General features: G+C 35.8%; 122 protein-coding genes and 1 riboswitch (2 of these 123 cut by a window edge). Of the genes, 56 read left to right on the top strand and 66 right to left on the bottom strand.

The annotated features are described in order from the left end of the window. From AYC65_RS15305 to AYC65_RS15290, 4 genes are all read right to left on the bottom strand, one after another. Positions 1 to 563, bottom strand: the 5' end (the start) of a protein-coding gene (locus AYC65_RS15305) for an efflux transporter outer membrane subunit (RefSeq protein ID WP_034869585.1). It extends 850 nt beyond the left edge of the window; the window shows 563 of its 1,413 coding nt (coding positions 1-563); it begins with the start codon at positions 561 to 563; its stop codon lies beyond the left edge, outside the window. Positions 564 to 578: 15 nt separating this feature from the next. Continuing rightward, positions 579 to 3,755, bottom strand: a complete 3,177-nt coding sequence (locus AYC65_RS15300; RefSeq protein WP_034869584.1) for an efflux RND transporter permease subunit — start codon at positions 3,753 to 3,755, stop codon at positions 579 to 581. 72 nt (positions 3,756 to 3,827) lie between these two features. Continuing rightward, positions 3,828 to 4,991 (bottom strand): efflux RND transporter periplasmic adaptor subunit, encoded by a 1,164-nt coding sequence (locus AYC65_RS15295; protein WP_034869583.1) that lies wholly within the window; start codon positions 4,989 to 4,991, stop codon positions 3,828 to 3,830. Positions 4,992 to 5,240: 249 nt separating this feature from the next. After that, entirely contained in the window at positions 5,241 to 5,837 is a 597-nt protein-coding gene (locus tag AYC65_RS15290; protein WP_034869581.1) for a TetR/AcrR family transcriptional regulator, read from the bottom strand. 230 nt (positions 5,838 to 6,067) lie between these two features. Here AYC65_RS15290 and AYC65_RS15285 point away from each other — a divergent pair, with 230 nt between their 5' ends. Next, on the top strand, positions 6,068 to 6,622 hold the full coding sequence (locus AYC65_RS15285; RefSeq protein ID WP_034869642.1) for a thioredoxin family protein: 555 nt from the start codon (positions 6,068 to 6,070) through the stop codon (positions 6,620 to 6,622). Between the two features lie 108 nt (positions 6,623 to 6,730). On the opposite strand, the gene AYC65_RS15280 is transcribed toward AYC65_RS15285, so the two are convergent. From AYC65_RS15280 to AYC65_RS15260, 5 genes are all read right to left on the bottom strand, one after another. After that, positions 6,731 to 7,153, bottom strand: coding sequence for a DUF1330 domain-containing protein (locus AYC65_RS15280; protein ID WP_034869579.1), 423 nt, complete (start codon positions 7,151 to 7,153; stop codon positions 6,731 to 6,733). A 4-nt stretch (positions 7,154 to 7,157) separates the two neighbouring features. Further along, positions 7,158 to 7,496 carry a GIY-YIG nuclease family protein gene (locus AYC65_RS15275; protein WP_034869641.1) on the bottom strand — a complete coding sequence of 113 codons (339 nt, stop codon included), beginning with the start codon at positions 7,494 to 7,496 and terminating at the stop codon, positions 7,158 to 7,160. A gap of 16 nt (positions 7,497 to 7,512) precedes the next feature. Then, complete coding sequence (locus tag AYC65_RS15270) at positions 7,513 to 7,938, bottom strand: MarR family winged helix-turn-helix transcriptional regulator (protein ID WP_034869577.1); 426 nt, start codon at positions 7,936 to 7,938, stop codon at positions 7,513 to 7,515. A gap of 205 nt (positions 7,939 to 8,143) precedes the next feature. Further along, positions 8,144 to 8,635, bottom strand: a complete 492-nt coding sequence (locus AYC65_RS15265; RefSeq protein WP_034869575.1) for a DinB family protein — start codon at positions 8,633 to 8,635, stop codon at positions 8,144 to 8,146. A gap of 5 nt (positions 8,636 to 8,640) precedes the next feature. Beyond that, positions 8,641 to 9,279 (bottom strand): MBL fold metallo-hydrolase, encoded by a 639-nt coding sequence (locus AYC65_RS15260; RefSeq protein ID WP_034869573.1) that lies wholly within the window; start codon positions 9,277 to 9,279, stop codon positions 8,641 to 8,643. 126 nt (positions 9,280 to 9,405) lie between these two features. Between AYC65_RS15260 and AYC65_RS15255 the strand changes: the two genes are divergently transcribed. Then, positions 9,406 to 10,179 (top strand): GLPGLI family protein, encoded by a 774-nt coding sequence (locus tag AYC65_RS15255; RefSeq protein ID WP_078674692.1) that lies wholly within the window; start codon positions 9,406 to 9,408, stop codon positions 10,177 to 10,179. Between the two features lie 4 nt (positions 10,180 to 10,183). Next, positions 10,184 to 10,993: a GLPGLI family protein gene (locus AYC65_RS15250; RefSeq protein WP_034869569.1), complete on the top strand. Its 810-nt coding sequence runs from the start codon at positions 10,184 to 10,186 to the stop codon at positions 10,991 to 10,993. A gap of 32 nt (positions 10,994 to 11,025) precedes the next feature. On the opposite strand, the gene AYC65_RS15245 is transcribed toward AYC65_RS15250, so the two are convergent. Next, positions 11,026 to 11,907, bottom strand: a complete 882-nt coding sequence (locus AYC65_RS15245; protein WP_034869568.1) for an AraC family transcriptional regulator — start codon at positions 11,905 to 11,907, stop codon at positions 11,026 to 11,028. 136 nt (positions 11,908 to 12,043) lie between these two features. Between AYC65_RS15245 and AYC65_RS15240 the strand changes: the two genes are divergently transcribed. Continuing rightward, on the top strand, positions 12,044 to 13,312 hold the full coding sequence (locus AYC65_RS15240; RefSeq protein ID WP_034869566.1) for a M24 family metallopeptidase: 1,269 nt from the start codon (positions 12,044 to 12,046) through the stop codon (positions 13,310 to 13,312). A gap of 53 nt (positions 13,313 to 13,365) precedes the next feature. On the opposite strand, the gene hemH is transcribed toward AYC65_RS15240, so the two are convergent. Next, a complete protein-coding gene (hemH, locus tag AYC65_RS15235) occupies positions 13,366 to 14,397 on the bottom strand; it encodes a ferrochelatase (protein ID WP_034869565.1) in 1,032 nt (343 codons plus the stop codon). A gap of 33 nt (positions 14,398 to 14,430) precedes the next feature. Further along, positions 14,431 to 15,309 carry a NifU family protein gene (locus AYC65_RS15230; protein WP_034869563.1) on the bottom strand — a complete coding sequence of 293 codons (879 nt, stop codon included), beginning with the start codon at positions 15,307 to 15,309 and terminating at the stop codon, positions 14,431 to 14,433. A 157-nt stretch (positions 15,310 to 15,466) separates the two neighbouring features. Here AYC65_RS15230 and AYC65_RS15225 point away from each other — a divergent pair, with 157 nt between their 5' ends. The 14 genes from AYC65_RS15225 (at position 15,467) to AYC65_RS15160 (ending at position 28,436) form a co-directional block, all read left to right on the top strand. Continuing rightward, positions 15,467 to 15,991 (top strand): gamma carbonic anhydrase family protein, encoded by a 525-nt coding sequence (locus tag AYC65_RS15225; protein ID WP_034869561.1) that lies wholly within the window; start codon positions 15,467 to 15,469, stop codon positions 15,989 to 15,991. A gap of 11 nt (positions 15,992 to 16,002) precedes the next feature. Continuing rightward, positions 16,003 to 16,713, top strand: coding sequence for a class I SAM-dependent methyltransferase (locus tag AYC65_RS15220; protein ID WP_034869558.1), 711 nt, complete (start codon positions 16,003 to 16,005; stop codon positions 16,711 to 16,713). A 55-nt stretch (positions 16,714 to 16,768) separates the two neighbouring features. Beyond that, complete coding sequence (locus tag AYC65_RS15215; RefSeq protein ID WP_034869556.1) at positions 16,769 to 18,910, top strand: helix-turn-helix domain-containing protein; 2,142 nt, start codon at positions 16,769 to 16,771, stop codon at positions 18,908 to 18,910. A 54-nt stretch (positions 18,911 to 18,964) separates the two neighbouring features. Continuing rightward, positions 18,965 to 19,963 (top strand): LLM class flavin-dependent oxidoreductase, encoded by a 999-nt coding sequence (locus AYC65_RS15210; RefSeq protein WP_034869555.1) that lies wholly within the window; start codon positions 18,965 to 18,967, stop codon positions 19,961 to 19,963. 524 nt (positions 19,964 to 20,487) lie between these two features. Beyond that, positions 20,488 to 22,134, top strand: a complete 1,647-nt coding sequence (gene lnt, locus AYC65_RS15205; RefSeq protein WP_034869553.1) for an apolipoprotein N-acyltransferase — start codon at positions 20,488 to 20,490, stop codon at positions 22,132 to 22,134. Beyond that, positions 22,134 to 22,994, top strand: coding sequence for an ROK family protein (locus AYC65_RS15200; protein ID WP_034869550.1), 861 nt, complete (start codon positions 22,134 to 22,136; stop codon positions 22,992 to 22,994). The genes lnt and AYC65_RS15200 overlap by 1 nt, the downstream gene beginning before the upstream one ends. A 19-nt stretch (positions 22,995 to 23,013) precedes the next feature. Next, on the top strand, positions 23,014 to 25,293 hold the full coding sequence (locus tag AYC65_RS15195; protein ID WP_034869549.1) for a GH92 family glycosyl hydrolase: 2,280 nt from the start codon (positions 23,014 to 23,016) through the stop codon (positions 25,291 to 25,293). Positions 25,294 to 25,312: 19 nt separating this feature from the next. Then, the gene (locus AYC65_RS15190) at positions 25,313 to 25,810 is read left to right on the top strand and encodes a cupin domain-containing protein (RefSeq protein ID WP_034869547.1); all 498 of its coding nucleotides are present in this window, start codon (positions 25,313 to 25,315) and stop codon (positions 25,808 to 25,810) included. A 157-nt stretch (positions 25,811 to 25,967) separates the two neighbouring features. Further along, positions 25,968 to 26,204 (top strand): 50S ribosomal protein L28, encoded by a 237-nt coding sequence (gene rpmB / locus AYC65_RS15185; RefSeq protein WP_009085749.1) that lies wholly within the window; start codon positions 25,968 to 25,970, stop codon positions 26,202 to 26,204. 7 nt (positions 26,205 to 26,211) lie between these two features. After that, positions 26,212 to 26,394, top strand: coding sequence for a 50S ribosomal protein L33 (gene rpmG / locus AYC65_RS15180; protein ID WP_009085751.1), 183 nt, complete (start codon positions 26,212 to 26,214; stop codon positions 26,392 to 26,394). A gap of 20 nt (positions 26,395 to 26,414) precedes the next feature. Beyond that, positions 26,415 to 26,564, top strand: coding sequence for a DUF4295 family protein (locus AYC65_RS15175; protein WP_009085754.1), 150 nt, complete (start codon positions 26,415 to 26,417; stop codon positions 26,562 to 26,564). Positions 26,565 to 26,643: 79 nt separating this feature from the next. Continuing rightward, positions 26,644 to 27,120 (top strand): RidA family protein, encoded by a 477-nt coding sequence (locus tag AYC65_RS15170; RefSeq protein ID WP_234300361.1) that lies wholly within the window; start codon positions 26,644 to 26,646, stop codon positions 27,118 to 27,120. Between the two features lie 11 nt (positions 27,121 to 27,131). Next, positions 27,132 to 28,094, top strand: coding sequence for a signal recognition particle-docking protein FtsY (gene ftsY / locus AYC65_RS15165; RefSeq protein ID WP_034869546.1), 963 nt, complete (start codon positions 27,132 to 27,134; stop codon positions 28,092 to 28,094). Positions 28,095 to 28,175: 81 nt separating this feature from the next. Then, positions 28,176 to 28,436, top strand: a complete 261-nt coding sequence (locus tag AYC65_RS15160; RefSeq protein WP_034869541.1) for a GlsB/YeaQ/YmgE family stress response membrane protein — start codon at positions 28,176 to 28,178, stop codon at positions 28,434 to 28,436. Positions 28,437 to 28,517: 81 nt separating this feature from the next. On the opposite strand, the gene sppA is transcribed toward AYC65_RS15160, so the two are convergent. Next, entirely contained in the window at positions 28,518 to 30,275 is a 1,758-nt protein-coding gene (gene sppA, locus AYC65_RS15155; RefSeq protein WP_034869540.1) for a signal peptide peptidase SppA, read from the bottom strand. Positions 30,276 to 30,302: 27 nt separating this feature from the next. Between sppA and folK the strand changes: the two genes are divergently transcribed. The 6 genes from folK (at position 30,303) to AYC65_RS15125 (ending at position 37,785) form a co-directional block, all read left to right on the top strand. After that, complete coding sequence (gene folK / locus AYC65_RS15150; protein WP_034869537.1) at positions 30,303 to 30,737, top strand: 2-amino-4-hydroxy-6-hydroxymethyldihydropteridine diphosphokinase; 435 nt, start codon at positions 30,303 to 30,305, stop codon at positions 30,735 to 30,737. 64 nt (positions 30,738 to 30,801) lie between these two features. Beyond that, entirely contained in the window at positions 30,802 to 32,340 is a 1,539-nt protein-coding gene (locus AYC65_RS15145) for an OmpA family protein (protein WP_034869638.1), read from the top strand. Positions 32,341 to 32,817: 477 nt separating this feature from the next. Beyond that, positions 32,818 to 34,269, top strand: a complete 1,452-nt coding sequence (locus AYC65_RS15140; protein WP_034869535.1) for an OmpA family protein — start codon at positions 32,818 to 32,820, stop codon at positions 34,267 to 34,269. A gap of 88 nt (positions 34,270 to 34,357) precedes the next feature. Further along, on the top strand, positions 34,358 to 36,259 hold the full coding sequence (locus AYC65_RS15135) for a RecQ family ATP-dependent DNA helicase (RefSeq protein ID WP_034869533.1): 1,902 nt from the start codon (positions 34,358 to 34,360) through the stop codon (positions 36,257 to 36,259). Then, positions 36,260 to 37,207 carry a methionyl-tRNA formyltransferase gene (fmt, locus tag AYC65_RS15130; protein ID WP_034869529.1) on the top strand — a complete coding sequence of 316 codons (948 nt, stop codon included), beginning with the start codon at positions 36,260 to 36,262 and terminating at the stop codon, positions 37,205 to 37,207. 8 nt (positions 37,208 to 37,215) lie between these two features. Further along, complete coding sequence (locus AYC65_RS15125; RefSeq protein ID WP_059333893.1) at positions 37,216 to 37,785, top strand: hypothetical protein; 570 nt, start codon at positions 37,216 to 37,218, stop codon at positions 37,783 to 37,785. Positions 37,786 to 37,868: 83 nt separating this feature from the next. Here the strand turns inward: AYC65_RS15125 and ribB (AYC65_RS15120) are convergent, their stop codons facing one another. Beyond that, positions 37,869 to 38,996: a 3,4-dihydroxy-2-butanone-4-phosphate synthase gene (gene ribB, locus AYC65_RS15120; protein WP_034869527.1), complete on the bottom strand. Its 1,128-nt coding sequence runs from the start codon at positions 38,994 to 38,996 to the stop codon at positions 37,869 to 37,871. Between the two features lie 203 nt (positions 38,997 to 39,199). Next, on the bottom strand, positions 39,200 to 39,361 hold the full coding sequence (locus AYC65_RS15115) for a bacteriocin-like protein (protein WP_157757826.1): 162 nt from the start codon (positions 39,359 to 39,361) through the stop codon (positions 39,200 to 39,202). A gap of 148 nt (positions 39,362 to 39,509) precedes the next feature. Between AYC65_RS15115 and AYC65_RS15110 the strand changes: the two genes are divergently transcribed. The 3 genes from AYC65_RS15110 (at position 39,510) to AYC65_RS15100 (ending at position 41,912) form a co-directional block, all read left to right on the top strand. Then, the gene (locus AYC65_RS15110; RefSeq protein ID WP_034869525.1) at positions 39,510 to 39,899 is read left to right on the top strand and encodes a hypothetical protein; all 390 of its coding nucleotides are present in this window, start codon (positions 39,510 to 39,512) and stop codon (positions 39,897 to 39,899) included. Between the two features lie 28 nt (positions 39,900 to 39,927). Then, a complete protein-coding gene (locus AYC65_RS15105) occupies positions 39,928 to 40,479 on the top strand; it encodes a hypothetical protein (RefSeq protein WP_034869523.1) in 552 nt (183 codons plus the stop codon). Between the two features lie 98 nt (positions 40,480 to 40,577). After that, entirely contained in the window at positions 40,578 to 41,912 is a 1,335-nt protein-coding gene (locus tag AYC65_RS15100; protein ID WP_034869522.1) for a trigger factor, read from the top strand. A 50-nt stretch (positions 41,913 to 41,962) separates the two neighbouring features. Here AYC65_RS15100 and AYC65_RS15095 read toward each other — a convergent pair whose 3' ends face one another. Further along, positions 41,963 to 42,331: a winged helix-turn-helix transcriptional regulator gene (locus AYC65_RS15095; protein ID WP_034869520.1), complete on the bottom strand. Its 369-nt coding sequence runs from the start codon at positions 42,329 to 42,331 to the stop codon at positions 41,963 to 41,965. Between the two features lie 71 nt (positions 42,332 to 42,402). Here AYC65_RS15095 and AYC65_RS15090 point away from each other — a divergent pair, with 71 nt between their 5' ends. Next, positions 42,403 to 43,404, top strand: coding sequence for a quinone oxidoreductase family protein (locus tag AYC65_RS15090; protein WP_034869519.1), 1,002 nt, complete (start codon positions 42,403 to 42,405; stop codon positions 43,402 to 43,404). A 38-nt stretch (positions 43,405 to 43,442) separates the two neighbouring features. On the opposite strand, the gene AYC65_RS15085 is transcribed toward AYC65_RS15090, so the two are convergent. Both AYC65_RS15085 and AYC65_RS15080 read right to left on the bottom strand, forming a co-directional pair. Beyond that, positions 43,443 to 44,024, bottom strand: coding sequence for a DUF3109 family protein (locus AYC65_RS15085; RefSeq protein ID WP_034869517.1), 582 nt, complete (start codon positions 44,022 to 44,024; stop codon positions 43,443 to 43,445). A 9-nt stretch (positions 44,025 to 44,033) separates the two neighbouring features. Next, positions 44,034 to 44,930, bottom strand: a complete 897-nt coding sequence (locus AYC65_RS15080) for a DUF6427 family protein (protein WP_034869514.1) — start codon at positions 44,928 to 44,930, stop codon at positions 44,034 to 44,036. 44 nt (positions 44,931 to 44,974) lie between these two features. Between AYC65_RS15080 and AYC65_RS15075 the strand changes: the two genes are divergently transcribed. Next, positions 44,975 to 45,205, top strand: coding sequence for a hypothetical protein (locus AYC65_RS15075; RefSeq protein WP_034869512.1), 231 nt, complete (start codon positions 44,975 to 44,977; stop codon positions 45,203 to 45,205). 49 nt (positions 45,206 to 45,254) lie between these two features. On the opposite strand, the gene AYC65_RS15070 is transcribed toward AYC65_RS15075, so the two are convergent. Then, complete coding sequence (locus AYC65_RS15070; RefSeq protein ID WP_234300363.1) at positions 45,255 to 45,860, bottom strand: RNA polymerase sigma factor; 606 nt, start codon at positions 45,858 to 45,860, stop codon at positions 45,255 to 45,257. Between the two features lie 234 nt (positions 45,861 to 46,094). On the opposite strand from AYC65_RS15070, the gene AYC65_RS15065 reads away from it, so the two are divergent. The 7 genes from AYC65_RS15065 to AYC65_RS15035 all read left to right on the top strand — a co-directional run bounded on the left by AYC65_RS15065 (position 46,095) and on the right by AYC65_RS15035 (position 54,573). Then, positions 46,095 to 47,090: a FecR family protein gene (locus AYC65_RS15065; RefSeq protein ID WP_034869510.1), complete on the top strand. Its 996-nt coding sequence runs from the start codon at positions 46,095 to 46,097 to the stop codon at positions 47,088 to 47,090. A gap of 2 nt (positions 47,091 to 47,092) precedes the next feature. Further along, positions 47,093 to 50,395: a TonB-dependent receptor gene (locus tag AYC65_RS15060; protein ID WP_059333892.1), complete on the top strand. Its 3,303-nt coding sequence runs from the start codon at positions 47,093 to 47,095 to the stop codon at positions 50,393 to 50,395. A 230-nt stretch (positions 50,396 to 50,625) separates the two neighbouring features. Further along, positions 50,626 to 51,906, top strand: a complete 1,281-nt coding sequence (locus AYC65_RS15055; RefSeq protein WP_034869506.1) for a hypothetical protein — start codon at positions 50,626 to 50,628, stop codon at positions 51,904 to 51,906. Between the two features lie 63 nt (positions 51,907 to 51,969). Further along, the gene (locus AYC65_RS15050; protein WP_034869505.1) at positions 51,970 to 52,713 is read left to right on the top strand and encodes a hypothetical protein; all 744 of its coding nucleotides are present in this window, start codon (positions 51,970 to 51,972) and stop codon (positions 52,711 to 52,713) included. Between the two features lie 84 nt (positions 52,714 to 52,797). Next, a complete protein-coding gene (locus AYC65_RS15045) occupies positions 52,798 to 54,168 on the top strand; it encodes a S41 family peptidase (protein WP_234300365.1) in 1,371 nt (456 codons plus the stop codon). Continuing rightward, positions 54,165 to 54,344 carry a hypothetical protein gene (locus tag AYC65_RS15040; RefSeq protein ID WP_034869501.1) on the top strand — a complete coding sequence of 60 codons (180 nt, stop codon included), beginning with the start codon at positions 54,165 to 54,167 and terminating at the stop codon, positions 54,342 to 54,344. The genes AYC65_RS15045 and AYC65_RS15040 overlap by 4 nt, the downstream gene beginning before the upstream one ends. Positions 54,345 to 54,357: 13 nt before the next feature. Next, positions 54,358 to 54,573 carry a hypothetical protein gene (locus AYC65_RS15035; RefSeq protein ID WP_034869499.1) on the top strand — a complete coding sequence of 72 codons (216 nt, stop codon included), beginning with the start codon at positions 54,358 to 54,360 and terminating at the stop codon, positions 54,571 to 54,573. Positions 54,574 to 54,595: 22 nt separating this feature from the next. Here AYC65_RS15035 and AYC65_RS15030 read toward each other — a convergent pair whose 3' ends face one another. Genes AYC65_RS15030 through AYC65_RS15015 form a run of 4 tightly spaced genes read right to left on the bottom strand, consistent with a single transcriptional unit; the run spans position 54,596 to position 57,206 of the window. Beyond that, positions 54,596 to 55,039, bottom strand: coding sequence for a universal stress protein (locus AYC65_RS15030; protein ID WP_009085808.1), 444 nt, complete (start codon positions 55,037 to 55,039; stop codon positions 54,596 to 54,598). A 29-nt stretch (positions 55,040 to 55,068) separates the two neighbouring features. After that, positions 55,069 to 55,674, bottom strand: coding sequence for a fumarylacetoacetate hydrolase family protein (locus tag AYC65_RS15025; protein WP_034869497.1), 606 nt, complete (start codon positions 55,672 to 55,674; stop codon positions 55,069 to 55,071). 51 nt (positions 55,675 to 55,725) lie between these two features. Then, positions 55,726 to 56,490, bottom strand: a complete 765-nt coding sequence (locus AYC65_RS15020; RefSeq protein ID WP_034869494.1) for a 3'-5' exonuclease — start codon at positions 56,488 to 56,490, stop codon at positions 55,726 to 55,728. Then, the gene (locus tag AYC65_RS15015; RefSeq protein WP_034869491.1) at positions 56,487 to 57,206 is read right to left on the bottom strand and encodes a CDP-alcohol phosphatidyltransferase family protein; all 720 of its coding nucleotides are present in this window, start codon (positions 57,204 to 57,206) and stop codon (positions 56,487 to 56,489) included. Before AYC65_RS15015 ends, AYC65_RS15020 begins: the two co-directional genes overlap by 4 nt. A gap of 242 nt (positions 57,207 to 57,448) precedes the next feature. Here AYC65_RS15015 and AYC65_RS15010 point away from each other — a divergent pair, with 242 nt between their 5' ends. From AYC65_RS15010 to AYC65_RS14975, 8 genes are all read left to right on the top strand, one after another. Beyond that, positions 57,449 to 57,871, top strand: coding sequence for a DUF2147 domain-containing protein (locus AYC65_RS15010; RefSeq protein ID WP_024564702.1), 423 nt, complete (start codon positions 57,449 to 57,451; stop codon positions 57,869 to 57,871). A gap of 203 nt (positions 57,872 to 58,074) precedes the next feature. Then, positions 58,075 to 59,058: a pyruvate dehydrogenase complex E1 component subunit beta gene (locus tag AYC65_RS15005; protein ID WP_034869489.1), complete on the top strand. Its 984-nt coding sequence runs from the start codon at positions 58,075 to 58,077 to the stop codon at positions 59,056 to 59,058. Positions 59,059 to 59,180: 122 nt separating this feature from the next. Next, complete coding sequence (locus AYC65_RS15000; protein ID WP_034869486.1) at positions 59,181 to 61,163, top strand: KUP/HAK/KT family potassium transporter; 1,983 nt, start codon at positions 59,181 to 59,183, stop codon at positions 61,161 to 61,163. A gap of 23 nt (positions 61,164 to 61,186) precedes the next feature. Next, complete coding sequence (locus AYC65_RS14995; RefSeq protein ID WP_034848733.1) at positions 61,187 to 61,666, top strand: Fur family transcriptional regulator; 480 nt, start codon at positions 61,187 to 61,189, stop codon at positions 61,664 to 61,666. Between the two features lie 79 nt (positions 61,667 to 61,745). Next, complete coding sequence (locus AYC65_RS14990) at positions 61,746 to 63,497, top strand: OstA-like protein (protein ID WP_034869484.1); 1,752 nt, start codon at positions 61,746 to 61,748, stop codon at positions 63,495 to 63,497. Positions 63,498 to 63,582: 85 nt separating this feature from the next. Then, the gene (locus AYC65_RS14985; RefSeq protein WP_034869481.1) at positions 63,583 to 64,758 is read left to right on the top strand and encodes an aspartate aminotransferase family protein; all 1,176 of its coding nucleotides are present in this window, start codon (positions 63,583 to 63,585) and stop codon (positions 64,756 to 64,758) included. A 74-nt stretch (positions 64,759 to 64,832) separates the two neighbouring features. Further along, positions 64,833 to 65,219, top strand: coding sequence for an START-like domain-containing protein (locus AYC65_RS14980; protein ID WP_034869479.1), 387 nt, complete (start codon positions 64,833 to 64,835; stop codon positions 65,217 to 65,219). A 6-nt stretch (positions 65,220 to 65,225) separates the two neighbouring features. Continuing rightward, positions 65,226 to 66,029 (top strand): aminotransferase class IV, encoded by an 804-nt coding sequence (locus tag AYC65_RS14975; RefSeq protein ID WP_034869478.1) that lies wholly within the window; start codon positions 65,226 to 65,228, stop codon positions 66,027 to 66,029. Here the strand turns inward: AYC65_RS14975 and AYC65_RS14970 are convergent. Continuing rightward, entirely contained in the window at positions 66,026 to 66,436 is a 411-nt protein-coding gene (locus AYC65_RS14970; RefSeq protein WP_034869477.1) for a hypothetical protein, read from the bottom strand. The two genes, AYC65_RS14975 and AYC65_RS14970, sit on opposite strands and share 4 nt — an antisense overlap. 39 nt (positions 66,437 to 66,475) lie before the next feature. Further along, entirely contained in the window at positions 66,476 to 67,024 is a 549-nt protein-coding gene (locus AYC65_RS14965) for a YqgE/AlgH family protein (protein ID WP_034869475.1), read from the bottom strand. A gap of 22 nt (positions 67,025 to 67,046) precedes the next feature. Between AYC65_RS14965 and pdxH the strand changes: the two genes are divergently transcribed. Continuing rightward, positions 67,047 to 67,691 (top strand): pyridoxamine 5'-phosphate oxidase, encoded by a 645-nt coding sequence (gene pdxH / locus AYC65_RS14960; RefSeq protein WP_034869474.1) that lies wholly within the window; start codon positions 67,047 to 67,049, stop codon positions 67,689 to 67,691. Between the two features lie 66 nt (positions 67,692 to 67,757). Here pdxH and AYC65_RS14955 read toward each other — a convergent pair whose 3' ends face one another. Then, a complete protein-coding gene (locus AYC65_RS14955) occupies positions 67,758 to 68,045 on the bottom strand; it encodes an HU family DNA-binding protein (protein ID WP_034869473.1) in 288 nt (95 codons plus the stop codon). Positions 68,046 to 68,445: 400 nt separating this feature from the next. Here AYC65_RS14955 and panD point away from each other — a divergent pair, with 400 nt between their 5' ends. The 4 genes from panD (at position 68,446) to AYC65_RS14935 (ending at position 70,803) form a co-directional block, all read left to right on the top strand. Next, the gene (gene panD / locus AYC65_RS14950; protein WP_034848729.1) at positions 68,446 to 68,796 is read left to right on the top strand and encodes an aspartate 1-decarboxylase; all 351 of its coding nucleotides are present in this window, start codon (positions 68,446 to 68,448) and stop codon (positions 68,794 to 68,796) included. A 3-nt stretch (positions 68,797 to 68,799) separates the two neighbouring features. Continuing rightward, positions 68,800 to 69,828, top strand: a complete 1,029-nt coding sequence (locus AYC65_RS14945) for a lysylphosphatidylglycerol synthase transmembrane domain-containing protein (protein WP_034869470.1) — start codon at positions 68,800 to 68,802, stop codon at positions 69,826 to 69,828. Between the two features lie 122 nt (positions 69,829 to 69,950). Beyond that, positions 69,951 to 70,451: an FKBP-type peptidyl-prolyl cis-trans isomerase gene (locus AYC65_RS14940; protein ID WP_034869468.1), complete on the top strand. Its 501-nt coding sequence runs from the start codon at positions 69,951 to 69,953 to the stop codon at positions 70,449 to 70,451. A 109-nt stretch (positions 70,452 to 70,560) separates the two neighbouring features. Then, the gene (locus tag AYC65_RS14935; RefSeq protein ID WP_034869467.1) at positions 70,561 to 70,803 is read left to right on the top strand and encodes a VF530 family protein; all 243 of its coding nucleotides are present in this window, start codon (positions 70,561 to 70,563) and stop codon (positions 70,801 to 70,803) included. Positions 70,804 to 70,809: 6 nt separating this feature from the next. On the opposite strand, the gene AYC65_RS14930 is transcribed toward AYC65_RS14935, so the two are convergent. Beyond that, positions 70,810 to 71,676: a hypothetical protein gene (locus AYC65_RS14930; protein WP_034869466.1), complete on the bottom strand. Its 867-nt coding sequence runs from the start codon at positions 71,674 to 71,676 to the stop codon at positions 70,810 to 70,812. Then, the gene (locus AYC65_RS14925; protein ID WP_034869464.1) at positions 71,670 to 71,939 is read right to left on the bottom strand and encodes a hypothetical protein; all 270 of its coding nucleotides are present in this window, start codon (positions 71,937 to 71,939) and stop codon (positions 71,670 to 71,672) included. Before AYC65_RS14925 ends, AYC65_RS14930 begins: the two co-directional genes overlap by 7 nt. A 204-nt stretch (positions 71,940 to 72,143) precedes the next feature. Here AYC65_RS14925 and AYC65_RS14920 point away from each other — a divergent pair, with 204 nt between their 5' ends. After that, positions 72,144 to 72,488 carry a helix-turn-helix domain-containing protein gene (locus AYC65_RS14920; RefSeq protein ID WP_034869463.1) on the top strand — a complete coding sequence of 115 codons (345 nt, stop codon included), beginning with the start codon at positions 72,144 to 72,146 and terminating at the stop codon, positions 72,486 to 72,488. A 79-nt stretch (positions 72,489 to 72,567) separates the two neighbouring features. On the opposite strand, the gene AYC65_RS14915 is transcribed toward AYC65_RS14920, so the two are convergent. Continuing rightward, positions 72,568 to 74,607 (bottom strand): M3 family metallopeptidase, encoded by a 2,040-nt coding sequence (locus AYC65_RS14915; protein WP_034869461.1) that lies wholly within the window; start codon positions 74,605 to 74,607, stop codon positions 72,568 to 72,570. A 93-nt stretch (positions 74,608 to 74,700) separates the two neighbouring features. On the opposite strand from AYC65_RS14915, the gene AYC65_RS14910 reads away from it, so the two are divergent. Beyond that, complete coding sequence (locus AYC65_RS14910; protein ID WP_034869459.1) at positions 74,701 to 75,234, top strand: SRPBCC family protein; 534 nt, start codon at positions 74,701 to 74,703, stop codon at positions 75,232 to 75,234. Between the two features lie 52 nt (positions 75,235 to 75,286). Here AYC65_RS14910 and AYC65_RS14905 read toward each other — a convergent pair whose 3' ends face one another. The 6 genes from AYC65_RS14905 to AYC65_RS14880 all read right to left on the bottom strand — a co-directional run bounded on the left by AYC65_RS14905 (position 75,287) and on the right by AYC65_RS14880 (position 83,526). Beyond that, positions 75,287 to 76,213, bottom strand: coding sequence for a glycerophosphodiester phosphodiesterase family protein (locus tag AYC65_RS14905; protein ID WP_052114669.1), 927 nt, complete (start codon positions 76,211 to 76,213; stop codon positions 75,287 to 75,289). A gap of 19 nt (positions 76,214 to 76,232) precedes the next feature. After that, positions 76,233 to 77,111: a glycerophosphodiester phosphodiesterase family protein gene (locus AYC65_RS14900; RefSeq protein ID WP_034869458.1), complete on the bottom strand. Its 879-nt coding sequence runs from the start codon at positions 77,109 to 77,111 to the stop codon at positions 76,233 to 76,235. 17 nt (positions 77,112 to 77,128) lie between these two features. Beyond that, a complete protein-coding gene (locus AYC65_RS14895) occupies positions 77,129 to 78,529 on the bottom strand; it encodes a RagB/SusD family nutrient uptake outer membrane protein (RefSeq protein WP_034869457.1) in 1,401 nt (466 codons plus the stop codon). A 22-nt stretch (positions 78,530 to 78,551) separates the two neighbouring features. Continuing rightward, the gene (locus tag AYC65_RS14890) at positions 78,552 to 81,758 is read right to left on the bottom strand and encodes a SusC/RagA family TonB-linked outer membrane protein (protein WP_034869456.1); all 3,207 of its coding nucleotides are present in this window, start codon (positions 81,756 to 81,758) and stop codon (positions 78,552 to 78,554) included. Between the two features lie 84 nt (positions 81,759 to 81,842). Continuing rightward, a complete protein-coding gene (locus tag AYC65_RS14885; protein WP_034869454.1) occupies positions 81,843 to 82,661 on the bottom strand; it encodes a FecR family protein in 819 nt (272 codons plus the stop codon). 382 nt (positions 82,662 to 83,043) lie between these two features. Next, entirely contained in the window at positions 83,044 to 83,526 is a 483-nt protein-coding gene (locus tag AYC65_RS14880; RefSeq protein WP_157877527.1) for an RNA polymerase sigma factor, read from the bottom strand. 284 nt (positions 83,527 to 83,810) lie between these two features. Between AYC65_RS14880 and AYC65_RS14875 the strand changes: the two genes are divergently transcribed. Next, on the top strand, positions 83,811 to 84,323 hold the full coding sequence (locus tag AYC65_RS14875; RefSeq protein ID WP_034869452.1) for a nitroreductase family protein: 513 nt from the start codon (positions 83,811 to 83,813) through the stop codon (positions 84,321 to 84,323). Between the two features lie 178 nt (positions 84,324 to 84,501). On the opposite strand, the gene AYC65_RS14870 is transcribed toward AYC65_RS14875, so the two are convergent. After that, positions 84,502 to 84,855: an FEKKY domain-containing protein gene (locus AYC65_RS14870; RefSeq protein ID WP_034869450.1), complete on the bottom strand. Its 354-nt coding sequence runs from the start codon at positions 84,853 to 84,855 to the stop codon at positions 84,502 to 84,504. Positions 84,856 to 85,002: 147 nt separating this feature from the next. Here AYC65_RS14870 and AYC65_RS14865 point away from each other — a divergent pair, with 147 nt between their 5' ends. The 4 genes from AYC65_RS14865 to AYC65_RS14850 all read left to right on the top strand — a co-directional run bounded on the left by AYC65_RS14865 (position 85,003) and on the right by AYC65_RS14850 (position 90,982). After that, entirely contained in the window at positions 85,003 to 85,392 is a 390-nt protein-coding gene (locus tag AYC65_RS14865; RefSeq protein WP_034869448.1) for a hypothetical protein, read from the top strand. Positions 85,393 to 85,458: 66 nt separating this feature from the next. After that, complete coding sequence (locus AYC65_RS14860) at positions 85,459 to 88,614, top strand: efflux RND transporter permease subunit (RefSeq protein WP_034869446.1); 3,156 nt, start codon at positions 85,459 to 85,461, stop codon at positions 88,612 to 88,614. A 5-nt stretch (positions 88,615 to 88,619) separates the two neighbouring features. Next, on the top strand, positions 88,620 to 89,846 hold the full coding sequence (locus AYC65_RS14855) for a TolC family protein (protein WP_034869444.1): 1,227 nt from the start codon (positions 88,620 to 88,622) through the stop codon (positions 89,844 to 89,846). Positions 89,847 to 89,848: 2 nt separating this feature from the next. Then, the gene (locus AYC65_RS14850; protein ID WP_034869442.1) at positions 89,849 to 90,982 is read left to right on the top strand and encodes an efflux RND transporter periplasmic adaptor subunit; all 1,134 of its coding nucleotides are present in this window, start codon (positions 89,849 to 89,851) and stop codon (positions 90,980 to 90,982) included. Positions 90,983 to 91,053: 71 nt separating this feature from the next. Here the strand turns inward: AYC65_RS14850 and AYC65_RS14845 are convergent, their stop codons facing one another. The 30 genes from AYC65_RS14845 to AYC65_RS14700 all read right to left on the bottom strand — a co-directional run. Next, positions 91,054 to 91,515, bottom strand: coding sequence for a lipocalin-like domain-containing protein (locus tag AYC65_RS14845; protein ID WP_034869440.1), 462 nt, complete (start codon positions 91,513 to 91,515; stop codon positions 91,054 to 91,056). Between the two features lie 271 nt (positions 91,516 to 91,786). After that, positions 91,787 to 92,437 carry a 3,4-dihydroxy-2-butanone-4-phosphate synthase gene (gene ribB / locus AYC65_RS14840; RefSeq protein ID WP_009084850.1) on the bottom strand — a complete coding sequence of 217 codons (651 nt, stop codon included), beginning with the start codon at positions 92,435 to 92,437 and terminating at the stop codon, positions 91,787 to 91,789. Between the two features lie 87 nt (positions 92,438 to 92,524). Then, positions 92,525 to 92,650: riboswitch (FMN riboswitch) on the bottom strand. 197 nt (positions 92,651 to 92,847) lie between these two features. Continuing rightward, positions 92,848 to 93,408: an SHOCT domain-containing protein gene (locus tag AYC65_RS14835; protein ID WP_034869438.1), complete on the bottom strand. Its 561-nt coding sequence runs from the start codon at positions 93,406 to 93,408 to the stop codon at positions 92,848 to 92,850. A 133-nt stretch (positions 93,409 to 93,541) separates the two neighbouring features. Further along, positions 93,542 to 94,231: a hypothetical protein gene (locus AYC65_RS14830; RefSeq protein WP_034869436.1), complete on the bottom strand. Its 690-nt coding sequence runs from the start codon at positions 94,229 to 94,231 to the stop codon at positions 93,542 to 93,544. A gap of 137 nt (positions 94,232 to 94,368) precedes the next feature. After that, the gene (locus AYC65_RS14825; protein WP_034869434.1) at positions 94,369 to 95,097 is read right to left on the bottom strand and encodes a DUF3108 domain-containing protein; all 729 of its coding nucleotides are present in this window, start codon (positions 95,095 to 95,097) and stop codon (positions 94,369 to 94,371) included. A 410-nt stretch (positions 95,098 to 95,507) separates the two neighbouring features. Next, positions 95,508 to 95,984 (bottom strand): GNAT family N-acetyltransferase, encoded by a 477-nt coding sequence (locus AYC65_RS14820; protein ID WP_034869432.1) that lies wholly within the window; start codon positions 95,982 to 95,984, stop codon positions 95,508 to 95,510. 65 nt (positions 95,985 to 96,049) lie between these two features. Then, a complete protein-coding gene (locus tag AYC65_RS14815; RefSeq protein WP_034869633.1) occupies positions 96,050 to 97,075 on the bottom strand; it encodes a proline-specific peptidase family protein in 1,026 nt (341 codons plus the stop codon). 39 nt (positions 97,076 to 97,114) lie between these two features. After that, positions 97,115 to 97,615 (bottom strand): DinB family protein, encoded by a 501-nt coding sequence (locus tag AYC65_RS14810; RefSeq protein ID WP_034869430.1) that lies wholly within the window; start codon positions 97,613 to 97,615, stop codon positions 97,115 to 97,117. 2 nt (positions 97,616 to 97,617) lie between these two features. After that, positions 97,618 to 98,139, bottom strand: a complete 522-nt coding sequence (locus AYC65_RS14805; protein WP_034869429.1) for a YdeI/OmpD-associated family protein — start codon at positions 98,137 to 98,139, stop codon at positions 97,618 to 97,620. 12 nt (positions 98,140 to 98,151) lie between these two features. After that, entirely contained in the window at positions 98,152 to 98,709 is a 558-nt protein-coding gene (locus tag AYC65_RS14800) for a YdeI/OmpD-associated family protein (protein WP_034869428.1), read from the bottom strand. An 18-nt stretch (positions 98,710 to 98,727) separates the two neighbouring features. Continuing rightward, positions 98,728 to 99,111 carry a 5-carboxymethyl-2-hydroxymuconate Delta-isomerase gene (locus tag AYC65_RS14795; protein ID WP_034869426.1) on the bottom strand — a complete coding sequence of 128 codons (384 nt, stop codon included), beginning with the start codon at positions 99,109 to 99,111 and terminating at the stop codon, positions 98,728 to 98,730. 10 nt (positions 99,112 to 99,121) lie between these two features. After that, a complete protein-coding gene (locus AYC65_RS14790) occupies positions 99,122 to 99,574 on the bottom strand; it encodes a nuclear transport factor 2 family protein (RefSeq protein ID WP_034869425.1) in 453 nt (150 codons plus the stop codon). A 156-nt stretch (positions 99,575 to 99,730) separates the two neighbouring features. Beyond that, positions 99,731 to 99,913 (bottom strand): hypothetical protein, encoded by a 183-nt coding sequence (locus tag AYC65_RS14785; protein WP_034869423.1) that lies wholly within the window; start codon positions 99,911 to 99,913, stop codon positions 99,731 to 99,733. A gap of 192 nt (positions 99,914 to 100,105) precedes the next feature. Continuing rightward, on the bottom strand, positions 100,106 to 100,504 hold the full coding sequence (locus tag AYC65_RS14780) for an NUDIX hydrolase (protein WP_034869420.1): 399 nt from the start codon (positions 100,502 to 100,504) through the stop codon (positions 100,106 to 100,108). A gap of 35 nt (positions 100,505 to 100,539) precedes the next feature. Then, complete coding sequence (locus tag AYC65_RS14775) at positions 100,540 to 101,835, bottom strand: hypothetical protein (protein ID WP_034869418.1); 1,296 nt, start codon at positions 101,833 to 101,835, stop codon at positions 100,540 to 100,542. Between the two features lie 142 nt (positions 101,836 to 101,977). Next, positions 101,978 to 102,748, bottom strand: a complete 771-nt coding sequence (locus tag AYC65_RS14770) for a hypothetical protein (protein ID WP_131828198.1) — start codon at positions 102,746 to 102,748, stop codon at positions 101,978 to 101,980. Between the two features lie 29 nt (positions 102,749 to 102,777). Beyond that, complete coding sequence (locus AYC65_RS14765; RefSeq protein WP_034869414.1) at positions 102,778 to 103,476, bottom strand: DUF6304 family protein; 699 nt, start codon at positions 103,474 to 103,476, stop codon at positions 102,778 to 102,780. A gap of 9 nt (positions 103,477 to 103,485) precedes the next feature. Continuing rightward, positions 103,486 to 104,337, bottom strand: a complete 852-nt coding sequence (locus AYC65_RS14760; RefSeq protein ID WP_034869632.1) for a GLPGLI family protein — start codon at positions 104,335 to 104,337, stop codon at positions 103,486 to 103,488. Between the two features lie 141 nt (positions 104,338 to 104,478). Next, on the bottom strand, positions 104,479 to 105,195 hold the full coding sequence (locus AYC65_RS14755) for a hypothetical protein (protein ID WP_234300367.1): 717 nt from the start codon (positions 105,193 to 105,195) through the stop codon (positions 104,479 to 104,481). Next, the gene (locus AYC65_RS14750) at positions 105,152 to 105,448 is read right to left on the bottom strand and encodes a hypothetical protein (RefSeq protein WP_034869412.1); all 297 of its coding nucleotides are present in this window, start codon (positions 105,446 to 105,448) and stop codon (positions 105,152 to 105,154) included. Before AYC65_RS14750 ends, AYC65_RS14755 begins: the two co-directional genes overlap by 44 nt. 142 nt (positions 105,449 to 105,590) lie before the next feature. Then, on the bottom strand, positions 105,591 to 106,397 hold the full coding sequence (locus AYC65_RS14745; protein ID WP_034869410.1) for a Cif family virulence factor: 807 nt from the start codon (positions 106,395 to 106,397) through the stop codon (positions 105,591 to 105,593). A gap of 207 nt (positions 106,398 to 106,604) precedes the next feature. Then, positions 106,605 to 107,093, bottom strand: a complete 489-nt coding sequence (locus AYC65_RS14740) for an SRPBCC family protein (RefSeq protein ID WP_034869409.1) — start codon at positions 107,091 to 107,093, stop codon at positions 106,605 to 106,607. Between the two features lie 295 nt (positions 107,094 to 107,388). Continuing rightward, positions 107,389 to 107,838 (bottom strand): hypothetical protein, encoded by a 450-nt coding sequence (locus tag AYC65_RS21095; RefSeq protein WP_236628035.1) that lies wholly within the window; start codon positions 107,836 to 107,838, stop codon positions 107,389 to 107,391. A gap of 256 nt (positions 107,839 to 108,094) precedes the next feature. After that, positions 108,095 to 108,607, bottom strand: coding sequence for a DUF2314 domain-containing protein (locus AYC65_RS14730; protein ID WP_034869405.1), 513 nt, complete (start codon positions 108,605 to 108,607; stop codon positions 108,095 to 108,097). Positions 108,608 to 108,770: 163 nt separating this feature from the next. Further along, positions 108,771 to 109,763, bottom strand: coding sequence for a phosphotransferase (locus AYC65_RS14725; protein ID WP_034869403.1), 993 nt, complete (start codon positions 109,761 to 109,763; stop codon positions 108,771 to 108,773). Positions 109,764 to 109,982: 219 nt separating this feature from the next. Then, the gene (locus AYC65_RS14720; RefSeq protein WP_034869401.1) at positions 109,983 to 110,390 is read right to left on the bottom strand and encodes a helix-turn-helix domain-containing protein; all 408 of its coding nucleotides are present in this window, start codon (positions 110,388 to 110,390) and stop codon (positions 109,983 to 109,985) included. 149 nt (positions 110,391 to 110,539) lie between these two features. Then, positions 110,540 to 111,604, bottom strand: coding sequence for a hypothetical protein (locus tag AYC65_RS14715; protein WP_059333891.1), 1,065 nt, complete (start codon positions 111,602 to 111,604; stop codon positions 110,540 to 110,542). A 685-nt stretch (positions 111,605 to 112,289) separates the two neighbouring features. Continuing rightward, positions 112,290 to 113,915, bottom strand: a complete 1,626-nt coding sequence (gene groL, locus AYC65_RS14710) for a chaperonin GroEL (protein ID WP_024568375.1) — start codon at positions 113,913 to 113,915, stop codon at positions 112,290 to 112,292. A gap of 101 nt (positions 113,916 to 114,016) precedes the next feature. Beyond that, positions 114,017 to 114,295: a co-chaperone GroES gene (locus AYC65_RS14705; RefSeq protein WP_024564629.1), complete on the bottom strand. Its 279-nt coding sequence runs from the start codon at positions 114,293 to 114,295 to the stop codon at positions 114,017 to 114,019. 838 nt (positions 114,296 to 115,133) lie between these two features. Then, positions 115,134 to 115,343: the final stretch of a M1 family metallopeptidase gene (locus tag AYC65_RS14700; RefSeq protein ID WP_034866407.1), read on the bottom strand. The gene runs 2,151 nt beyond the window's last position; only the last 210 of its 2,361 coding nucleotides appear in the window; the start codon falls outside the window, past its right edge; the stop codon is at positions 115,134 to 115,136.

The raw sequence follows: 115,343 nt of genomic DNA, 5'->3' as shown, positions 1-115,343 counted from the left end.
ATAAGCAGGTTGTAATACCCCTGAGCAATGGCAGCGATAACCTGAGTCTGTATTGCTTTTGACGCTTCATACGTCTGTAGATACTGCATTTTGCTTACTTCCTTCTGGTTTTTAATTTTTCCCCAGATATCTGCTTCCCAGGAAAGGTTGAAAGCTGCATTATAGTCTTCTACATGGTTTTTTCCGATAAATAGATTCAGACTTTGACCATTCATACTGTTTTTAGAAGGCCTTGATATCTGTGCGGATGTCGTAAAATTAATATCAGGGAATTGTAAATATTTAGCCTGCAATAATCTTTCCTGCGATGCGGCTACCTGCTTCAATGCAATCTGTAAATCGAGATTATGGTTAATCCCTTTTTCTATTAACTGCTGAAGTGTCTGATCACCGAAAAATTGTTTCCAGCTCATATTGGCAATACTCGCTGTATCAGCAGTTGCCGTAAAACGGAACTCCGAGGGCAGCTGAAGATCAGGCTTTGTATAAGCTACTCTGGTTTTACAGGAAACCACAATTGCGGCCAGTGCTACTACCAGAAATATTTGATGTATTCTTTGCATGTCTATTAAATAATTTTAGTGTGAAGCAGGATGTTGATGAGCTAATTCTTTCTGAAGTGCTCTGCGTTTTTTCTTGCTTGGCATTTTTTCATGCAGGTACTGGAAGATTACGTATAATACAGGAATAATAAAGATTCCCAGTAAAACTCCGGTAAGCATTCCGCCAACAGTACTGATCCCGATGGAGTGATTCCCTTTTGCCGATGCACCTTGTGTCCAAACTAATGGAAGCATACCAATAATGAAAGCGAAAGATGTCATCAGAATAGGGCGAAGTCTTAGTCTGGATGCCTGAAGCGCAGATTCTATCAACGACTTGCCTGCTTTTCTCCGCTGAACAGCAAACTCCACAATCAGGATTGCATTTTTCGCCAGTAATCCGATAAGCATAATCAGTCCCACCTGAACATAAATATTGTTATCGATTCCTGCCAATCCGGTGAAAGCATATACCCCGAATATTCCCGTTGGGATTGTCAGAATAATAGCAAACGGAAGAATATAACTTTCGTACTGTGCAGAAAGCAGGAAGTAAACAAATAATATACTCAGCAGGAAGATAAATGCTGTCTGCCCACCTGCTTTAATCTCTTCACGGGTAATACCAGTCCATTCGTAACCATAGCCTCGGGGAAGTGATTGCTTAGCTACTTCTTCTACAGCTTTAATGGCATCTCCGGTACTGTATCCGGGTTTTGGTGTTCCGTTGATGGTAACGGCATTGAATAAGTTATTTCTTGTTACGGTTTCAGGTCCAAAAGTTCGTTTTAATTTAACTAGCGTTTTAGTTGGAACCATTTCACCCATATTGTTTTTCACATAAATACCTTCCAGTGAATTGATATCTGTACGATACGGAACATCTGCCTGGGCCATTACTCTGTAGTATTTACCAAATCTGTTAAAATCGGATACAAAGCTACTACCAAAATAAATCTGCATAGTCTGCATTAGTTCAGTGATGGATACACCTAGTTGTTTTGCTTTTTCAGAATCAACTTCTATTGTGTATTGTGGATTTCCGGCAGCGTACGTAGTGAAGGCAAATGCAATTTCTTTTCTTTTCATCAACTCACCAATAAATGCCTGAGTTGTTGCTCCTAATTGCTCGAAAGAGCCGTTAGTTCTGTCCTGCAGCATAAATTCGAAACCACTGACGTTACCAAACCCTTGTACAGTAGGGAAGTTGAAGAAGAATGCATTAGCATCTTTTACAGCACTTACTTTCCCTGTTAAAGCTGCAGCAATTTGATCAGGATCTTTCATATCCCCCCTCTTATCAATATCTTTCAGTCTGATGAAACCTGCAGAATATGGGGATGCATTAGCATTACTGATAAAGTTTAGTCCATCTGCTACCCAAAGGTGATTTGTGGCATTTTCCTTTTTTACAATTTTATCAATTTCCTCTGTAGCCCGGTGTGTTCTTTCCAATGAACTTCCTGGTGGAGTATTTACAGCATATAATACAAACCCCTGGTCTTCCGTTGGAATAAATCCGGATGGTGCTTTTTTGATAAGGAAAACACTGATTGCGGTAATTAGTACAAGACCACCTACAGCTACCCATTTATTCTTAATCAGGAATTTAAGGCTGTAAATATATTTACGTGTCATTGTATTAAACGCAGCATTAAAGGCTCTAAAGAATTTAGCACCAAATCCTTTTTTCTCCTGATGCCCGTGTTCTCCTTGCGGGTCATCCAAAAACAGAGCACAAAGTGCCGGACTTAGAGTAAGTGCATTAATTGCAGATATAATAATAGCAATAGCCAGCGTAAATGCAAATTGTCGGTAGAAAACACCGGCTGGGCCTTGCATGAATCCTACAGGGACGAATACGGCAGACATAACTAATGTAATGGAGATAATGGCACCCGATATTTCACTCATAGAGCTCATTGTTGCCTGTTCTACCGGCATACCTGTCTGTTCCATTTTGGAATGGACAGCTTCTACCACGACAATAGCATCATCCACAACAATACCAATAGCTAATACCAATGCAAACAATGTAAGCATATTGATACTGAAGCCAAATAGCTGAAGGAAGAAGAATGTACCAATAATTGCTACTGGAACGGCAATAGCCGGAATTAAAGTAGATCTGAAATCCTGAAGGAAAATGTAAACTACGATAAATACCAGAATAAATGCAATAACCAAAGTCTCTACAACCTGATGGATAGATGCATCCAGGAAGTCTTTAGAGTTGTACATAATAATTGGCTTTACACCTTTAGGAAGAGTCGTAGAGAACTCATCTACCTGTTTCTCAATCTCTGTAAGAATTTCGTTGGCGTTAGAACCTGCAGTCTGTAAGATTGCAAACCCGGCAACAGGTTTACCGTCTACACGATTTTCAGCAGTATAAGTATAAGAGCCTAGCTCTACTCTTGCAAGATCTTTTAATCTAAGGAAAGAACCATCTGCATTCGCTTTGATAACAATGTTTTCATAGTCATCATTTTTATTCAGTTTACCTTTATACTTAAGGATATATTCATAGGTCTCTTTACTTCCCTGACCCAAACGACCAGGTGCTGCTTCCAGATTATGGTCTTTAATTGCGGCCATTACTTCCTGAGGAGAAAGATTATTGGCTGCTAAACGGTCTGGCTTCAGCCATATTCTCATAGAGTAATCTCTTGTCCCAAATACCTGAGCTTGTGCTACTCCTGGAATACGCTGTATCTGAGGAATAACATTAATTTTCAGGTAGTTTTGAAGGAAGAGCTCATCATATTGCTTAGGATCTTCACTGTATAATCCCATGAACATAATAAAACTGTTCTGTACTTTCTGTGTTGAGATCCCGGATTGGGTTACTTCCTGAGGAAGCTGGCTCATTGCTTTAGATACTCTGTTTTGTACGTTTACTGAAGCATTGTCCGGATCGGTTCCCTGCTTGAAAAATACATTTAGAGTCATCGTACCATCGTTACTGGAATTGGAAGTCATGTATGTCATGTTTTCCACCCCGTTCACTGCTTCTTCAATAGGATTGGCTACCGAACGGGCTACAACTTCTGCATTGGCTCCCGGATAAAAGGCTGTAACCTGTACACTTGGAGGTGCAATATCCGGAAACAGTGTAATCGGAAGATTAAACAATGAAAGAGTCCCCAGCAATAGTAGTATTATAGAGATAACGGTAGAGAGTACCGGTCTTTCAATAAATTTTTTTAACATAAGAATTGAATTTTGAAGTATTCATTTGGGAATACTCCTTATTGTTATGATATTCTATAATTTCATTACCTGTTATAGAGGTTTTGCCTGAAGCAGGCTATCGGAGGAGAGTGCTTTTGGATTAACAAAGGCACCATCTTTCAACATTCCCAAACCTGTATAGATAATTTTATCGCCGGCTTTAAGACCGTCGGAAACAAAATAGTAACTGCTTGTTTTTCCTGAAATAGTAATAGGTTTACTGGTTACTTTCTTGTCTTTTCCAAGAATATATACATAGGTTTTGTCCTGAATTTCAAAGATTGACTCCTGTGGAATTACCAATGCACTGCTCAACAGCTGAGGCATGCGTACCTTACCGGTGTTACCGTTTCTTAGTGTTCCATTAGCATTAGGGAAAATAGCTCTTATGCTGATAGCTCCCGTGCTTTTGTCAAATTGACCGTCGATAATACTCATTCTTCCTTTCTCAGGATAAAGGCTGTTATCAGCAATTACAAGATCTACCATTGGCATATTTTTAATTTTTTCTTCCAGTGTAGCACCTGTATACTTGTTTTTAAAAGCGATGAAGTCCATTTCACTTAAAGAGAAATAGGCATAGATCTCGCTTACGTCCGAAAGTGTGGTCAACGGATTAGGATCTGTTCTGGAAATAAGGCTCCCTTTTTTATTCGGAATTCTTCCGATATATCCGCTTACTGGCGCTGTAATGGTTGTAAACCCAGCATTAATTCTTGCATTTCCTAAAGAGGCTTTTGCCTGCTCTGCTGCTGCAACAGCGACTGCATAATTAGCTTTTGCAGTTTTTAGCTGTACATCCGAAACAACTTTAGAACTTACAAGGGGAATTAAGCGGTCTACTTCTACTTTGGCCTTTTGTATGTTGGCATTAGCTGCCTGTAAATTAGCCTGAGCCATATTTACCTGCTCCCCGTAGGTACGGGAATCAATTTTAAATAAAGGCTGACCCGCTCTTACAAAAGAGCCTTCTTCTACATAGATTTTATCCAGGTAACCATCTACCTGAGATCTTATTTCTACATTGTTTTTTCCTTCAAGCGCAGCAGGAAATTCCTGATAAGTAGTAGCTGGTGAAGAAACTACAGTATATACTGGTACCTGCGGTGGCGGTGGAGCCTGTCCTGCAGTTTCCGAGGCTTTGCTACAACTGTTTAGTAGTAATATGATACCAGAAAGCAGTATAATAATTCCTGATTTTTCAAGCATTTTCATTATAATTTCAGATTTTTTTGTTTTTAGGCTTAGTTTCTGTTTTTACAGATTAAAATAAGGTTAATAGGTGTAATATTTTCTAACAGTGTTAATAATTAAATAAAATATAACTGTCTGAAAAATAGAGCGTGTCAAATATCCGGACGCATTAGTTTTATAAGTTTTTTAATTAAAAAGTGTGATGAACAGTATGTTTATTATTTGTACGTTAGTTTTCCTAACAGTGTTAATATTTGGTTCAAAAAAAATTTACAAAGATTTAATAAAAGAAACAACTGCCTCATCAAAAGTAGATTTGTTCATTGTTTCTGGTATATCTGCATTACGCATCATCATAATAGAAATCATTCCGTGTACTGCAGAGAATAGGGCATGAGATTTATGACAAGCTTCCTCTGTATTGGAACCGTTTTTCTCAATAATTCTATAAGTACAGTCGTAAATCATCTGCTGGAAAAGCGAAAACTCGTCTTTCATCTGGCCTTTACCACAACACTGCATTCCCAATCCGAACATGAGCTGATAATACTCTTTATTTTTAAATGCAAAATCCCAGTATGCATTTACTAAAGCGGTTAGTTGTTCTTCCGGGGTTTCATATTTCTTTTGGGCTTTTATTAAGTCTCTTTGTAAGAGTTTAAATCCCTGAAGAGAAATTTCAAAGAGGATGGCATCCTTATTTTCAAAATGATCATATACTACCGGAGCGCTATATTCTATGGCATCTGCTATTTTTCTCATAGAGAGTGATGCCCATCCTTCCGTTTTGGCCAGATTGAATGCCGCCTGCAAAATGTTTGCACGCACCGATTCCTTTTCCCGCTGTCTACGTTCATGTACTCCCATGATAATTTTTCCTAACAGTGTTAGCAAATTTACAGTACTTATTGTTCTGTTTCCAAATAAATTTTAAATTTTAACATTTTCGAAGTTTATAAAAATGTGATAGGCTATATTTTTAAAAGAAATTTTATCTTTGTTGTTGAGTTAGTAGAAGCACTTTATAATCGAGTGTGAATGGATCTGTTTATAGGAATGGATTTTTAAACGCTTATAACTTTATAATAATTAAAAAAATGGCAACAACACCTTCTAATATGCTGGCTTTAGGAACTAAAGCACCTTATTTTGAACTAGAAAATCCTCTGACAGAAACTTCCGAGAATCTTGAAGAACTAAAGGGCAAGAAAGGAACTTTGGTTGTATTCATGAGTAACCATTGTCCATTTGTACAACATGTAATTGATAAAGTAGTTGAATTGCATGAAGATTACCAAGCTGAAGGAATTCAGGTGATAGGTATCAATGCAAATGATCTGGAACAGTCTCCTGAAGATTCACCAGAAAAAATGCTGGACTTCATTAAAGAAAGAAATATTACATTTCCGTATTTGTATGATGAGAGCCAGGCAATCGCTAAAGCTTATCAGGCAGCTTGTACTCCGGATTTTTATTTGTTCGATGACAAACTGGATTTGGTATACAGAGGACAAATGGACGAGTCTCGCCCAGGAAATCAGAAGGAGGTTACCGGTGAAGATCTGATTATTGCATTTGAGAACTTACTGGCTGATCAGCCACAGGAAGAATTTCAGATACCAAGTGTAGGATGTGGTATTAAGTGGAAATAAATTATAAAGAATTACTTTATAAATAGATAATGGCCGGAAGTGATTCCGGCCATATTTTTGTTTTTATATTTCAGAATAGGGGTAATTTTATTCATATGAATTACAAGATTACAATGAGAATTCTTCCAATGGTAATAATCTGGAATCTTCAATAGCAGCGGTTCTGTGCCCTGTGATTTTCATATAATCTTCATTCTGCTCAAAGCTGAAAAAGTCACTAACACTTTTTTGTCTTATCAGCATGCATAGATCCCAATACTCATTTTCAGGTCCTATCAGAAAGTGATCTCCTTTTCCTATAAATAAGATTTCTCCGCCGCTGGCTTCTAAAAAAGGTTTTGCTTCCTTAATGTAAGTAAGATAAGCTTCATGGCCACTTATACTACATGACGGTTTCAAATCTGGATGTGCGGAATAATCTGCTTCTTTCTTTAGCTTTATCAGATTCAGATTGACAAGACTTCCTTGTATGTTTTTCTGAAAGAGGTGCTTGCCAGCTTCAAAGCTTGGAGATAAGTATTTTTTATTCATTGTATTAGTATATTTCTGTATCAATACTGTCAAGGTAAGCCTTTTCGGCTCTCATTATTTCCTGACGATAATTGATATACTTATTGTCCTGAGGGTGGATGACAGTTACAAATTCAAAAGTGAAGTTTTCGCTTCCTTGTTCAGTCCAGTCATTTTGCAGTTGAGGATTCGTAAATAGTCTGCCATTAAGCAAGAACTTAATTTTATTGACTAGAGCTTCCATATTCAGAGAGCTCTGAACATATTGTTTTTCTGTTATATTATTTCTTATACTAAGGACTCCCATGGTTATTTTATGGGCTTTTGCTTTTTCCCTTAATTCTTGTTTTAATGCATTTTTCATTTCATTATCATATAGATTATTGTATGTTTCCACCCAATTCGAATAAAAATTCGGTAACGGCCTTTAGAGACTTTCCTTTCTTCGATGAAAGAATCTCTTTGGTAATATTCTCAGCTGTTATTTGGGCTTCTTCTAATATTTTTTTCCCGGTAGAAGTTATTACAACATAGCTTACTCTGGCATCTCTTTCATTTGTTTCCCTTGTTACAAGCCCTGTTTTTTCCAAAGGATTTAACAGGCGGGTTACGCCGGAAGCTGTAAGACCAATTTTGTCAGCCAGATCAATTCTGCGCGTTTTGCTTTCAACAGAAGAATTGAGGATATACAAAATGACAAAATCATTGAACCCTAGCCCATGTACACTAAGAGAATCAAATTTTCTGGCAATAACCGACTGCAGTTTATTGATGTTGACTAAAAGTAATAATTCGGTACTTATCATTGATATATGTTTGATTTATCAAGTATTTTAATGATGCAAATATATGCATTTTAATTAATTACAAAATTTATTTTTAAATTAATTATTATTTGTTTTTGTTACGTTTACAGAAATGTGGAAAATATTGTGAAAAACTTTATTTGGATATATTCAATAAAAAAGCTCATCGATATTGATGAGCCTGTTTACTATTGAGTAATGATTTTTATGCTTCGTCAGCAGACGGTCCGTATAGTCCGGGAACAGGAATGTCCAGCATTCTTAGATATAAGCTCAGCTGTCCTCTGTGATGGATCAGGTGATTGTTGATGATAAAACGTAATGCTCCAATTCTAGGAAGTGTAGTGATAACATGATCTCCGGCTTTTAGTGTATAAGTTTGCAGCCAGAAATTTTCATCAGTACTGTTAACAAAATTGATATTGTTTTCTACTCCTTTTGCAAGAATATCCTGTAGCTCTGCGAAGGATGCTGCCTTTAACGGAACATAATCTGTATGGAAATTAAAGTTGTCTCTTTCTAAGGCGGTTTTTAGCCATAAATGCAATTCTACAATGTGGGAAGCCAGTTGTAATGCAGACATCGATTTTTGATGGGGTTTCCAGGAGGCATTTTCATCTTTAAGTCTCTCGATAATTCTTCGAGTATTATCTGCCTCTCTTTGATTTTCAATAAGGATTCCGTCTTTAATGCTCATATGTTTTATTTTAAAAATGGATTATGTTCTTTCTCAAATCCTATTTTAGTAGGATTTCCGTGTCCTGAGAAAACTTCCGTGTCTTCTGGAAGAACCAGAAGTTTAGTTTTAATACTATCGATCAACTGATCAAAGTTGGCTTTGAACAGATCTGTCCGTCCAATACTTCCTTCAAATAAAACGTCTCCGGAAACAATGAACTTGCCGTTCGGATTATGATAGCTGATGCTTCCTGGTGAATGTCCCGGAGTGAAATAAATATGAAATACTTCATCACCTAATTTTAATTCATCACCTTCATTAAGGAATTTTAGATCCCCATTAAAATTCTCGAAATCGAATCCAAAACGTTGTGCGGAAAGATTACCCATTTTCAGAATTTCTTCTTCATCCGGATGGAGATATACAGGAACTTTATAAGTGTCGTGTGCCCACTGTAGTCCCAGAATGTGATCAATGTGGGCGTGGGTTAGTAATATCTTTTCAACTTTCAATCCATTATCGGCAATAAAAGATTGCAGGGCTTCCGTTTCTTTTGGATGAACATTTCCCGGATCTATAATCCATGCTTGTTTCTGATCATTGTATATGATGTAAGTATTCTCAGAAAAAGGATTAAAAGGAAAAATCTGTATATGCAGCATTTGAAGAAAAATTATAAATTTACGTAAGACCAAATTTACGAAACCTTTTCATCGGTTCACCGCGAAAAGTAATATTTAGAATATTTAATAATATGAAAAAAAAGACTATCAGGATTTCTTCTTGTTTTGGCAACGCTATGCCTCTTCGCACAGAATAAAACCTTTGTTTATCAACTGGATTACAGATACAGTGATAAGAAGGATGACAAAAAGAAAGAAACATTTACACTTGATATTGTAAACCAGCAATCTGTTTTCAGGACTGAAGATGAAAGGATGTCTGACTCTCTTCTGTCAAGTGGTAAGTATGGCTTTGGTATGGGGTCTAATATGGAAAGTCAGATTTATGTTATGAAAAATCTCAATGTAAATGAGATTAAAAAAAGCTATAAGACTCATCTTAGAGACTATTATTATGTAAAAGTAGACGAGAAAATGAACTGGAAAATTCTACCAGATAAGGATAAAATCGGAGATTTTGAAGTACAGAAAGCTGAGGTTAACTATGGTGGAAGAAACTGGGCAGCATGGTTTACCACTGAAATTCCGATTCCAGAGGGTCCATATGTTTTTAATGGATTACCAGGATTAATAGTAAAGGTAAAAGATAACAAAGGTGATTACGATTTTACACTAAAGGCTATAAGAAAGAATAAAGGAAATCTCTTTTTTAGAAAAAGAGGGCTGGAGATGAGTTATCCAACATTTAAAAAACTAATGATGGATTATTATAACGATCCGTATGCAGAAATAAAGTCAAAAGGGGTTGGAGTTTGGAAAGATGATGGCTTTGGAAATCCTGTAAAAGCAACTTATAGCGAAATGACTCCCGGGGTACAAAAAAACATAAGAGAAACGAATAATCCTATAGAGCTCAATTATAAAAACGATTACAAATAAAAATATGATGACCATTAAAAAACTATTATTACTATCTTTTTCTGTATTGTTTCTGAGTATTTCCGCCCAACTCAGAACGTTTGTTTATGAAGTCAAATACAAGGGCAATCCGGATAAAGATAGTATCATAACTCTGAAAATGAATCTGGATGTTATGGATAAGCAATCAGTTTTCAGAACCGATAAGCAAAAAGAAACTGATTCGATTTTTTCAAATACAGGAAGATGGACATGGTTTGATACAGGATTTGGGAATCAGCTATATATCTCTAAAAATCTGAAAACGAAAGAAACCTTTAAAAATGTGCAGAATGCAAGAGAGCTTTATGCCATCCCAATAAAAGAAAATCTACTGTGGAAGATATTGCCTGATAAAGACAAAGCAGGAGAATTTGCTGTGCAAAAAGCTACTACCAATTATGGAGGCAGGAACTGGACGGCATGGTTCGCAACAGAAATTCCGATTTTAGACGGACCACATGTCTTTAGTGGTCTTCCCGGACTTATTGTAAAAATAGAAGATGAAAAGAAAGATTACCAGTTTGCACTTACAGAAATTAAAAAAAGTGGAAGACAACTTTTCCAAAGAGGAAAAGGTCTTATCTTGACATGGGCACAGTTTCAGAAACTGGCAAAAGATTATTACAATGATCCTTTCAAAGAATATAAAGCCGGACAATCGAAACTAAGAGTAGTTGATGAACATGGTAATGTACTGCCAATTGATTATAAAGACATGACTTTATCCGAGCAGAAACAAATAAGAGAAACAAATAATCCTGTAGAGCTCAATTATAAAATTAGTTATCCATAGTCCTGTGGAAAAATAATGCTGTAGTGCATTTATTAACGAATAGTCTGCCTGTATTCTGAGGGGGTAAGACCTGTATGCCGCTTAAAGAATCTACAAAACATGGATGCATCGGTGAAATTTAGCTCTTCTGCGATTTCTGTGACCGTTCTCTTTTGAGTAATCAGCAATGATTTGGCATGTGCAGTAACGACTTCATTGATCCATATAAGAGCAGGTTTTCCGGTACTTTTTCTAATTTCAGTAGTAAAATATCTGGGTGTTAAGCATATTTTATCTGCATAAAAATTAACGCTGCGTTCTTGTTTATAGTACATGAAAAGTAGCTTTAGAAAACGGTCTGCTAATGATTCAGGTTTTTGATATGCCTTACCCGATGGCTGTTCAGAGGTGTATACTGATTTAATTTCATTTACCAAGGCCAGAACCAGATACCTTAGTTTTTTATATTTATCAGGATCGTTATCTCTGAAGAACAATTTGCTTATAAAAGAATGATAATCTTTGAAGATTTCAATATCTGCCTCTTTTGGTTTTATGCATGGAAAAGATCTGATTTTTTGAAAAATATCAAACTCATTTATCAGAGGTTCATCCGACATCAGTTCATAAGAGAAAAATAAGGTGTCAATATGCAAATCATTTGAAATATTTAAAGGCTCCAGCATTGTGTCAGGCAGAATAATCATAATAGTACCCGGATTTAACTCCTGTTCCTGAAAATTTATTCTTAGCCTGGCTTCCCCCTGTATGCATATTGCACAGATAAAACCATCTACAAAATGTGGATGTTTTGTCAGGTGCTTTCGTACATCATCAGGAGATTTGTTTATAGCTATTCCTGTAATAGTTTTAATTCCGAATTCCGATGCAACAAAAGGAATGTTGTAATTGTCAATCTGTGTCTTGTCGTACATATTGTATGCAATGTATGACTAATTATGCTGCTAAAAGTAGAAATACAAACATATTGCATGTTATTGCAAAGTAATGAGCAATAGTTCTCTGTGTTTATGCAACGTACTTTGTTCTTATTAATTCAAGTATAAAATTATGAGAACAACAATGTCAATTCCTACACCTTTATCTTTTGCAGAACGTGATCGCCGCTGGCAGCTGGCGAGAAAAATTATGAAAAATAATAATCTGGATACACTGATTATTTATGGAGATCGCGAGTCTGCGGCTCCGGCACCTTTTTGTATTGATCATTATTTTACAAACGATCGCCTGGGGTCAGTTGTAATATTTCATAAGGAAGAAAAACCAGTAGTTGTAACTTTCGCACCCATGATGATAGCAGATCATATGCAGGCCATGTCGCGTGGGGACCAGCAGTGGATATCCCCTGAACAGATTTATGTAGGCAAAACCGGAGAATATATCGGACAGGTATTGAAGAATATTGGACTTGGTGAAGCTCCACAAATTGGTATTATAGGATTAGAGCCATATCCGCCATTTTATTTTGACGGAGCATTACCACACCGTACATGGAAAGGTATAACAGCGGTTTTTCCTAAAGCAGTATTAAAACCGGTATTCTTAGATTTTTTCAAACTTGCATCCGTGAAAAGTGAAGAAGAACTTTCGTTGATAAGATATGCTGCACATATAGGTGAAGAAATGAGTGAGGCAATGCGAAAAACAATAAAGCCGGGAGTAAGCGAGGCTGAAGTTGCCGCAGTCATTACAGCAACCTGTATTTCTATGGGAGGTTTTACCGCAGAAATTTTGTTAGGTTCAGGGGCTGAATATTTTGGATGGGGCCCACCAGCGTGGCAATACCGTTCGCAGGCTCCAAGAATTATACAGGAAGGAGATATTGTACTGTCTGAGATATTTGCACTATATGGTATGTACGAAACTCAGCACCAGGCTGCAGTTGCAGTTGGGAAAGTTCATCCGGATATAGAGAGGGCAGCTGAGGTAGCCCGGGAATGTTATGAAATAGGTGTAGAAAACCTAAAAGAAGGTGTTACTTTCGGAGAAGTAATCGATGCGATGGAGAAACCTTTATTGGCTGCTAAAGGGTGGCATGTGCATCCGCTTATTCACAGTATTAATCCTTACGGACCTATTGGTTTTGGTACGGCGCCGGGAATCGAATCTCTTCAGCAAGCTGGTAATTATGGTAATGTAGGAAGGCTGCCAAATCCAGGACGTAATATCGTTCTTCGGGAAGGGATGTGCTTTGCATTTGAACCTAATTGTGCCTTTGGAAATTATCTTGCCAATATCGGAGGAACTGTGATTGTAGGGAGAGATAAAGGAATAGAGCTTAATTCTAATTCGACATTTCTAATGCGGGCAGATTATTAGGCTAAATAAAAAAATACCTGAGGATAATTCAGGTATTTTTTCAACAATTTATATTAATATAATTCTTCACAGAGTTTTTTCATGACCTGTATCCATTCATCATTGTCATTTAAACAAGGAATATAGGAGAAGGATTTTCCGCCGGCATGTTCGAAGATTTCTTTTCCTTCTTCAGAAATTTCTTCAAGCGTCTCCAGGCAGTCTGAAACAAAAGCCGGACATACAACAGCTAAATCTTTTACTCCCTGCTTAGGAAGACTTTCCAAAGTAGCATCTGTATAAGGCTGAATCCATGGATCTTTTCCCAATCGTGACTGGAAAGTAAGGATTACTTTGTCCTCAGCTAATCCTAATTTTTCACGGACTAAACGGGTCGTTTCATAGCAATGATTCAGATAGCAGTATTCATTGAAATGATGAGGTCCTTCAGCTCTGCAGTTCTCCAGATTACAGGTTTTTGTAGGATCTGTTTTATAAATATGTCTTTCAGGTACACCATGATAAGAAAACTGAAGTTTATCAAACTTCTCAGGCAATTGCTTTCTGATACTGCCAGCAAGAGCATCAATGTAAATATCGCGGTTGTAAAAAGGTTTTACATACTTAATCTTTACATCAGGGAATTTTTTCTTTCTTACCTCTTCAGCTTTTACACTAACGGTTTCGGTAGTACTCATAGCATATTGTGGATATAAAGGGAAAAGAATGATTTCGTTTACTCCTTTATCTACAAGATCCTGAATTCCTTTTTCAATAGAGGGTTGTGCGTAACGCATCCCCAATGCTACAGGAACATCTACTACCTGCTGAAGTTTTTTTTGTATCTGTTCTGAGATTACAATCAACGGTGACCCTTGATCGGTCCAGACTGTTTTGTAAGCTTCTGCGGACTTTTTTGGACGGGTTTTCAGAATAATTCCTTGTACCAATAGAGATCTGAACAGCCATCTGGTATCAATTACCCTTTCATCCATCAGAAATTCATCAAGATATTCTGTTACATCTTTTACGGATGTGGATTTGGGAGAACCAAGGTTAACCAGTAAAATTCCTTTTTTAATATTTGAAGTCTGAGGGTTACTCACAAGTTTTTTATTATTGGTGTTTGTAATAGAGAATTATCCGTTAACAGCTTCAACATTGTTCACAAGCTCAGGAACAAATTGTTTCAGAATTCCTTCAATACCGTTTTTCAATGTTGCTGTAGAAGAAGGACAGCCGCTACATGCTCCCTGTAATAACATTCTTGCAGTTTTGCTTTCTTTATCATATTCAATTAAAGAAATTTTTCCACCATCATTTTCTACTGCAGGAGATACATATTCATTTAGGATATCACTGATTTTTTGTTCATCGTCAGTATAATCACGGTTAATGATTTTTTGTACCGGATTTTCATGCTGATGTGCAGGAACATTGCTGATAGGGTTACCGTTCTGAAGGTAATCTGCAATAAAGCCACGTGCATCCATCATTACCTCATGCCATTGTACATTATCCGTTTTGGTAAGTGCTACAAAGTTATCACTGATGAAAATTTCCTTTACGTAATCCAGTTTTTCAAAGACTGTTTTAGCTAAAGGAATATCTGTAGCCTCTTCAGGTGTGCGTACTTCCAGAAAGCCTTCCAGTAAAATTTTGTTGGAAACAAACTTCATTACCGCAGGATTTGGAGTCATCTCAGCATATAATGTATACTGTTCTTTTTTCTTTGGTAAAAAGATTTTTGGATAAGCCAGTAACTGATCTTCAATTACATTTTTAAGGCTTTGAGCTACAACATCCCACTCAACAGTATCTTCTTTAGCTACCGCAATAAAATTAGCAGTAATAAAGATACGGGTGATAAACGGATAGTTGAATAATTCCTGTGCAACAGGGATCTCTGAAATATCAGAGTTTCTATCCAGTTCCAAAGAGCCTTCAATTAAAGTATGTCCAGCGACAAACTTTAGGACTTTTGGATTTTCAGTAGGTTCTATTAAGATTTGATACATTGTTATTTTGAATAAAATGAATACAAAAATATCGTAAATTGGTGGGTAATAAAAATCTAAACAGGACTTAAAATCAGTGAAAGGCTCAAACTGTTGATGGATAAAGGTTTGCGGGTATTCGATTCTTTCGATTGATTTTATTTATAAAAAATAAATTATGGCTTTAATAAAAGAATTACTGGGGAAAACACCAGAGTTTGGAGAGAATGTTTATCTGGCAGAAACTGCAACGATAATTGGTGATGTTAAAATGGGGAAAGACTGCAGTGTATGGTTTAATGCAGTTATTAGAGGAGATGTAAACAGTATAAGAATCGGTAATCAGGTGAATATCCAAGATAATGCAATGATTCACTGTACTTTCGAAAAGACTGAAACTATAATTGGAGACAACGTTTCTATTGGCCATAATGCGATTGTTCACGGGTGTCAGGTACATGATAATGTTCTTATTGGGATGGGGGCTATTGTAATGGACGATTGTGTCGTAGAAAATAATTCGATTGTTGCAGCCGGAGCAGTTGTTACTCAAGGGACACATATTAAAGCCGGAGAAATCTGGGCCGGAGTACCAGCGAAAAGAATAAAATCGGTTTCTGTAGACTTGCTGGAAGGAGAGATTCACAGAATATCGAATAACTATATTAAATACTCTTCTTGGTATAAAGAAGGCGGAGAATAAGCTATTGTTAATTGGAGGAAATCTATAAACCTGAGCGGGTTAAACAACTTTTTAATCAAATGTCGGATACGTACGAGAGGATGAATTTTATTACATCCTTTGGGTTTTCTATTCGATGGAGAAAACAATTTTTAGAGAAGTTAAAATCATCCAAAGATTCGCTGCAGGTTTTAGATTTACTATCAGGGCTTGGTGAGAACTGGAGTTATCTTAAAAACAAATTTCCTAATGCGGCGTTCTCGGCATTAGATTTTTCGGAGCAAATGGTTCTGAAGTCAGAACAGAAATCTCGCAAGATATTTAACCAGAACTTTAAGCAATATTGCGAAGATGTATTGGAAAATACACTTCCTTCAGAGGCCTATGATGTCGTTTCGTGTGCATACGGAATGAAAACATTTAACCAACAACAACTTGAAATTCTTTCTAAAGAATTATATAGAATAATGAAACCTGGGGGTGTATTTAGCTTTGTAGAGGTATCAAAACCAAATAATAAAATTCTTTATAGCTTTTATAAACTTTATTTGAAGAGGATAATCCCAATACTGGGAAAACTTTTTCTGGGAAACCCTAATGATTATAAAATGCTTTGGGTTTATACTGAGAGATTTGAAAATAGCAAAAAAGTTAAAGAAATATTTGAGAAGCAAGGATTTGAAATTCATTATGAAAATTATTTCTTTGGTTGTGCCTCTGGAATTAGCGGAAGAAAACAATAGCTTGTTTTCTTGTTAAATATCAGATTGCTTTTCGCTTTTTTATGCCTTAACTTTGATGAAACTTTTTCATTCATTGGAGGCACTCGTCGAATTACTTGAACATACAAACAGAAGCGTCTTTTTAACAGGTAAAGCAGGAACAGGTAAGACTACCTTTCTGAATAATTTTGTAAAAAACACACGCAAAAAACACATCGTTGTCGCACCTACAGGTATTGCGGCTATTAATGCAGGAGGAGTAACTATACATTCGTTGTTCACAATTCCGCCACGAACTTTTGTGCCCACTACAGAGCATATCGATCGTAATCTGGCAATGAATATCAACGATCTTTTCCCACATTTTAAATACAGAAAAGACAAACTAAAACTGTTTCGCGAGATTGAACTGATTATTATCGATGAGGTTTCAATGCTGCGTGCTGATGTTTTGGATATGATGGATCATTCGCTGAGACATGTCCGTAGAAATCAATTGCCTTTTGGAGGAGCACAATTATTGTTGATAGGAGATTTGTACCAGCTGCCACCAGTTGTAAGAGATGATTCAGAAAGAATATTATCCAGATTTTATAACTCACCTTTTTTCTTCTCGGCTAAAGCATTACAGGAAGTTCCTTTGGTTACGGTTGAGCTCATGAAAGTTTACCGTCAGCAGGATGAAGAGTTTCTTGAGATTTTGAATGCAGTCCGTGATGCTGATGTCCGTGGTCTTGATTTTGAAAGATTAAATTCCCGATACGAACCGGATTTTGAACCAAAAGATGAAGCATACATCTACCTGTGTTCGCATAACCGGATAGCTGATAATATCAACCAGAAAAGACTGTCTGAACTAGGCGGTAAAACCAAATTCTACAAAGCAGCCGTTGTAGGAAGCTTTAGCGAAAGCCAGTTTCCCAATGAAGAAGTTTTGGAGCTGAAAGTAGGGGCTCAGATTATGTTTATCAGGAATGACACTTCTCCGGAGAAGAAATTTTATAATGGTAAACTTGCTGAGATTTCCTATATCGATGAAGATGTTATAAAAGCCGTGCTGGATGGTACAGAAGAGGAAATAACGCTGACGAAAGAAACCTGGGAACAGAAAAAATATTCTCTGGACGAAGAAAAGAATATTAAGGAAGAAGTATTGGGTAGTTTTGAGCAGTATCCGATACGTCTGGCTTGGGCTGTTACAATACATAAGAGCCAGGGACTTACTTTCGATCGTGTGATAATAGATGCAGGTAAATCTTTTGCTAGCGGACAGGTATATGTGGCGCTTAGCCGCTGTCGTACATTGGAAGGAATTGTGCTGAAATCGAAAATAACTCCGGAAGTTATATTTAGTGATCACAGGATTGAAAATTTCCAAAAATCAACCAATGCCAATGATATTCTGGAGCAGATTCTGGAGCAGGAAAAATATGATTATACGCTGCATAAGGTTCAGATGACAATAGATGCAGCCTGGCTGAAAGACTCCGCAATTACATGGATGGCATCTGCACTTTCTGCTAAAGGGCTGGATCAGGAAAAAGTGAAGAATCTTTCACAGATTTTTAAAATAGAAACCGAAAAGCTTTTCGGTATATCTGAGAAATTTAAAAGGTTTATTCAGCAAAAATCCAAAAGTTTCATTGCCGGAAATATCAAATGGCTGGAGATTGAAGAGAAATGTAAAGGAGCTGTAAATTTCTTTTATACAAACGTGGCAGAACAGTTTTTACTGCCATTAAAAGATTATTACTCTGAGACAAAAGGAGTGAAAGGATTAAAGGCGTATAATGAAGAAGTGAAATCGTTTATAGATGATCTGGAAGAATATATTGACAGGCTGAAAGAATCTTATTTGCTGGATGTTCCTTTGTTTGATAAAGAAAAAGAATTGGATACTTCGGCTAAAATGATGAAAAAGCCTACACATATTATCACCTTTCAGCTATTTGAAGAAGGAAAAACACCGGGTGAGATTGCTAAAGAAAGAGGGCTGGTAACGTCTACTGTATATGGACATCTTGCAAAGATGGCTGAATTAGGGCTTGTCGATATGGAGCGAATCTTTGACAGAAAAAGAATTAGAATATTTGAAGATCAATACCGTGAAGAGGCTTTCGATAATCTTTCGGACTGGAAGAAAGCATTACCGGATGAATTTGAATTTCATGAAATCAGGATTCTATGGAATCATTTCAATCATAAATATGAAAAATAAAAGTTAGATAACAGAAAATAAAATTTCAGGCATTAAATCTAAAATTTTAAAGAAATGACTTTACAAAAATTAAGATACTCATTATTGGATCTGGCGTATATAGCACAGGGCAATACAATTAAGCAAACGCTAAATAACTCACTGGATTTGGCCAGATATGTAGAGAAATTGGGATATACCCGTTTCTGGCTGGCGGAACACCATAATATGGTAAGTATTGCCAGTTCGGCAACTTCTGTGTTGATCGGTTATATTGCTGAGGGGACCAATACTATTCGTGTAGGCTCCGGAGGCGTAATGTTACCTAATCATAGTTCGTTGATTATAGCAGAGCAATTTGGGACATTGGAGTCCTTGTATCCGGGAAGAATAGATCTGGGAGTCGGGCGTGCACCCGGAACAGATGGCTATACCGCTATGGCACTGGGGCGAAATCCCCAGGTTATCAATGAGCAGTTTCCGAGACAGATTTCTGAACTGCATACTTATTTCTCGGAAGAAAATAAAAATGGACAGGTAAGAGCCATTCCGGGAGAAGGGCTGGATATTCCTGTTTATATATTAGGGTCCAGTACAGATAGTGCATGGCTGGCTGCGGAATTAGGTTTGCCTTATGCATTTGCCGGACATTTTGCTCCCGATCAGATGGGTATGGCATTTAAGATTTACCGGGAGAACTATAAACCTTCGGATAGATTTCCGAAACCATATATTATTGCAGCAACTAATATCATTGCAGCAGATACAGATGAAGAAGCTGAATATTTGTCTACAACTTTATATCAGGCATTTGTTAACCTCGTCCGGAATGACAGGAAGCCGGCTCAGCCACCAGTTAAAGATATGGATACAATCTGGTCGCCTATGGAAGCAATGCAGGTTCGCCGAATGCTTTCTCAAAGTATTATAGGGAGTAAAGAAACGATTCAGCGAAAACTGAAAGATTTCCTTGAAATATACCAGATAGATGAGTTAATGGCTGTTACCAATGTTTATGATCATAAAGCAAGGCTCAGGTCTTATGAAATTCTGAAAGAAGCAATTACAGGCTAATTGGTAAGAAACAATATTTAGAAGTACAAAAAAGAGAGGGCTTTTTATCATTTCCTTTTTGTACTATTTTTTTGTTTTAGAACGGTTATAAAAAACAGTTACAAATAACCGATTTTGCAGTTTGCATAACATAAGGCCTCTATAGTTTAGTTCGTCAGGCTCTCTATAAACTTGCTCACTATAAATTCAGCTCAGCCTGATAATCCTTTCACCATTTAGGCATTTAGAAAATTAAGTTCTTAGCGGTCTTTGTTATGTATTAACGGCTTTGCGACCTTAAAAAGAGTTTAATAAATGAAAAATTTTTTGCGTTCCTTGCGGTAAAATCATGTTTTTTTGGTTTAAAAACAATTACAAATAACGGATTTTGCAGTTTTACAATAAATCTTTTGTTAGAAAAACAGTTTCGAGTTCACGTTAATATATCAACGTCCTGAAAAATAATGAATTATTTCATAAAATCTTTACAGACTTTGCGGTAAAATAATTCAGACAGTTTTTTAAATTTGTGAAGATTAAAATCTATGCTTAAATATTTATCCCTATCCGTACTTAGCGGATTGTTGTTCGCAATATCGTGGCCCGCTCACGGAATACCTGTATTTATATTCATTGCTTTTGTTCCACTCATGCTGCTGGAGCATCATCTTACTAACTTTAGTACAGTAAAAAGGAAAAAACTTGCAGTATTTGGATTTAGCTTTCTAAGCTTTTTCATCTGGAATATACTTACTACATGGTGGTTATTCAATTCTCTAATGCCGGACGGTAGTCATTCCATTATAGCTGTAGCGGTGCCTACATTGCTTAATTCTACAATGATGTCGCTGGTATTTCTGTTCTATCATGTTTACAAAAAAAGGATAGGAACTTATCTGGGGTTGGTATTTTTTGTAGCCTTATGGATTTGTTTTGAGAAACTTCACACAAGCTGGGAACTCAGCTGGCCATGGCTTACACTTGGAAATGCATTTGCAGGCTGGCATCAGTGGGTCCAGTGGTATGATACAACAGGTGTCTTCGGAGGCTCTTTATGGATTCTGACAGCCAATGTTGCTGCTTACTATACTTACAGACTTTTCCAGGTAACCAGAAAGAGAAAGGAACTCATAAAAAATACAGCGATTTTCTTGGCCATTATATTAATCCCGCTGAGTTTATCTCTGGTAAAATATAATCAGATAAAACTGACTTCTGATAAAACGGTCAATGCAGTCTTGTTACAGCCTGAACTTGACCCTTATGCAGAAAAATACAGCAAGGATAGTATTACTATTGTAAATGAATTATTGGATATAGCCAAAAAGAATGCAAAAGGAAAAGTAGACTTCTTTATTGCTCCCGAAACCGCAATTCCAGGTTCCGGAGGACTTAGTGAAAATGGCTTTGCCTATAGTCATGTTCTGAACAGGATACAGGATTTTACAAAACAATATCCGCAGTCGGTATTCCTGACAGGAGCTTCAACTTATAAAGTTTACTTAAGTGAGGATAAAGCTTCTGAAACAGCTTATCTGGTAGGAAATGTTGGTGTGTGGGTAGATAGTTATAATACGGCATTGCAGATTGTTCCGGGACAAAAGATAGAAACTTATCATAAAGGTAAACTCGTACCTGGTGTTGAAAGTTTCCCCTATATCACAGTACTAAAACCTTTGTTGGGTGAGGCTATGCTAAACTTTGGCGGAACAATAGCATCATTGGGAAGTGATAAAGAAAGAAAAGTATTTTCCAACCCATATAATACGGCTAAGGTAGCGCCGATTATTTGTTATGAGAGCGTTTATGGAGAGTATGTAACAGAATATGTAAAGAATGGAGCTAATCTTTTGGCAATTATGACCAATGACTCCTGGTGGGGATATTCACCTGGTCACCGACAGTTATTGGCTCTGGCAAAACTAAGAGCAATAGAAACGCGTAAAGAAGTTGTGCGTGCAGCTAATAGCGGTACAAGTGCCCATATCAATGTAAGGGGAGATGTTGTAGAGAATCTTCCTTACGGTGCTCAGGGAGCAATTCAGGTGAAGGCAGGGATTTTTGAAGGAGAAACGCCTTATGTGAAATACGGAGATGTAATTTATAGAATAGCATTATTTGTATTTGGTTTTCTGTTTATCTATTTTTGGTCTCAAATCTATTTATCAAGTAAAAATAAAGTCAAGAAATAATGCAAAATATAGTTGGCATAGACATAGGCGGATCACATATTACCTTAGCACAGGTAGATCCTGAGAAACATGAAATTATTACTTCTACTTATGTCCGCGAGCGTGTAGACTCTTTCGCAGATCCTGAAACAATTTTCCATGCCTGGGTTTCTGGTATTGAAAAAGCTATAGGAGATTTAAGAAAAGAGGAATTACTTATTGGTATCGCTATGCCAGGACCTTTCGATTACGAAAATGGTGTTTCATTGATGTTACAAGGAAAATTTCGTTCCATATATGAAGTGAACATCAAAGAAGAACTGGCACGCCGTCTGGAAATAAATAAAAATCAGATTCATTTCATCAATGATGCTGCTGCTTTTCTGGAAGGAGAAGTATTTGGTGGCTGTGTGCAGGGGCACGGAAGAATTTTTGGTGTTACACTTGGGACAGGTTTGGGAACTACCTTTTATAACGGAACTGTAGCTACTGATGAAGATTTGTGGAATTCACCTTTTCATGAGAGTATCTGTGAAGATTACCTTGCGACAAGATGGTTTGTTAATCGTTATGCGGAACTAACAGGTGAAACAATTACAGGAGCTAAAGACTTACTGGATAAGCCAGAGGAGCTTCGAAACAAAATGTTCGATGAATATGCAGATTCTTTTGCAGAATTTATACTGAAATATGTAAAATATTATGACCCTGAAGTTTTAGTGATCGGAGGAAATATCTCTAAGGCATATCCTTATTTTTCTGAACGTTTAAATCATATTCTTGAGGATAACCATATAGAATTGAAAATTGAAATATCCGAAATTTTTGAAGATGCAGCAATTCTAGGAGCAGCAAGTTATGCTTTGAAAATGAAAAACTAAAACCTGTTACTGTTAAACTATGAGAAAAAAAATTATTGTAACTGTTTTATCACTTTGCAGTTATCTCTCCTTTGGGCAAGATCTTAAACCTGTAGATTATGTAAATACCCTGATGGGTACACAGTCTAAACATTCTCTGTCCAACGGAAATACATATCCGGCAGTCGGCTTGCCATGGGGGATGAATCTATGGACACCACAAACCGGAAAAATGGGTGACGGCTGGGCTTACACTTATGATGCAGATAAAATAAAAGGCTTCAAACAAACTCACCAGCCATCACCGTGGATGAATGATTATGGTGCATTTGCCATAATGCCGGGAGTTGGTAAGCCGAAATTCAAAGAAGATGAACGAGCCAGCTGGTTTAGTCATAAAGCTGAGGTTGCAACACCTTATTCCTATAGCGTGTATCTGGCGGATGCAGATGTAACTACAGAACTTACACCGACAGAAAGAGCTGCTTATTTTAAGTTCGATTTTCCTAAAACAGATAGTGCATACGTAGTAATTGACGCACTAGACAAAGGATCGTATATCAAAATACTTCCTAAGGAAAAGAAAATTATTGGGTATACAACCAGGTATGCAGCAGGTAAATACGAAAATTTCAAAAATTACTTTGTTGTTCAGTTTGATAAAGATTTCGATCTGACATCAGCATGGAAGGATAATGCACTGGTGAATAATCAGTTGGAGATTACAAGCAATCATGCAGGAGCGATTGTAGGTTTTAAACTTAAGGCAAAGGAGTCCGTTTATGCTAAGGTAGCATCATCCTTTATTAGCTTTGATCAAGCTGAAATTAACTTGAAAAGAGAAATCGGGAATCAGTCTTTTGTTCAGGTAAAAAATAATGCTAAAGATATCTGGAGCAAAACATTGGGTAAAATTGAGGTGAAAGGCGGAACAGATGAACAATACAGAACGTTTTATTCTGCGATGTACCGTACTTTATTTTTCCCACAAAAGCTTTATGAAATAGACGCTCAGAATAAAATAAAACACTGGAGCCCTTATAACGGTAAGATATTAGACGGAAGAATGTTCGCAGGAACAGGTTTCTGGGATACCTTCCGTGCTTTGTATCCGTTTCTGAATCTGGTGTATCCAAGCATTAATGTAGAGATGCAGGAAGGGCTGGCTAATGCCTTTAAAGAAGGAGGTTTTCTTCCGGAATGGAGCAGTCCGGGATTTGCAGATGTAATGATTGGTAATAACTCTGCTTCTGTGGTTGCAGACGCTTACATCAAAGGACTTAGAGGTTATGATATTGAAACATTGTGGAAAGCTGTTGTTCATGGTGCTAATAATGAAGGGCCTATGGATGCTGTCGGAAGAAGAGGCGTTTCTTACTACAACTCTTTAGGTTATGTTCCTTATGATGTTCAGATTAATGAAAATGCTGCACGTACACTGGAATATGCTTATGATGACTTTGCAATTTATCAGTTAGGAAAAGCGCTTGGAAAGCCTGAGTCTGAAATCGGAATTTTTAAGAAAAGAGCTTATAACTATAAAAATGTTTTTGACACCTCTACCGGAATGATGAGAGGTAAGAATAAAGACGGAAAATTTCAGTCTCCTTTTAATCCGTTTAAATGGGGTGATGCTTTTACAGAAGGTAACAGTTGGCATTATACCTGGTCAGTATTTCAGGATATTGACGGATTATCTAAGTTAATAGGAGGCAAAAAGAAATTTGAAGCAAAATTGGATGAGGTATTTTCGTTACCACCAGTTTTTGATGATTCTTATTACGGATCTGTAATTCACGAAATCCGTGAGATGCAAATTATGAATATGGGGCAATATGCACATGGTAATCAGCCAATTCAGCATATGATCTATTTGTATAACTATGCAGGTGCTCCTTATAAAACACAATACTGGACACGTCAGGTGATTAACAAATTGTATAAACCTACACCAGACGGATATTGTGGAGATGAAGATAATGGGCAAACGTCGGCGTGGTACGTGTTTTCGGCCTTGGGCTTTTATCCGGTAACACCGGCTACCAATCAGTATGTTTTGGGAGCTCCACTGTTCAAAGAAGCAACTATTCACTTGGAGAATGGTAAGAAAATTGAAATTAAGGCACCACAAAACAGCCAGGAAAATATATATGTGGAATCTTTAAAGGTAAATAACCAGCCATATTCTAAAAACTGGTTGAATCACCAGGAATTAATGAAAGGAGCGGTATTGAATTTTGATATGAAAGCACAGCCTAACAAAGAAAGAGGTTCACAGGAAAAAGATTTTCCTTACTCTATGTCAACAGAAAAATTATAACAGAGATATTTAATATATTATGAATACTGAAAAAACAGAAATCTTTAACAGAATAGAAAAAACACTTGGAGAACAAGGGTTTAATATTGTAGCAAAAGATGATAGCAGACCTTGGGGGGGCTTTTTTGTAATCGAAGAAAAGCAGGCTCAGGATTTCGCTAATCAATATTTTGACGGAATTGATGTAGAGGGCCTTAAGATAGGAGGGAAGCTAAGCCCTAAAATTCTTTTGGTTGCTCCTCAGGCTAGATTGAGCTGGCAGTATCACCACAGAAGAGCTGAAATTTGGCAAGTTGTGGATGGTGTTGTAGGTATTAAACGAAGCAATACTGACGAAGAAGGCGAATTAAAAGAATATAACCCAAAAGATCAGGTAAAGCTGGAACAGGGAGAAAGACACCGTTTAATCGGACTAGACGGATGGGGAGTAGTTGCCGAGATCTGGCAGCATACAGATGCTAACAATCCGTCCGACGAGGATGATATTGTAAGGGTACAGGATGATTTTGGAAGATAATTTTAAACTTTCATATTCATCGCAATCTCTCATTATATCGTCAATGATGAGTATCTTGAAAAGATTTTCAGGAAAATAAAATATAAAACTTTGTGTGTTTGAAAAAAAATACATAATTTTGCACTTCAATTTGAATAAGTAGTAAAAGACTAAAGATATGTCAAAAATTTGCCAGATAACAGGTAAGCGTGCAATGGTCGGGAACCACGTTTCTCACGCCAATAATAAGACCAAAAGACGCTTTGAGATTAATTTATTGGAAAAGAAATTTTACCTTCCGGAGCAAGAGAAGCACGTTACTTTGAAAGTATCTGCTCACGGATTGAGAGTTATTAACAAGATTGGTGTTGAGGAAGCTATTGAAAGAGCTACTAGAAACGGATTTATTAAATAATTAGAAAATGGCAAAGAAAGGTAATAGAGTGCAAGTAATATTAGAGTGCACTGAGCATAAAGAATCCGGAATGCCGGGGATGTCAAGATACATCACAACAAAAAACAAAAAGAATACAACTGAAAGATTAGAGTTGAAGAAATTCAACGCTGTTTTGAAGAAGTATACTGTTCATAAAGAAATTAAATAACTTCTTAAAATAATAAGACAATGGCTAAGAAAGTTGTAGCAACCCTTCAGACATCTTCTAAAAAAATGACTAAAGTGGTTAAAATGGTTAAATCACCTAAGTCCGGCGCTTACGTTTTCGAAGAAAAAGTAATGAACGCTGATGAAGTAGATGCATATCTTAAAAAATAATTAAGTTAAGAACTTAACATACAGAAAACTACCTATTTAGGTAGTTTTTTTTATATATTTGTTATATTAAACATTTAATATGAAACCATTCAGACGTATTTTAGTGTTCAGTTTATTGCTGGGTTTTATGATAGTGTTTGGTCAGAAGAATATTGAAATGATACAATTTAAAAATACAGAGTTGGTATTTCAGATTAAAGGACTTTCTCAGGTAGTTGAAGTTCCTTTGGGGGCTTCTAAAATGCTTATTTTATCAGGACAGGTCCCTGTTAATCAGAAAGGAGAAGTTGTTGGGACAGATATCAGAACACAAACGCAGCAGATATTTCGGAATATCCGTGCTGTTCTGGAGCATTGCGGAGCAAGCCTTAATGATATTGTAAAACTAGGAATCTTTACTACTGATATTTCTAAAATAGCCGAGTTTAGAGAAGTCAGAGATCAGTTTATTAATACCGAAAATCCGCCTGCCAGTTCTCTTTTAGAAGTAAAAGGACTGTTCAGAAAAGATGTATTTATAGAAGTAGAAGTTACGGCAATTGTTAAAAATAAATAATATTTAGCTAAGTGAGTTGGTTTAAAAAAATATTCAAAAAAGAAGAAAAAGAATCTTTAGACAAAGGATTGGAGAAATCCAGTCAGTCGTTTTTTGATAAGGTAAGCAGAGCTGTTGTTGGTAAGAGCAAAGTTGATGATGAGGTTCTGGATGATTTGGAAGAGGTATTAATTGCATCTGATGTAGGTGTGGAAACTACTGTAAAAATCATCAGAAGAATTGAAGACAGGGTTGCTAAAGACAAGTATGTAAATGTAGCCGAGCTTAACAATATTCTTCGTGAAGAAATATCGGGCTTACTTTTAGAAAATCCACATGCCGGAACACAGAATATTGATAAGACTAAAAAGCCGTATGTAATAATGGTGGTGGGAGTTAATGGTGTTGGAAAAACAACAACGATTGGAAAACTTGCTCATCAGTTTAAATCAGAAGGACTGAAAGTTGTTCTTGGTGCAGCAGATACGTTCAGGGCTGCCGCAGTGGATCAGTTGGTTATCTGGTCTGAAAGAGTAGGTGTACCAATTGTAAAACAGGCTATGGGATCTGATCCTGCATCTGTAGCTTTCGATACAGTCCAGTCCGCAGTATCACAAGATGCAGATGTTGTAATTATAGATACAGCAGGAAGACTTCATAATAAGGTGAATCTTATGAATGAGCTTTCTAAAATTAAAAGAGTTATGCAAAAGGTGATTCCGGATGCCCCACACGAGGTACTTTTAGTACTGGATGGGTCTACGGGACAAAATGCTTTTGAGCAGGCAAAACAGTTTACTGCAGCTACAGAAGTTTCGGCTTTGGCAGTTACCAAACTGGACGGAACAGCTAGAGGTGGAGTGGTTATTGGTATTTCGGATCAGTTCCAGGTGCCGGTGAAATATATAGGTGTAGGAGAAAAGATGCAGGATTTGCAACTTTTTAATGGTACAGAATTTGTTGACTCATTCTTCAAAAAGAGAGAAGAAAATTAATTTGCAGTTTTTAATTAAATTCTGCTAAATTTGAGATAACTAAGTTAAACTATTTTATAATCTATTAAAAATCACAAAATTATGGGCTGGATTACATATATTGTATTTGGGCTTATTGCCGGAGCAATCGCTAAAGCAATACATCCAGGAAAAGATCCTGGAGGCTGGTTGATAACAATCCTTCTTGGGATTCTGGGATCTATTTTAGGACGCTGGATAGCTGGTGCCATAGGCTGGTATGCGGCCGACAGTTTCTGGAGTTTCAAAAACTGGCTTTTCTCAATCGGAGGTGCAGTTCTACTGTTGTTTATTTATAGTAAGATTGCTTCTAATAAAGAGTAAGAATTTATTAATGTTTAATAAAAAAGTAAAGGCGGGAATAATTTATTCCCGCCTTTACTTTTAAGCCATTCTTTAGAATGACTATTCTATTTTCAGTACATATGGAAGAGCCATTTGTACTCCTTTATTATTAGGATTGTTAATCTTTTGGAATAGCTGATAGTTCTCTTTACCAAATTTCGTTTCTATGGCTTTAGCAGCAACATCTTGTTCGTTCATACTCTCGAAGAACTTTTCGAAATTACTCTTATCCTTAGGGTAGTTTTTGATATTGAAATCTTTAGTTTTAGCCAATCCTGCAGCATATTTCACTGCATCGTCTAATGTGCCTATTTCATCAACCAGACCTAGTTCTTTTGCTCTTGTTCCGGACCACACATGTCCTCCTCCAATAGCATCTATTTCTTCAAAAGTTTTCTTTCTGTTTTGGGTTACAAAATAAACAAAACGCTTATATGTTTGTTCAACACTTTTCTGCATCATGTTTCTTGTGCCAGGAGTCATACCGGAAATAGTAGAGAACATTTTAGAATTAACATTAGTTGCTACAACATCAGAACGAAGTCCATTTCTGTTAGCAAGTTCTTTAAAGTTCATGACCAATCCGAATACCCCAATAGAACCCGTTAATGTATTGGCTTCCGAGAAAATCTTTTGTCCGGCCATAGCAATGTAATAACCCCCGGATGCTGCATAGTCTCCAAATGAAACAACCAATGGTTTTTTAGCTTTTAGTTGTTGTAATTCAAAAAGAATTTCGTCGCTGGCATTAGCGCTTCCTCCAGGTGAATTAATTCTAAGAACCACTGCTTTTACATTGTCGTTCTTTTCAATCTTTTTTATCTCTTTAATAAAGTTTTCAGAATAAATACCAGTGTTTCCTTTCCCGTTGAAAATCTCCCCCGAAGCATAAAGAACAGCTACCTGATCTTTAGCGCTAGAGCTGGATGCGTTTTTATTCACATACTCAATATAATTTCCAATAGATACCTTATTAAGGTCGTCTTTGGCTGCAACTTTTAATTTGCCTTTAATAAGATTGTCATATTCTGATTTCTGAAGAAGTTTGTCAACCAATTTGCTTTTTAGAGCATATTCAGGTATAATACCATAAAGGCTGTCCGTAGTTGTTTTTAATTCTTCGGCGCTCAGTTTTCTGGAAGTTTCTATTTTTTTAGAAATGTTACCCCATAAATCATTTAATAAGAATGATAATTGCTCCTTGTTTTCATCAGAAATTTTGTTTGTTAAATAAGGTTCCACAGCAGATTTGTATTTTCCGTGACGGATAACATCTGCCCCAATTCCGTATTTATCGAATAAATCTTTGAAGAATACTACCTCAGTAGAGAGACCTTTTAGTTCTACACCTCCGGTTGGATTCAGGTAATACTGATCGGCTACGGTAGAAAGGTAATATGAACTCTGGGAAACGTTATTTCCATAAGCATAGACAAACTTTCCTGACTTTTTAAAATCTTCCAGCGCCTTTCTGATATCATCTATTTGTGTGATACCAGCAGTAGTTCCGTCTGTTTCTATAGATATACCAGATATCTTTTTGTCATCTTTTGCTTGTTTGATAGCATTTAATATATCGGAAATTTTCAGACTGCTGTCATTTCCTAAATCAAATATCGAACTGGAAAGCTCCGATGTAGACTCAATAATATTATCTTTTAAATTAATTGTTAGTACGGAATTATCTTTAACATTTACGCTACCTTTGCCGGACATGGACGAAATGAGGATGAACAGGAATAATCCTATCATACCTATAAATCCTACTATAAATATGGCAACAATATTGGCCATAACGGTCTTGAAAAAATTTTTCATCTTTTTAAAAACTGTAATTTTTGTAATATGTCGTCAAATAACGTGATTTTGTTACTAGGAAGCAATATTAATTTTCCGGAAAAAAATATTGACATTGCTATAGAGTTGATCAATAATAGATTAGGGAGTATAATTGCAAGGTCTTCAAAACTTATGACAGATCCTGTCGAATTTGACAGTAAGAATATTTTTTGTAATATTGCCGTGTTAATAAAAACAAAATTCTCACCTGTTCAGTTACTAAAGAATATTAAAGAAATTGAACATGAAATGGGAAGAGAAGAGGACTCTTTTGCAAAAGGTGGATACGAGGACAGGATAATTGATATAGATATTGTAGAATTTGGTAATATCAGATTTTATTCACAAAAATTAATGATCCCGCATCTGAAACACTTATATGAAAGAGATTTTTCGAAGGAGTTATTAACAGAATTAAACACAAATATTGAAAAAAAATAATGTTGAAGTTCTCATTCAGTATTATTTGACAACGAAATCATTTATTAACTTAAAAACAAGATTTATGAAATTAAATTTTGCTAGTGTGGCTTTGGCGTGTGTACTGCCAATTGCAATGTATGGTCAGGATTCTACAGCTGTAGCGAAGACAGCTGCTGTTCAGGGGCAGTATCCTAATGCGTATACATCTGGCTCTGCCAATGTATCTCCTTTTACTAACAAATCTAAAAGATTTAACGACTGGTCTATTTCTGCCGGAGCAGGTACTGTTATCATGAAAAGTGGTAGTTTGTATTCACTACACGATGAGTCAGGTCCAAAAAACCTATTTGGCTGGACAGCTTATTTTAGTGTGGACAAGGCAATTTCTCATGCATTCGGATTGAAACTTCAGTATGACAAAGGAGAGACAAGACAGGGTTGGGTAAGTACTAAAGATCATGTTGCGAGTAGCGGTGCAGCAGGAAGAACGCAATATGATGCGATTTCAATTTTAGGAGATGTTAATATTTCTAATCTTTTCAGAAGGGTAGACAATCAATCTCCTTACAGATGGGCACTACATGCTTACGGAGGTATAGGTACCATTGCTTACAGATCTTATTTGCAAGAGCCTGGGACCAATTACAACCAGTCTTTAACAAAAGAAGTAAAACCATTTAAATTAAACTCTTTCTATGCGCAATTAGGTACTGGATTAAAATACAGAGTTAGTAAGGCTTTTGATTTAGAAGGAAGAGTAATGTACTCGATTACCGGAGGGAAAGGCTTTGATGGTGCAAGAGGAAATTATGTAGATCCTGCAAGAGCTGGTAATAATGATATGATCAATGCAACACTAGGTCTAACCTATAACATAGGTAAACACGAATCTCATTTATTCTGGCATGATCCATTACAAGAAATCTATTACAAACTTGATGTCTTAGAAAACAAAAATCAGGATCTTGAAGTATGTAAAAAGGGTGATGCTGATAATGATGGTGTATGTGATGATTGGGATAGAGAGCTAAATACTCCTGCAGGAGCAAGAGTAGATGGTTCTGGTAAAGCATTAGATACAGATTTAGATGGAGTAATTGATCTTTACGACAAGTGTGTTACAATTCCGGGGCCTGTAGAAAATAATGGATGCCCTGTTAAGAAAGATAACCATAAAGTAGCTGTTGAAGTAGAAAATGAATTGAAAAGTGTATACTTCCACTTTAATAAATCTACAATAACAAGTGAATCTGGACCTAGACTGGATGCTGCAGCAAGAATCATAAACGATAGCGATGGAAAGTACTTAATAACCGGGCATACAGATGCTAAGGGAAGTGCTGCATATAACTTAAAACTATCGAAAGAAAGAGCTGCTTCTGTAGTTCAGTCGCTAGAGAGCAGAGGGGTATCTCCAAGTATGCTTAAGTCTAAAGGAGTTGGAGCAACAGATGCAAACGTACCTGCAACGGCTTCTGATGCTGAAAGAATGGCGGACAGAAAAGTTACAGTAAGATTTGTAGATGACTACGAATGGAATAGCCTTCCTAAGAAAGACTACAGTGATACTTCTGTAAAAAAGACTAAAACTGTTAAAAAAGTAACGAAAAAGAAAAAGTAATTTTTTTATCATAAACTAAAATAGAGTGTACATAATTGTGCACTCTATTTTTTTTAATCACTATGAATAGTGATATAGACAATTTTATAACAATTTGGTTATTGATTTTCAAATCGTAATTACTTTTATTAATGAATTTTTAAATAAAATAAAGAATTGTATAAGATTTGTTAGTAATAATATTTTTTGTAATATTGCATTGTTAATGAGAACATAAATTTTGTCTGTTTATTTGTTAAAAACTGTTAGAAAAGTTGAAAATACGTTAAGCAGAAAAGAAGGGATTTTATATTAAAAAGTTATGATAAAGTACTGTTGAACACAAAGTTTAGCTTTGCTTATCTGAATATCATCTTTATATTATAAAGATTCTTAAATGAGGTTGATTAGCAAGACGAAACACAAACAGAAAAATAATGTTGAGTTCTCATCAATGTTATAAAGACGAAATCATTTATTAACTTAAAATACTGAATTATGAAACTAAATTTCGCAAGTGTAGCTTTAGCATTTGTATTGCCTGTTGCCATCTACGGTCAGGACTCTACAGCTGTCGCTACAACATCTGCAGCCCAGGGGCAATACCCCAATGCGTATACATCTGGTTCAGCTAATGTATCTCCTTTCACTAATAAATCCAAAAGGTTTAATGATTGGTCAATTTCTGCCGGAGCAGGTACCGTTATCATGAAAAGTGGTAGTTTGTATTCACTTCATGATGAGTCAGGTGCGAAAAATTTATTCGGCTGGACAGCTTATTTTAGTGTAGACAAAGCTATTACTCATGCATTCGGCTTGAAGCTTCAATATGACAAAGGAGAGACAAGACAAGGTTGGGTAAATACAAAGGATCATGTTGCTGGAGGCCCTGGAGGGAGGACGCAATATGATGCGATCACAATCTTGGGAGATGTTAATATTTCTAATCTTTTCAGAAGAGTAGATAATCATTCTCCATACAGATGGGCGCTTCATGCTTACGGAGGTGTAGGTACTATTGCTTACAGATCTTATTTGCAAGAGCCTGGGACAAATTATAACCAGTCTTTAACAAAAGAGGTAAAGCCGTTTAAACTAAACTCATTCTATGCACAATTAGGTACTGGATTAAAGTACAGAGTTAGCAAATCTTTCGATTTAGAAGGTAGAGTGATGTATTCTCTTACAGGAGGAAAAGGCTTTGATGGTGCAAGAGGAAATTATGTAGATCCTGCAAGAGCTGGTAACAATGATATGATCAATGCAACATTAGGTCTAACCTATAACATCGGAAAACACGAATCTCATTTATTCTGGCATGATCCATTACAAGAAATCTATTATAAACTTGATGTCTTAGAAAATAAGAGTCAGGATATAGAAGTATGTAAGAAAGGTGATGCCGATAACGATGGTGTATGTGATGATTGGGATAGAGAGCTAAATACTCCTGCAGGAGCAAGAGTAGATGGTTCCGGTAGAGCATTGGATGTAGACTTAGATGGAGTAATTGATCTTTATGACAAGTGTGTAACTGTTCCTGGACCACCAGAAAATAACGGATGCCCAACGAACAATCAGGTTGTTACTGAAGTTTCAAGAAGCTTGGAAGGTATCGAATTTGATTTAAATTCAGATAGAATTCTTTCTTCTAATACTGCTATCTTAAACAGTGCTGTTAATTATATTAACTCATCTGAAATGGGTTCTAAATATACAGTTGTAGGAGCTGCTGATACAAGAGGTACAGTTCAGTATAACCAGAAATTATCTCAGAAAAGAGCTAATAATGTAAAGAACTATTTAATCCAGAGTGGAGTTCAGTCTTCAAGATTAGATGCTGTAGGACATGGTAAGAGTGATCTTAAATATCCTGAATGTAATCCTGCAAGCAAATGTCCTGAATGGAAAAACAGAGCTAACAGAAGAGTTTATTTCCAACAGAAATAATTATTCTTAATAAGTTATATAACAGAAGGTGTGCCAGTAGCACACCTTTTTATTTTTATATACCCCTGAAAAGCTTTAATTTTACCCGATGATTCCGAGCCGGTCTTATAATGAACAGATTTTAGATGAAACCCTTAAGCAATTTTGGGGTTATGATCATTTTAGAGACCAGCAGAAAGAAATTATTCAGTCTGTATTATCCTCTAATGATACACTGGCTTTATTGCCAACAGGAGGAGGGAAATCATTATGTTATCAATTACCATCTTTGCTTTTAGAAGGCACGACAGTGGTAATATCTCCGCTTCTGGCTTTAATGAAAGAACAGGTTCACGAGCTTAATCGAAGAGGTATTCCTGCCGCCTATCTTAGTTCAGAATTCGATGATGAACAAGAAGAGCTTATTTATCAGAATTTAAAAAATGAAGAATATAAGCTGCTTTATGTTTCTCCGGAAAGATTGACTAACAGAAATTTTCTGGAAAATATTACGGATACAAAACTATCCTTAATAGCCGTAGATGAAGCACATTGTATTTCGGAATGGGGAAGTGATTTTCGTCCAAGTTATCAGAATATAAAAGATTTCAGACAAGCTTATCCATATCTTCCGTGTCTTGCATTAACGGCAACAGCTTCTGTTAAAGTGATGCAGGAAATTCAGCACAAGCTGGATTTTAAAAAGACAAATATTTTTAAAAAATCTTATAGAAGAGATAATCTTTATATTCAGATAAGAGAGCTTTCGGATAAATATAATCATATTCTATATTACCTCAGAAGTAATGAGAAATCGGGTCTTATCTACGTGAGAACCAGAAAAGAAGCTGAGTATCTGAGTAACTGGCTGAAGATTAGCGGCATAGAGCAGGTGGATTATTATCATGCAGGTTTACCTGTAAAAGAAAAGCAAATACGTCAGAATTACTGGCTTAGTAAAAATAACTATACCCTTGTTTCCACCAATGCATTCGGAATGGGTATTGATAAAGATAATGTTGGATTTGTAATACATCTTTCTCCATCCCCGTCTATTGAAAATTATTATCAGGAAATAGGCCGTGCAGGTAGAAATGGACAAAATGCAGAAACTATTTTACTTTGGAATCAGAGTGAGCTTACGCAGATCGATGATCTAATGAGAAGTCAGTTAGCCAGCAAAACCGATTATCAAAAAGTTTGTTCCTATGTCTATTCCTTCTGCCAGATTGCAGAACACGAACTTCCGGAGGTTTTTTTTGAAATTCAGACCAATAAGATTCAGAATCTCACCAAAATTTCTCGTCCTAAAATAGTATCTATTCTTCGATTTCTTCATAACCAGGAAATTATTTACCTGAAAGAATCCAAAGGAATGTCATCTTTGGAACTAAAATTCAATATATCAGAAGTTGAAAGCCTTGGGAAGAAAGACAGTTTCTTTGTAGAAAAGTTATCCCGTGCATTAGACGGGGTTGCGACTCATCGAACCTATTTTCGGGAGAAAAAGCTTACTGACAAGATGAATGTTGATGAGCAAACGATGCGGGTACGTTTAAGAGAATTACACGAGAAGGGACTTGTAGATTACTTTGACGGTAATTCAGCTGGTATCAGGTTTCTGATGCCACGAAATGACAAAGAATTACAAAACAAATACTGGAATCTTTTTGCCAGTATTCAAAAAAATAAATTGCAGAAATGGGAGGAAATGAAATTTTTCATCAAGGATGCCTCCTATTGCAAAATGAGACTTATTCTCTCGTATTTCGGAGAGAAAGAAACTGAAAATTGTGGAAAATGTAACTATTGCCTCACAAGTAAAATGGGAACTAGCGACAGAGAGTACAAAAAAATTATTTTTGAAGCTCTTATGCGGTCACCAATGACTCTAGATGAATTAGCTGTTCATCTGAAATTTTATCCCAAAGATGAACTGTTGGAACACCTGAAAATTTTGTTAGACAAAGGTCAGGTCAGAATGTTGAATTATAAAACTTATACACTATAAATGAATAAACTAAAAGTTGTTTTTTTCGGGACACCAGATTTTGCTAGAGCTTCCTTAGAAGCAATTCATAATAGCAATCATGAAGTTGTAGGTGTAGTTACTGTAGCGGATAAAGCCAGTGGGAGAGGGCAGAAAATTAATGAGTCTCCTGTGAAAAAATATGCCGTAGAACATCAGCTTGCGGTATTTCAGCCGGAAAAACTACGTAATCCGGAATTTTTGAAAGAGATAGAAAACCTGAATGCAGATATCTTTGTAGTTGTAGCATTCAGAATGATGCCAAAAGTGTTATTTTCTATGCCGCGTCTAGGTACTTTCAATCTCCATGGATCTCTGCTGCCTGATTACAGGGGTGCGGCACCTATTAATTATGCGGTAATTAATGGTGAAAAGAAAACAGGAGTGACCAGCTTCTTTATCAATGAAAAAATAGATGAAGGACATATTCTTCTACAAGAAGAAACTGATGTGCCTTTAGATGAAGATGCAGGACAGCTCCATGACAGACTTATGGATATAGGTGCTGGGTTAGTTGTAAAGACCCTGGATGGGCTTGCAGAAGGTATTATAGAAGAAAAGCCTCAACCACAAGTAGAAAACCCTAAAACAGCATATAAAATCTTTAAAGAAGATACCCGTATCAATTGGGAGTATGATGTAGAAGTGGTATATAATTTTATCCGTGGTATGTCTCCTTACCCGGCTGCATTTACAACTATTGAAATCTCAGGACAGCCTAAGACACTTAAAATATTTAAAGGTAAATTCGAGAAAAAGCAACATGATAAATCTGCAGGACAGATTGAAATTGACAAAAATAGTTTTACTATTTATACACATGATGGAATTTATTATCCTGAAGAATTACAACTGGAGGGCAAAAAGAGAATGACACTGAAAGATTTCCTGAATGGATTTCAAAGTTTTGCAGATATTGAAATAGTTTAGTCCCTGATATGAAATTTAAAGAAATTTTTGCTTTTTCCCTGATAGGAATAATAGTGTTGGCTGGTGGATTGTATTTTTACAGTAGCTGGAAAATGAAACAGGAGGTACAAGATGTTACTACAGGAAGCTTATTGTTCCGTAAAGTTTCCGGATTTTCTGGTAGTCAGGGAAGGAAAACTTATTACACTGCTTATAGGGTAGATAAGATTGCTGGAGATACCATTTTTGTTAATCCGATAAACGATGTGGTGGAAGTTCCTTATTCTATCATAAGAGAAGAGTCTTATTCTTTACTAAAAGAAGAAGGAAGAAATTCTGTAATCACACCTCTTGCTTCAGATCGTGCTTTTTTTGAAAAGAATATATCTAATAAAGAACAAGCAGAAAAATTATTTCCTGAGCTCAAGAAGTCTACATTTTATTATTTTAAAGGTGAAACTGAAAAAGTCATGAGGAAAGATCTGATCACAGAGCAGGTTATTAGGAGATGGACTAACGAACCTTCTGTTAATAATAATTTCTCAAATACTTATTATCCGGAAGGAAATTTCCAGAGTGTTGATGCTTTTGTAAAATAAAAGAGATAAACCTTAGTATAGAAATATACAGGTTTATTAATAAACAAAAAGTCCGGCATTAAAAAATTGCCGGACTTTTTGTTTTATACTGTTAGTTCTACCAGTTCGCTAACCTCTACATCGTAACCACTTACGATTGGTCTTTGGTCAGGACTCTGAGTCAGAACCTTTAGATTGTTAATTCCTAAATCTTTCAGAATCTGGATACCGATGCCATAATCCTTATAGTTGGCTCTTATTGTCGGTTTGCCCTGAGTTCCGGATTGATAAGCTAAAAACTGTTGCAGCTTGTTCATTGTTTTTTCTGAATCCGATACATTGTTGATAAAAACAATAGCACCTTTACCTTCAGCATTAATCATCTGGATTGCTTTTTCCATTAAAGGCTTTTCACCGTTAGCTAAACGGGTAAATATATCGAAGTAGGCACTGCTGGATTGTACTCGGATTAATACAGGTTCCTTATCTGCCCATTTTCCTTTTGTTATAGCATAATGAATTTGGTCAGTATGTCTTTCTTTGTATGCATAGAAATTAAAATCTCCAAAATGTGTCTGAATGGCTTGCTCTTCGATTCTTTCTACAAGATCTCCCTGCTTCATACGATACTGGATAAGATCTTCGATAGAAACAATTTTCAGATCATGTTTTTCCGAAAATTTCTTCAGCTCAGGAAGTCTGGCCATGCTGCCATCTTCATTCATAATCTCACAGATTACACCACCTTCGTTCAGGCCGGCTAATCTTGTAAGATCTATTGAGGCCTCAGTATGTCCTGCACGTTTTAATACACCACCTTCTTTAGCGCGTAAAGGGAAAATATGCCCCGGACGCATAAAATCAGTTGGTTTAGTATTAAGATTCATCATAGCCTGTATGGTTCTGGAACGGTCACCTGCAGAAATTCCTGTAGAATTTCCGTTGCCAAGAAGGTCGATAGAAACTGTAAAAGCTGTTTCTTTTGGATCGCTACTGCGGCTTACCATAATGTCAAGGCCCAGCTCATCACATCTTTTTTCAGGAAGAGGAACGCAAACTAATCCACGGGCATGAACCGTCATAAAGTTTATCATTTCCGGAGTTACCAGGTCGGCAGCGCCAATAAGGTCTCCTTCATTTTCACGATCTTCATCGTCTACGACGACGATCATTTTCCCTTGGCGTAAGTGTTCTATCGCTTCAGGAATAGTATCGAGTTGGATTCTATCCATTTTTACTTGTATTATATTATTTTCTACAAATTTACTTATTCCGATAGCAATTCGCAATTTTTGAAACCGTTTTAGATTTCCTTTTGGATTATATATTAGTTATTTGAATTTAGGATAGGCTTTTTGCAAACATACTTACTACTATATAAGAAGAGCAAGGACAGCTTATGCTGCCCTTGTTGTATTTGTAATAATGCTAATGATTATCCTTCACATAAGAATTGAACCCATTGTCCACCATCACATGCCCAGTAATAACATTGTGAATCAATCTCTGGGTTGTCAGGTGGGCTTCCAGCACAGCCATAACTGCCACCATTAACTTTTTTCAAATTTTCACGTGAGATTTTCTTTAGTTTTTTCATAATAAATTGTTGTTTGATATTTAATTTATTTAAAAATAGCATTTTTTTACTAAGACTAGAGCATGAATTTTAAAAATAAATAGATTTGAGTGAATTATCACTTTTTTTAGAAATAATTTTATCTTTAGACGGCCAAACACATTATACTATGAGGAAAAAATATTTTATCCCACTTTACATCTTTTTATTTATTCTGCCAATTTCCTGTGAACAGATTGTAGATAGTTTCTGGAAAGAAAAAGAAAAGAAAGATAAACAAGCTTACTTTATAGCCGCATTCAAAGGAACCTACTTCGGTCCAATCACTGGCGGAGTGAATGGTGAAATAATAATTAATATAGCAGATGACGGAAATATAACTGTCAGAATAAATTCTAGTACCTATACAGATTCTTTAGAAGCTATTTATTCGGATAGTGGTAGAATTCATGGGACTTCCATAACAACAGGACTAACTATAGAAGGTAGTCTTTCGGAGGGAAAAGGAACATACAAGCAAGGTCATTGGGCCGGGACTTGGTCAGTAAGAAAAAAATAAAATCCAAATACAATCATAACCAAATTATATGAAGAAAATTTTATTAGTGTTTATTAGCCTTTGGGGCATGAAATCTTTTGCGCAAGAGCAAAGTAATAATGGAGCGGTAAAAAATCTTACAGGTGCACAACTGGGAATACTGCATATCGGAGTTTATGATGAGCTTCGCCTTTCTGATAATTTTGTACTTCGGGGAGAAGTTATGCTAAATGCAGCTTTATGGGACAGAAAATTTTCTTCCGGGACAAATTTTGCTTTATTTCCGATGATAGAAATTACACCCAAATATTATTACAATTTCAAAAGGAGATTAGAAAAGAGCAAGAATATTCAGAACAATTCTGCAAACTATTTTGCGCTTAATTTCTCTTATTCGCCCGATTGGCTTATAACTTCAAATAGAAATGACCTCTTGGCAAATAATGCTATAGCAATAATTCCTACCTATGGAATTAGAAGAAATTTTGCCAAGAACTTTAATTATGAATTTGCTACGGGTCTTGGCTATGCAAGAAATATAGATACAAAGGAATCGTGGGCCGCACTACATTTGAGTATAGCTTTGGGATACGATTTTTAGTCAATTCATAAAATTTTCACAAAAAAGCATTCTAAATAAAACGAGACTTTTTAATAAAGTAAATATTTCTTATTTTTGCCGTCTAAAAATTTCAATTAATGAAGATTACGAATAAAAATCACGATGAAGTAAGTGCATTACTTACAGTGACACTGGATAAGTCTGATTATAAAGAGAAAGTTGAAAAAACTTTGCTTAACTACGCGAAAAATGCAAACATTCCGGGTTTTAGAAAAGGTAAAGCTCCTTTAAGTCTTATTCGTAGACAATATGAAGCAGGGGTAGCTTATGAAGAAATCAACAACCAGGTTTCCGATGCTTTAAACAATTATATTAATGAAAATAACCTTAGACTTGTTGGGCAGCCTGTGCCACAGCCGGTAGAAGAGTTAGATTATAATAATGACAACGTAACAGTAGCTTTCGAAGTTGGTTACGAACCTCAAATTACTATTGATCTTGCTAAATATGAAGCACCTCACTACAAAGTAGAAGCTTCTGAAAAAGAGATCAGCCAGAGTATTGAGAACATGCAGAAGAGATTTGCAGAGCGTGTGCCTCAGGACAAAATGAACAAAGATTCTTACATTGCTTTACAAATTGAGCAAGTTGTAGAAGAAGATGCAGAAGGAGAGCACCACCATGCACCTAAAAATGTTACAATTAACAAAGACAACAAAGAAGTTTACGCTGTAGTAAAAGGTAAAAAAGTTGACGAAAGTGCTATTGTAACTAAAGAAGATCTTCAGAAAGATGAAACTTTAGCAAAAGAATTAGGATTCGCTCAGGGAGAGGTAGAACACCTTCACCACAACGAAGTAAAAGTTACAGTAAAAGAAATCTATTCTTTAGATTTAGCTGAACTAAACCAAGAGCTTTTCGATAAGGTATATGGCAGCGAAAACATTAAGTCTGAAGAAGAACTTAAGAACAAAGTAAAAGAAGAACTAGACGAGTACTTCCAACAAAATGCAGACGTACACTATGTGAACAAAATGTTGGAACAAATCGTTGAAAAAGAAGAAATCCAGCTTCCTGAAACTTTCTTAATCAAGTGGTTAATGTTCAACAACCAGAACATTCAGTCAGAAGAGCAGGCTAAAGAGATTCTTGAAAATGAAAAAGCTCAGTTGAAATATCAGATCATCGAAGGTAAACTAATGAATGATAATGATGTTAAAATTGACTATGCAGATATTTTAGCACAATCCGAGCAATTGGTAAGAAACCAATTAGCTATCTATGGTATTCACCATCTTTCTGACGAAGAAGTTCAGAAATATGCTGTTGAAATGCTAAAAGATCAAGAGCAAGTAAGACAAATTTCTTCTGAAGTAGCAATGGCTAAATTGAAAGATACTATCCTTGAAAAAGGAGGTAAGAAAGAAGAGGTAATCTCTCACGACCAATTTATGGAAGAATTGAAAAAATAATTGATGTTGTTTTTCTATTTATACGAACTCCGCTAGCCAGCGGAGTTTTTTTATTCTGTTATTTTGTTTCTGTGATCCAAGCCCCATTGAACAATAGCTTCAGTTAACGGAATAACCGTTTTACCATATCCGCTAAGACTGTAAAATACTTTTGGAACCTTGTCATTGTTCTGCTTGCGGCATATTAATTGGTTTTGCTCCAAATCTTTTAATTCTTTGATGAGAACTTTAGGTGAAATACCACCTATATCCTGAAGAATCTTAGTGTAATTTAATTCGAGGTGTTGCCTGTTGGCAAGATACCGCAGAATCAGAAGTTTCCACTTTCCTCCTATTACAAACAAACAATCCCGCATTGCACGTAACTCTTCGTCGCAGGATGCTTCTCTTATATTACCATTTTTTTTGATGTTTCCCATATACTTTCCTCCGGGTAAGTCTATTGCTTTTGGCGGCTTACACAGGTTAAATTTACATAAAAATAAAATTTATGAATGCAGTAAAACTAGATTCTGTACAAGGAGAGAATAAACTGGTTAATGATAGTACTTATTCTAAACCTGAAATTAAAAAGGATAGCCAGGTTCTTGTAAAAGTTATGGCAGTTGCCGTCAATCCGATCGATTTGCAAATGTTTCAGGGAAAGAATGAAGCAAGGATAATGAGTTCAGATATTCTGGGACGCGAGTTGGCAGGTATAATAGAGGAAACCGGCAATAATGTGGAAAACTTTAAAAAAGGAGATGAAGTTTTTCTAGCTGTTGGCAGTATGGGTAGTAATGGTGCTTTTGCAGAGTATGTAGTAGTTTCTGAGGAAATACTAGCGCATAAACCTAAAGAATTAAGTTTTGAACAGATTACAGCTCTTCCAATCGCTTATGTCACAGCCTGGCAGGCAGTATCCAGATTACAATTACCAAAAGAGTCGTCTATACTGATTCTTGGAGCATCAGGAAGTGTTGGAAAGGCATTGATTAATGTATTGCATCATTTTGGATATCATAAGATGGTAGCTACTGCCGGAAATGATTATAGTATGGGTGAATTAATGAAGCAAGGATTATCCAAAGAACAAATAGTTTCTTATAAGCAGTCTGATCTGGATAGAATAATACTGACGCAGAATAATGGTTTTTATGATATTGTAATTGATTGTATTGGTGGTAAAATGACAGAAATAGGAGCTAACTCCCTGAAAAGAGAAGGCCTGTTTGTAGACATTACCAATCTGCGGACCGAAGAAACCAACTATATACTGTTTCAGAAAGCGGCAATAATTATGAATATTGCCCGCTATGCAGAGCCTGAGTTACACTTTAAATACGGAGAGATTCTGAATCAAGTTTCTTCCGTTATAGGCAGTGCAGAGAATTGGCATCTGCAAGAAGTTTTAAATCTCGGAAAGTTGTCAGCAGAAAATCTTATGATAGCTTTTAATTTAATGGAAGAGAATAAAACCAACGGGAAAAAGCTGGTTTTAGAGGTGGAATAAAAAACAAGCGGGAAAATCGTTTTCCCGCTTGTTTATATTTATTTATTGAATTCCTGTTTCCATGCTACTGCAGCATCGGTTAGAGTACTGTAAAACTCTTCACCATATTTTCGGATCAGAGGTTTTTTCAGGAACTGGTAAACACTCACTTTTAGCTCATCGCCAAGTGTGCATGCGTCAGCACAAATCTTCCAGACGTCATAATTCAACGCATCGAAAGTAGAATATTTTGTTACCCGAATAGGGTACAGGTGACAAGAAATAGGCTTCTGATAATCGATTACACCATCTTCATAAGCTTTTTCAATACCACATTTGGTATACCCCTTTTCATCAAAGATAACATAAGCACATTCTTTTCCGTGTACCAGAGGTGTAACAAGATCTCCATCTACATCAACAACGTGGGTGCCCTGAGCATCTATAGCTTCAGCACCTTCAGGGCGTAAGTAGCCCTTGATTTTAGGGTAGATTTCTGCAAGAATTTCTGTTTCATCCTGGTCTAATGGTGCTCCGGCATCCCCATCCACACAGCAGATTCCTTTACATTTGCTAAGATTGCAGACAAAGTTTTCTGCAAATACATCTTCTGAAATAATTTTATCGTCTATCTGAATCATAATCTGTTTTTAAAAATAATAGGCAAGCTTAAAAAGCAATGCAAAAATAATAATACTCCATAATATAAGTTCCTTTACCCAATATTTGGATATAAAACGAAGCCCCCTACTGGTAATAACACTTACCGGAAAAGCGATGAGTAAGAGAAATTCGTATTGGGTTCCCATGTAAAATATAAGAATAATCAATATGCTTAGTGAGTATACTAGTAGCAGCGTATAGCGAAACTTACTGGAAGGGCTTTTCTTAGAAAAATGTACAAAATGATCATAAATACTATACAGCAGGAACAGTAAAACAGGAGAGAGAAATATCAGAGGCTCTATATTGGTGATCATCTTATCCGATACATAAGGAATAAGTCTTGTGTAATAATCGGGAATATCCAGCAAATAATATAATCCGGCGTAGTTAATAAACAGCAGGAGTATCCCAAAGAATAATCGGAAAAGATTAGCAGAAATATTACCCGAAGTTGCAAAGATATGGAGTATAATGAATATAATCAGAGGCCAGGTTTGTGGCATCACAACATACATAAACCCCATAAGGCAGCCTACAAGAAAATAGGATCTCTTTCCTATTTTTTCGTTGTTACTTATTAGTATCAGCGTAGAAAGATTGGCAGTAAGAATGGTAAAGGCTAATGGGAAACTTACATCTCCGAAATAGAAACTAAATACTAATATGGTGTATATAAAAAGTGGTAAATGAGTGTTCCTATTCAGTCCTATATTGTTAAAAAGGAAATATCCCAGGGCTATTCCAAGAAAAGCAATAATACTTGAAATTATACTTAGTAAATTGAAATTCAGTATATTAAAAAGGGAAATGAATACCAGTAGACAAACCAAATAGGCCGGAATTGAAAAAATATTGGTTTGTTTAGACAGTAATCGGAACATTTTTATTAAATTTGCGACAAAGTTAATATTAAAATAAGGAAATAATGACGTCTTTTTGGTTATTCTTGAGCAAAGTTTTCAAATGGTCATTCGGGTTTTACGATACCTTCGGAAATGTTCTTAACTGGATTCTATTCATAGTAGCATGTGGATATTTCGTATACTGGTGCTGGATATTGGTAGCTCCATTAGGAAATAATAAGGATAATGAGTACCACTCTGATACGGAAGATGATAACCCTTATTACAGAGAAGATTTGTATAAGCAAGGCTAGTCCTTACTAAAAAATAATATAATAAAACCGACTGAGATATCAGTCGGTTTTATTTATTTAGAAATAACTCTATGTAGAATATTGCTGCAACGTAACGAGAAGCCTTATAGTGTGTTTTTAGTTGCTTTCTTACCTCGCTCAGAGTAGAAGAAAGATAATTTCTGACCGTTTTTTCACTTATATTTAATATTCTCGCCGTTTCTTCAACAGATTTCCTTTTCATCATTCGGAGTTCAAAAACCTGTTTTTCGGTTGTAGTAAGCTGGTCTATAATTGCCTGTATTTTTTGCAGTAGTTCTTTTGTATCAAAGGTGTCTAGTATTTCCAGATATTCATCATCAGATATCTCCGGATAATTTTCCTCAGAGAACTCAGTTTTGTATTTAAGGTTCCGAAAATAATCCAGAATACGGTAATCACAATGTTTTAGCAAGAAAGCGTTTAGCTGTATCTCTTTTTTCAGGATAAAATCGGGCTCTTCCCATACTTTCATCCAGGTTTCCTGAAGAATATCCCGTGCAATTTCTTCATTTTTAATTTTTGCATAAACTCTCCTGAATAACAGTGTAAAATATCTGTTATACAACATACGAAAGGCCTGCTGGTCTTTGCATTTTACTCTTTCCAAAAGAGCTATGTCAGTCTCTGTTTTCACTGCTTCAAATTTATGGGTAAATGGATTAAGTTTTCGTGAACAATCTATTAATACATTATTAATTTAATTGATATAATGAAAATTTATATAAGCTTTAATTTTCTGTAAATTATTACTAATCAATGTTATACAATGTTAATAATTGTTCAGGAAAAAGAGATGCTACTGAAAAATAACTAAAAAGGCTAAAGGACAAATTGGTTTTTGATACGATATACTATCGAAAACTTATTTATGAAATTTACAACAGAAAAGATAACAGCTTTTTTCTTCCGCCTTCTGGAAAGGGAAGATAAGTTGTTGCCTAAGGAGAAGGAATTAATACAGAATTTACTGGATAAAGAATCAGAAATTACAGCTGATGAGAGTAGAGAAAAGGATTTGATATGGAAGCAGCTTTCTCAGAAAATACAAATTAATGTAAGAGCTAACAGACCAAGACAAATTGCTATCAGATCTTATGCTGTGGCAGCATCTGTTATATTCATTTTTGCTTTAGGGTTTCTCTTTATCCAGATAAATAAAACTTCAGAAAGTGAAAGAGCAATATTTTCTACCGCTAAAAATGAAATTAAAAAATTAGTGCTTCCTGATGGTAGTGAGGTATTCATTAATAATGCTACAAAAGTAACTTACGATAAGGCAAAATTCAATGACAAACTTCGTGAAGTATGGTTGGAAGAAGGAGAAGCTTTCTTTTCTGTGACTAAAAACCCTAAAAAGCCATTTATTGTTCATTATCAAAATCTTAAAACAACCGTTTTAGGAACTTCATTTAATATCAAATCTTATAAGGCTCTTGGAGAGAGTATTGTCACGGTGAGGACTGGTAAGGTTCAGATTTCTGATGCAAAGCATGTATATGGTGTTTTCGAAAAAAATGAAAGACTAATCTATGATCAGCGTAATAAGACTTCGCGTGTAAATGAAGCCGATGCAGATCGTACAGCATCATGGCGTACAGGTGATCTTGTATTTTCCAATGCGGGATTTCAGGAAGTGGCCATGCGTGTAAAAATGAAATATGGAGTTACGCTTATCTCAACATTTAATATGGATAATATCCGCCTTAATGCAAGCTTCAGGAATGATGAAAACCTGCAGAATATATTAGATGCTATTTGCGGTATTTACCAACTGCAGTATAAAAAGCAGGGGAAACAAATTATTTTCTCTCATAAAACAGAAATTGATGAATCTGAAAATAAAAAAAATAAATCTGTTAAGTAAAAATGAAAAAGAACTACCAGAGTATTGTTAACCTGAAAAGCATACTGCTACTAGCCGGCATTAGCTTAGTTGGTATTCTGCCTGCGCAAAGCGTTAGTTTTGCATCAGAAAATCTGACGACAAGGTTACAAAAAATTAGCCTGCAAACAGGCCGCAACATTGCATTTGATAATACGATGCTGCAAAATACCAATGCCCCGTCCGTGGAGGGGGATTCCAAATCTGCTGAACAACTTATCCGTAAATCTTTGTCCGGTACAGCATTTACTTACCGCCCACTAGGGGGAAGTTCCTTTATGATTGTACAAAGAAATCAATCTCTTGGAAAAGGAAGAGTTTCCGGGAAAATATTAGATGAAGTAGGCGCTCCGCTCGCAGGAGCTGTAATAAGTGTTAATCCGGAAGGAATAACAATTGTAACAGGTAATAACGGAGATTTTTCTATAGAATTACCGGAAGGACAATATACATTTACAATAAAGGCCAAAGGTTATAGTACTACAATATTGGATGATGTTGTTGTAAAAAATAGTGAGACTAACCAGATTTCTCTTAGTCTTAGCCCAATAGGGAAGGATGAACGTATCATAAAAGAAGTAACAATCTCGGCAGCTAAAAAGCAGAATACTGTAAGCGGGCTGTTGGCTAAACAAAAAAAAGCAGCAGAACTTTCGGACGGAATTTCAGCGGAGCAGATATCCAAAACTCCTGATAATGATGCAGGAGATGCTATAAAAAGAATTACAGGACTTTCCACCGTAGATAACAAATTTGTTGTGGTAAGAGGGATGGGAGAACGCTGGAACGAAACTGCACTGGACGGAGTAACACAGCCAAGTACAGATCCTACCCGAAAAATGTTTTCTTTCGATCTTATCCCTACATCGGTAATAGATAACATCATTGTAAGCAAGACTGCAACGCCGGATATGAATGCAAATTTTGCTGGTGGTTTTGTACAAATAGTGACAAAAGATATTCCCACAGAGCCATTTTTTAATTTTTCAATGGGTTCATCCTATAATGACATTAGTACATTTAAGGAACAATTGGGCAGAAAAGTAAGAAAGTATGATTATCTGGCTTTTGATGATGGCTCCAGAAACCTTCCAATAGGGCAAGTTAAAACCCTACTTCAACTATCTAGTGAAAATGGAGGTAATGCTCAAACTAATCCTGAATTATTAGAGCAATCAAAACTATTTAAAAATGACAATTTCACAACTTACAGGTCAAATACCCCATTAGGAATTCAGTATCAAGCTTCGGGAGGAACCTATTTTAATTTAAATCGTAATAATAGTAACAAACTGGGATTTGTTGCCGCATTATCTTACCGAAACAGGCAAGAGCAAGAAGAGATTAAAAATTTTGAACGGGGAAATTACAGAAGGTATTTTACTAATAAGAGTGGTGATTTAATAGAAAGGAGCACTAGAAATACTGGTGGAAACTATGAATTTAATACTACATGGAGTGCCTTATTTAATGTTGGTGCACAGCTAGGAAAGAACAGGTTTACATTGCGTAATATTTACTCCAGAGTTTTCGATCAAAGACTAAATAGAATTCTCGGATGGAGTTATGATGATACATCAGAAGGAACGGCTCCTAGTATTATTGAAGAGACTAATAGACCTGTTTTTTCAGCTCTTTTACAAAATAAACTGGAAGGAACACATCAATTAGGAAAAGTTAAGTGGGATTGGGCTATTTCGAGAACAGAAATCAATAGAGATCAAAAAGATGTAACCTATCTCAACTTTATAAATAAGAAAATCGGCGATGAATATTTTTATTACACCATGCCGGATGTATTAGGAAATACATTTAAGAGAGTGCCTTTTGGACGAGGAAGCTATTTATATAATGAAAAAGATTATAACTGGGAGACTTCTTTTTCATACCCTTTTATACTCGGGAGTTTTAAAAATAATCTAAAAGTAGGTTACTTTGGTGCTGCAAAAGAAGCTGCCCAGGACTTTTTTGAGGTGTCTTTAAATGCCATGAGATCTGCTACTGGAAGCGGGGGATATCTAACTCCACAGGAATTATTAATGGCTCCAATTTCAGTTAAGCTGGATCAGAAAAATTACAATCCAAACGGTTTTGCTTGGGTGCCTACCTGGGAAGCAGGAAATAAATTTGACGGAAAAGTAGATCAGCACGCACCTTATATAATGTTAGACAACAGATGGAATAAATTCCGTCTTGTATGGGGGCTCAAAGCAGAGTATTATCTATATAAGGATATTGAAAATACAGCATATAAAACAAGATGGTCTTATGAAGGTAAGACTGATGATAAAAAATGGCAATTCTTGCCCTCAGTCAACTTTACCTATACTCCATGGAATAATTTTAATTTCAGGCTTGCTTATTCAAAAAGTGTAATCCGTCCTCAATTCTCCGAAAGGAATAAGTATCCTTATTATGAACCAATTATGGGCGGGGAAATTTTTAATATGCCTATAATTTCTTCTGTTACTAATAATTATGACTTTAAAGCAGAATGGTATCCATCACCAGGAGAGTTGATCTCTGTAGGTTTGTATTATAAAAATATAGATGATCCTGTCGAGCTTTACAGACGTATTACTCCCGATGCAGCAAACGTTTTTACAAGGTTAAATACTAAAAATGCTAAAGTAAAAGGGATAGAGGTAGATATACAAAAAGATTTTAGTTTTATTTCTGAAAACCTTAAAAACCTGAAGTTTATAGGAAACCTTTCAGTGAATGATACTAAAGTACAAGTTGAAGAACCTTCAAGTGTTGACGAAGATGGTGTTTCTTTTAAAAATGAAAAAGGAGAAAGTATTAATAAGCAAATTGCATATACAGATAATCGTCCTTTGTATGGACAGTCTCCATATATATTCAATCTTGGATTAGGCTATTTTGGTGATCGTCTTGGTGTAAATATTTTGTATAATAAAGCTGGTAAAATGCTTAATGTAGTTTCCTTTGATGAAGCTGGTAAAGAATATCTTGCCCCTTATGGAAAAGCTGATGCTCAGATTTCCTATAAATTAATGAAAAACAAACAATTAGAGATTAAACTGAACATCAGTAATATCTTCAATGAAGACTATATTTATTATAATAATGAAAATAGTTATCAGTTCAATCCTCCTAATTCAGATAAAGGAAGGAGTGATGTGAGATTCCAAAATCCTGTATTTTATAAGAAATATGCGACACATAAAGAGGGCTGGTCTGATGCGTATGATGAGAAAGATAATGTATTGTACCGCTTTAATGTTGGCCGTCGTTTCACACTAAGTTTTACCTACAACTTTTAAAATATTCTTTCACCATTGCATAGTATGGAGTTTTCAAGTAAGAACCAATCACATTATAGTATAACAGAAACTCATCACATATTGCAGGGGCAAAGAAGACTTTCGTTCTGTAGAAAGTAAAAAAAGCAGAGAGCAAAGAGGGAACAGAATATTTGCCATGCTGTAACCAATTGCTCCCCACCAAATTGAAATTCTTCTAAAGATGGCAAAAGTAAAAAAAATCAATTAATATGAAAAAGCTTTTTTTAACTGCCTCAGTTGCAGCATTAATGTTAAACTCTTGTAGCCGTGAGGGAATAGCAGAACAAGACAATTTTAAAATGCAGTCTACAACTGCTGACTACACAGGTTTTCCTGCTGCAGTACAAACAGTAAGTGGTACTATTACTGCTGACACTACATGGACAAGTGACAAAGTTTGGGAACTTGACGGACAAGTTGATGTTGCTCCAGGGGTTACTTTAACTATCCAGCCAGGTACTTTTGTCAAAGGAAAACAAGGAACTGTTTCTGCTCTTATTGTTCTAAGAGGAGCCAAGATTAATGCAACGGGAACTGAACAAAACCCGATCATATTCACAAGTTATAAATTGTTGGATAATGACGCTTCTACTACTGCAACTCCAGGAGATTTCGGAGGTATTATCTTATTAGGAAGTGCACCTGCCAATGTTAAAAAAACAATTGAAGGACTTCCTAGCTCTGATGATAAATATAAATTCGGAGGTGATTTAGGTACAAACGCAGCAGATAATTCAGGTATTTTAAAATATGTAAGAATAGAATATGCAGGTTATAACCTTTCTCAAGATAACGAAATCAATGGTCTTACTTGTGGTGGTGTAGGTAATGGTACTACTTTAGATCATATCCAGGTTTCTTATGGTAGAGACGACTCATTCGAATTCTTCGGAGGAACAGTTAATGCTTCTAATTTAGTTTCATTTGCTGCAGATGATGACGGATTAGATTTTGATAATGGATTTACAGGAACAATTACAAATGCTGTTGTAATTGCAGATAAAAACTCTACTCACAGCCAAAGTGGTGGAAAGCCAGATTCTAACGGTATAGAGCTGGATAATAATGCTGCTTCTGAAGATGCAAGCTTTGGATTATTGCCTAAAACACACCCTACGTTAAATAATGTAAGTGTTTATGGTGTTAATAATTCAGGTGATGCTGCGCTTTACAAATATGGTGCTAGAATCAGAAGAGGTGGTGAGATTACATTGAATAATGTAGTTATTACTGGGTTTACTCATGGTTTAGTATTCGACGGAGATACTAATGCTGCATGGTCTTCAGTTAATAATTCCGGATTTAGCGGATTTACTGCTGCTGTTACACCTACAGGATCAGTTAATAACACCAATTCAATCTTCAACGGATCAGCTAATACTTTTGGAGCGTCAAGTCCATTCTTTGATATTCTTGATTTTAGCGGTTCAAACAAAGGGGCTTTCGTTAATGGTGATTGGACTCAAGGATGGGTACAATACGCTTTTTAATAAGCAAATAGTTTTAAATTTTCAGAGTGGTGGTTTCCACCACTCTTTTCTAACATCAATTTTATGAAAACAAAGCAGAATCTATATTCTTTTCTTTATATCCTTTTCTTTTTTATTGTATTTACTTCCTGTTCAGATGACCAAAGGGAATATTACCCGGATAAAAAAGTAATGAAGGTAAACATCAAAGGGTATATTGCAAAAGATTCGTTACAAATAAAAATGGGAAATACCATTGTTACCACAGACGATGGAAATAAAAAATATTTTAAAAATGCTGTAGATAAAAATGTTGATGCATTTGCTCCGTCTGTTTTTAGCCTTATAGACGGAAAAGGAAAGGTGTTGGTAACCAAGAATTATGAAGGGAATACCTTTAATAATAATTTCAAGTTTTTTTACGATGGTACAACTCTTATAGATAAAATACCTGATGTTCCCAAACCTACCACCGGTAATGTTGGGATTCTACTCGATTTTTCGGAGAGGAGAATAAGCAAAACACCGCTTTCAGATATTGAAATTTATGTTTTTGCAACCAGGTTGGGGAAGACTACAGATATTACAAGAGCAAAATTTAATAATGACGGGCAAGTATATCTGGATTTAGCTGTACCAGCACAAAACACGGCTTTTACAATAGCACTTGTAAAGCCCGGAACAAAAATTTCTTATGTGTCCACTATAAACTCAAGAATTAATCAGAATTCTGTAAGAGATAAAGGTTTAATGATGTTAATTCAGGAAACAGGAGATAGTGAAATAACTGGTATACAGGGTACTGAGCTTACACAGTATTTAAATTAAACAGATTTAACACTAAATTAAAATATAGGTAATGCCAACTTTTGATATTTGAAGGATTTTTACTCACAAATTAATAGTTAGAAAATGAAAAAGTTAATGCGATGGTCTTTGTTGTGTTATACTATTTTATTCACAATATTGTATTCTTGTCGGGCAGATGAGGAAATGCCTAGTACATATCCGGCCGGAAGCAGCCAGCAGGTCAATCAGTGGATGCTGAAGACTATGCAGCGTTATTATCTGTGGGCAGATCAAATACCTTCGCAAATCAGCTTAGATCAGAACCCTAAAGACTATTTCAAAAGTTTACTGGTAAAAGACGATCAGTTTTCCGTGGCTATAAAAAAAGATGATCCGGGAACTATTCCGCAGTCTGTACGTACGTTGTTTGGGTTTGATTTTTCTGTAATACAGCAACATAATCAGCTTACGTTTGCACTTGTAAAAATGGTATTGGAGGATTCTCCGGCAAAACGTGCAGGATTACAGCGTGGAGATATTATTACCGGAATTAATGAGTTTAGCGTTAGTCCGGAAAATATTAGTAAAATAATGGCAGCTGTATCAGGATCCCGGACTTTATCATTGAAGATTGCTGAGTTAAAAGATAACCAGTTGGTTTTTAGGCGTTCGGTAGAAGTTCAGGCGATGCTTAGCTTTAATCAGCCTTTATTGTCTAAAATACTAGAGGTAAATAATGATAAGGTGGGTTATCTTTATCTTGCTGATTTCCAGGATGGGGTGGCAAGTTCATTAGTAAAGCCATTTCAGGAATTTAAGGGACAAAATATCCGTCATCTGATATTAGATCTGCGCTATAACGGCGGAGGTTCTGTTTCATCGGCTGCAGCACTTTGCGCGCTGATAACGGATAAGCTAAAATCTGGAACACCTTTTATCGTTTATAAAGGAAATAAAAATGGTGGAACTGTAAGTCACTCAATTGATCAGGCATTTGCAAACGGCAATCAGAATATAAGCTTCGATGCTTTGAAAACCTCTGCATTATCTTTGTCCGAAGTCTATATTATTACCTCTGCTAATACCGCTTCAGCTGCTGAGGTGGTTATTAATAATCTTAAGCCCTATATTAAAGTTACCCAAATTGGCGATAAAACACTGGGTAAGGATATGGCGGCATTTACATTATCAGATACTGAAACACCAGAAAATAAATGGGTTATTTATCCTATGGTGTACAAAATATTTAATATTCTGGATTCCGGAAATTATACTTCAGGGATCGAACCTGCTCTTATTGCAGACGAATATGCACAGCTCCCGTTACAACCATTGGGAAGTAAAGACGAAACACTACTAGCCTCCGCATTATTAGTGATAACGGGGCAGGCAAGTAGTAACTTAAAAACAAAAAGCCACAACACAAAAAATATGGTTTTCCGTATTCTGGCGGAAAGTGAAAAACCTGAAAATTTTATAAAAATACCATTATGAAAGGAATAACAGCTTTTGAACATTTTAAGAATATCGAACGTATACGAAAGTTGCAGGACAGTGAAGTAGAAGAAAAACTGCAATTTTTGTACATACGCTATGAAAAAGCAATTGCACGCTTAATTAACTCCAATGCACTATATAAAGAGTGTATGATAAAATTGTCTGAACGCTAAAATAATTATAGTTATGAGACTTATATCTAAAGAAGATCATGCCCGGAATCTCCGAAAACTTCGAAAAAAATATGATGAGATTAATCCTGAACTTACTCAGGGGAAAGTCGAGGAGCTCAATGCAATATTTTTAGATTACCTGAATACCTGCAACGAGCTAAAGAATCTTATTTTTGCTTACCAGCGGGAGGTAGAAGCAGGTACTACAAAACAAAAGAGTAAGGTATAACCTTACTCTTCATATTTTATTTTTATTTAGCATCATGTATCGGGACTACCAATACCGGAATGCTGGATTTCTTAGTAATAGACTTCGTTAAGCTGCCAATGAATACATCGTACATACCGCTTCGTCCGTGAGAACCGATTACAATATAGTCGGCATTTTTTTCTTCAGCAAATTCCAGAATAATAGAGGATGCTTCACCTTGTTTTAGAAGGTGATCACAGTCTATATCCTGTGCAATAATTCTTTGCTCCAGACGGTTTAGCTGTAACAGCTCTTCTTTTATCTCAGATTTTTCTATCTCAGGAAAATATTGGAAACCCATATCGCCAATAGCAAATCCAATATCTAACGGAGCAACATGGATAAGGCTTATTTTAGCATTTACCTCCTTTGCAAATTTTACAGCCTCGTCAATCAGGTATTCAGATCTTTCTGAAAAATCTATAGGCAGAACAATTGTTTTCATAAGCTTTCTTTCTTACTAAATTAAGAAAATTAATGGACTTTTACACTAAAAAGCTTCTCATTTTCCAGATAAGCATCTAATATATCATTTTCTTCAACTTTGCCAACACCGGCAGGTGTACCTGTAAAGATAAGGTCACCAACGCGAAGCGTAAAATATTGTGAGATATTGGCTATAAGTTTATTGATGTCAAAAATCATGTCTTTGGAATTACCTTCCTGAACGGTCTGATTGTTTTTTTTCAGCTCAAAGTGAATTTCTTCTGTATTGAAATTTTCAACCGGAAAGAAATCACTTAGAACAGCCGAACCGTCAAAGCCCTTGGCTTTTTCCCACGGTAATCCTTTTTCTTTTAGCTTGCTCTGCAAATCTCTGGCAGTAAAATCTATTCCCAAACCAATTTGTTCATAGTGCTTTACTGCATTTTCTTCCTGAATATATTTCCCTCCTTTGGATATTTTAATTACCAGTTCAAGCTCATAATGGATATCGTTAGAAAACTCAGGAATATAAAAATCAGAACCTTTTAGAACCGAAGTGTCGGGTTTTATAAATAAAACAGGCTCTGTAGGAATTTCATTTTTTAGTTCTTTGGCATGTTCTGTATAATTTCTGCCGACACAAATTATCTTCATATTGTTTAATATTAGCTATAGAGGGTATATACTCATTTTAGCAATTAGTCATTAAAATTTACTTTTCAGCTTTATAGCTGTTAATATCTTTTTGGTGTATAATGGGAAGTCTGCATTTTGTATCCATCCGAAGTAACCAGGATCTTTATCGAATACATCCAGTACTTTCTGACCCTTGTATTTTCCGAAAGAGAACATCTCTTCTTCCTTCTCATTGTAGATAATAAAGCCTGCTAAATCAGCACTTCTTTTATGGAAAGAAAATTCACTTAAAGAATGTGCGTCATCTCCTAATTCATCATATTTACCCACCTGTGCATCTAATATTTCAAAAGTTGCCAAAGTATCTGCTTCCGCAGAGTGAGCATTCTCCAGAGACTTTCCACAATAGAATTGGTATGCAGCAGAAAGATTTCGTGGTTCCATTTTATGGAAAATAGTCTGCACATCGATTGGCTTATGCTTTGACAGATCGAAGTCGAAACCAACCCTTAGTAATTCTTCTGCCAATAAGGGAATATCGAACCTATTAGAATTGAAGCCTCCTAAATCGGAATCCTTAATCATATCGATGATTTTAGGGGCAATCTCTTTTAATGTTGGTTTGTCTGCTACCATCTCGTCTGTGATCCCATGAATATCACTGGATTCTTTAGGAATAGGCATTTCCGGATTTACCAGCCATGTTTTAGACTCACGCGATGCATCCGGGAAAACTTTCAGGATGCAGATTTCAACAATACGGTCTTTAGATATGTTAATACCTGTGGTCTCCAGGTCGAAAATACAAAGAGGTTTATGTAATTTTAAATTCATATTTGCGTTAAATTTTTTTGAAATAATAAAGAAACAGCGATGTAATAGATCATACAAAGTGGTATGCCTGTAATTCCGAATACGGAAAGAAGTATAATACATCCTGCCAGTAATGTTACTTTAGGATAATTGTCCTGCAACTTCATGGACTTGAACTTCATGGCAATCATTTTTATTGGGCTTACCAGTAACCAGGAACATAACAGACTTAGTAGTGTAAGTAATCCTGCATTTTCGAATAAAAATGAGAATGCATGTTTTTCTCTGAAGGCATAATACATCCCGAACAGCAGAATTGTATTACTAGGCGTGTTAAGTCCTTTGAAATAATATTTCTGATCTTCGTCAAGGTTAAAGATAGCCAGACGCAGACACGAGAAAAGGGTAACCAGAAGCCCGATATATTTAATATCGAAATGAAGACTTATTCCAAATGCCTGATCTCCGAAACCTTCCAGAGCTTTATACATTGTTAGTCCCGGAAGGAAACCAAAGCTAACCATATCTGCAAGAGAGTCCAGCTGGACACCAAGGTCACTGTTTGCTTTTAGTGCTCTGGCTACAAAGCCATCGAAAAAGTCCAGTACAAGAGAACAGATAATACATAAAGCTGTCGTTTTATAATCTCCCAGTACAAGCTGGATAGCACCAACACTGCCGAAAAACAGATTTCCAAGGGTCAGAGCATTTGCAAAATTATTCCGGATAAAATTCATGCAACAAAAATAGTGAGGAATTATGAATTATCTGGTATAAGTTAGGTGTTAAACACTATTCACCCGGTGAAACTGCTATAAAATAAACTACAGCTAAAAACGAACAGGAAGATGATAAGGAAAAGGTATAGAAATAAATAGCTGTTTAACAATAACTGTATTTACCAGAAACTATGTAAAAAATAACTTTAAAGATTGTTTAATTCAGATAAATAATTATCTTTAAACAAATTTATATGAAAATGAAAAAAATAATCTTTAGCCTTGTTGCAGTATTTTTCAGTGTGTTATCTTATGCACAGATTGAAGGAAAATGGAAGACTATAGACGATGAAACAGGAAAGCCTAAGTCTATCGTCGAGATTTTTAAAAAATCGGATGGTAAATATTATGGTAAAGTAATCCAGTTATTAATAAAACCTGCAGATCCTAACTGCTCTGGCTGTAAGGATGATCGTAAAGATAAACCTATCCTTGGTATGGAAGTAATCAGAGGATTGTCTAAAGACGGAAGCGAGTTTACAAAAGGAACTATTACTGACCCTAAAAATGGTAAGACTTATAAGTGTACTATCAAAAAAGAAGGTGAGGATAAACTTAATGTAAGAGGTTATATTGGATTCTCAGCATTAGGAAGATCTCAAACTTGGTATAAAGTAGATTAATATTTATCAATATATTCATGAAAAGCATCAAAGAAATTTGATGCTTTTTTTTATTGAAAAAGTCCTAACCATATGTGTTAAATAATGAATTATAACCTTCCATAAATTGAGGGCTAATTATAAAGAACTGACCAAATTAGAAGAAAGTAATGCATAATAAAATGAAAATGGTTATTTTTGTACTTTCAAATTAATTAAAAATTATGGCAGAATATACTTTTCGTGAGGTAATTGCACAGGCAATGAGCGAGGAAATGCGCAAAGACCAGTCAATATATTTAATGGGTGAGGAGGTTGCAGAATACAACGGTGCTTACAAAGCATCTAAAGGTATGTTAGCAGAATTCGGACCAGACAGAATTATCGATACACCGATTGCTGAGCTTGGTTTTGCAGGTATCTCTGTAGGTGCAGCAATGAACGGATGCCGTCCGATCGTTGAATTTATGACTTTCAATTTCTCTTTAGTAGGTATTGACCAGATCATTAACAACGCAGCAAAAATTTTTCAGATGAGTGGTGGTCAGTGGAACTGTCCAATCGTTTTCCGTGGTCCTACAGCTTCTGCAGGTCAGTTAGGAGCAACTCACTCTCAGGCATTAGAAAGCTGGTATGCAAACTGTCCGGGACTAAAAGTAGTAGTACCATCTAATCCATATGATGCGAAAGGTCTTTTGAAGACAGCTATCCAGGATAACGACCCTGTGATCTTCATGGAGTCTGAACAAATGTATGGTGATAAAATGGAAGTTCCTGAGGAAGAGTACTATATCCCATTAGGTAAAGCCGATATCAAGAAAGAAGGTTCTGATGTAACTTTAGTTTCTTTCGGTAAAATCATGAAGTTAGCTATTCAGGCAGCTGAAGATTTAGAAAAAGAAGGAATTTCTGTTGAGGTTATCGACCTTAGAACAGTTCGTCCTTTAGATTACGATACAATTTTAACTTCTGTGAAGAAAACTAACCGTTTAGTAGTTTTAGAAGAAGCATGGCCATTCGCTTCTGTAGCTTCTGAGATTACTTATATGGTACAACAAAAAGCATTTGATTATTTAGATGCTCCAATCAAGAGAATTACGACTCCGGATGCTCCGGCTCCATATTCTGCAGCATTATTTGCGGAATGGTTCCCGAAACTGGAAAAAGTAAAAGCTGAAATTAAAAATGCAATGTACGTTAAGCAATAATAACGTAGATTAATAGATATTAAAACCTTCCTTTTCGGAAGGTTTTTTAATTTTGTCAAATAAATTTATACAACTTAGGGGTAATTTCTTATACATTTGCGCTAATTTTTATATTTTAAAATATGTTAGGACTGAATGCACATATCGATACCAAGAAGCTAACCTTCATAGGTGTTTTAGTGTCATTAGGAATTGTTTTCGGAGATATTGGAACCTCTCCGTTGTACGTAATGAAGGCTATTGTGAATGCCAGAAAAGAATCTGGGACATTAGATCCAATCTTCCTGGAAGGGGCTCTTTCATGTATCATCTGGACACTGACGATTCAGACTACGATTAAATATGTATTAATTTCCCTCCGAGCCGATAACAAAGGTGAGGGTGGTATTCTGGCACTTTTCTCACTGGTGAAAAATCTGAAGAAAAAGTGGTTGTATATTATTGCGATTATAGGAGCAGCAACTCTTATTGCAGACGGAGTTATTACACCTTCTCTTACTGTAATGGCAGCTATAGAAGGTTTGGAAATATATAATCCGGAAACACCAGTAGTTACCATTACGCTTATTGTACTGGTTGCAATCTTTACCATACAACAGTTCGGAACAAGCTTTATTGGTAAGTTTTTTGGACCGGTAATGACGATCTGGTTCCTTATGTTAGGAACATTAGGAGTAATCCATCTTTTCGATTATCCGCAGATTCTGAAAGCATTAAATCCTTACTATGCAGTAAGACTTATTATAACATCACCTTCTATTATCGTTATCCTTGGAGCTGTTTTCTTATGTACAACAGGAGCTGAAGCTTTATATTCTGACCTTGGTCACTGTGGTATCAAGAATATCCGCATTAGCTGGGTGTTTGTGAAAATTTGCCTTATTCTTAACTATCTTGGACAGGGGGCTTGGCTGGTAGGAAACTATCAACAGGTTTTCGCAGGAGAAAATCCTTTCTTTGCTATGATGCCGGAATGGTTCGTACTACCGGCAGTAATTATGGCAACTGCAGCCGCTATTATCGCCAGTCAGGCATTGATTACCGGATCATTTACGATTTTCTCTGAAGCAATGTCGCTTAACTTCTGGCCTTTACAGGAAATTGATTATCCATCCGGTGTAAAAGGACAAATGTATATTCCTAAGGTAAACTGGGGATTATTGGTCTTCTGTATTTTCGTTGTACTTTACTTTAAAGAATCAGGTAAAATGGAAGCAGCCTATGGTCTGTCCATTACCGTAACCATGTTGATGACAACTGTTCTTTTGGTATTTTATCTTTTCAAGAAGAGGATTAATAAATGGCTCGTTTTGTTATTCGCATTAGTATACCTTTCTTTAGAATTAGGATTCTTTAGTGCCAATGTTATCAAGTTCTTTGAAGGTGGTTGGATTACTGTATTCTTAGCCGGATTTATAGGAATCTGTATGTATGCATGGTACAACGGAAGAATGATTAAAACCAAATTCATCAAGTTTGTAAAACTAGAGCATTACATATCTACTATCCAAGATATGAAACTGGATGAAACGATTCCTAAGTATGCAACAAACCTGGCCTATTTCAGCCGTGCTAAAAATACACAGGAGATAGAATCTAAAATTATTTATTCTATGATTCGTTCTCAGCCTAAACGTGCAGACCATTATTTCATTCTGAATATTGTAAACCATGAAGATCCGTATACTTACGAGTACAAAATAGATGAAATTCTTCCGGGAACTATTTACCGCATACATTTTATTTTAGGATTTAAAGTCGACAGACTTATCAATGATTATTTCCAGCAGGTATTAACGGATATGGTGGATGAAGGAATTATTCCGGACAGAAGCAGCCATCCGTCGCTAAGAGCACATAATATACCGCCGGATCTTAAATATATAATTATAGACAATGTGTACATCAATGATTATCTTCTTACCATCCGTGAAAAGATTATTATGAATGTTTATAATTTTGTTCGTAAAATGGGTAGTAATGACTTTACTGCATTCGGTTTAGTTTCTCACAATGTGGTCGTAGAATCAGCACCGTTACTTTATAATCCGGTACGTGTACACAAAATCAAACAGGTTGGTTTTAACCGTTTTGATGAAGATTAATTTTTATGTTGTAAATTTGTACTATGATGGACCAAAAACAAAAGGAAAAAAATATTGAAACTGTAAAGAGTGTTTTGAAACAGTATTTACAGGATAAAGGGTACCGTAACACACCGGAACGTTACGCTATTATCGAAGAAATCTACAATCTGGATCACCATTTTAATGTAGACGATTTGTATTTGTTGATGATTCAGAAGAAATATCAGGTTTCAAAAGCAACAATTTACAACACTATCGAGATCTTTTTAGATGCAGGATTGATTCGTAAGCACCAGTTTGGTGAAAAAACACTTACATCTTCCTCTTATGAGAAATCATATTTCGATAAGCAGCATGATCATTTGGTGATTTATAAACCGGGATCTGATAAAGAAATTGATGAGATTATAGAATTTTGTGACCCTAGAATTCAGGGAATTAAAGAGGCTATCGAAAACGCATTTGGTGTAAGTATTGATAACCATTCACTTTACTTCTACGGATATAAAAAAGATAACTAATCTCGTAAAGATATTATAAATAAAGCGCAAGGAGAGAAGCCTCTCTTTGCGTTTCAAGGTTTAATAGCGTTTCACATTCATGAAAAGAATCCTTTTTCTATTTCTTCTTATCTGTATTACAGGAGCAGCGCAGACTATTCCTACGACTCCTCTGAAAAAGGATCCTTACTTTAATCAAAGTAGCGCTCCGAAAACAAAACCAGGGACTACTCCGGAAAAGATTAAGCTAATCCATGCTGACAGTACCAATGTACGTCCTGAGCTTTATGAGGGGAATCCTTTCCTGAGAGGTAATGTAGAAGTACACCACCAGGGAAGTATATTCAAAGGGGATGAGGTTGTTCTGTATCAGAAAGAAAATTTCATTAAAGCGAAAGGTAATATAGATATTACCAATCCGGACGGAACACATCTTACATCTGATGAAGCTGAATATGATGGTAATACCAGAAAAGCTATTGCTAAAGGAAATGTTGTCCTTACAGACCCGAAACAAACCATTAAAACGGAAACGTTGTATTATGACAGAAATGCGAATACGGCCTATTTTAATGATGGTGGGGTAATTAATGTGCATCAGGATAACAGTGTTATTACAACCAAAATCGGGACTTATTATGTTAATGAGCAGCGTATTGTTTTCGATTCCAATTACCGCATTGTAAATGATGAATATATTACCGACGGAAAGAATGTAAACTATCTTCGTGGAGAAGGTATTGCTGTATTTAATGGACCAACAACTGTTACCAACAAAAAGAACCCTTCCAATTACGTCTATACAGAACAGGGACGCTATCTGATGAACTCTAAAGAAGTTTATCTGAAGAAGAATTCACGTATCCATTATAACGGTAAAATCCTTACCGGAGACGATATGTATTTCAATCAGATTACCGGTTTTGGTAAAGCAATTGGTAATGTAAAGCTGGATGATCCTGCCGAGAACAGATATATACTTGGAGGTTACGGAGAGATCTATGAAAAAACTGACTCTGCCGTAATTACTGAGAAACCATATGCCATAAAAGTACTGAAAACGGATTCTGTATATATTGCCGCAAAGAAAATTTTGGCATACCAAAAGTTGGACAGTAAAACAGGGCAGAAAAAAAGCTATATGCGGGCTTTTAAACAGGCAAGAATGTTTAAAACTAATGCGCAGGGACGTTCGGACTCTTTAGCATACAACGAAACCGATGGTGTTATGCATTTTGTAGGGAAACCCGTTTTCTGGGCTGGTGAAAGACAGGTTACCGGAGATACTATCAGAGCTTATTCCACACCCGATATGCAGCGTATAGATTCTGTGCGAGTGATGGGCGATGCTTTTGCTATCAGCAAGGTAGATTCATTAAACCTTAAAGATGAATTCAACCAGGTGAAAGGAAAGATCATGACGATTTACTTTCAGGAAGGTCAGTTAAAAGAAGCCAGAGTAAAAGGGAATGCCCAGGCTATTACATATGCCGATAATCAGGATGAAAAAACCAAAAAGGTAGACCGTATAGGTATTGCATATTCTACCTGCGGCGAAATTATTACTGAATTTGAAGAGAAAAAAGTGCAAACGATAACATGTAATATCGGTGCACTCACCGACTTGTATCCAATGAGTAAAGTCGCAAAGGCGAAAAGATTTTTCCCGGATTTTAATTGGAATACAAAAGACCGGCTGCAGCGATGGCGGGATATATTCCTAGATACCCCGAATTATCCGGAGAAACAGTATACCTCGGATAATACACTTTACGATGCCGCTCAGGGGATTATTAAGAGCAAGGAAGATGCCCAGAAGGCAAAAGAACCTAAACGGGTTAAAAAAGAATAATCTTACTTACGAAGTACAAAATTAGAAGTACGGAAAAGAGCTATTCATCATCTGATTTTTTAATAAATCAATCAACAATTTTAAAATGAAACAAGAGTTTTATAAATATCAGGCGCAGACAACACAATTTGCTTCAGGATTTGAAGTGGAGCGTGCAGAAGGAAGTTATATTTATGGTAAAGACGGGAAAGCTTACCTGGATTTTGTAGCAGGAGTTTCTGCCAATACATTGGGACATTCCCATCCGAAAATTGTTCAGGCTATTAAGGAGCAAACAGACAAATATCTTCATGTAATGGTGTATGGCGAATATGCACAGGAAAAGCCTGTTGCACTTTGTCAGCTTTTAGCCGATGCTACACCTGCGCCATTAGAAGTTACTTATTTGGTAAACTCCGGAGCGGAAGCTATTGATGGAGCTTTGAAATTAGCCAAAAGATATACCGGACGTGAGGAAATTATTTCCTTTAAAGATTCCTATCATGGAAATACTCACGGTGCACTAAGTGTTTCTGGTAACGAAACACACAAAAGAGAGTATCGTCCTTTGCTTCCGATGATTAACTTCATTGGGTTTAATGAAGAAAAAGATCTGGAGCAGATTACAGAAAAAACAGCAGGAGTTATTGTTGAAACAATCCAGGGCGCTGCCGGATTTATTATGCCGGAAAACGAATTCTTTATAAAGCTAAAGAGAAGATGTGAAGAAGTAGGTGCATTGCTTATCTTGGACGAGATCCAGCCTGGATTTGGAAGAACCGGAAAACTCTTTGCTTTTGAACACTTCGGAATTGTTCCGGACATCTTAGTAATGGGTAAAGGAATGGGTGGAGGTGTTCCTGTAGGAGCGTTTATGGCCAGTGCTGAAGTTATGCAGACGCTCTCTCACTCTCCAAAACTAGGACACATTACAACATTTGGTGGAAATCCATTAATTGCAGCGGCATCTCATGCTACTTTATCCGAAGTACTGGAATCTGGTGTGATGGATGAAATGTATAGAAAAGAGCAGCTTTTCAGAGAATTACTAGTACATCCGAAGATTAAAAAAATTAACGGAATGGGGCTTATGCTGGCCGTAGATCTTGGGACTCCCGAGTATTGTCTGGATGTAGCGAAACGTTGCATGGAAAATGGACTTATTGTATTCTGGCAACTCTATAAAAATAATTTTATGCGCATCACTCCACCTCTGATAATCACCGATGAAGAGATAAAAAAAGGGTGCAAGATCATAATAGACGCTCTCAATGAAAATTAATTGATATTTTCTTCCCCCGCTATTGTTAAAGTATAAACTAATTTATATATTGCGCAACCAAAAGTTGGTAATTTATGGCGAAAACAAAAGTACATTTTGAGTATCCAATGCATTGTCAATCAGAGATCTTGTATGAATATCTAGCAAGTGCTGAAGGACTGGCGGAATGGTTTGCGGATGATGTTGTGGAAAAAGGAGATGATTTCTATTTCAGCTGGAATGGAGGGGAACCCGAAAAAGCTACCATGATTCGTTATAAACCAGAAAGTTTTGTAAGATACAGATGGGAGGCAGATGAAGGGACAAAGAATTTTTTTGAATTAACTATCGTTATTGATGAGATCACCAATGACCTTGCCCTTAACGTTACAGATTTTGCAGATGAAGGCGATGAAGAAGAGGTACAACAGTACTGGGATAATCTTATCGAAAATCTACAGATAAAATTAGGTGCAGCTTAAAACATCATGATTAAGAATTTTCAAAATATACAAAAAGACCCGGCTAACCGGGCTTTTTTGTTCGGTGACGGAGTATGGGTTTCTTTTTATATCAGAAATAATGAGCTTATTTTGGCAGAAGAATGCTATTTCTATCTTATGGCTTCTATGCGTAAGCTTCGATTGAATATTCCGCAGTCTTATACATTGGAGTTTTTTAAACAATTGTTTCAGGAAGAAGTAATTGATAAAGGAACAAAGAATGCTATTGTCCGATTCTTTGCTTACAGAGGCAATAATGGTCTTAATCTGGCAAAGAATGAAGTAGAATATTATTTTGAGGCAGAGGAAACAGAAGATGTTTTAGCAAGTGCTAAAGACTATGAAATGGATCTTATAAAGGAGATTAATGTTAATACAAATCTTCTGAACAATATCCATGTGCATTCTCCGGAAAATATATATGCAGGAATCTATGCTTCCGAAAATGATCTGGATGATGTTATATTACTGAATCCTGACAAAAGAATTGCGAGAACTTCGCAGGGAAATATCTTGTTATTGACGGATAATACACTGCGTGTTCCAAAACATACTGAAGGTGCTTATATCTCTCCGTTGCTGGAATCATTTGTAACCTTTCTGGATAAAAAGGGACTGGCTCTTCTGGAAGAAGCCGAGATTATTGCCTTTGAAACTCAGAAAGCAGATGAAGTCCTGATGATTTCTGAAACGAGTGGAATACACCACGTAACAAAAATTAGAAATAAAGAGTTTTCTAAAGCGAAATTTGCAGGCCTATTAGAGGAATGGCAAAATAGTTTTAACTAAGCTTTCACAAACTTTTTCAGTATCCGTAAGATTTTTTGAGCATCACGGTCCCGGTAATTTTTTAAGTCAAAAGAATAATCCTGGGATGTTGTTTTAATGTTCAGAATCTTATGGGTAAGGGAATACTTACTTACTTCATTAAAGTATATCAGCGTATTCTTTCGGGTATTAATTTTTATCTGAAGGGTTTTGCTGTTCCAGCCTACAAAGTTTTTCAGAATCAGATTCTGGACAATGGTTTTTCCAAATACAACGACAATAAATGCATACGCAGCCATCTTGTACCAGTAGAGCTGTTCATAAGATATGTTTTTTACAAAATTAAGTCCGATAACAGCGGTTACGCCAATAATGATACTGGTAATATTGAAAATGCTAAGCGCATTGTTGAAATAAATTCGTTTCAAAATAGTTCTGATTGTTATTTATAAATGATGAACTTCCGGTTAGTTCTGAGAAATATCTTCAGGCGCATTAGCCCATAACAAAAACTCTCCGCCTAATCCCTGCATTATTTTTTTCCACAAGTTCTGGTCATTGGATTCTGTGTAATCCAAATTAATAACTTCTATAACTGTCCACATTTTATTTTTTACCTCACCTTCCAGCTGCTGGGGAGACCACCCTGAATAGCCGGAAAATATTTTGATATCTTTTGTTTCCAGTTCCTGTTTTACAATAAGCTCTATTACCTCTTCAACATTGTCTGTAAGGTAGTAGTCTTCGTTGATTTCAGAATTTACAGAAGTAGCTCTTTCTCCATGAATAATAAAGAATATTTTATCCTGAGATATAGGTCCGCCTTCGTACACCTCAATATCATTTTGCATTATTTTATTGAAGCGTTTACTCAGGAAATTATTTTTCTTATTAAGGATAAGGCCAAAGGCTCCTGATTCGTTGTGTTCGATAATGAGGACAACAGAGCGGGAAAATATATCTCCGGAAATATCAGGCGTGGAGATTAAAATCTTACCTTTGTAGGAGTTATTCATACTCAAAAATAATATTTTTTCGATGGAAAACCTACACGACAGAAGAAAAGTTTATGAAAAAGCAGAATTGCTTGAAAGTCAAATCGAACAGTCGCCTTTTGAAATGTTCAAAATATGGTTGAAAGCCGCGGAGGAAGATACAAGTGTTGTAGAGGCCAATGCAATGGATGTCTCTACGGTAGATGAAGACGGTTGCCCAAGAACCAGAATTGTTTTGTTAAAAGAATACTCTGAAGAAGGTTTTGTATTTTTTACCAATTATAATAGCTACAAAGGAACAGCTATAGCACATAATCCTAAAGCTTGCCTTCACTTTTTCTGGTCCACTTTGGAGCGTCAGGTAACTATTAAAGCGGAAATGATAAAAACATCAGCACAGGATTCCGATACTTATTTCCATTCACGCCCCCGTGGCAGCCAAATAGGAGCTGTTGTATCACCACAAAGCAGCGTTATTCCGGACAGGAGCTTTCTGGAAGAAAAGCTAACAGAAACGGAGAAGTTCTTCGAAAATAAAGAAGTAGAAAGACCTGCACATTGGGGAGGTTATATTGCTAAGCCTTATGAAATAGAATTCTGGCAGGGGAGACCTAACAGATTACACGACCGAATTGTTTATACCAAAACAGAAGATGGAAGTTGGAAAACAGATCGCCTGGCGCCATAGAATATAAAAATATAATAAAAAAAAGCTGCCCAATTGGGCAGCTTAATTTCTTTTAAGAAACTAGTATTATTTCTTTTTACCGTTTACAGATTCTGCTAACTCAGAACCAGCTTTAAATTTAGCTACTTTTTTAGCAGCGATTTTAATTGGTTTCTTTGTTGAAGGGTTGATACCTTGTCTAGCAGCTCTTTCAGCTACGGAGAAAGTTCCGAAACCTACTAAAGATACTTTACCATCTTTTTTCTTCAATGTAGAAGATACATTAGAGATGAAAGATTCTAATGCTTTCTTAGCTGCTACTTTAGTGATATCAGCATCCTTTGCAATTGCGTCGATTAATTCAGACTTGTTCATAGTAAATAATATTTAAAGTTTAATTTAACTAATAGCAAATATAACACAAATTTTGTCTCATGCAAATAATTAGTGTTTTTTTTTAATAAAAGCATGCTAATACTTCTCAAAGGGTTGAAATTTAATAATGCATGTTTTTACTAAAATGCTGCTTTACGGGTAACTAAAAGTGTGCCAAAAGTCCATGACAACGTATTTTTAAAGAATTGTTAATATTTTGCTTTGAATTATCATATTTTAAATTTTAAGTGTTTATAGGGGTTTATTTAATGATTTTTATGAAAAAGGCTCATTATATGTAGGTTAGCACTAGTCATAATACCTTTGACGTTTCTTTTTTTTAATATGCATAGTTTGAAGAATTCTTTTGGCTTTCGCCGGAAACCAGTAAATTTGCATTATGCTAATAGAAGTTTTTAAATCCAAAATTCACAGAGTTAAAGTAACTGAATCAGATCTTAATTATATAGGTAGTATTACTATAGATGAAGATCTTATCGATGCAGCAGGACTTGTTGTGGGAGAAAGAGTATATATTGTAAACGTGAATAACGGAGAAAGATTCGATACTTACGTGATAAAAGGAAAGAGGAATTCAGGAGAAATCTGTCTGAACGGACCTGCAGCACGTAAAGTACACAAAGGAGATATCATCATTATTATTGCTTATGCACAGATGACTCCGGAAGAAGCCCAAACATTCCAGCCCAAAATAGTTTTCCCGAACGAAGAAACTAACCTGTTAACTTAATAAATGGCAGAGGCTAAAAAAAATAATACACTAAAGACAGCCCTTACTATTGGAATATCTTTAGTGTTTGCTGTTTTTTTTATGTGGCTGGCTACAAGAGGACTTAATTTTTCAAAAATCAAAGAAGCTTTTGTTAAAGCCAATTATTTCTGGATTTTTGCAGCATTTGTCTTCGGGATTATGGCATACTGGATTCGTGCAATACGCTGGAATATGTTTCTGGAACCTATGGGCTACAAAATATCCAATTCCAACGCGCTTTGGACATTGTCTTTTGGCTATTTAATGAATCTTACTATTCCCCGAAGCGGAGAAGTAGCGAGAGCAACAGCTTTATATGGTGTGGAAAAAGTTCCGGTAGATAAATCTTTTGGAACCATTATCCTGGAAAGGGTAGTAGATCTGTTCTTTATGATGTTATTTTTGCTGCTTACTGCAGTTTTTAAATATGAAGCACTGATATCTTTCTATAATTATCTGACAAAGCAGAAAGAGAACACACCACAACAAGAACAAGGTTTTCCATGGAAATGGTTAATAGTAGGTTGCATAGGATTAGGAGCTGTACTGTTTATTGCTTTTCGTAAAAAGCTGCAGCAAACTTCGATATATGCTAAGGTTGTAAACTTTGGAAAAGGGCTTGTAGATGGTTTGAAATCCATAGTTCAGATAAAAAATAAGCCAAAGTTTTTTCTGTATTCAGCAGGGATTTGGACTTGTTACTATTTTGCTGCTTATTTAATATGCTTTGCCTTACCCGAAACTTCTTCTTTTGGATTTGCCGATGGTTTTTTCCTGATCACAGTAGGAACATTAGGAATGATGGTGCCGGCCTCAGGGGGTATTGGAGCTTATCATTTAGCACTGAAGTTAGGCGTAATGGGACTCTTTCTGGCTTGGGGAAAAGATCCTGAGGCTGGAGCCGAAGTAGGTCTAAGCTATGCTTTTTTGTCGCATACACTTCAACTATTTATTATGTTATCTATGGGGTTAATCTCTATACCACTTCTGGCAAAAGCCAGAAAAGTATAAAGGCTGAGCATATCTTTATTTCAGATGACATTTAAATCAAAATATTATCTTTGCATATAACGATAGCAATAAAATGCTATTATAAATACAATAACAGGGGGAAATCCCTATAAAGAAAGAACATGACAATAGACAACAATCATGTAGTTGCTTTAAACTACACACTTCATACAATTGAAGAAAACGGTGAGAAAACTTTTGTTGAGCAAACAACAAGTGAGAACCCTTTAACATTTTTATATGGTGTTGGAATGATGATTCCTAAATTTGAGGAAAACATCAAAGGTCTTACAGTAGGTGATAAAACTTCTTTCACAATTGCTCCTGAGGAAGCTTATGGTGAAAAAGATCCTAATGCATTGGCTCAATTACCAGTAGATATGTTCAAAGAGTCTGGTATGCCGCCAGTAGGTGCTATGCTTCCTTTATCTGATAACCAGGGAAATAACTTCCAGGCTATCGTTGTAGAGGTTACTCCGGAGGTTGTAATCGCAGATCTTAACCATCCAATGGCTGGTAAAACGTTGAACTTCGATGTTGAAGTTTTATCAACTCGTCCTGCTACAGAAGAAGAACTTTCTCACGGTCACGCTCATGGTGTTGACGGTACAGAAGGTCACTAAAAAATAAAGGCCCGGCTTTTTGCCGGGCATTTTTATTTTAATCAAAGACGGTTTCCTGTTTGCATTAGCATATCAGGAATTTTTATTTTCCTATTTTTGCCAAAAAAAGATGGAACAGCAATCTAAAGATCCTTTACATGGAAAAAAACTAGTCGATATTCTGGAAGAATTGGTAGACTATTATCAAGGTTTTGAAGAGCTGGGAAATCAAATTAATATCCGCTGTTTCACTCATGATCCGAGTATCGGTTCCTCTTTAAAGTTTCTCCGCAGAACTCCATGGGCCAGAACCAAAGTGGAAAGCCTTTATCTATATGTCTTAAGACAAAAAAAGAAAAAAGGGTTGCTGTAAGAACTTCTAATTATCATAAGGTTGCAATATATTGAAGCTTATAGCTATTGGATCTGAAGAGAGAATATTTTGTTTGTTCCATATTTCTTCAGTAGGACTGTTGTAGCCGCCAATATAGATGTCTTCTTTAGCCTTTGAGGCATACAAAGACATTATTATGTCATTTATATTTTCGCTCTGATAAGTTCCGATATCGGCAATTATCCGCATACTGACAAAAAAAATAGGATCTTTTAATTTGATATTGAATCTTTTTAAATCAATATAAAGTTTCCCTTTTTGAACTGATAAATCTGAAAGAGGTATAATAACATTATCCCTGTTTAATTTTTCCTTTAGGATTAGTTTGGTGCCATTACTAAAATCATAAAAATCTAGTTTTATATAATATAGATTTGTTATTTTTCCTTTAGGATACAACGTGACCGATTTTAGCTGAGCATTCTTTTGAAAATTCCCTTTTAATACTTTTCCATAATTGTAGCCTGTGGAAAGATTATAGATAGAACTTCTTCTGGTTCTGTCTTCAAAATTTAAAGTTTTTAATGAAGAAATTATAACTTCCGGTATTATATATTCTTTGGGGTGTAAAATAATAACTGAGTCTTTTGAAATAGCTCTTACTGACATACTCTGATATCTGTTGTCGATAACTTCAAAAGATTTTGATATTCTCATATTGAGTCTGCCCAAAGAATCTGAAAAAAAAGAATGATTATCAATTTTTACTTCACAGTATTTTACCGGAAGATTAGAATCAATTTCTTTAAAATGAATGTAATGCTGACCAAATAATTGTATAAAGGAAAATAAGAGTGCTGCTATTACAACATTCTTTTGAAAATAAATATGTTTATAAAATATATTTAACATGGAGAATTAGTTGGTGTACAACTTTGTACATAACTTTCTTTACTTACTGTAATCCAAAAAACTTTGAACTTTTCAGTTACTACTCTTGTGCCGCTTGAGCTTTCTCCACAACCACCCGTCCATTGGCATTCGCCATATTCAGTATCTGTTCCGAATCCTTTTGCTTCCATTTTATAAGGTAATAGAATAAATATGAAGCACAGAATAGCAGTAATTGATAAAACACTCTTTACTGATAATTTCTTGGATAGATTTTTTGACATAATATTTAATTTTAATTAGTCTACTTTCTTTTTTTTAAGATCAATATCCAGTATCTTTTGACCATAAGTTTTCGCGATAACTTCTCTCAAATGTGGCCAATTATTTACTTAAGTATGATATATTTTGGTTGTTTTTTTTATAACTAAAGTATTATGTTTTTATTTTGATATTTAGTATATTTTTGACTTAAAAACGAATTTGTTATGAAAATTTCAATTAAACTTAGAAAATTAAGGGAGCGGGAAAAGTCTAGCCAGGCAGAAGTAGCTGATGAACTGCAAGTCTCTCAGACAGCATATAATAAATGGGAAACAGGATCTACTATGCCTTCTTTAGAAAATATAATGAAGTTGTGTAATTATTACAATATTGGTATTGCAGATTTATTAGATGACAATTTTAAAATTTTATCTGACGATATAAACAAGAAAGGAATAAGAGTAACGGAAGAAATAATTCAAAATATTATTAAAAATCAGGAAAGACTGATTGAGCTAATAGAAATACAAAACGGAATTCTGGTTCAAATATTGAAATGTGAGAATTGAGAATAATATATACTCGTTATCTTAAAAAAAATCCCCTTAGAATTCTAAGAGGATTTAATATATCTGAATTTATTTGTAATTATCCGAATGCTCTTTTTAGTAAGCTTTCTACTTTCGGTTCACTGCCACGGAAGTTTTTATACAATTCCATAGGATCTTTAGTTCCGCCTGAAGATAATAATACTTTATATTTTGCTGCAGTCTCCGGATTGAAAATCCCGGTTTCTTTGAAATAAGCAAAAGCATCTGCATCCAGTACTTCTGCCCATTTATAAGAATAATAACCAGAAGCGTAGCCTCCCTGAAATACGTGAGAGAAGCTTGGGCTAATTGCTGTTTCCGGATTTACAGGATACAATTGTGTAGCTTTAGTCTGTACATCTTCAAAAGCTTTAATGTCTTTTACTTCATCAGATTTTATATGATAAGCCATATCCAGTAATCCAAATCCTAGTTGACGCAAAGTCTGATAACCTTCCATAAAGTTTTTAGAATTCTCAATTTTCTCGATCTTTTCATCGCTTAGTACTTCACCAGTTTGGTAATGCTTTGCGAAAGTTTTCAGGAATTCCGGTTCATAGCAGAAGTTCTCCAGAAACTGAGAAGGTAATTCTACAAAATCCCATTTTACTGAGGTTCCGGAAAGACCAGGATACTGAGTATTTGCTAAAATTCCGTGGATAGCATGCCCAAATTCATGGAATAAAGTAGTTACCTCCTGGAATGTTAATAAACTTGGTGTATCTCCACTTGGCTTGTTGAAGTTACATACTACAGAAATATGAGGACGGCTGTTTTCACCATTTTGCTTGTACTGATTTTTATAGCTTGTCATCCATGCACCGGCACGCTTTCCTTTTCTCGGGAAGTAATCCACATACAGGATAGCTTTGTATTGTTGCCTGTCAGTCTGAGCGGAGTCGAAGACTTCCTTTACTTCATAGGTTCTCACCTCATCATGGTATTTAGGAATGTCTTTTCTTTCTTCAAAAGTAAGCCCGAATAATTGCTTAGCAAGACGGAAGACAGCATCCTGAACTTTTTCTAAAGGAAAATAAGGTTTTAGCTCTTCATCGTTCAAATCATATTTTTGCTTTCTTAGTTTCTCAGCATAGAAAGAATGATCATAGCTTTGCATGTCCTCGATTCCGTCAGCTTTAGCCAGAGCTTTTAATTCCTCTATTTCTTTTTGGCTGTATGGCGTTGCTTTCTCCAGTAGTTCATGTAGGAAGCTTTCAACCTTTTGTGGTGATTTTGCCATTCTTTCTTCCAGCACAAAAGCAGCATAATTTTCATAACCCAGAAGTTTTGCTTTCTGATCTCTGAGGCTGATAATATCTTTAATCATTTGCTGGTTGTCGAATTCACTACCGTCAAATGATTTTTTTCCATTGGCTAAAGCCAATTCCTTACGCAATGTGCGATTCTCTGCATACGTCATAAATGGAACATAACTCGGGTATTGTAAGCTTACAGCCCAGCCTTCCAGTTCTCTTTCCTTGGCTTCTTCTGCATATTGTGCGATAATAGCTTCCGGAATTCCGGCAAGGTCTTCTTTATTTGTCAGGTGCTTTACATAGGCGTTTGTAGCAGCCAGTACATTTTGTCCGAACTGAAGCTGCTTTGTGGATAACTCTATACTAATGTTTTTTAGTTTTTCTTTATCCGTTTCATTCAGTAAAGCCCCATTTCTAACAAAACCTTTGTAAGTTTCATTCAATAAAGTTTGCTGTTCTTCATTCAGTTCATAGTTGGATTTTTCATCATATACTTTTTTAATACGTTCAAAAAGCTTCTCGTTTTGAGATATTTTAGAAGAGTATTCTGTTAGTAAAGGTGAAACTTCCTGTGCAATTTGCTGGATTTCATCATTGGTTTCAGCAGAGTTCAGGTTGAAGAAAATATTTGAGACAACATCCAGTTGCTCTCCTGCATAAGCTAGTGCTTCAATAGTGTTGGAAAAAGTCGGTGCTTCCGGATTGTTGGCTATGTGTTCAATTTCTGCTTCTGATGTTTTTATCAACTCTTGGAATGCAGGAAGGTAATCTGTGTTTTTTATCTGGTCAAACGGTGCAGCATGAAAAGGCGTTTGAAAGGATTCTAATAAAATATTGTTCATTTAAATTTTAAATTTTTAGAGATATAAATTTACAAAATTCGCACCAATAATATTGTTTACCTTTGTTGTTAATAACTATTAACAATCTAAGCTATGAAGAAATTTTTCAAAATTATGCTGTGGTTTTTCGCCATAGTATTCATCCTCCTTACCGTTACTATGTTTGTACTGGGTAAGAAATACCACTACGAAAAATCTATTACGATTAATGCGCCCCAGGATAAAGTGTGGACGCATATTAATTCGATGAAGGCGCTGAATGAATGGAGTCCTTTTATGAAGCTTGATCCTAATATGAAAAGAACTTATAGCGGGACTTCCGGAGAGATCGGAGATTCTTTTACATGGGATAGTAATGTTCGTGATGCCGGAAAAGGAGAGCAAAAACTATTGGAAATCGTTCCTGGTGAGAGAATTAAAACTTCCATTCATTTTATCAAACCCAATGAAGGTCAGGCGACGTCTAATATTACACTTACTCCCGAAGGAGCACAGACTAAAGTAACCTGGGATATGGATACAGAAATGAACTATCCTATGAATCTTATGAAACTTTTTATGGATGGCTTTATGGATGATGCTTATGGAAGAGGGCTTAAGAGTTTGAAAGAAATCAGCGAACAGTAAAAGACCGTATTATAATAATAAAAACCCTCACAGATATCTGTGAGGGTTTTGTTTATTTTTTATCGTATTTTTTTCCAATTGATCTTAGATAGCGGATCAGGCTTTCCGGTCGGTCGGTCTGAATAATATTAGCACCTTTCCGGATCATCCATCCCCAATGTACATCTGGCTGGTCTTCTGCGAGGTCATCATCGTGTCCTGCACAAAGTTCCGGCCACAGGGCATTGATCCATATTAATGCTTTTTTACTTTTTATAAGCTTCAGAAGTTGATCTGCTTTCGATGTATCATCCTTAATAATTACTTCATACGCAACAGGATTAAAGATAGCTGAGAAATCATTAATATAGGTTTCCGGATTTACCACTTCATCTCTTTTATAGATGCTGTAGTCTTCCGGCCATACCATTGGCATATAGATTATGTTATCCAGTTTGTTACCGGTTTCCTTTTTCAGTTCAGATGCCTTTTTATTTCCTTTTAGTATAATCTGCTCTCTCGTTCCGGTTTTATTAGCGATGGCAAGAACCTCATCCAGATAGTCCCAGGCTTTATCCAGATTGAGCATAATCCTTTTGCCTTTGATAAAATTAAGCATTTCTTCAAGTGTCGGGACTTTCTCACGCGTCGGCATGGAAGCACCGTTTCGTAAAATAAGTGTCCTTACATAATCTAATGTTACATCCGATATTTTACCGGTACCATTAGTGGTACGGTCTAGTTTGGGATCATGCATAATGATGAGCTGCTCGTCTTTGGTTTTCTGGATATCTATTTCCACAATATCTACACCCATTTTAATAGCGCCTGCAACTGCTTTTATTGAATTTTCAGGATAATTTCGCCAGTCGCCGCGATGTGCAACTACGAGTACTTTATCTTTTGGAAAATTTTTACTGAAGTAATTGGTTTGTGAGAAAAAGAGCTGGCATAAAAGGAAAGCCAGAATAAAAGTATATTTTGACATTTTTGTTTTCATAGTTTAGGTTTGATCATGGTTAGTAGTAAAGTCCCTTTGTTTTTAAAAAATCAATTAATTCTTTAGGTCTGTCAGTTTGGATTATATTCACAGCATGATCGATATACCACTGGTAAATATTAGGATTATCCAGGGCTTTGTCATCTTCATGCCCGGCATTATGATGTGGCCATAAAGAATTTACCCAGACTCTTGCACCCTTTTTTCGGACTTCTTTAAAGTCGATTAGCTTAGATTCATCATTTCCTATCGTAAACTCAAATCCATAGACTTGATAATGATCAAGATATTCCTTTATTTTTTGCAAGCCTTCCAGATTATTCAGCCGGATAATTGGCATATATTTTATATCATTTTTAATGTTACCATACTTTCTGTTGAATTCCGGATAGGTTTCGGTTCCTTTGAATAAAACCTGATTCAGCATACCTCTTTGTTTCAGCATAGGATATACAATATTGATGTAATCAAAGCCTTTATCCAGATTAATAAGGATTTTGTCTTTGGTAATATCCAGTATTTCTTCCAGAGTAGGTATTGACATTTGTGTTTTGCTGCCAAGACCGTCCATCAAACTAAACTTTCGGATCTCTTCGAGTGTATAATCAGATACCTGCCCTTTTCCTGTAGTAGTTCTATCAATGGTTTTATCATGCATCAAAACAAGTTTCCCGTCTTTGGTCAGTGCCAGATCCAATTCTACCATGTTAATACCTTTTTCAATTGCTTTTTTTACAGCCCATACAGAGTTTTCTGGAGCTTCCCGCCAATCGGCTCTGTGAGCAACAACCATCACTTTGTCTTCCGGAAATCCGGACAAAGAAACCTGTTGTCCCCATAGCAATCCGGAACCCAGAAGAAGAATAAAAAGTGTGATATTTGAGAATCTATTAGTCATTTTCTGAAATTTTAAAATTAATAACCCGGATTTTGTTTGATGGAGGGATCTGTGTTAATTTGTCCTTGAGGAACAGGCATTATCAGATTGTACTGCTGGATTTTTGCAGTGCTGTATCCAGGGGTATTCTGAAAATGTTTGGTCATTACTTCTATAGCCTTTCCTGTTCTTACTAAATCGAACCAGCGATGTCCTTCGCCTATTAGTTCTTTTCTTCTCTCAGCAGCAATCTCTTCCAGCAGAGTATTTTTATCAGAGATATTAACATTATCCAGCCCGGCTCTTGTTTTTATCTTATTCACATAAATATTCGCATTGGCAGTATCACCTGTCTGGGCATAACATTCGGCAAGTATCAGATAAACTTCTGCCAATCTTAGCACAATGACATTGCTGCCACTATCTGCTATTACATCGGATGTTTTTACAAGCTTTTTGGTATAAGGAACTCCACCCGGAGTTAAGCCTATATACGCATCTCTTCGCTTGTCTTTGGATGAGTACATATTGTATATCTCTTTGGTAGGTAGATTATGCCCCTTGGCTCCCGGTACAAATCCGGATGGACTGAACATTTGGAAGGCGCTATTCCCTTCGGAATTGGCATTGATCCCTGAAGCGAACTGTACATCGAATATAATCTCAGAATTATTCTTGTTTGTGGGTGAAAAAATCTGGTTAACATCGGGCAGTAAACTGTATCCTAAACTTTCTATCTGTTTCAGGTAGGGAATTGCTTCATTATACTTTCCATTGGTGATGAGAACTTTTGCCAATATTCCCAGTGCGGCCCCTTTTGTGGCTCTTCCTTTCTGAGTTACATTAGCAGGAAGTAAAGAGATAGCCTCTGTTAATTCTTTTACAATAAATGCATACACTTCTGTTGTGGTGTTTCTGCCTTTACCAAAATAATTGTTAACATTGGTCGTTTCTTCTGTGCTTAATGGAACATCTCCAAAAATCCTTACCAAATCGAAATACATAAGTGCCCGCAGAAACTTCATTTCACCTATTCTGTAGTTTTTAATTTGACTATCCATTGCTACAGGAGTTATCCTGTTCAATACAATGTTGGCCTGCTGAATCCCTATATAGTGATCACGCCATGCCTTTGCGAGCAGATCGTTTTTAGCCTGTATCGTAAAAAAGTCGAACTCACCATAAGTAAAGCTGTCGTTTGCCGGAACTTCATCGAAAGTATTGTCTGAAGGGATTTCGCCTATAGTAGGCATGGCTAACTGATATTGTCCGTCATATTGCAATGCGCCGTAGGTTGCATTTACTCCTTGTTCCAATTGGTCTGCATCTTTGTAAAAGTTGGTGGTAATTTTAGTACTGTCAGGAGATGTGTTCAGAACATCTGACGAACAAGATGACAGAAGAAAAGCAAGGACAGCAGCTGATATATTTTTTTTCATGATTGATCTTGAATTTGAAAGTTTAGAATTTCATACTGACACCTAATGAAACTGATCTGGAGACAGGATAGTATCCGTTATCATACCCCTGTGTAAGTACATCATTGGTCGTGGCATCTATATTTTGCCCCTTGTATGGTGTAATAGTGAATAGATTATTCCCCATAAGGTACAACTGTATAGCACGGATATTTAATGAAGACAAAATTTCCTGCGGAACATTATAAGCTAACCGTACAGATCTTAATCTCAGATAATCTGCTTTTTTAAAGAACATACTAGAAGTTCTGGCTTCTTTTCTGTTATTAGAAAAATTCATATTAGGCATGGCAAAAAATCCATTAGGATTAGTCACCGGATTGTATCGGTTGTCAAAGTAATACTGGCTTGGAACACCAAAGCCTTCACCAGCTTCTCCGATGCTAACCATATCTCCGTTGTATACCCGTTTTCCTAACTCACTATACAATGTGAAATTAAGTTCGAAGTTTTTATATTTAAAGTTATTTGTAAAACCTAAAATATATTTTGGAACTCCTGAGCCAAAGCTTTTCTTATCTCTCTCATCAATGATGCCATCACCATTAAGGTCTTCCATAATGTAATCACCTACAAGAGTTCCGGTAATATGAGGTGTATTGTTAATCTGTTCCTGATTTTTATAGACCCCCAGAATATTATAACCATACATTTCGCCGATTGATCCTCCTACTTTTGTAATTGAGAAATTATTGGCTCCCCGTATGATTTGATTTTGCCCATTAGCTAATGTTAATACCTTATTTCTATTTGTGGAAAAGTTGAAAGAACTGTTATATTCGAAGTCCTTACCCAATTGAATTGGTTTTAAAGATAGCTGTATCTCAAGGCCGTTATTTCTTACCTCACCAATATTCTGAAGAGAGGTGCTGTAGCCTGACTGTTCAGGGACCGGAACATCCAGCAGTAGGCCTGTTCTGTTTAGTACATAGTAATCTCCTGATACATTCAGATACTTGTTGAATAACGAGAAGTCGATACCAAAATTTGTAGATTTTGCCTTTTCCCAGGATATATCAGGGTTTGGAGCTGTAAATGCTCTGTATCCGGGTGCTAAAATTCCACCAAATACATAGTTCTCCTGTCTCATCAGAGATTTAGCGCCAAAGTTTGGAATTTGATTATTACCATTATTACCAATGCTGAATCTCAGTTTTACAGGATCTATAAATTTATTCTTTGGGAAAAAACTCTCATTGCTTAGATTCCATGCGAAAGAAAAAGCATAAAAATCTCCCCATTTGGAGTTGTCTCCAAAGCGAGATGAACCATCACGTCTGTATGAACCCATAATGGAATAACGATTGTCATAGCTATAATTTAGTCTGGCAAAATAAGACAGTAGCGTCCATTTGTATTCGTTAACAGTTACATTAAAGGAAGATCCGCCTGCAATATTCGTGATGCTGTTATCCGGAAAACCTCCTGCTAAGGTTTTCACTTCATTATAATTTTCTTTCTGAAAAGACTGTCCGGCCATAGCGCTAAAGCTATGCTCATTAAACCTTTTATTATAAGTTAGTAGGTTTTCGAGAAGGTAATTTTTCCTGATATAATCTGTTCGGGATGCTGTTGTAACATCAGGAGCAGGAGTTCGATATGATCCTACGGTTGATGGATCAAAGAAATTATACTCGTAACTGGAATAGTCACCACCTACAGATATTTTATATTTGAAATCTTTCAGGATCTTTAGCTCGGCAAATAGATCTCCGAAAATACGAAGATTGGTGTATTTTCTTTTTGTCATTTCGGCTATTGCAACAGGATTTTCTACCAATGCCGCGTCGGTCGGAGTATTTGCTTTAATCTGCTGAGAAATCAGTAGATTTCCATTGGAATCTCTGGGAGCAAAGAAAGGGTACATGGTACTTGCCATTTGTACGACATTATACGTCCTTCCTCCGTCTACCATGTCGAAGATACTTCCGGAAGAGTAAGAAGGTGTAACCGATACTCCTATCTTTAGATTATCACTAAGATCCGTAGACAGATTAATATTACTGGAATATTTCTCATAATCGGTACCGATTACAATTCCTTTCTGATTAAAATAACTTCCGGTAAATGAATATCTCGATTTGTCACTTCCACCATTAACATTGAAAGTTGTATTACTTACCGGAGCATCTCTGAAAATGGTTTTGTACCAGTTGTTGTTAGTAAGTCCTTGTACACCGTTGAGGTAAGGTGTAAGATAGTCTGGTATAAGCTCTCTAAGACTTGCTCCTTTTGCCTTACGGGTAGCGGTATCATCATTGATACTTCTGTTCGTTCCTTTAGATAAATAGTTATTATCCCGGGATTCTTTCATAAATACTGCCATTTGGTAGGCATCTACTACTTTATTGTTACTGGCTACCGACTGAATACCATAGTAGGAGTCTACGGATACTTCCGTTCTTCCTTTTTTTCCTTGCTTGGTTTGGATCAGTATAACCCCGTTAGCACCTCTGGAACCATATATAGCTGAAGAAGCTGCATCTTTCAGAATATCAATAGATTCTATGGATGCGGGATCTATAGAATTAATATCCGAACCTTCTGATAATGGAAAACCATCTACTACAATAAGTGGATTCACACCGGCTGTTAAAGTTCCGATACCCCGGATTCGGATTGTAGGAGAAGATCCTGGCGTAGCATTGCTTTGCGTAACCTGAACCCCTGTAGCTTTTCCGGCAATCATTTCACCAAAGTTACTGGAGGCCATTCCTGTAATATCCTTTGCTCCGAGAGAAGCAATAGACCCTGATACATCTTTTTTCTTTTGTGTACCATAACCAATCAGTACTACTTCATCAATCTTTTTCTCTTTGGCCGATAAGGTATCGGTTTTAGCTGTGGACAAAGCATCCTTTTTGGAAACACTTTTAGTTACTGTTTTGCGGAGTACTACTGTATTATTCCTTATCTCGCATTCTACAGGATAATGGGTTTTAAGGTAGCTTAGTGCTTGTTCCAGAGAAGAGTAGTTAATTGCACTCTCATCTGCGTACACACCTCTGAAATCTGAACTTGAGTAAAGGAAAGAGGTATTGGTGGATTTACTAAGTTTATCAAATACCTTAGCAATAGGAACCTGATTTCCGCTTTTTAGGCTGGTGCCGGTTCTGGTGGTCTGCCCGTAATGAACTACGGGAAGTCCGACCGCAACCAGTAACGCAATAGATATTGCTGTTTTTTTCATACATTTGACGGTTAATTTTTTAGACTTTAGCGAGTTTATATAATTAATTATGTGCACCGATAACCCCCATTATCGGTGCTTTTTTTATTTTAGTTGTATTACATTGTCATTGCTTTTTTCTGGTTTCAGATTAAACGGATAGCCTATCACAGATAATACCTCGTTCAGGTTTCCGGAGAATGAGCCTCTTATCTGTTTGTTTTTGTACTGATCCGGATAGTCAATTTTTACGTGATATACTTCTTCCAACTGATTGATGACTTTCTCAAATGATTCGTCCTGAAAAGAAAAATTCTTTCGGGTATCCATTGCATAATAATGAAAGGATTCGTTCTTAGAATTTTTACTCCATGTTTCATTAGGAAGCAAATAGGTAATCTTTCCTTTATAGTCTATTTTCACTTTTCCTTCAAATAGCTCTACTTTTTGCTCTTCACTGGTCTGATCCAGGAAAAATTTTGTGCCCAGAATCTGAACACTGAAATCATGAGCATTAATATGAAATGGTTTTGTTTTGTCTTTGGCAATATCAAATGTTGCCTTTCCTATGAACGTTATATTTCGGTCAGTCTCTCCAAAATCAGCAGCAAGTTCAATTTTACTATGAGGCTGTAATGTAATTATACTACCATCCGGTAAGGTTACTTTTTTGCTGTTATTGGTACTGAAGAATATGTTTGTCTCATGTTGAGCTGAAGGTGAGAATCTGAAAAAATAAAAGCCAATACCCAGTATAACTACAGCTGCGGCAACCCAGTATATTTTTCTAATATTTACAGAAGGCTTTATTTTACGTTCAATACCCTTTAGAATGCGTTCGTCACTCCGGGTATCTATCCGTTGCTTTTCAGCAGAAACTTCTTCCCAGTTTCTTTTGAAATCTTCATCTTCGATTTTATTCATACCTAGTATTACGCAGAAAGTATAAAATCGTCAACCCCGGAAAGCAATTTTTTTGTGGTTTATAAAAAATAATGTAAAAATATCAGGATACCTTTCTAAGGTTTAACCACAAAAGGCACAAAAGCGATGCTAAAATATCACCGCTTTTAGTACACAAAGATTTCACCTAAAGGTAAAATTATTTCAACCATTTAAACATTGAGAAAATTAAGTTTTCAACGGTTTTTGCTAAGCACTTGTGGCTTTGCGTTCCCTTAAAAACAGGAGGACAAATAAAAAGATATTTGCGGTCTTTGCGATAGAATCATGTTTTTTTGTTTTAAAAACGATTTTGCGATTTTACAGCTTATACAATTAGAAAAACGATTTCTAATTCACATTATTAAAAGAAAGAGCTAAGATTGGTTCGGAGAAATAAAAGAACCTTATTTACGTGTTTAGCAACAGCATTTTTAGAAATACTGTTTTCCTTGGCTATTTGTGAATAACTTAATCCATCCACTTTATGCTTCAGGAAGAAACTTTTGCTTTTCTCAGGAATCAGAAATAATAAATCCTCAATCTGTTTTATGTGACTAACCGGAATTTCTTCATTACTCTCGTCTTTTGCAGTACAGGTATTTTCTTCCAGAGTTGAAAAAGAAAGTTTGTTTTTTCTGTAGAAGTTGGAAATTTCCTGTTTTGCTGTTTTGAAAACTGCAGCACTCAGATTTGTATCATTTAAAGAATGACGGTGCTTCCATAGATGGACAAAAATATCCTGAACCACATCTTCAATATCATCCCTTCCGTGAATGTATTTTTTCACGAAAAAGAAAACCTGATGCTTGTGCTCGGTGTATATTTTTCTAAATGATGAGTCCACCTTTAATTTCTTTTCACCTGTAAATAAACTATTCGGACAAAAGTATTGAAAACAAAATACTTGTGTTAAATATAGTGTATTAATTATTATTAATAAGATAGAAGGTGTATCTGATATTGATTCATTACCAGATATTTATGTTTTGTATTTCTCTGAATAAGAATATAAAATCAGTATTCTAAATTACACAAAATACACCTGGAGCACTATAATATTGCCTATTTTTGTATAGCAAAAAAGAGCATAGACATTGCTCTGTAAAACATTCAAAATAAAAAAAGTTGATGAAGACAAACGCAGAAATTTTAGAAGATATTATAAAATCCAGAAGAAGTATTTTTCCAAAAGACTATACAGCAGAAGCAATTCCGCAGGATGTTCTGGATAAAATCCTGGAATCCGCTAATTATGCACCGAGTCATAAAAAGACTAATCCATGGCGATTCAGAATTTTTCAGGGATTAGAGAAAACAGAATTGGGGGAGACTCTGGCAGAACTATACAAAGCTACTACATCTCCGGAAACTTTCCTTGAAAAAAAATATATTGACATATCGGATAAAGTGAGCAAAGCTAATACGGTTCTAAGCATTGTTTCGGATTTTAGTGGTAAAGTACCGGAATGGGAAGAAGTTGCAGCAACGGCTATGGCTGTTCAGAATATGTATCTGATGGCTACAGCCAATAATGTAGGCTGCTATTGGAGTTCACCGGGAATGATTCATCATATGGGAGAATATCTTCAGCTCAAAGAAAATGAGAAGTGCTTAGGTTTCTTCTATATGGGAATGAAGTAATAGTATGAAGCTATATCAAAAACAAAGGGAAAGAGCAATCTTTCCTTTTTTTATTTCAAACCTTGTCAAGGCTAGTTAGTAAAGAAAAATATTGCGAAGCAATTCGAGCCTTAAAAAGTATGAGGATTTAAACATTACTTGTGCCTTGGTGCTAAGGGTGTAAATACTTTGCTAATGATTAAGGTTTAAAACCAAGATCTTTTTCCCAGGAATTTCCATGTTTTTTATCGAGATATTTTTTTAGAATAGTGTTATTAATCTGGGCTTTCCGGGATAAATCAGATGTAACCAGGCATCCCATATTCCATACGCCGATTCCGTATTTATTCTGAAAATTTCTGCCATCAATACCTGCAAAACCAAACTTAATAAAAGCAGCAGATTTGTTTTTAATTAAGTCCAGATAATTAGATTCTGTAGCATATTGTGGTGCATGATATTCTGTAGATCGGGAGTTTGTTTTTATTTTTTGTCCGGAGATACTACCGGAAAATAAAAGCAGTAAACAGAATAATATCAATATTTTGTGCATGATGTATTATTTTACTTTATATGATGGACAAATAGGCTGAAAGGTTGGAATTGTATCCTAAATTTGAGTTGGACTTATTCTAAATCACAACTTTGATTTTTTTCTTTCCAAAAATTAAAATATTTTTGCACCGTAACCTGAGAGGTGATGAGAAAGTATTTTACTATCATATTACTGGTCTTCTATCTTTTTTCTTCCACAGAATTGAGTCAGGTTATCAAACTGCCTATTTTTATCGAGCACTTCAAAGAACATTCTGCAGCAAATCCAAAGCTTACATTATTTGGATTCATCAAGCTTCATTATTTTAATGGTGATCCCGATGCTCCGGACTATGAAACTAACATGAAACTGCCCTTCAAAAAACATGACCTTTATCTGGTAACCTCGGTTATCATTCAGGATATACCCAAAGCCTTTAATCTGGAGATTAAAGCACCAAGTTTTGAAGAAAGCAAAACAAGAAACTTTTTCTATACTATCGGTGAAATCCCTTCACCGCTATTTTCTATTTTTCAGCCGCCTAAAGTAGCCTAATTTTTAAAGTACAGAGCATTCCCACATACAGGGAATGAATTTTCAACGTTTAAAAATTAGATTTTTATGCTAAATAAAATCATTGAGTTTTCTATTAAGAACAAACTCATTATTGGTCTTATGACTTTGGCATTAGTCATATACGGAGTTATAGAACTGCGTAAACTTCCTATAGATGCTGTACCGGATATTACCGACAATCAGGTACAAATCATTACAACTTCTCCATCATTAGGTGCACCGGATGTAGAACGATTTATTACATTTCCTATAGAACAGGTGTGCCGTAATATTGTAGGTGTAAAACAAATCCGTAGCTTTTCCCGTTTCGGACTTTCTGTGATCACCATTGTTTTCAATGAAGAAACCAATGTATACCTTGCTCGTCAGCAGGTAGCTGAAAGACTGCAGCAGGTTTCACAGGATATTCCCAAGGAAATCGGAGTACCGGCTATGGCTCCTATTACCACTGGTTTAGGCGAAATTTATCAATATGTTGTTCGGCCTAAAAAAGGATATGAACACCGCTATTCAGCAATGGACCTTCGTACAATTCAGGATTGGATTGTAAGACGTCAGCTACTGGGTGTAGAAGGAGTTGCAGATGTTGCCAGTTTTGGTGGTGACCTGAAGCAATATGAGGTTGCCATAAAACCAGCACAGTTAAAAGCAGTGGGTGTTACCATGCAGCAGCTTTTTGCAGCAGTAGAGAATAACAATCAGAACGCAGGTGGAGCTTATATCGAAAAGGGTCCCAATGCTTTGTTTATAAGAACAGAAGGTTTGGCAAAGAATATTTCCGATATCGAGAATATTGTTGTGAAGAATCTGTCGGATGGAACGCCAATCCTAGTGAAGAATATTGCCGAAGTAAAGCTGGGTAAAGCCATAAAGTATGGTGCTATGACCTATAATGGTAAAGGAGAAGTAGCCGGAGCAGTAGTCATGATGATGAAGGGCGGGAATTCCAACCAGGTTATTGATAAGATTAAAACCAGAGTCGAGGAAATTCAGCAAACTTTACCGGAAGGTGTGAAAATAGAAGCCTTTCTGGACAGAACCAAGATGGTGGATAATGCTATTGGAACAGTTTCTAAAAACCTGATAGAGGGAGCATTGATTGTGGTCTTTGTATTGGTTTTGTTTTTAGGAAATTTCCGGGCCGGTTTTATAGTGGCTTCCGTAATTCCACTGGCGATGCTTTTCGCGATTATCATGATGAATATTTTCGGAGTAAGCGGAAACCTGATGAGTCTTGGAGCTCTGGATTTTGGGCTTATTGTAGATGGTGCAGTCATTATTGTAGAAGCTGTATTGCACAGGCTGCATTCCATTAAAGGAAAGGAAGGTGAAAGAATTTCCGGTGAGCAAATGAATAAAGAGGTGAAAACTTCTGCAGGAAAAATGATGAACTCGGCGGTATTTGGTCAGGTGATTATCCTTATCGTATACCTGCCAATACTTTCGCTTCAGGGAATTGAAGGGAAAATGTTTAAGCCAATGGCGCAAACTGTGGCTTTCGCTTTGATAGGGGCTTTTATTCTGTCACTTACCTATATCCCGATGATGAGCTCGGTCTTTCTTTCAAAAAAAATACAGACGAAGCCTACATTCTCCGACAGGATGATTGAAAAACTTGTTGCTTTTTATGACAGAAGCCTTGCCAAGGTTTTAAAATCTTCAAAGATAGTTATGACAGTTGTATTCCTGTTATTTGCCTTAGCGGTATTTATATTATCGAGGTTAGGAGGTGAATTTATTCCGAGCCTTCCGGAAGGTGACTTTGCTGTAGAGACCAGAATTTTACCGGGAAGCAGCCTGAAAACATCTACAGAAGTTGTGCTAAAAAGCCAGCAAGTGCTGATGAGTAAGTTTCCTGAGATTAAAAAAATTGTAGGGAAAACCGGAAGTAGTGAAATTCCAACTGACCCGATGCCACTGGATGCCAGTGATATGATGGTAATTCTGAAGGATAGAAAAGAATGGACTTCCGCCGATAATTACAATGATCTGGCAGATAAAATGCAGAAAGAGCTGCAAAAGAATATGGTAGGTGTAACCTATTCTTTCCAGTATCCTGTAGCGATGAGATTTAATGAGTTAATGACGGGTGCCCGCCAGGATGTGGTTTGTAAAATATTCGGTGAGAACCTGGATACTCTGAAGGTGTATTCCGAAAAACTGGCAGCAGTAGTGAATAAGGTAAACGGAGCTCAGAATATATATGTAGAACCTGTTTCAGGACTTTCACAAATTGTGATAAACTACAACAGAAGTGCTTTAGCGCAATACGGGCTAAATGTATCGGATGTGAACAATGTAGTGAATGCCGCTTTTGCAGGAAAAGTAACCGGAGCGGTATTCGAAGGTGAGAAAAAGTTCGATATGGTTGTACGCATGGACAGCGAAGAACGCAGAAAACTGGAAGACGTACAGAACTTATTACTCACAACTTCATCCGGAACAGATATTCCGCTAAAGAGTGTGGCAGACGTGGGTATTAAAGAAAGTGTAAACCAGATTCAGCGCGAAAATGCTGCCCGGAGAATTATTGTAGGTTTCAATGTCCGTAACCGTGATATTCAGTCTACCGTAAATGATCTGCAAAACAGGGTAAACAGCGAGTTAAAACTGCCGGCTGGCTATTCTGTCACTTATGGTGGTAATTTCGAAAACCTGCAGGAAGCAAAAGCCAGACTAGGAATTGCAGTGCCTGTTTCATTATTGCTGATTTTACTGATGTTGTATTTTGCTTTCCGCTCGGTAAAGTATGGTCTGATTATTTTTACAGCGATTCCGCTTTCTGCTGTAGGCGGTGTATTTGCTTTATGGCTGCGTGGTATGGATTTCAGTATATCGGCAGGCATTGGCTTTATTGCTCTTTTCGGAGTGGCAGTACTGAATGGGATTGTACTTATTGCTGAATTCAACCGACAGAAGACACAAAAAGAAGACCTTCGGGATGTTGTTCTTACAGGTGGTAAAAACAGACTGCGCCCGGTACTGATGACGGCTACTGTGGCATCATTAGGCTTTCTGCCAATGGCATTGAGCAATGGTGAAGGTGCTGAGGTGCAACGGCCTCTTGCAACTGTGGTAATCGGCGGGTTGATACTGGCAACATTCCTTACACTGTATGTGTTGCCAATACTTTACATATTCTTCGAGAAAAAATCATTCAATAAAACAAAAACAGTTTCGGAAACGGAACATAAGATATAACTGACATGCAAAAGTTAAGTGTTATTATAGCGCTCTTTGTTACCCTTTGGGGAGCTAAAGCGCAACAGTCAATCTCTTTGGAGGAGGCTTATCAGAAAATACTGGATAACAATCTGAATCTGAAAGGTGGTGCTCTGAAAATAGATGCACAAAAGATTTTAAAGCAATCGGCTTTTAATCTGGATCCGCTGAATGTAAGTGCAGAGTTTGGTCAGTTTAATACCGATAAAACAGATCATAAGTTTTCGGTATCTCAGAATTTTCGTTTTCCGGGATTCTATCAGAAGCAAAAGCAGGTTTTCACAGAAGAATGGAAACAGAGTTTACTGAATCTTTCTCTGCAAAAGTGGCAACTGAGAAGGGAGCTTACACTGATCTTCAATGAACTGAACTATCTGGATGCAAAATACGCATTGATTAAAAAAGCGGATAGTCTTTATGGAGTGTATTATGACAAAGCAGCATTGAGACTGAGAAAAGGAGAGAGTAATGTTCTGGAGAAATCTACCGCCGAGAATTATAAATCCCAGGCGCATTTTCAGCTGCTGGCTATAGAAAAAGATAAAGCGGTAACATTGGAAAAACTAAACTTTCTGATTAACGACGGAGATAGTTATACAAACGAGAAACAGTCGTTCTCTGTACAAAATGCTTTATTTTCCCAATTGCAAAACCCAGAAGGAAACCCTTATGTGGAAACCTTAAAACAGGAACAGGAAATACAGAAGGCAAGAACACTGGAAGCTAAAGCACGATTATCCCCAAGTATTAACCTGGGATACAATAACACTTCCATGATTGGAAATCAGGAAAACGGAAGCTATAATGATGGCAGCAAAAGGTTTCACTCGGCTGTAATAGGTGTAGGTATTCCTTTATTCAACAAAGCGCAGAAGCTGGCAATAGAAGCACAAAGAGTGAATGAGAAAATAGCTGCGAATAATTACCAACTGGCGCTGAATAATCTGAATATGCAGTATAAACAGTATACAATTCAGTATCAGAATGCACTGAAAGAGACTGACTATTTTCAAAATGACGGACTGAAAAATGCAGAGACTATTCTAAAGACCGCTAATCTGCAATTCTATAATGGAGAGATTAATTATCTGGATTATGTCTTGTTGGTTAATCAGGCACTGGATATCCGAAACAGAAGCATTGACAGCGTAAAGAAACTCAATGATGCTGTTACTGAAATGAATGCTCTTCAACAAACAAAAATTGACTAATCATGAACAAGATATTTTTAATTATACTTACAACAGTTGTTATTTCTTCATGCTCCAAAGAAGCACCGGTGGAGAAAAAAGCTGTCCATACCACGGAAAACCAAGTTGTTTTAAACGATACACAATATAAAAATGCAGGAATAGAAACAGGAGCACTGGAAGGAAAAGAAACAGCTTCCGGTATTATGGTAACCGGTTCTATAGATATTCCGCCACAGTCTGTAGCCAGTGTCAGTGCTCCATTCGGCGGCTATATTAAATATACCAAATGGATGCCGGGTGAGCATATTGGTAAAGGACAGGTATTAGCAAGCATTGAAAATCCCGAACTGGTACAGATACAACAGGATTACCTGCTGGCAAAATCCAATCTGGAATATTCACAAAAAGACTATCTGCGCCAGCGGGATCTTAACCAGAGCCAGGCAAGTAGTGATAAAGTAATGCAGCAGGCACTTAACCAGCGCAATAATCATATGATTAATATGCGGGCGCTGGGGGAAAAACTAAGGATTGCAGGAATTAATCCGGAAGCATTAACAGCAAATAACATCAAAAGAGTTACCTCGGTAGTTTCGCCTATCGATGGTTATATTTCTTCGGTGAATGTTAATATCGGGCAATATGTATCGCCGGCAGATAAACTATTCGAGATCGTTAATACCAGCGATATTCACTTAGTGCTAAAAGTTTTTGAAAAAGATCTGGATAAGATTTCTATGGACCAGCAGGTAATTGCGTATACCAATCAGAATCCGGAAAAGAAATATACAGCACGTATTGTGCTGATCAGCAAAGATTTTGCAGCAGACCGAAGTGTACTGATTCATTGTCACTTCCAGAATTATGAACCACACTTATTGCCAGGTACGTTTATGAATGCAGAGATTGAGACCAATAGCCGTGCTTCTCTGGCAATTCCGGATAGCGGGGTGGTGGCATTCGAAGGTAAACAGTATATTTTTGAGGAAGTAAAACCTAAAACTTACAAGATGGTTCCGGTGAAAACGGGTAATTCCGAACATGGTTTTACGGAGATTACTGGATTGACCTCTGAACAAACTTCTAAAAAATGGGTAACAAAAGGTGCTTATAATCTTCTGATGGCACTGAAGAATGTAGAAGACGAAGAATAATACATAAAAACTTATGATAAAAATGGGCGGAAATATTTCCGCCCATTTTTATGTTTTTGAATAAGTATGAGTTATTTTACTTTCACGTAAACCTCTTTTATCTTTTGTTTTATCCCCAATTCCGGAATATCTTCTTCTCCTGTCTGGATTAATGTATCAGCACGTTTTTCCAGTGTAAAATGAAACTGTCTGCCTTCCCATTCTCTGTAACTGCAGTACTCCAGGTTTTCGGTATACTCCTTTCCCTTTAACTGGTAAGTTCCGGCACCGCTGGAAAATGATTTCAGGCTGTCTTTTCCTTTTGATTTGTCGTGGTTCAGGAAGGCGAAATGGCTGTCGTTAAACATTTTAATCATTTCGGTTTTGGCCGGATCTATTGTGGTGCGGATGGTATCGGTTCCTTTTACCGTTTCAGAACCTACAAGTCGGTAAGTACCGTCTAGAATGTCACTTTTAGGTGCTGATTCTTTTTGTTTGCACGAAAATACACTCAAAAGCAATCCTGCAGAGATCATGGTAAGATAGTTTTTCATAAAATAATATTTTGTTGCTAATAAATGTATTAATGATTGGTATAATGTTAATTTGTTCAAATATAATTAAAAAATGATTGAAATGTATGTTATATAAAAATCCGCTGTGAATTTTCACAACGGATTTTTTCTGTACGTTAAAGTAATAGGTTTGGGTTAACTCACTTTACATTTAAATATTATGAACATACTTCTCGATACAAAATTCTTTCAGAATTTCACTCGAAGTGACGTATTCACTACTATTTTCAAGTTATAAAGAGAGCCAAGATTAATTCTGGCTGATCAGATCTTTACGGTAGGTGTAAATATCTTCAATAGTCACTACGGTCATTTCTCTCTGAATCGCAAAATCTACAATTTCAGGAAGTCTTGCCATAGAACCATCTTCATTGGTTAATTCACATAATACAGCATCTTCACCAAGGTTTGCCAGTTTTACAAGATCTACACTTCCTTCGGTATGGCCGCGTCTTTCGAATACACCATCTTTTCTGGCAATAAGCGGGAATACGTGTCCCGGGCTGGCAATATGCTCGGCCTGCGCATTTTCTGCTACAGCTGTTCTAATGGTTGTTACACGGTCTTTAGCCGATACGCCGGATTCTACACCTTCCCTGGCTTCAATCGTAATGGTGAATGCTGTCTGATTTTTGCTGTTGTTGGTTTCTACCATCGGGCGAAGATTCAAGTGCTTACTTTTCTCTTCGGAAATGCACAGACAAACGATTCCGCTGCATTCGCGGATCAGAAGTGCCATGTCTTTTTCTGTAATAGTAGAGGCAGGGAAGATGATGTCGCCTTCGTTTTCACGGTTTTCATCATCCACTAGCAGGATGCCTTTGCCTTGTTGTAATTTTAGAAGCGCATTTTCTACACGCTCTTTGGAGTTTACTCCGAATTTTTCTAATAATGTTTCCATGTATTTTACTTTTAAAAGTTAAAATAGGTCTTCGGTACATGGAAATGAAATACAATAAGTCTATAAGAATAGCCCTACTGATTGTTCCATTTTCTTCTCTCATCCAGACTTTAACTGTCGGTTTTGGAGTTTCACCAAATCAGTCCTTTAAAATAAAAGGAGTCGCGGACTGTAACCGCCGGTAGGGAATTGCACCCTGCCCCGAAGAAAACTTATACTAAGTTTTACTGTATGTTCTAATTAAATTTTTTATTTCACTGATTACTATTTAACGTACAGGCCGCTAATTTCCGAAAGTTTTTTCAATCCGGAAATAGCCTTCTGATATAATTTATCAATAATGCTAAATATAGACTGTAAGTGTTTAATCATAAAAAAGCCGTTCTGTTATTTAGAACGGCAGGCTATTTTTATTTTAGATTCATAATCTTTTCTTTTTCTTTCTGGAATTCTTCTTCAGATAGCACTCCGGAATCTTTTAGTTCTTTTATTTTCTTTAATTTATCGTATTTAGATTCATTGCTGAGGTTTTGAGACTGAGATTGTGGCATAAATTCGTCTGGAAGAATAATCTCTCCGGATTTAATAGCATTTTCTATGTCTACTTCATAATTAATTAATCCACTTCCGATTTTGACATAGTATACATAACCATTCTTTTCACTTCCTCTGGGCATAATTTTTTTGACTTTAAATGTCAGACCGGAATTACTTCTGCTAAAAGAGTTAGCCTGATTAGCCAGCCCCTGGTAACCTGTAGTAGAGTAATAATTAAAAAGAGAAGCTGCATTTCTTCGGATAAATTTAAAATCTCCGTCATTCATAGATCCTGTTCCGATTTTTAAATCTAAACCTGCATAAATTTTATAGCTGGTAGAGGTTATCAGTGTGTCATTTTTTACATGGGGAAGGGTCTGTGAATAGGATATTCCAAAAGAAAGGAACAGAAAAACCAATAATACTTTTTTCATACTTTATTTATTTAAAAACTGTGAGTCAAAAATAAAGTATGGTTTGAGGGCAAACTTACGGAAACCCCTATTTAAATAGATTTTCCAGAATTTTTTCGGAATATTTATTTCTAAAAATAGAGTTTGTTAGATTTTAAGATCTAAATACAATAGCGAGAATAATCAATAAAAGATCTATTCCACAGGCAATCCATACCAACAGCATCGATGGTTCCAATGATTCCTGTACAAATTGCTTTAGCTTAGAAGAGATTACCTCTGCATAATTCAGATTGGGATCGGAGAAGTTAACATCATCCATTTTAACTTTTTTCAGGCAGTATCCGGTTATCTTTCTGAAAAACCACGAAGTTGTACTGTCTTGTTTATTTTCCTGGATCAGCTTTACGCGGAAAATTTTCCAGTTCGGAATTTGTTTGACAAAATTGGGTTGCTTAGTGATAATCTTATTAATCAGCGCCTGAACTTTAGGCTCTATATAATCTGTGAGCTTATAGGTATAGGCGTTATACATTGCACTGCTCATTGCCTGCTTATTGGCTAAAATAATAAACAAAGGAATCTTTAAAAAACCGATCAATATTAATAGCGTTGGAAAGAAATGGATCGTAAAATAGTTAATAATCACGATGAATAGAACTAAAATAGCGGCAGCACCGTTAACATGGCCGGCGGCCATACCACTTTGCGGGCTGCTGATAATTAAATAAAAACCTATGATAAGGTCTGCCAGTACAAATATGCTTCCGATCAGAATAACTTTTATCCATGCCCACAATGATTTTCTGGTAATGGTTGAGATAATTTTTAAATTTTCATTCATAGTGGTGCTTGAAAAATGGTGTTTAATAGATTTAGATTTTACTAAACTAATAAAAAAGAATTATATCATGTAATTGTAAAAAAATAAAAGCAGAGCTATATGAACTCTGCTTATTTTAAATTTTATGTCTGCTTGTTTTATCTCACTCTTTCCATCAGCATTTTTCTTGGTCCCATATCTATTTCCTGTTTCAGAAGCTGGCGTGTTTTGGTATCAATATAAAAGCTTGTAACGGCTTTGTGGTCGGTAATACCATCGGTTGTTTTTACGATCCAGACAGGTGTATTTTTATACATTCCCTTTTCAGTACTTTGTATATTAACTTTTAATACACCACTTTTTTTAGGATTGTAGTCGTAAATAGCAATATCCGTTTTGTAGTTTTCTTTCAACGGAAGCCAACGAATCAATTGTGGATAAATATTACTGTCGAAAAAGTCTTCCTGAGTTTTCTCATTAATCTCAGTTTTTTTATTTGCTGCTTTATCCAGATAATAGCCAGTTATTTCTTTTCCGAAATTCAAGACCATATCTCTTTGCATATTAAAAGAAGAATGCTTTACAGGGGCCAGGTTGGATAATTTTGCCGAAGTTTCATCTGTCCAGTCTGAAGGAGCTCCTTTCATCTTTACAGTAGTTGTAATATTGACAGCATTTGGGGTACGTGCTATTTTGGTTATCACTTTTCCTATTTCAATCTTCGTGGTATCCTTTACAGCATACCAGTTCATTTCTGTCTCTTCATTTTTAATAAGAGCAGAATTCACATCATTGTGTTTTGGGGACTGAGTTTTTTCCTGCGCGTTGAAACCGGAGGCGGTAAACAATAACAGGATGGCCGGAATTAAAAATCTAACTGACTTCATACAGATGTTATTTAATTGTTATATGATAATCAGTTGATTAACAATTGAAAATGTTACAAGTTTAATCGTAAAAATTATGATTATATAGATACTATGAGATTATACTTAATTACCTCAACCTCTAAATGGTAAATTAAATCATTAAGAAATTAAGATACTTAAGAAATAAAATCACCCACGTATTTTAAAAACTTATGGGTATATGCAAAATCGATTTAGATCCTGTTTAATTTTGATTCAAAAAAGTATTAGGCTTCGATAATTCGTCATGCTCATTACAGGCTTAGGGCTCAGCCTGACACCTCTAAAAAAGAGGATAATTGATACGAGCAATGTCACTCTGAGCCCTAAGCCTGTAATGAGCATGACGAATTATCGAAGAGTATTAACAATAAAATTTAAACAGGATTTTAGTTATCAGGTAATGTTTTAATATAGGTAACGGAGACTTTCTCGAAGCCGTTTTTTTCAAAAAATGAATGCGCTTTATCATTTGTAATCCCACTTTCCAGAAACAAAGCTTTAATTTTTTGTTCGGATGCGAAATTGTGGATAAAATCCATGAGTTTTTTTCCTAAGGACATTCCACGCAGGCTACCATCTACAATCATATCTTCTATAATAAGGTATTTCCTGTAAATTCGCAGAATAGCAAGTCCTATAATTTTATTGTGGATATCTTCTATGGTAATCAGATTGCAGTCGTCTTCATCCAGCTCTGCTGATAAGATATCTGCAAAGTTCTCACTCCACTCTGTTGCAGATTTGGCACGTCCGGACATAATTTCGGAATGCGAAATATAGCTGTTTGTTTTGTGTTCAATAAAGAAATTAACAGCTTCCTCTTTTCTTTTATTTTTATCCTGATGCCTGATAAAGACTTCCATTCTTTTGTTTTTTATTCGTGTGTAATAGTCAAATTTATGCCAATCCTTAACATTACTGATAATTGCTATAGCTTTCCGGAATCAACATCTTTAATAAATTTGATAACGCCGTTCATAAATACTTTCTGATCGTCCCACATCGCAAGGTGACTGCCATTGGGGCAGTATAAGTAGCTTCCTTTCTGTACCAGCTTGCTTTGCTCTTCCATGGCCTTTGGATCCATTGTGTCATATTTTGCACCAATCATTAGTGTTGGTGTGGCAATTTCATGAAGCCTGTTTTTTATATCCCATTTAGCAAGTTTTGCATCGCTGCTCATTCCAAGTTCACTAGGCCCCTGCATAAGCGTATATACAGTACTGTTCACATGTTTAAGAGAACGGTTTAATGCGTCCGGCCACTCCGGAAGACGGCAGATGTGCTGTGAATAATAATTTGGGAACAGTAATTCTGTATAACGAGGATTAGCATAATCCTTTTTAGCTTCAATAGCACGGATTTCTGCCAGAATTTCGGGTTTCATCTGTTTGGCTAAAACCTCAGCATATTTTACATATTCCGGAGCACTGGCCATCATATTGGCTACAAGTAGCCCTTTCAGGTTTTTCTGATATTTCAATGCGTATTCCATTGCCAGAATTCCGCCCCATGAATTTCCCAGAACGTAAAAATTATCTTTATCAGCATTGATGGCTTTGCGTACCTGTTCAACCTCATCTACAAACCGGTCGATATTCCAAAGGCGGTTGTCTGTAGGCTGATCGCTGTAATAGGAGCCCAGCTGATCGTATTCATAAAATTCGAATCCTTCACGCTGGAAGAAAGTTTCGAAGCATTCCATATATTCATGGGTCATTGCCGGGCCGCCGTGTAACAGTAAAACTTTTATTTTAGGATTGGTTCCGAAGCGCTTGGTCCATACTTTAAAGTTACCAACAGGAGTGGTAATGGGAATCATTTTTACACCGCCGGCTTCTACAGAATCTTTATAATTGAAATAATCGGCAGTAGAAACACCAGCAATTGTTGATTCTTTTTGCTTGCAGGATACTATAAATGCAGCGATAAATAGCAGGATAAAAACTCGCATTGTTTTCTTCATGTTAATAGGGTAATAGGGTGGTGTGTTTTATTTGTCTTTATAAATGTTCCAGAAGTTGTAATCGGTCATTGGCGCATCGGTAATGCCAATGCAGCGTCCCATAGTTACAATCTGTCCGCGGTGGTAGGTTCCGTGGATAATAACATGTTGTATATATTCATATTTAGAAAAATCGCATTGAAACCACTGAGATTCGATTTTTATATTTTTAATCAGGTCTTCTTCAGTAAGACCATCTACATAATCTGCCAGCTTTTGTGAGTTATTTCTAATAGCACTGAATATTTCTTCTCTTCCGGATAATGCAGCGGTAGCCGCAAAGTCGAATTCATTGTTTTCAGAGATGTGGCTCCACCAATATTCCTGGGTCTGCCATATATGGTGTAATGTTTTCAAAATAGTGGGGAAGCTGGATGGTGTTTCCTGATTCAACTGTTCATCGGATTTGGACGAAAGCCAGTTCAGGTATTTATCAACTACCCAATTGTTGTAGTGAACGGATTTTGAGATTAAAGTTTTTAGACTCATGACTATAGATCTTTAGTTAGTTTTAGTTCAGGCTTGTCACGTCCTACAAAGCGTTCCTTTCCAAGCAGGAAATTAATGGCTTTAGCAACATTCTTATCAACGCTTTGCTCTGTCTTCAGGTAGGAGATGTATTTTATAATTTCATTTCTGGAAGAAGGGCGGAGCTGATTAAAAACATTCAACGCTTCCGGATTTTCCTCCAGTGCTGCTAATAATTTAGGATGTGCCTCAATTTTTCTTTCTTCATGATCTACCTCTATACTAATATCCAGTAATTCACCAATTCTTTTAGGTGAATTTTTCAGCATAGTGGTGTTGATGTACAGCCGCCATTCGCCACTGTATTTTACAAGAGTTTGTATATAGTCTACACCATTTACTGCACCCTTTATGGGAATTTTACCTTTGTACTTTTCATAATGTTTTAGCATGGCTTCCAGTACAGGCGGAGGCAGAAATACAAAAGGATTGATTCCGATAATTTCCAGTCGGGCACTAAAACTATGTTGTTCGGCAGGTATCATATGCTGTTAGTATTATCTTATCCTTTTTTGCTGTTCACTTTCCCAGATTACTTTTTCCAGACGGGATTGTTGTGTTTTTTCCTGCTTGGCACTCATAATCCAGTGTATCACTACCTTTTTATAAGAAGGAGCTTGTGTTATGAAAAAATTCCATGCAGCTTTATTTTTCTGAAATTGCTTCTCGAAATCCTGATGGAGTGGGACAGGTTCTTTCTCGTGAGAATATATCCTGGATTTATTTTCCGTACGAAGACTAAAAGCTTTTAGACCCGCTTCTTTCATTAATCCTTGTTCAGAGAGTTCTTCAACTTTTTTTATGTTGATAGCGCTCCAGATGCTGTCTTTCTTTCGGGGAGTGAAGCGAATGGTATAGCTTTCCTCATCTACAGATCTTCTTACCCCGTCGATCCAGCCGAAACAGATTGCCTGATCCACAGATTCCGACCAGCTCATAGAAGGTTTGCCACTGTTCACTTTATAAAAGCCTACCAGAAGCTCAGCCTCTGCCTGATGGTTATTTTCTAACCACGTTCGGAAATCGGATTGCGTACTGAAAAACTGAGGCTCCATTGTTAGTAAGTGTATTGTTTATAGTTCAAAATGCCTGTTATGATTTGTATTCTCCGGATTAATCAATGATTTGTTGCAATAGGTAGCTGTTTCGAAATCGTTGATACTGATGGATAAAAATGAAATATCGGGAAGTAAGACTGCAAGTTTTGTAATAATCTGTTTTGAAAGATCGGCTTTTTGTTCCGTAGTCCGTCCTTCCATTATATAGCCGAAAATGTGGATAAAGTTTTTCTTGCTTTCAGCCAGTTTGTAATACTGGAAAGGCTGTATTCTTACTTTTATGTCATTGGCTGCAAATAATCCAGTTGCTTCAGCGGTTTCGTAAACAGCGTTCATAATATCGTCAGGCGCTGCCTGCTGAATAATATCCTGTGAGCAATCTATAATAAAGTTGGGCATGGTAATAAAATTAATTGGTTTGACGTTTGGAATCATTGTATTGCCACAGAACATTGATGATCTTCCATGTGCCATTGAGTTTAACGAGATGCATATAATCTATCCATTCATCTGCAAAGAGCTTAACAGAAGCTGTTCCGTCAGAAACATCGAGTAGTTTTATATCTTTTCGTGGAGAAGCCGGAAATTTATCTCCGTTTTTGTTATAGCTCTCAGCAAGCAATACCATAGATTCTGTATTGGTTTCCCGAACATAATCTTTGCCTGTAGCTTTGTCTTTCCAGAAAGTACGCTTTACCATTCTGGGATGTAAGGCACGCTCCATTCTGGCAGGATTTGGTGAATGCTGTGATTCTATATAATCAAGAGCCGCCTGCTTTATCGCCAGTGTATCTTGTTTTGTCTGTCCCAAAGCAAATGCTGAAAAGAGCAGGATAAAAATATAAATAACAGGATATTTCATATTATTAAGTTGATCCGGTGTAAAGATTGAAAGCTAAATAATTGATTGTCTGTCGAAATTAATGAAAAAAGAGAATATAAAATATATTGTTGGATAGAAAAAATAAAAAACCGCTCTAAGTTTCAGAGTGGTTTTATACCAATATAATTATTGTTGTTATTTCTTTTTCGCATTTCTTGCCAGAAAGAAAAGACTGGCAAAAAAGGTTGTAGCATAAACAGGTGCCAATGCCGGTTTTTCAAATTTGAAGGTCTGAAAATCAAATTGTTTATAGAGTGTAAAACCAAGAATAATGGCTATAGTGGCAAAAATAATAGTTGTTGCTTTTTTGTTTTCCATATGTTGAGTATTGTGTTAATTTATCCCTGAATTTAAGTTAAGCAAATTCTTAATACTATATTGTCAGTCAGAGTGATTTTTGGAAAGAATCGTATCGAAGACTAACTCTGGATACTGAAATTGATTGGATTTCGACGCTCTTTTCTTTCAGAAAAGCTCAATCTGACATCAATTTTAGTATTCCAAGCTATGTTAATCCAGTAAACCTTTATCTTTCAGGTTATCGAAAATCAATTTGTCAACTTCAGATATCTTGTCTTTGTCCGAATATTTCAACCATTTCATTTCTTCGATTTCAGAACTTACTTTTAGTTCTCCGGAATATTCCGCAGCGTAGCAAGTCATTTTTACAACTATACCTTCTTCATGTCCATGTGCCTGAGCTTCGAAAGTCCCGATATAATTAAGTGTTTTGTTGTCTATCGTTACACTCAGCTCTTCATTTATCTCGCGGATAAGCGCTTGCTCGTCTGTTTCTCCGGTTTCTCTTTTACCACCAGGCAGATAATATTTGTCTTTTCCGAAGCTTTTGGTAGACAAAATGGATTTGTCTTTTAGTTCGATCCAGGCTAGTTTGTCAATTATTTTCATTTTTCTGTTAAATAGTTGTTTATATTTTATTCAGTTTATTTTTTCATAAGTATGTAATTGTTGCTTTTCTCATCTTTTTTTACAGTGTAGGCTTTATTGATTTTGATCGTCCAGCCTTCTCCTTCAATCAGTTCATCATTTATTTTTACAGGCGAGCTCACCGATATTTTATCCCAGTTGGGACTCATTAATGCTCCCTTTGTAACTTCCAGAATACCCCAGTTGTCTGTAACCCGAATCGTTGGATAAACAGTTCCCTTATTTTGAATCGGGATTATATTCCTTGGGTCAAAAGAAACATTCATTTTCTCAAATTTTATTTCAAGATGTGGCTGTTCAATCAATTTGCTTTTATATTCAGCGATCAATTTTTTTATTTTTTCATCTCTTACTTTTTCTTCCGAAAAAATAGCTGTTCCGTTGTAGTTGTTGGCAATTTTGTCAACGCTGGCCTTTAAATGAGCGGGTGTTTTTATTCCGAAATCCTGAATGAAGAAATCTGTAAGATTGGTGTCACCTTTAATTTTTTGATTCCAGTATTTATCCTTTTGGCTGAGCAAATAACCATAAACCGGAATGGTACTGTAAGCGAATGAGCGGACATAGGTTGGATTTTTAAGAAAAGCTTTGGTTGTCTTTACAAAATGTTCTTTTGTTTGCGCTTTGTTTCTTCCGCTTATCATAAATCCGGTGTACTCTGCAAGGCCTTCGTTCAATTCTAATTGATTCTCAATAGTGGAAGATTCCGGGAAAAGAGTATGTCTGTATTTTCTGAATATAAGCGCATTGGTCAGATGTTCTTTTTGTTCCTTTTTTGAATCGGAAAGAACGGCTTTTGTAAGAGCTTCCAGTTCCAGGCGAAGGTATATTCTCCCGTCTTTCTGGTCAAGATGGTTGCTTTCTTTATTATTCTGAGTAAATCCTAATGCAGATTGAGCTTTGTGGAAAAGTTCGTGCGCCAGTAAGTTTATCCGGTCGTTTTTATTTTCAGACAGTGGCAGCATGATCATAGCCCAGTTTTTGCCATTCCACATTAGGGAAGTATTGGCCATATTAATATTGTCGGGTAATTTTCCGACGTATATGTTACCTTGTTTTGTTAAACTGTTCTGGGCATCTTCTTCGTTGCTGTATAATTGTCTGGTTTTGGGCTCTACCAGCAGAATGCCACCATACAGGTCCTTGTTCCATAATCTGGTGTTTTGCTGGGTAGCTGTTTTAATTTCCTGGAAATAATTGGAAATACTGTTTAAATCCTGAGTTTCGGATTGTTGGGCAGATATTGTTGTAATCTTGATGAGGAATAGAAATGCTAAAAATACTTTTTTCATGGAGGCTTAGTTTTAACTTGTATTTGTATACAAAGCCTAAATTTAAGCATTCTATTGAGATTATGTTTATAGAATGTATGGTAATCTGTTGATTTTGTTTAGAAATTAATATAGTATGATTAAAATATTACGGAAAGTGATGTTATTCTTCAGTCCGTTTGTTTTCCAAAATCTCAGCTACAAATTTCCCGTTTTTGTCTTTAGATACGGTTACTAGAAGATTCGCACCACCTTCCTGATAGGTTCGCTTTATTGTAAGAAGATATTTATTGCCCTGTTTTTCGATGTTTAGAATTTCATCGTTTGCTCCATCATCATTTTTAAGTTCAAAATATGGATAATCGCTTTTGTAATTTGTATTCTTTACCATTTTTACCAATCCTTCATACTTAGCAGATTTGTCGGAGAAGATAACCGGAGAATTAATCGGACAGCCCGTCAGGCCATCGTCATCCGAAACGCCAATACCAAAATAAGCTGTCGGTGTAAAGGAAACTTCGTTATTGTTGGTCTTTAATATTTTAATCTGGGCATCTTTTGTCAGTCCGTAGACTTTTCTGCCATCAACATAGCCTTCAGCATCTTTTGTTTTTATTTTGACATACCTGAATTCCTGACAGTGTTCATCTGCCGGATTTGCTTTGTAAGTAAGGTCACTTATTTCTGTTATATCAACAAGCTTTTCGTTCAGGCTGCTGATATCTTTTGTTTCTTTAAAATTTCCATCCAGAAGTTTTATGTCATTACCCAGCAAGACTGCTTTTCCATCTGTCTTGTGAAAAGTAATTTTAGAGGCTGTAGTATCCTGAACAATATGTTCTGTCTTTTCAGTTGTTGCAACACTGGTTTTGTTCTCCTGTTTTCCACAAGACATGAGTATTATAAAACTTAGTGCCGGGATTAATTTATTCATTGTTGGTATTGTATCATTAGTATCTATTCTTAGCCGCGATAACCTGCTCCGGATTTTCTTACTTCATATTGATCACAGTAATATATTTCCTGTACGGTGGTGGCTTCATCAGTTGGAAGGTCCATGTATTCCTGTTTGTTGGTCACTTTTTTATATTTCTCTTTTTGAGCAGCGAAACACAGCATTGTCCCAAAGCTACTTTGTCCGTAAACGCTATAGTCGCCATACAGACAACCATAACAGTTTTTAAAATGATAGCTTTCTCCAAATTGACTATGAATCTCGTCCAACGCAGTTTCCATTAGATCACCAATACCGGTATAAAGCTTTCCTTCGATGGTTAAAGAGACTGCAATTCTCTCATCTTCAATTCCGCCATTTGGTTCAGCATTTCCCAGTGTGTATTCAATTTTCAGATCTGAATAAAATTCTGAATCTGTTGTTTTATCTATAATTAGCTGTGGAACCAAAATTTTAAAAGTACAGTTGCAAAGTTCTTCTCTGACTATTTCTGAGTTGTAAACAGGTGTTTTACTCCATGTAAATCTTTCCAGCTGCTGCTTGGTATATTTTGTTTTATCATCTACAGACAGATCGGAAAATTCAGATCCTGAAAATTTAACACCGTCAATTTCGGTATATAAATTTTTAAAATCGTTCTCAACAATTACAGAAGTTGTTCCTGAATGGTCAGTATATGTTCCGTTGTATTTTTTTCGTTCTGTCATCGTGCCGTGCTATTGAATTCTTTCAATAGTATTCTCGTCGTTTAAATTTTTTTGTTTTTGCAGTTGAATATCCCTTACGGTTTCTCTGGATTCGGGTAATATAGTTGTTTCCATACTTTGAAGTGCTCCGACCATATTATTGACGGAGTTCTTTTTTGCTTCCCGCAAGCCCATCATAGTTGTTGCGCTGGCATTCTCATATCTGCGTTTTTCAATAGCCAGCATCTTACCTTTCAGCTGACTGCTTGGTATGGATTTTACAAGTTCAAAATCATAGTCTCCGCTCTGATCGGATATTTTAATAATTAACCCCGGTAATCCTGTAAATTTATAAGGACCATAAGCAAGCGGAATATCGGTAGTATACCATGCCGTCCAGTTTCTTCCATTGTAATTGACTTCTGCTTTTCTGCAGTTGAATGACTGTATGGTTTTTGACTCGTCTACAAGTTTCCAGTTGTTGATTACAGGTTCTTTATAGCTGAGTAATGACATTCCGGCTCTTTCGAAATACTGATTGTTCTGATTGGTTTGTAATACAGTATATGGAAATCTTGTCTTTGGAAAAGATTTTCCTCTGAAGTCTATATGTGTAGTGCCTCCTACAGTAGCTTTTTGAAATTCACTCTGAAAAGTAGAATCATATTTCATCGATTGCTCACTAATAAAGAAAGCACGATCCTTTAATACCTGCAGAGAAAATAGTTCTTCATATATCTTATCGGGAGTAGACTTATAGAGCTTAGCCTTTACTAAATAGGTGAAACTGGCGATAAGGCTGTCTTTTTTGTCTGTCTGAGAATAAAATAAAGTAAATAAAAAGAAACCTATTAATATTGATATTTTCCTGGTGTTGTTCATGTAATTTGTTGTAAGTGCTAAAAATAACATTTATTCTTAAACTTACGAATCCTTATGATAAATATTTCCCTAGAATTAGATCTATTTCTGTTGTTGTCTTTAGTAAAACAATAATATTTCCATTCTCCGGTTCAGTGCTTTTTAGGCAGAACAAACTTCAAATCTGTCTATTGCAGTTAAATACCATTTATTATTTATTTTGGCTATGTAGAAAATAAAAGTTTCTTGATTTTTACCAATTAAAGTGACTTTATGACTTTTACGCTCTATTTCTTCAAATAACTTAATTTCTTTTCCATTCCAAATGGTTTCTTCCGTAAGCTTATTTTCACTTATTGCAATTGTTGATAAAAATTTGTTGTTGGTCGTCATATCAACATAAATCCCGGAAGGCTTATTCCAGCTTTCAGTTTCACAGCTGAAGACGGGAGAACCAGTTTCATTTATCAGATATTGTATTTCAAAATTTGTGTCATACGGTAAATATTCTGGAACAGGCTCCTTGAATGAAATTTGTTTTGCTGTAGAGATATTATCAGCGACGCCTCTGGCAAACAGAAATGTAAGCCCATAATCTTTGTATATTAAGCTATTTAAGGTGTTTTCATCTTTCTTTTGATAGGCCTTAACGATTTTTATTATAGTATTGTTCATTTCATTTTCTTTCGTAGTCGATTTAATTTCTGTGGAAATTGAGTTTTCAGTATTTGTATTCTCAACCGAAATTTTATTTTCGACTTTTTCATTTTTCTGACCGCAAGAAAATGTTAGATAGCTTAAAAAGACAATAAATGTTATGCTTTGATTTTTCAATTTACTTTTTATTATTTTTGAATTCGCTTTCGTGTTGAATCCCATTTGCATTAATTCTGCAATTCCATTTGCAAATCGGAAATAATCCCGTCTTATTTAGCTCTACAGTTCCACTGGCTACTAAATTGTCAACAGCCCCATTTTCATCTGTATCATCCATATAAATGTCAATTTCTTTGCCCGGGAATAGTAAAACTTCTTGCCCGCTATTGTCCAATTTAATGTCCTGCTGGGAAAGCAAAACCAGATCGCTTTCAATAAGTTCGTTAAAGTCAACTTGAATTCTGGCAGGTTTCATCTCAATTTGTATACTGTTTTTGCTTTACCTATTTGCTATAGAAACAAATATAAATAAAAGTTGAACGATGATAAATGGCTGGTTCCGGCTAATTTATATAGATTCAAGCACCAGCGTGACGCTCGCGCTAGCACGGGGACATTTATATATTTGAATCAACAATTATTTTCCATTTTCCATCGGCGCCCTTTTCCCAAACAATAATATACTTTCCGTTATAACTTCCTATACATTGTCCAATTTCAAAAGCGAAACTAGCATTTACAGTCTTTAATGTTAATGGATGTAGTTTTAGATGGTAATTTTTGTTATCCATATAGCTATATTCCTTAATCAAATCATCTGTTCCTTTTACTAATGGTTTATGATTATAATAAATAATATTGCTACTGTAGAGTTCTTTAATCAGATTCTTAGGGTTATTTTCATTACAGAGTTGGATCCATAATTTTCTTCTTTCAGATATATTTGCGGTATCAACTTTTTTAGAGTCTAAACTACTTTCTTTTGTGAATTCAAATTCTCTAATTATCTTTTCATTTTCTACTTTCCAAATTACAATTCCAATAAACTCTTTTTGGTCATCGGTTTTATAACTAACCAATTCATAATTTATTTTCCTTTTACTATTCGCTTCTACGCTAAACAGAGATTTAATTGATGTAATTTTTTCTTTTTGAGCTTTAAAATAATTAGCTATTTGGCTTGAACCTTCAATGATATTATCAGGAGAATTTATTTTAACCGCATTTATATCGTAAAAATGCTTAATTGAATCTATGTTATTTTCATTTATACCAATCGCCCAATTTTTGAGATGCTTAGGAACATTTTTATCCTGAAGTATTTTATCTTGGTAATTTGATATTCTTCCTTTGCTAGCCTCTTGTGGCTTACATCCGAGAATTATAAGAAAAAGGAATTGTATTATTATAATTTTAGAGTTCATCGGTTGTTTTTAAAGTGTAGCCTGACTCTCAAATATATAAAATTTTGAAACAAATGTAAATGAAAACATAAGTGTTATTACTCGTAATCAGATTGTTGTGAGTGTGCTCTAGTTTGGGGCGATTGTGATTTTTTAACCAATTTGAAATACCAAAACAATATTACTTAGCACGAGAGTGACACCTGCGCCAGCGGGGGAGGTTCTTTTTTATTTATTTTTAGGTTTCATTATTTTTCGCAATAGTTTTACCCACAAACTCCATTCGCTATTTTTCTTATCTTTTATAAATTGGTTTTCGACTTTATCAAAAGCGTCTTCAATATAAGCATCGTGCAACCAACGAATTGCTAACGCCCATTTTAAAGTGGCTGAACCTGTTGTTGTCATCCTGATAATATGTGAAAGCTCTGTTTTGTCGGGTTCTAACTCATTTATATCGAATCTGTGAAAACCATTAAAACCTGGCAAGTCAAACTGAAAAGTGATTGATCTTTCAGGCTGATATTCCGTTACAAAATATTTAATTGGCCCGTGTCCGCCCTTTGAGCCAATTTGTAATCCATTATCCAGCTTCATAGGTGACCATTTGTCTGTTGCCAGCATCATATCATTGTCTGTCGCTAAAGTGTTTAGTAGTTTGCCAATTTCTGAAATTGGTTGATCGAGAATTCTTTTGTGTAAATTTATAACCTTCATTTGCCTATAAGTATTTTGTATTTAGTCGGAATTTTTACACTCTGTAAATGATTCGCTAGACCATAGATGCCCAGGCCGCTGACCGTTATTTTTGGATAAACTATCATTTCGTCTTTTCCTTTCAGCATGTTTATATGGCTTATAAAAACGAATATAAGTAATACCTGAAGTATAAAAAATGACAGGTTCCAGTTATTTTATCTGATATTGAAAAGGTTTTTATATTTTACTTAGCACGAGTGTGACACTCACGCTAGCAGGGGAGTGGTGAAGATTTAAAGGGGATGATATAAAGTTATCCACAATCATTGTTTAGAGTTCCATCATCGTTAATATGTTTAAATTTAAAATCTTGATTTAATATTTTTCCACCGGCATCAAGAAAACTTCCAAATTGTCCACACCAATCTTCAATATCATTTTCTTTATTAGTGTCCCATCGGATTTTTCCAAAAATTCCATTTATCTCAACATCAAGAACAACTCCGTTTTCTTCATTCAAATTTAGTTTTGTCCCTGGTAAAAAATCCTGATTTCGTTTCCAGTAATCAGCTATTTTAAAAATTTGATTGCCTAAATTTTTGCCTTCATTCTGAGTTGCTTTATTCCATTCATGATTGGGTTTAAACCAATCCCATATTCGTGTGAAGTCTACAACATTATTGCATTCAATTTCATATATTTCTTCAATTAGATCATCTTTAAATTGGTTGAATTCCGGATCTAAATTATTTTGGAGTTTCATGAATTTTTCGGCCTGATGAAGCAAACCAAATAATTCTATAAGCTGAAATTTCTTGAAATATTCGAACTTCGTTAATCCTTTTACTTTTTTATTGTTGAAAAGTCTGTTTAGCCACATTGTTTTGCTACTCTTATAAAAACAAATATAAATACTGAATGAAAGATAAAAAAAATCAAGTTCTGACTGATTTATAAGGGTTCAAGCACGAGCGTAACGCTCGCGCTAGCGAGGGGATTATTTTTCGCTATTGTAGGTTTTACTCATTTTCGAAAGTAGCTCCAATCTCTTTATCCATTTGTGTACGTTCTTGTTGTGACATTCTTTTTCTTAAAACTTTTGTAGTGTAAGCTCCTTTTACAATTTTTTTATCGAAATACATCCAGTCTGTTATATTTTTAGGATTAACCTCAATGGTGTCCCCCAATTTTACTTCCATGGTTGAAATTGGTTCATCACTTACTATTCCGTAGAATTTATTATCAAAATATTCGACTCTACTTATCCATATATGTTCACCTCCGGAACCTGCAGTATCAAATCTTTCTTTCAGTGCGAAATTATAATAATCGGGATTGTGACTTTCTATTGCTTCTTTGAATTTGTATAATGATTTTTGTGCATTTTCTATTGCTGTGTTCATTTCATTATCTTCTCTTTGCAACAGATGGACATCGGGTTCATTATCTCTTTTTACAATTTTATCTTTTTTCTGACAGCTTAGCAGTGCGATGCATAAAAGTATGCAGATTGAAAATTTAGAGTGTATCATTTAATTTGATATTGTTAATTCAGGTTATATAAATTTGTTATTTGGTTAATCTAAATCAGAGGTTTTTGTGATAAGAGCCATATTATTGTTGCATTCAAAATAAAACCGTCTTATAAAATAAAATGGTTTATATATATTGCCCAGTCACTGACCACTGACCATTTTATTCAATCTCAATTTTGTTGTAAGAAATCCATCGCTTCAGATTTCCAACCATTCTTTTTAAATGGTCTTCATTCACGAAAATATTTGTCCAATATTCAAATCTGTCGCATTGGACGCTTATGTAATATACCATAATTGCTAAACAGGCATAAGGCAAAAACTTTTTTTCTTCGGAGCCTATTACTGTTACAGTTTCATAGCCTTTTAAAAAGCTTTCTGCTTTTTCTTGATACTCTGCTTCGTTCAAATTAGTTGTAAGTAGCTGAAATAGGAAATAAGAAATGTCAAAACATAGGTAACCGTTGCCACAAAAGTCGAAGTCAAAAAATGTTATTTCTTTTTCGTTATCAATGTGCAGATTGTCAAACCAAACATCAAGATGGACGCTTCCATATCTCATCTTTGGTGTGTCAATATCTTGGATTTTTAGCGCTAAAAATGCAGACAATTTTTCTAAAAAAATAACTTCGCTGTTGTTTTTATTGAAGAACTTTTTTATTCTCAAAATAGGGTTGTCAAGTAAATTCTGAGTATTGTAAGAAATTCTTGTGAGTTCAAAATTCTCTGTAGATTGATGAACTTTTGCTAAGGCTTGTCCAATAAGAAAACTTGTCTGTGGTGAAAATCTTGCTGTCTTTGTGCCTTTGGCATACGAAAATAAAATACCAAATCTTGTTCCTTCCGGTGCTTCAATTTCCTGAATGTATTGGTTGGATTTGTCGGCAAGCGGAAAAGCAACTTGTCCGTCAGTTTCTTTTAGGTGAAGTAAAAGTCTTAATTCTTCTTCGATTTCTAATTTTGTCCGCCAATTGTGTGTGTAAACTCTAAAAACATATTTGTTTTCGCCATCGTAAACAATATACAAATGGTTCATGGCAATTCTGAATATGCTGCATTCCGTTTTGTCGCTTAGTCCATATTTCTGTTGAATAAGCTTACCAAGTTCATTTGGTGAAAGTGTGCTATTTATTGCCGGAAATTTCTCTGTCATTAATTCTTGATTTGTCTATGGTTATGGTAGTTTTATAATTAGGGCTAACATCCGAATTTGTAAATGGTACAATTGTATTAGTATCACTATTCGTCAATAATAAAATTCAAACCCAAAGATACTGTTTTCTCACAAAGTCCACAGTTATGTGAAATATTATAGATGCAAAAAACCGCTCTGTTTCCAGTGCGGTTTTATATATGCCTCGGTCGCTGACCGTTATTTCTTAATAAGCTGTTCCAGCTTGGCCATCATTTCGTCTTTTTCTTTTAGCATTCTTTCGTACAAAGCAATTTTTTCTTCGTGAAGTTGTAAAACTTTATCCATCGGGTGAAAAGTAGGGTTGTAATTGATTCCATTCAACATTGCACCATTATCAAAAGTATTGGCAATTATATTCACAGCCTGTTCTTCATCAAAATTCTGAAACGCTTCCACCGGAATTTTTAATGCTTCGGAAATTTTTTTTAGCAAAGGATCTTCAATAATTTCTTTCTGCTCCAAAAGCGAAATCTTCTTTTGATTCCAGTCTTCACCAAGATCAAAAGCTAAAGCATCCTGCTTTATGCCTAACATTTCACGAAAACGCTTGACATTCCTGCCCTGATGTATTTTTTTGCTTTGCATAGTTATGTGGCTTATAAAAACAAATATAAGTAAAACCTACAGGATAAAAAATGACAGGTTTTGGGTATTTTATTTGGGTGGGGAAAGGAGAAATAATATTGAGAATAAACCTACTTTGGAGAGTAAATGGGTTTTATAACATTTTGACATTAAGTGCGAGCATTATGCTCGCACTGTGGGGAGAAATTACCTTTATCGTCCCATAGAAAACTTCTTTGACATTCCTCAATTTCTTTTAAGAATTTATTGTTTTTTTCTGAAGGATTAATACTACGGTTGATATAAAATGCTAAAAACTCTCCGTGACTTCCTATTCTGTCTTTTTCAGAAATTAATTCTAATGTATCAGGTCTTTCAGCAATAATATGATAATTCATGTTTGTATTGAATATTGATTTAAATATTGTTTCTTCATTTAAGTTTATTCTTAGATAATTTAGGTGGGCAAAAATTTCGTAAAATTGATATAAATTTAACCCCTCATGAATGTCATTTAATTGGTTTTGATATAAACTTAAAGTAGCCTTTGAGTCGTCTAAAATAGAACAAATACAAACATTTTCAAGCTGTAATAATATACCTTTAGTATATGGATTATCAATATAGTCAAATTTATCAGGATCATCAGAGTCATTTCTTATTATCTTATTGATATACAAAGATCCATATACTTCTGGGGCTAATTTTGCGTTAGTATAATGACTTCTTACTATGCAATGGATGTGATGAAAATGCTCCCAAAAATAGATGTCTCCAATTGTATCTTCATTTTTTGGATTACTTTGATCCATCTTTAAGAAAGTATCTTTTAAATGAGTCTTGAAGTAAATTAAACAAAGCCATTTATATAATAGTTCTGCTATTTCTTGTTTATTAGTAAGTTCAAGCACAATTTCTTCATAAGGTTTGCTGAATAATTCTTTCATAGGAACTTCATAAGTGCTTCCTAGTTCTGAATTGCAATCTTTACAACATGGAACCTTATATCTTGAATATGTAAGTTGTGTTTCATTAGGTAATGTTATTTTTCTAGATTGTAATTTATATTTTCTTAAGATCCAATTTGGAATGATATGTTCATCATTGAATTCTTTAGAATGATTAGGCGCACCACAAATGAAACAAGCTTTGTCTTTAATTATTTTCTGTATAAAATCTTCTAATTTTAAAAATATTATTTTATTATTATATAATATTGATTTATTATTTAGCATGTTAAAGTAGTTATATATCTATTATTTATAATATTCATGAGAATAAAATATTTATCAATATGATATTATGTGACGTTTTAGCTCTTTATTAAAACAATTAAATGAATTTCTTTTATCTTTTTAGATAAAGAATCTTTTACTGCTTGGCATTTTTTTTACATGAATATTATGTTTGTATATTAAAATAATTTATTTTCATAAAATATCACGTCGCTAATGACTATATCATATTCATCTGTATCATGATTGTATAAAAACTCAATAGGTTTATTGTTTTTTACTTGAGTGTTTTCAGAACTTATAGAATCATCATCCATAAATCTAATGAATAATCTTGTATCAGCATAGATCTCAGTTATAATTATTTTATCACGCTCTTCATTATCTTCGTCGAGTACAATGTTTATTAAAGTCACATACTCTACCTCATCGACAGGCTTTCCATCTTTATCTTTAAACTCAGAGATTAAATTGCTTTTGATTAAATTAATTAACTCTGTATGAATTTTTTTAAATCTTTTTTTTTCATCATATGTATTTTGAATCTAAAATTTGCATACTAATGTAATGTATTATAATAATATTTCCTTACGGAAAACCGTATTTGTGTATAATTTTATTTTCAGACACAAAAAAACCGCTCTGTTTCCAGAACGGTTTTATATATTGTTTCAGTTGTTGACCGTTACATCATTCCCGGCATACCACCACCCATTGGCATAGCTGGTTCGTCTTTCTTCACTTCAGTGATTACACACTCAGTTGTAAGAAGCATACCTGATACAGAAGCTGCATTTTCAAGAGCAACTCTTGTTACTTTAGTAGGGTCGATGATACCTGCTTCCAACATGTTTACATACTCGTCAGTTTTAGCATTGTATCCGAAGTCACCTGTACCTTCTGCTACTTTAGCAACGATTACAGAACCTTCACCACCTGCGTTAGCAACGATTTGTCTCAATGGCTCCTCGATGGCTCTTTTTACGATTTTGATACCTGTAGTTTCGTCAGCATTAGCACCAGTAAGGTTGTCTAGAGAAGAGATCGCTCTAACTAAAGCGACACCACCACCAGCAACAATACCTTCTTCTACAGCAGCTCTGGTTGCGTGAAGTGCATCGTCTACTCTGTCTTTTTTCTCCTTCATTTCAACTTCAGAAGCAGCACCTACATAAAGTACAGCAACACCACCAGCTAACTTAGCCAGTCTTTCCTGAAGTTTTTCTCTGTCGTAGTCAGAAGTTGTAGTTTCCATCTGAGCTTTGATCTGTGCTACTCTTCCTTTGATTTTAGCTTCTTCACCACCACCGTTTACGATAGTTGTGTTGTCTTTGTCGATAGAAACTTTCTCAGCAGTTCCTAACATATCTAAAGTAATGTTTTCCATAGTGAAGCCTTGCTCTTCAGAGATCACCTGTCCACCTGTAAGGATAGCAATATCTTCCAACATAGCTTTTCTTCTGTCACCGAATCCTGGAGCCTTAACAGCAGCAATCTTAAGAGAACCTCTTAGTTTGTTTACTACCAACGTCGCTAAAGCTTCACCTTCTACTTCTTCGGAGATAATTAATAGAGACTTACCACCTTGTGCAACAGGCTCAAGAACTGGTAATAATTCTTTCATAGAAGAGATTTTTTTCTCAACTAAAAGGATATAAGGATTGTCTAGTTCCGCAACCATTTTCTCTGGGTTGGTTACGAAGTAAGGAGACTGATATCCTCTGTCGAACTGCATACCTTCTACAACATCTACAGTTGTATCAGTACCTTTAGCTTCTTCTACAGTGATTACACCTTCTTTACCTACTTTACCGAAAGCTTCAGCAATTAGAGTACCGATAGTATCATCATTGTTTGCAGAGATAGAAGCAACCTGCTCGATTTTTTCTGAAGAATCTCCTACAGACTGAGACTGAGATTGTAGGTTTTTAACTACAGCTACAACAGCTTTGTCAATACCTCTCTTCAAGTCCATTGGGTTTGCACCAGCAGCTACGTTCTTAAGACCTTCTCTTACGATAGCCTGTGCCAATACAGTTGCGGTAGTAGTACCGTCACCTGCGATATCATTAGTTTTGGAAGCAACTTCTTTTACCATTTGCGCTCCCATGTTTTCTACTTTGTCTTCAAGTTCGATTTCTTTAGCTACAGAAACCCCATCCTTTGTAACGTGTGGTGCACCGAAAGATTTTTCGATTACTACGTTTCTACCTTTAGGACCTAATGTTACTTTTACTGCATTTGCTAATGCATCAACACCTCTTTTTAGAGCGTCTCTTGATTCAATATCGAATTTAATTTCTTTTGCCATTTTTATTTAGATATTAGATGTTAGACGTCAGATATTAGACACTAACATTATTTTTAAATTAATTTTTTATATAGAAAAGCTATCTGCCAGAAGCCAATAGCTTACCCGATGATTCCTAATAAATCAGCTTCTCTGATGATTAAGTAGTCTTTTCCTTCCAGCTTTAATTCAGCACCAGAGTATTTTCCATAAAGTACTTTATCTCCAACTTTTACAGTTAACGGCTCGTCTTTTTTACCGTTTCCAACAGCTACAACTGTTCCTTCTTGCGGCTTTTCTTTTGCAGTGTCCGGGATAATGATTCCTGAAGCAGTTTTAGTTTCTGCAGCGATTGGTTCTACAAGAACTCTGTCTGCTAATGGTTTGAAGTTTACTGACATAATTATCTTAATTTTTTTGATTTCTGGTTTAGTTTTCTCCAACAATGTGCCAAGTTGATTATTGGTTGCAAGTTGCAAGTTGATGGTCAAAAATTGGCAGAGTTTTTCTCAGGATAAGAAATTTTGGCAGAAAAAATGAAAATGCAATTTCAAGATCCAAACCAGAAAGGCATAAATCTGAACTCACAAATTGATGCTTATTAACCACAAAAGGCACAAAAGAAATTTGGATTTTACCACATAAGGACATAGGGTTTATGACTGTATTTTACTATGTGTCTATGTGGTTTGAAGGTTAGAATGAACCACAAAAGACACAAAAGATATATTGCTGCCGTTTAGTTTTCACCACATAGATACATAGTTTCCATAGCTGATGTGGGGAAATTTATTTTCCTATGTAAAGTAGTCTATTAGGGATTATTAGCTATGTTTCTATGTGATTTAGAAGTTGGAATAAATCACAAAAGACACAAACGAATATTGCTGCCGAAAAGTTTTACCACATAGAGATATAGAGTTTATGGCTGTATTTTACTATGTGTCTATGTGGTTTGAAGGTTAGAATAACCACAAAAGGCGCAAAAGATATATTGCTGCCGTTTAGTTTTTACCACATAGATACATAGTTTTCATAGTGTTGAATAAAGGTATCTTCGATACTAACATAGAATACATAGCTGATGTGTGAAAATTTATTTCCTATGTAAAACTTTATTTGGAATTATTAGCTATGTATCTATGTGGTTTAAAAATATTCTGCTAATATAGCCCACAAAAAAGCCTTATCACATAGGTAATAAGGCTTTCAATCATATTAATTAATAATTGGTCTTGGCTATTTCTTTGCGGCCTGCATTGGATTCATGACACCGTTTGCAGCACCTCTTGCCTGATTTTGTTTTGCTTTAAAGATGCTAAACTTGCTGGCTTCAGGCATTGCACCCCAGTAATTGTTGGAAGTGTCAATATCTGCTGTTTCCAGCATTGGGTCCAATTGTATAGATTTTACTTTCTTGTTGAAGAAGTAAGTTTTGGATGCTTTCTG

This window comes from Elizabethkingia bruuniana (genome assembly GCF_002024805.1).
Taxonomy (GTDB): domain Bacteria; phylum Bacteroidota; class Bacteroidia; order Flavobacteriales; family Weeksellaceae; genus Elizabethkingia; species Elizabethkingia bruuniana.
Note: the sequence above shows the minus strand (reverse complement) of the source record. Positions and strands in the feature narration are given on the sequence as shown.

Excerpts from the sequence above, each read along its gene's own strand:
- AYC65_RS15300 (WP_034869584.1), bottom strand. The coding sequence starts at position 3,755 with ATGTTAAAAAAATTTATTGAAAGACCGGTACTCTCTACCGTTATCTCT.
- AYC65_RS15295 (WP_034869583.1), bottom strand. The coding sequence starts at position 4,991 with ATGAAAATGCTTGAAAAATCAGGAATTATTATACTGCTTTCTGGTATC.
- AYC65_RS15290 (WP_034869581.1), bottom strand. The coding sequence starts at position 5,837 with ATGGGAGTACATGAACGTAGACAGCGGGAAAAGGAATCGGTGCGTGCA.
- AYC65_RS15285 (WP_034869642.1), top strand. The coding sequence starts at position 6,068 with ATGGCAACAACACCTTCTAATATGCTGGCTTTAGGAACTAAAGCACCT.
- AYC65_RS15280 (WP_034869579.1), bottom strand. The coding sequence starts at position 7,153 with ATGAATAAAAAATACTTATCTCCAAGCTTTGAAGCTGGCAAGCACCTC.
- AYC65_RS15275 (WP_034869641.1), bottom strand. The coding sequence starts at position 7,496 with ATGAAAAATGCATTAAAACAAGAATTAAGGGAAAAAGCAAAAGCCCAT.
- AYC65_RS15270 (WP_034869577.1), bottom strand. The coding sequence starts at position 7,938 with ATGATAAGTACCGAATTATTACTTTTAGTCAACATCAATAAACTGCAG.
- AYC65_RS15265 (WP_034869575.1), bottom strand. The coding sequence starts at position 8,635 with ATGAGCATTAAAGACGGAATCCTTATTGAAAATCAAAGAGAGGCAGAT.
- AYC65_RS15260 (WP_034869573.1), bottom strand. The coding sequence starts at position 9,279 with ATGCTGCATATACAGATTTTTCCTTTTAATCCTTTTTCTGAGAATACT.
- AYC65_RS15250 (WP_034869569.1), top strand. The coding sequence starts at position 10,184 with ATGATGACCATTAAAAAACTATTATTACTATCTTTTTCTGTATTGTTT.
- AYC65_RS15245 (WP_034869568.1), bottom strand. The coding sequence starts at position 11,907 with ATGTACGACAAGACACAGATTGACAATTACAACATTCCTTTTGTTGCA.
- AYC65_RS15240 (WP_034869566.1), top strand. The coding sequence starts at position 12,044 with ATGAGAACAACAATGTCAATTCCTACACCTTTATCTTTTGCAGAACGT.
- AYC65_RS15230 (WP_034869563.1), bottom strand. The coding sequence starts at position 15,309 with ATGTATCAAATCTTAATAGAACCTACTGAAAATCCAAAAGTCCTAAAG.
- AYC65_RS15225 (WP_034869561.1), top strand. The coding sequence starts at position 15,467 with ATGGCTTTAATAAAAGAATTACTGGGGAAAACACCAGAGTTTGGAGAG.
- AYC65_RS15215 (WP_034869556.1), top strand. The coding sequence starts at position 16,769 with ATGAAACTTTTTCATTCATTGGAGGCACTCGTCGAATTACTTGAACAT.
- AYC65_RS15210 (WP_034869555.1), top strand. The coding sequence starts at position 18,965 with ATGACTTTACAAAAATTAAGATACTCATTATTGGATCTGGCGTATATA.
- lnt (WP_034869553.1), top strand. The coding sequence starts at position 20,488 with ATGCTTAAATATTTATCCCTATCCGTACTTAGCGGATTGTTGTTCGCA.
- AYC65_RS15200 (WP_034869550.1), top strand. The coding sequence starts at position 22,134 with ATGCAAAATATAGTTGGCATAGACATAGGCGGATCACATATTACCTTA.
- AYC65_RS15195 (WP_034869549.1), top strand. The coding sequence starts at position 23,014 with ATGAGAAAAAAAATTATTGTAACTGTTTTATCACTTTGCAGTTATCTC.
- AYC65_RS15190 (WP_034869547.1), top strand. The coding sequence starts at position 25,313 with ATGAATACTGAAAAAACAGAAATCTTTAACAGAATAGAAAAAACACTT.
- rpmB (WP_009085749.1), top strand. The coding sequence starts at position 25,968 with ATGTCAAAAATTTGCCAGATAACAGGTAAGCGTGCAATGGTCGGGAAC.
- rpmG (WP_009085751.1), top strand. The coding sequence starts at position 26,212 with ATGGCAAAGAAAGGTAATAGAGTGCAAGTAATATTAGAGTGCACTGAG.
- AYC65_RS15175 (WP_009085754.1), top strand. The coding sequence starts at position 26,415 with ATGGCTAAGAAAGTTGTAGCAACCCTTCAGACATCTTCTAAAAAAATG.
- AYC65_RS15170 (WP_234300361.1), top strand. The coding sequence starts at position 26,644 with ATGAAACCATTCAGACGTATTTTAGTGTTCAGTTTATTGCTGGGTTTT.
- AYC65_RS15160 (WP_034869541.1), top strand. The coding sequence starts at position 28,176 with ATGGGCTGGATTACATATATTGTATTTGGGCTTATTGCCGGAGCAATC.
- sppA (WP_034869540.1), bottom strand. The coding sequence starts at position 30,275 with ATGAAAAATTTTTTCAAGACCGTTATGGCCAATATTGTTGCCATATTT.
- folK (WP_034869537.1), top strand. The coding sequence starts at position 30,303 with ATGTCGTCAAATAACGTGATTTTGTTACTAGGAAGCAATATTAATTTT.
- AYC65_RS15145 (WP_034869638.1), top strand. The coding sequence starts at position 30,802 with ATGAAATTAAATTTTGCTAGTGTGGCTTTGGCGTGTGTACTGCCAATT.
- AYC65_RS15140 (WP_034869535.1), top strand. The coding sequence starts at position 32,818 with ATGAAACTAAATTTCGCAAGTGTAGCTTTAGCATTTGTATTGCCTGTT.
- AYC65_RS15135 (WP_034869533.1), top strand. The coding sequence starts at position 34,358 with ATGATTCCGAGCCGGTCTTATAATGAACAGATTTTAGATGAAACCCTT.
- fmt (WP_034869529.1), top strand. The coding sequence starts at position 36,260 with ATGAATAAACTAAAAGTTGTTTTTTTCGGGACACCAGATTTTGCTAGA.
- AYC65_RS15125 (WP_059333893.1), top strand. The coding sequence starts at position 37,216 with ATGAAATTTAAAGAAATTTTTGCTTTTTCCCTGATAGGAATAATAGTG.
- ribB (WP_034869527.1), bottom strand. The coding sequence starts at position 38,996 with ATGGATAGAATCCAACTCGATACTATTCCTGAAGCGATAGAACACTTA.
- AYC65_RS15115 (WP_157757826.1), bottom strand. The coding sequence starts at position 39,361 with ATGAAAAAACTAAAGAAAATCTCACGTGAAAATTTGAAAAAAGTTAAT.
- AYC65_RS15110 (WP_034869525.1), top strand. The coding sequence starts at position 39,510 with ATGAGGAAAAAATATTTTATCCCACTTTACATCTTTTTATTTATTCTG.
- AYC65_RS15105 (WP_034869523.1), top strand. The coding sequence starts at position 39,928 with ATGAAGAAAATTTTATTAGTGTTTATTAGCCTTTGGGGCATGAAATCT.
- AYC65_RS15100 (WP_034869522.1), top strand. The coding sequence starts at position 40,578 with ATGAAGATTACGAATAAAAATCACGATGAAGTAAGTGCATTACTTACA.
- AYC65_RS15095 (WP_034869520.1), bottom strand. The coding sequence starts at position 42,331 with ATGGGAAACATCAAAAAAAATGGTAATATAAGAGAAGCATCCTGCGAC.
- AYC65_RS15090 (WP_034869519.1), top strand. The coding sequence starts at position 42,403 with ATGAATGCAGTAAAACTAGATTCTGTACAAGGAGAGAATAAACTGGTT.
- AYC65_RS15085 (WP_034869517.1), bottom strand. The coding sequence starts at position 44,024 with ATGATTCAGATAGACGATAAAATTATTTCAGAAGATGTATTTGCAGAA.
- AYC65_RS15080 (WP_034869514.1), bottom strand. The coding sequence starts at position 44,930 with ATGTTCCGATTACTGTCTAAACAAACCAATATTTTTTCAATTCCGGCC.
- AYC65_RS15075 (WP_034869512.1), top strand. The coding sequence starts at position 44,975 with ATGACGTCTTTTTGGTTATTCTTGAGCAAAGTTTTCAAATGGTCATTC.
- AYC65_RS15065 (WP_034869510.1), top strand. The coding sequence starts at position 46,095 with ATGAAATTTACAACAGAAAAGATAACAGCTTTTTTCTTCCGCCTTCTG.
- AYC65_RS15060 (WP_059333892.1), top strand. The coding sequence starts at position 47,093 with ATGAAAAAGAACTACCAGAGTATTGTTAACCTGAAAAGCATACTGCTA.
- AYC65_RS15055 (WP_034869506.1), top strand. The coding sequence starts at position 50,626 with ATGAAAAAGCTTTTTTTAACTGCCTCAGTTGCAGCATTAATGTTAAAC.
- AYC65_RS15050 (WP_034869505.1), top strand. The coding sequence starts at position 51,970 with ATGAAAACAAAGCAGAATCTATATTCTTTTCTTTATATCCTTTTCTTT.
- AYC65_RS15045 (WP_234300365.1), top strand. The coding sequence starts at position 52,798 with ATGAAAAAGTTAATGCGATGGTCTTTGTTGTGTTATACTATTTTATTC.
- AYC65_RS15040 (WP_034869501.1), top strand. The coding sequence starts at position 54,165 with ATGAAAGGAATAACAGCTTTTGAACATTTTAAGAATATCGAACGTATA.
- AYC65_RS15035 (WP_034869499.1), top strand. The coding sequence starts at position 54,358 with ATGAGACTTATATCTAAAGAAGATCATGCCCGGAATCTCCGAAAACTT.
- AYC65_RS15030 (WP_009085808.1), bottom strand. The coding sequence starts at position 55,039 with ATGAAAACAATTGTTCTGCCTATAGATTTTTCAGAAAGATCTGAATAC.
- AYC65_RS15025 (WP_034869497.1), bottom strand. The coding sequence starts at position 55,674 with ATGAAGATAATTTGTGTCGGCAGAAATTATACAGAACATGCCAAAGAA.
- AYC65_RS15020 (WP_034869494.1), bottom strand. The coding sequence starts at position 56,490 with ATGAATTTAAAATTACATAAACCTCTTTGTATTTTCGACCTGGAGACC.
- AYC65_RS15015 (WP_034869491.1), bottom strand. The coding sequence starts at position 57,206 with ATGAATTTTATCCGGAATAATTTTGCAAATGCTCTGACCCTTGGAAAT.
- AYC65_RS15010 (WP_024564702.1), top strand. The coding sequence starts at position 57,449 with ATGAAAAAAATAATCTTTAGCCTTGTTGCAGTATTTTTCAGTGTGTTA.
- AYC65_RS15005 (WP_034869489.1), top strand. The coding sequence starts at position 58,075 with ATGGCAGAATATACTTTTCGTGAGGTAATTGCACAGGCAATGAGCGAG.
- AYC65_RS15000 (WP_034869486.1), top strand. The coding sequence starts at position 59,181 with ATGTTAGGACTGAATGCACATATCGATACCAAGAAGCTAACCTTCATA.
- AYC65_RS14995 (WP_034848733.1), top strand. The coding sequence starts at position 61,187 with ATGATGGACCAAAAACAAAAGGAAAAAAATATTGAAACTGTAAAGAGT.
- AYC65_RS14990 (WP_034869484.1), top strand. The coding sequence starts at position 61,746 with ATGAAAAGAATCCTTTTTCTATTTCTTCTTATCTGTATTACAGGAGCA.
- AYC65_RS14985 (WP_034869481.1), top strand. The coding sequence starts at position 63,583 with ATGAAACAAGAGTTTTATAAATATCAGGCGCAGACAACACAATTTGCT.
- AYC65_RS14980 (WP_034869479.1), top strand. The coding sequence starts at position 64,833 with ATGGCGAAAACAAAAGTACATTTTGAGTATCCAATGCATTGTCAATCA.
- AYC65_RS14975 (WP_034869478.1), top strand. The coding sequence starts at position 65,226 with ATGATTAAGAATTTTCAAAATATACAAAAAGACCCGGCTAACCGGGCT.
- AYC65_RS14965 (WP_034869475.1), bottom strand. The coding sequence starts at position 67,024 with ATGAATAACTCCTACAAAGGTAAGATTTTAATCTCCACGCCTGATATT.
- pdxH (WP_034869474.1), top strand. The coding sequence starts at position 67,047 with ATGGAAAACCTACACGACAGAAGAAAAGTTTATGAAAAAGCAGAATTG.
- AYC65_RS14955 (WP_034869473.1), bottom strand. The coding sequence starts at position 68,045 with ATGAACAAGTCTGAATTAATCGACGCAATTGCAAAGGATGCTGATATC.
- panD (WP_034848729.1), top strand. The coding sequence starts at position 68,446 with ATGCTAATAGAAGTTTTTAAATCCAAAATTCACAGAGTTAAAGTAACT.
- AYC65_RS14945 (WP_034869470.1), top strand. The coding sequence starts at position 68,800 with ATGGCAGAGGCTAAAAAAAATAATACACTAAAGACAGCCCTTACTATT.
- AYC65_RS14940 (WP_034869468.1), top strand. The coding sequence starts at position 69,951 with ATGACAATAGACAACAATCATGTAGTTGCTTTAAACTACACACTTCAT.
- AYC65_RS14935 (WP_034869467.1), top strand. The coding sequence starts at position 70,561 with ATGGAACAGCAATCTAAAGATCCTTTACATGGAAAAAAACTAGTCGAT.
- AYC65_RS14930 (WP_034869466.1), bottom strand. The coding sequence starts at position 71,676 with ATGTTAAATATATTTTATAAACATATTTATTTTCAAAAGAATGTTGTA.
- AYC65_RS14925 (WP_034869464.1), bottom strand. The coding sequence starts at position 71,939 with ATGTCAAAAAATCTATCCAAGAAATTATCAGTAAAGAGTGTTTTATCA.
- AYC65_RS14920 (WP_034869463.1), top strand. The coding sequence starts at position 72,144 with ATGAAAATTTCAATTAAACTTAGAAAATTAAGGGAGCGGGAAAAGTCT.
- AYC65_RS14915 (WP_034869461.1), bottom strand. The coding sequence starts at position 74,607 with ATGAACAATATTTTATTAGAATCCTTTCAAACGCCTTTTCATGCTGCA.
- AYC65_RS14910 (WP_034869459.1), top strand. The coding sequence starts at position 74,701 with ATGAAGAAATTTTTCAAAATTATGCTGTGGTTTTTCGCCATAGTATTC.
- AYC65_RS14905 (WP_052114669.1), bottom strand. The coding sequence starts at position 76,213 with ATGAAAACAAAAATGTCAAAATATACTTTTATTCTGGCTTTCCTTTTA.
- AYC65_RS14900 (WP_034869458.1), bottom strand. The coding sequence starts at position 77,111 with ATGACTAATAGATTCTCAAATATCACACTTTTTATTCTTCTTCTGGGT.
- AYC65_RS14895 (WP_034869457.1), bottom strand. The coding sequence starts at position 78,529 with ATGAAAAAAAATATATCAGCTGCTGTCCTTGCTTTTCTTCTGTCATCT.
- AYC65_RS14890 (WP_034869456.1), bottom strand. The coding sequence starts at position 81,758 with ATGAAAAAAACAGCAATATCTATTGCGTTACTGGTTGCGGTCGGACTT.
- AYC65_RS14885 (WP_034869454.1), bottom strand. The coding sequence starts at position 82,661 with ATGAATAAAATCGAAGATGAAGATTTCAAAAGAAACTGGGAAGAAGTT.
- AYC65_RS14875 (WP_034869452.1), top strand. The coding sequence starts at position 83,811 with ATGAAGACAAACGCAGAAATTTTAGAAGATATTATAAAATCCAGAAGA.
- AYC65_RS14870 (WP_034869450.1), bottom strand. The coding sequence starts at position 84,855 with ATGCACAAAATATTGATATTATTCTGTTTACTGCTTTTATTTTCCGGT.
- AYC65_RS14865 (WP_034869448.1), top strand. The coding sequence starts at position 85,003 with ATGAGAAAGTATTTTACTATCATATTACTGGTCTTCTATCTTTTTTCT.
- AYC65_RS14860 (WP_034869446.1), top strand. The coding sequence starts at position 85,459 with ATGCTAAATAAAATCATTGAGTTTTCTATTAAGAACAAACTCATTATT.
- AYC65_RS14855 (WP_034869444.1), top strand. The coding sequence starts at position 88,620 with ATGCAAAAGTTAAGTGTTATTATAGCGCTCTTTGTTACCCTTTGGGGA.
- AYC65_RS14850 (WP_034869442.1), top strand. The coding sequence starts at position 89,849 with ATGAACAAGATATTTTTAATTATACTTACAACAGTTGTTATTTCTTCA.
- AYC65_RS14845 (WP_034869440.1), bottom strand. The coding sequence starts at position 91,515 with ATGAAAAACTATCTTACCATGATCTCTGCAGGATTGCTTTTGAGTGTA.
- ribB (WP_009084850.1), bottom strand. The coding sequence starts at position 92,437 with ATGGAAACATTATTAGAAAAATTCGGAGTAAACTCCAAAGAGCGTGTA.
- AYC65_RS14835 (WP_034869438.1), bottom strand. The coding sequence starts at position 93,408 with ATGAAAAAAGTATTATTGGTTTTTCTGTTCCTTTCTTTTGGAATATCC.
- AYC65_RS14830 (WP_034869436.1), bottom strand. The coding sequence starts at position 94,231 with ATGAATGAAAATTTAAAAATTATCTCAACCATTACCAGAAAATCATTG.
- AYC65_RS14825 (WP_034869434.1), bottom strand. The coding sequence starts at position 95,097 with ATGAAGTCAGTTAGATTTTTAATTCCGGCCATCCTGTTATTGTTTACC.
- AYC65_RS14820 (WP_034869432.1), bottom strand. The coding sequence starts at position 95,984 with ATGGAAGTCTTTATCAGGCATCAGGATAAAAATAAAAGAAAAGAGGAA.
- AYC65_RS14815 (WP_034869633.1), bottom strand. The coding sequence starts at position 97,075 with ATGCGAGTTTTTATCCTGCTATTTATCGCTGCATTTATAGTATCCTGC.
- AYC65_RS14810 (WP_034869430.1), bottom strand. The coding sequence starts at position 97,615 with ATGAGTCTAAAAACTTTAATCTCAAAATCCGTTCACTACAACAATTGG.
- AYC65_RS14805 (WP_034869429.1), bottom strand. The coding sequence starts at position 98,139 with ATGATACCTGCCGAACAACATAGTTTTAGTGCCCGACTGGAAATTATC.
- AYC65_RS14800 (WP_034869428.1), bottom strand. The coding sequence starts at position 98,709 with ATGGAGCCTCAGTTTTTCAGTACGCAATCCGATTTCCGAACGTGGTTA.
- AYC65_RS14795 (WP_034869426.1), bottom strand. The coding sequence starts at position 99,111 with ATGCCCAACTTTATTATAGATTGCTCACAGGATATTATTCAGCAGGCA.
- AYC65_RS14790 (WP_034869425.1), bottom strand. The coding sequence starts at position 99,574 with ATGAAATATCCTGTTATTTATATTTTTATCCTGCTCTTTTCAGCATTT.
- AYC65_RS14785 (WP_034869423.1), bottom strand. The coding sequence starts at position 99,913 with ATGGAAAACAAAAAAGCAACAACTATTATTTTTGCCACTATAGCCATT.
- AYC65_RS14780 (WP_034869420.1), bottom strand. The coding sequence starts at position 100,504 with ATGAAAATAATTGACAAACTAGCCTGGATCGAACTAAAAGACAAATCC.
- AYC65_RS14775 (WP_034869418.1), bottom strand. The coding sequence starts at position 101,835 with ATGAAAAAAGTATTTTTAGCATTTCTATTCCTCATCAAGATTACAACA.
- AYC65_RS14770 (WP_131828198.1), bottom strand. The coding sequence starts at position 102,748 with ATGAATAAATTAATCCCGGCACTAAGTTTTATAATACTCATGTCTTGT.
- AYC65_RS14765 (WP_034869414.1), bottom strand. The coding sequence starts at position 103,476 with ATGACAGAACGAAAAAAATACAACGGAACATATACTGACCATTCAGGA.
- AYC65_RS14760 (WP_034869632.1), bottom strand. The coding sequence starts at position 104,337 with ATGAACAACACCAGGAAAATATCAATATTAATAGGTTTCTTTTTATTT.
- AYC65_RS14755 (WP_234300367.1), bottom strand. The coding sequence starts at position 105,195 with ATGGGATTCAACACGAAAGCGAATTCAAAAATAATAAAAAGTAAATTG.
- AYC65_RS14750 (WP_034869412.1), bottom strand. The coding sequence starts at position 105,448 with ATGAAACCTGCCAGAATTCAAGTTGACTTTAACGAACTTATTGAAAGC.
- AYC65_RS14745 (WP_034869410.1), bottom strand. The coding sequence starts at position 106,397 with ATGAACTCTAAAATTATAATAATACAATTCCTTTTTCTTATAATTCTC.
- AYC65_RS14740 (WP_034869409.1), bottom strand. The coding sequence starts at position 107,093 with ATGAAGGTTATAAATTTACACAAAAGAATTCTCGATCAACCAATTTCA.
- AYC65_RS21095 (WP_236628035.1), bottom strand. The coding sequence starts at position 107,838 with ATGAAACTCCAAAATAATTTAGATCCGGAATTCAACCAATTTAAAGAT.
- AYC65_RS14730 (WP_034869405.1), bottom strand. The coding sequence starts at position 108,607 with ATGATACACTCTAAATTTTCAATCTGCATACTTTTATGCATCGCACTG.
- AYC65_RS14725 (WP_034869403.1), bottom strand. The coding sequence starts at position 109,763 with ATGACAGAGAAATTTCCGGCAATAAATAGCACACTTTCACCAAATGAA.
- AYC65_RS14720 (WP_034869401.1), bottom strand. The coding sequence starts at position 110,390 with ATGCAAAGCAAAAAAATACATCAGGGCAGGAATGTCAAGCGTTTTCGT.
- AYC65_RS14715 (WP_059333891.1), bottom strand. The coding sequence starts at position 111,604 with ATGCTAAATAATAAATCAATATTATATAATAATAAAATAATATTTTTA.
- groL (WP_024568375.1), bottom strand. The coding sequence starts at position 113,915 with ATGGCAAAAGAAATTAAATTCGATATTGAATCAAGAGACGCTCTAAAA.
- AYC65_RS14705 (WP_024564629.1), bottom strand. The coding sequence starts at position 114,295 with ATGTCAGTAAACTTCAAACCATTAGCAGACAGAGTTCTTGTAGAACCA.